Raw genomic sequence first — 115007 nt, forward strand, 5'->3', positions numbered from 1 at the left:
ACACTTTGACGCATGCGCGTAGCAATGGCATTACGAATTGGCGTCACGTCGATGAAGTGTTCATTGCGAGAATCAAGCGAGTGTCCTTCCGCTTCAATCAGCGGTGTTTGCGGATTCGCAGACAAATGGATGCCTGAGCTGCGAACAGGCAAATTGACCGGCTGCGTTTCCACTTGCGGAGCAGGCGTGCTGTTCACGGCAACCGCTGGGGCTGCATGTTGATTCGTATGTACAGCTGCAGGCGCTGCGTTTGCTTTTGTGCCGCCTCCTGCGATGTATTGTTCGATATCTTTGCGAGTAATTCTTCCACCAAGCCCCGTACCAGCAACACGTGACAAGTCGACGTTATTGTCTTGCGCAAGCCGGTGAACGGCCGGCGAGTAACGGCCGCGCATGCTTTGGTCCGCACCTTCCTGTGCAACCGCACCCGTGCTGCCACCCCATTCCTCGGCTGCAGCCGGCGAACTAGCCGAAGCTCCGGCAGACTCTTCGATCAAACAAATCGCCTCACCAACAGCCGCCGTTTCTCCTTCACCAACAATAATTTTCACCAGTCTGCCTTCAATCGGTGAAGGCATTTCTGTATTCACTTTCTCTGTGAAAAGCTCACAAATTACGTCATATTGCTCAATATAATCGCCTGGCTTTTTAAGCCATTTGCCGATTGTAGCCGAAACGAGGCTTTCCGCCAAATGCGGAACTGTAACCTCCGTTAGTCGACCGTTCGTTTGGTTCATGGGTGTACCTCCTAAATTCAGGAAATGATCAATGGCATGAAATCAGACCAGAAGAATCCATTTTATTTTAAAACATGGCAAGCTGACGCATAGCTTCTTTCAGCTTATCGCTATTGAGCAGGAAGAACTTCTCCATCGGAGGATTGCTGCCCACGGCCGGAACGTCTGGTCCGCATAATCTGGCGATCGGAGCGTCAAGCTCAAAGAGCAGCTCTTCCGCGATGATGGCAGACACTTCAGCGCCAACTCCGCCTGTTTTGTTATCTTCATGTGCGATGAGCACCTTGCCTGTCTTTTTTGCTGCTTCCAGAATCGCTTCTTTGTCCAACGGCTGCAGGGAACGCAAATCGAGCACATGGCAAGAAATACCTTCCTTCGCAAGTTCCTCAGCTGCTTGCAGCGCGAAGTTCACGACCATCCCATAGGCGATAACCGTAATATCTGTGCCTTGACGCTTCACATCCGCTTTGCCGATCGGCACGATGTAATCCTCGTCCGGCACATCAGCAGATAGCGCAAGATAAGCCTTCTTGTGCTCGAAGAACAACACAGGATCCGCATCGCGAATGGCTGCCTTCAGCAGTCCCTTCGCGTCATACGGATTCGAAGGGGCAACGATCTTTAATCCCGGCGTACCGAAGAACACCGATTCCGGACATTGGGAATGGTACAAGGCACCTGCGCCGGTCGCGCCATAAGGCGCACGAATCACGATCGGGCAAGACCAGTCATTGTTGGAGCGATAGCGAATTTTCGCCGCTTCGCTTAGAATTTGATTCGTCGCCGGGAAAATGAAATCGGCGAACTGAATTTCAGCGATCGGCTTCATACCGTACATAGCCGCGCCTATGGCAACGCCGACGATAGCGGATTCCGCAAGCGGCGTATCCAGCACACGATCTTCTCCAAACAGATCGCGAAGACCTTTGGTCGTATTCAAGACGCCACCCTTGCCGACATCTTCACCGAGGACGAAGACGTTGTCATCCTCTTGCATTTCCTCCTGCATCGCAGAACGGATTGCTTCCAAATAAGTAATGACTGCCATAATTTAGTGGTCATCTCCTTCTGCGTAAACGTGGCGAAGCGTATCTTCCGGCTTCGGATAAGGAGCCTGATCCGCATACTTCGTAGCTTCGTTGATCTCTTGCTTGAGCTCCTCCTGGAGTTCAAGGTCTTGCTCCTCACTCCAAAGGCCGCATGCCATTAAATATTCTTTAAATTTCACAATGCCGTCTTTCTGACGGTTTTCCTCAACTTCTTCTTTGGTCCGATACAGCATGTCATCATCCGAAGTGGAATGCGGCATAAGGCGGTAGGACATCATTTCGATCAGCGTTGGACCTTCCCCGCGAGCTGCTCGATCTCTTGCTTCCTTAGTCACGCGATACATTTCCAAGACATCGCTGCCGTCGACTTGAACACCCGGGAAGCCATAGCCCAGCGCACGATCTGAAATTTTACCGGCCACTTGTTTATGCAGCGGAACGGAGATCGCGTATTGATTATTTTCACATACAAAAATGACGGGCAGCTTATGTACGCCAGCAAAATTACATCCTTCGTGGAAATCTCCCTGGTTGCTGGAGCCTTCACCGAAAGATACGTAAGTAACAAAATCTTGTTTCTTCATTTTTGCGGCAAGTGCGATACCAGCGGCATGAGGAACTTGTGTCGTTACCGGGGATGACCCTGTGACGACATGATTTTTGCGATCGCCGAAATGTCCGGCCATCTGTCTGCCGCCGCTGTTGACGTCTTCAGCTTTGCAAAATACGGCAAGCATCAGATCCTTCACAGTCATGCCAACCGCTAGAACAAACGCGTAATCGCGATAATAAGGCAGGAAATAATCTTTCTGTGCTTCCATAGCGGAAGCCATCCCAACCTGACCTGCATATTGACCCATTCCGGAAACGTGGAAAGGGATTTTGCCAGCACGCTGAAGCATAAAGGCACGCTCATCGTATTTAGCAGCGAGACTCATGACTCTATACATACGAATTACGACTTCGTCAGATAACCCTAATGTTCTATGCTTATATAGCTGACCAATGGACATGGAGGTTGCCTCCTTAAAATAGTTTGAGTTCCAAAATAATTATTACCTGGTCCTAAGACTTGACTCTATAAGCTTATTATAAACGCAAAAGCGTATGATTACAATTTTTTATCCGCTAATTGCAATTCCATCCACAGCAAGCATGGCTTCCCCTAAAGCCTCAGACAAAGTAGGATGCGGATGAATCGTTTGTCCTACTTCCCAAGGCGTTGCATTCAGTACTTGAGCCAGCGCAGCTTCGGAAATGGAGTTTGTCACATGAGGTCCAATCATATGAACGCCAAGAATGTCATTCGTCTCACTGTCAGCGATCACTTTGACGAAGCCGTCGGTATCGCCGTAAACGAGTGCTTTCCCAATCCCTTTAAAACTGAATTTGCCTACTTTTACTTGATGGCCAAGCTCGGTTGCTTGCTGCTCCGTATAGCCTACGCTCGCAATTTCGGGTCTCGTATATGTACATTTTGAGACGAGGTGCGCGTGAAGCTCATGAGGCGTTTGGCCTGCGATATGTTCAGATGCCAATATGCCTTCATGCCCAGCCATGTGCGCCAGCATCAAGCCGCCGATCACGTCGCCAACGGCGTAAATGTGGGATTCGGTCGTTTGCATGAAGCGATTTACGCGAATGACGCCTTTGTCCACCTTAATATCTGTATTTTCTAGCCCGATACCCTCAATATTTGCTTCCCGTCCAATAGAAACAAGAACTTTTTCCGCTTGCAAATCAATGATCTCGCCTTGCTTGTCCGCTTGTAAGGTAACCAAACCCTCCGCTGCCTTCACGGAATCAGGGAGCACTTTCGCACCGGTCACCAAATTGATGCCCCGCTTTTTGAATAAGCGTTCCAGTTCCTTGGAGACATCCGCATCTTCTAGGCTTACCAACCGTTTCTCATATTCAACGATGGTTACTTCGACACCGAAATCACACAGCATGGAAGCCCATTCCACGCCGATGACTCCGCCTCCGATGATAATGATCGACTTCGGAAGTTCTTGCATGCGCAGCGCGTCTTCACTCGTCATAATGTGCGTGCCGTCAATAGTAAGTCCCGGCAAGCTGCGCGGTCTGGAACCCGTGGCGATCACTAAGTTGCTCGAAAGCAGCGTTTCGATATCCCCATCCTCTTTCTCAACAGAAACCGCTCCGCTGCGCGGGGAGAAAATGGACGGACCGATAATACGTCCATTTCCAGTATGCACGGTAATTTTATTCTTTTTCATCAGGAACTGCAGCCCCTGGTGCAGTTGATCAACAATACGCTGCTTACGCGCCAACACGCTCTCAAACTTGAGTTCAAGTGAGCCTGAAGCGATCCCGTATTCCTCACTTTTTTTCATTGTTGCATACACTTCTGCGCTTCTAAGCAAAGCTTTACTTGGAATACAACCTTGGTGCAAACAGGTGCCTCCAAGTTTCGCTCGTTCCACTACAGCAACGGTTTTGCCTAGTTGGGCAGCACGGATAGCTGCGGTATAACCTCCGATTCCCCCGCCTAGGACAACGACATCATATCTATGTTCACTCATTATATTTTTCCTCCCTATAACTCTCAGTACCTTCATATGTATACGCTTGTCTCTACTATATTACCCTTTTTTGGATGGGAAATCATAGTCTTATTTGTGAAATAGACAGTCTAACCGATTCAGAGTATGATGATAGAAAACCATGATACTTGATGTAAGGAGCAGCTATGAAAGCACCATTTTACCGATTTATCGCCATACTTCTTCTCGTTATTCCCGGATTGACAGCGACCTATGGATTTCTTTCCATGAAAGACGCTTTTTTCGCCCAGTTCGACACGGACGGCCACATCTTGTGGGGAAAATTTATTCTTGGTCTTATTCTTTTTCTAATAGGCGTTGCTTTTATTGGAGGATGGACCTTTTTCCGCGACCGCAAACGAAATTATGTAGCTCCCCGCTTTAAAGCCAAACGGCGCAAATAGACCGGACCCTCAATCTTTCAAGTCCGGCCTAGACGGTCTAGCCAATTTAAGAATCGGTTCCGCTCGATCATTGCGGTAATGGAACTCACCTCAGCCTGTTGATGTAAAAAAATGAGCACAGCGATCATGAGGCATTGAATCTCCCATGGCAGGGTCATGATTACGGCATATCCAAGCGTAAAACCGAGCAGGTTCGCTCCGGCATCACCGAGCATGCCCCTACCCCGAACATCCATCCGATAGACGAAAAAACCGCCTATGCACACTGGCCATATAGGAAATAGCTCGCGGGCGCTAAAGCCCTTCATTAATAAACCCAGCAGCACAACGGCAAATACACCTGTGAAAAAAAATTTAAAAGAACGTCCTGGGCGCACATCCAGCAAGTTCAAAGTATTCGTCATCATCGTAAGCAAAACCATTTGTCCCCCCATCCACCAGGTGGGGGTTTGTTCATTTCGGAGGGACAACACTAGCCAGCCTGCAGCCGTAGCAATTCCTACCGCTTTGACGGCCCCCATCGAGAATGTTTTCGATTCCTTCCAATACCGATAATGGCCTCTCAAGCCTTTTATCTCTTTGCTGCCGATCAAATCGTCAGTCCAGCCGAGCAAGAAAATAACGGTGGCAGCGAACGTAAATAAGCGTTGGTTCGTTTCAAGCAAGATGATCCAGGATGGGAAATCTATCCGCACATGATCATTTAGCACCCATATCGTCATTTGTAAAATAAGGTCGTGCAGCCATAGAAGCAGCCACAGGGCGCTTCCCACTCCGCGGGGGATCAATTGGCCGGTATAATTGGCCTCTACTTGACCGTGGCTCTCCAGGAACCTCTGAACGTGCGGCAGCAGCCATCGCCCTGCCGCAGCAAGCACAATCAGATCGAGGATCGATCCGATGAATACCATACAGGCTTCCTCTCCCTCCAGCGAGATAGCAGCGTCAAGCTGACCGCGGCAAACTGCTTGCCGCGGTGCATAAACCCGTGCCAATCCCGCCCCGTCTCCCGGTGCGTGATCGGCACGTCCAGCTCAACGATGCGCAGGCCGCGCCGCGCCGCATCGATGGTCAGAGCGACTTCCACGCCAAAGCCGCGCTGAAGCTTCCCAAGCTCCCGCAGCCGATCCGCGCGCACCGCGCGCTGTCCGGATAATGGAGCTTCGGTCTCATAGCCGCTGAGCCGGCGGATGCCGCGGCGGGCCAAGCCCTTCACCAAGCCGAAGCCTGCTTTGGTACGGGACGGCGGCAGCTTCGCAATCGCCATGTCTGCTTCGCTCCGCAGCAGCGGCTCGAGGAGCACAAGCGCCTCCCCGGCCGTAGCCTGCAGATCGGCGTCCAGGAAGAGCAGCAGATCGCCTCTGGCTTCGGCGATACCCGACTGCATTGCCGCACCTTTCCCGCAGCGGCGGCTATGTTTTATCAGCTTGTCTGCCCACGGCCATGCGACTTCATAGGTGTTGTCCCTGCTCCCGTCATCTACCACGATAATTTCGAACCTCATGGAAGAACTGCACAATAGTTCCGCCTGCTCCTGCAAATATCGAAGCGTATGCTCAATACTCCCCCCTTCATTCCAAGCTGGAATAATAATGGATAAGTACGGTTTCATCCTTCACCTCCAAGCTTCCACACGGCATGAGCTACCCGCTTCACGATCCAATGCAACTGAAAGAAGCCCAATGCGATAAAAAAGAGCGACAGAAGAAGCGTAGAACCTGCTTCTTTCGTCCATTTCTGCTGCTTATACAGAATACCTACACTCTTTATATCCATCAGTCTCGCCCCAATTTTCATTCGCACAAGCAGCGTGCTCCCCATGCCCGCCCTTCCTTTTTCCAGAAAATCAATCATATGTGTGCGCGCACCCACAGTAACCAACACTTCGCACTGTTTCTCAAAAGCCAATAAAAGTGCCGCATCTTCGCTTGTCCCGAAACAAGGCAGAACATGGGCAGGTAGCCCCAGCGCATTCGTACGCAATAACCCCGGAGCTGTTCCATCGGCATAAGCATGGACGACTAACTCCGCGCCACAGGTGAGCGCTCTATCCGTTACGCTGTCCATATCCCCAATAATCAAATGAGGCTGGTAGCCGCATTCCAGCAGTGCATCTGCTCCGCCATCCACGCCAATAAGAATCGGTTTGACTTCCGAAACATACGCTTTAGCTGCAAGCAGATCCTTTTTGTACCCTTTTCCTCTAGAAACAATCAATACGTGCCTATCCGCCAAATTAGTTTGGAGCGAAATGGCGGGCAGCGGTTCCATAACCGCGTGCATTTCACGCATGGCATGGGTCAACGTGTTTTCAATAAATTGCTCCATCAGCTTCGTCGTCCGCTCATTCGCTTGCTGCTGCATGCTGAGCCACTTCTCGCGTGTAAAAGCACTGCAAGGAATCTCCTGATCCCCCAAGAAGAGCCGATCCTCATAAACAACAATTTCCGAGTTTGTCGTGAAAGCTTCGAATACAGAGGCATCTGCTTCCCATATTGGAATATGCTGCTGAAGCAGCATAAGAGGACCATGAGTCGGGTAGGCACCGCTCATTGTTTCCTGACAATTGATGACAGCTTTTACTTTCTGATCGATTAGCTCTTGAGCGGCTACTTCATCGAGGTCACGATGCTGGAGAACGACGATGCGGCCAGGGGGTAAATCACGGAGCAGTACTTTCGTGATCGCACCTACGCTAATCTTACCTTTGCAGAGCGGCGGCGGTTTAGAGGAAAACAATGACAGCGAAGACCAATTCAAGATAGACACCGACTTTCCTTTCGTCTATAGATGCTTGTATTTTGTCCTTTGCCATGAAATTCTATGTATAAATTGCCCAGCAGATGGCAAGCATTGAGGTTATATTCTTTAGGAAAGGAGAGACAACATCCATGGAGCTAAACATGAGTGCAGATGAAGTGCTAGGCCATATTGTGCAGCTTCACAACACAGGGGAATCGCTTGCCAAAAAAAATGTGAAGAAACTGCATCCTGATCTGATGAAAAACGCCCTGTATTACTACCCAAGCTGGGAGCACGCCATACAAAAGACCGGAGTAGGCAATATCGTTCACTAAACATACATAAACAGCCACACATATGACAAAGCTCCGAAGGGGTACAACCTCCTCGGAGCTCTTTGTTTGTTAACGCTATTCCCCGATAACTTCCCACTCAACCTGAATCATGCGGTCCACCCAAGTACGGATTTTAATCTCGATTGCGTTCTCAATTTCTTCATCCGTCATTTCACCAAGCTTATGCTCAGCAATTTCTAGCACATCCTGCTTAACCGCTTCTCCGGCCACAGCTAATTGAATACGAATACGCAAAGTCTTCACCCTTTTCTGCCACAAAGTTTAATTTGATTAGTAAAAAAACTTTCCATTGCGGCTGATCTCTTGAATCTTTACAATGAAGAAGTGCAACAATAATTTCAAATGAAATGAGGAACGCCATATGGCCAAATCGCAAGCGCAAAAGCTGCGGCAGCGCAATGTACGGGAAGGCAAGCTCGATCCCGCGATTCATCGTTTACACTGGAACGGAGTGAATCCCGTTTCGAAAAGGACCCCAAGTCTGAAAGAACTGCAAGCCAAACAACAGCATAAACATAAATCAAGGAATTTGAACCATAGGCATGGGGACGATTCCTTTTTTCATGCTTCGTTGATCATTCCTTCAGTTATTTGATCATGATGCCTTGCTCGGCCGCATAATGAATTAAGGCTTCTTTCTCATCAGAACGAAAGCTGTATTTGCAATCAAACCCGTTAAAAAACAACTTCCACTCCGTAACCATTCCCCCGTCATCAACCGCCAACTCGGCTACATACAAAGAATCAGGCTCATCTTCGAATTGCAGGCCAATATGGAGCTGCATCTTCCCATCCGTTATTTCTTGCTCGCAATAATCCATAATCACGGCTTAGGCCTCCTATTGAATAAAATCTTTTTTATTTATATAATATACTAACGCGCCCAAGCTAATAAAGATAAGGGCATGCTAGTAGGAGGAATTTCAAATGGCTTATGATCCGCAAGTAGTAGATGCAACAATAGTTAGTGATAATAAAAAAAATGGTCTTTTCGAAGTTGTCGTCTCGTTGAAAGACCGTAACAAATGCCGTCTATTCTTTGAAAGAGACTCCGAAACCGGCATCGGCAGAGTTACCGATTTGAATAGATTGATGAAAGAACCTTGCCCGATCTGCCGCAAAGATTACCTCTGCAACTGCCTAGACCGTTATAAAGAATCCATTGCAGATCAAGCTTTAACACTCATAAAATAACACATGAAGCTAAAAATGGTTGGACAGGAGGTTATCCTGACCAACCATTTTGCTTTATGTTCTCTTATATTGCTCACAAGCACGAATCCAGTCTTTCACAATCTGCGGATTCGAAGCGAAATGCAAATGCGTGTAGCCTGCTACGAGATTGCCTTTGGCGTACCCCTCGGGTTTTAGACCCAATCTGCCTTTGGATTGAAAAGCGGCCGGAATCTCCGCCCCCTTTCTAGCTTCAAAGGTGGAATAATGGAACTCATGACCTCGCGCTTTATCTCCTGGGGAGAGTAAATAGTTGTCTTCTTCATTACCCGTTACTTCGCGGTATCCAAGCGCTGCTAACTTCTTCTGCATGGTGACCTTACCGGGAACAATTCCAACCATGCTATAGGTGTTTCCTGATGTATCTACAATTTGCTCCGTTAAGTACATGAAACCTCCGCATTCCGCGAAAGTTGGAAGCCCCTCTGCGATTCGGCTGCGGAAGGAGGCTTTTACCTTTTCATCGGCTCCCAGCCGCTCCGCAAACTCCTCCGGAAATCCGCCTCCGATATACAATCCGTCCGCATCTGCGGGGACTTCTTCGCCTGCTAAAGGGGAAAAGAACATGCACTTTGCGCCTCCTGCTTCCAGCAGCTCCAGGTTTTCCGGGTAATAAAAGTGAAACGCAGCATCTTTCGCGACAGCAATGTTAACGCGCTTTGGTGGAGCAGAGACAGCGCCAGCGAACAGCTGAGGGCGACTTTCAACAGGCTGCGCTGCGGCCAGTTCCAGCAGCTGATCCAAATCCACATGAGCGGCTACCTGAACAGCCAACTTGTCAAAAAAAGGCTGCAGCTCGCCTCTCTCAATCGATGGCACGAGCCCTAAATGCCTTTCTGGAACCTCGATGCTCGCATCACGCGGGATATACCCAAGTACCGGAATTCCGCATTCCTGCTCGATCGCTTGCTTCACCATCTTGTAATGCCCTTCGCTGCCGGCGCGATTGGCAATGACCCCGACGATGTTGTCGCCTTGACCAAACAGCTGAAAGCCTTTGACAATAGCCGCCGCGCTTCTTGCCATGCTGGCAATATTCACAATCAGGATGACCGGAGAGCCTAAGATGCGGCCAATATCAGCCGTACTCCCCTCATCCGTCCGTGGATCTTTGCCATCGAACATGCCCATAACACCTTCGATAATTGAAATGTCGGAGCCGCTGCTGCCGCGAATGAATAGCTCTTTGACGCCTTCCCGGCCAACCATCCATGAATCCAAGTTGCGTGAAGGTCTCCCCGTAACGGCTGTATGATAGGTCGGATCAATATAATCAGGGCCGCACTTGAAGCCCTGCACGGATAGTCCACGCTTTTGCAATGCGGCCATGATCCCGATGGTTAAGGTTGTTTTGCCCACACCGCTGCCGGTTCCGGCAATAACGATCCTGCGCTCCATTACGATACACCCCGTTCTGCAAAGCCGGAGGCATGAAAAGCCATGACGCCAACGGAGATCGTGACGTTCCCTGACTTCTTTTTGACCAAAGCCAGTTTATCATGACCCGTGTACAGCTTAACCGCAGGCTCGCTGACGGCATATGCACCCGTGTAGTGAAACACAGTCTCAGAAGGTGCTTCCACATGCACCGTATTCAGTTCTGCCGGAGAATAAGTCTTAAATTCCCAACCATGGCTGCGAATTACTTCCAGTAAGCCGGCTTCGTCCTTCTTCAGATCAATGGAACAGACCGCTTTCACACTGCGGATAGAAAAAGACAGCTCTTCCAGCGTCTCCCGAATGACCTGTTCGATTTCCTCTGCTGATGTTCCTCGGTTGCAGCCGATCCCAAGCACAATCACTTTAGGGCGGTATAAAACGCCGTTAGCGAGAATGCTCTCTTCCTCAGCTTCCAAAAGACGATGCGTTACGAGAAGTACGGCGTTAGGCTCGCTCGCCCGGCCCTCATGAATAGAGTCATATCGCTGAATATTGGCTGGTATCGGTCGCTCATGCGTCCACCAGTTCGGCTCGCCGGATTCTTGTATGACCGCTATCCGTTCTTCATTAACGACCGCAGCGCTGACTGGCGTCAGCTTCTCCGCCGATTCCCACACCCAGCCGAAACGGCGGCCGAACAGATCGACCGGAATCGTTTTCTGAACATCTGAGGCTGTCGTAATCACCGCTCTGGCCCCGATCGCTGCCGCCACTTCGTGGGTCAGTTCATTGGCACCGCCAAGATGTCCAGACAGCATCGAGATGACATGCTCCCCGTTATCATCAATGACGACAACGCCCGGGTCTTTCTTTTTATCCTGCAAAAGCGGAGCAATCATCCGAACAACGGCACCGAGGGAAATAATAATAATGAGTCCTTGGTAAGCCGGAAACAGCGCGGGAAAAAGCAAACGGACACTTCCCTCAAAAAGTTGAATCGAACGCCGCTCTTCATCGCCTTTGGTAAATTTACTCATATAATACACATCTGTGCCGCTCATTTGCTCATTCAGCCTGCGGGCAATCTCAACACCATGCTTCGTGATCGCGACGACGGCATAGTCATTTTGCTGACGGATTGATGGAATAACTCCCTCTGTAAGACGAATCGTCATCACTTTACACCTCGACGAAAACGGTGCGTAAATGATTTATCATACAATTTGGATCGGTATTCCTCTTTGCCGTGAATTTCCGGATCAAGCGCCCACCCCGCCAAAATCATCGCATGCGAACGAATGCCGTGACTCCGCATATCCGCTTCCAGCCCGCCAACCGTCGTGCGGACGATAAGCTGGTCCGGCCACGTGGCGCGCTGCACGACAGCTACGGGCGTTTCCTCGCTCCAGCCCGCTTCCACAAGCTCGCTCACGACCTTTTTTATCAAAGTCGCGCTCAAGAATAGTGCAATCGTACAATGATGCGCAGCAAGATCTCGCAATTTCTCAAGCTCAGGCACAGGCGTACGGCCTTCTGCACGCGTGAGAATGACGGTTTGGGTTAAATCGGGAATCGTTAATTCCGCCCCCACTGCCGCAGCCGAAGCAAAGACGGAGCTCACCCCCGGCACGATTTCGTAGCCAATATTTTCTTTGCGCAGCAATGCAATCTGTTCCATTGTTGCACCGAACATGGCAGGATCACCAGTGTGCACGCGCACAACCATTTTCCCTTGCTTAAGGCGATCCACAATGATATCGACCATTTGGGCCAAGTCCATTCCTGAGCTTTTCAGCACTTCCGCTTCAGGCTTTGCTTTAGCAATCAATTCCTCATTGACCAGTGAATCGGTGTACATCACGACATCCGCTTGCTGAAGCAGCTTTAGCCCCTTCACCGTAATTAAATCGGGATCGCCGGGACCAGCGCCAATAATATAAAGTTTCATCTATTTTCTCACCACCATTAAGGTTAAATATTCCAACTCACGGCCCTGCAACGCCTCAACATTCCGCCAAATCTCTTCCTCGGAGGAAGTAACTTTGGTCAGAACGGACGCCTTATTCACGAGTCCAAGATCTCTTAGAACAGACAGCATCAAGTCGATGACCTTCGCCACCTTAATAAACACGACACAGTCATGTTCTTCGATGGCTTTACGCATTTTGTCATAATCATCCGTAGCCGGTACGATTGCAATTTGTTCATCGCCGTCCGCTAAAGGAATGCCCAGTCGGGACGCGGAAGCGTTAATCGAAGAAATGCCAGGAATCGAGACAGCCTGCACCTCCGGATGGCGCTGGTTCATCAGCCTCATCAGATGAATGTAGGTGCTGTACAGCATCGGGTCCCCTTCCGTCACGAAAGCAACATCCTTTCCTTCCGCCAAATGAGCCCACACGCTTTCTACCGTTTTGGTCCATTGCATTTCAAGCGCTTCTTTATCTCTAGTCATTGGAAAAGTAAGCCCCATCATCTCTTTTTGTTCTGTATTGACATAAAGTTCCGTGATGGCGAGCGCGTAGCTCTTGGCTCCGCGTTTTTTACGCGGATACGCGATGACCGGGCATTCTTTTAACAACCGAAAAGCTTTAACCGTAATTAGTTCCGGATCGCCAGGGCCAACACCCAACCCATAAAGTGTGCCGAGTTTACTCATCGTCCGAACCTCCTTCGTTCTCTGGCTGCTTACGCTGTGCTGTAATGATATAGATCGGATTCAATGCGTCGAATCGTTTCATATGCAGAATCGGCTTGCTTCGCGAAACTTGCACAAGGGAAATCTGTGTCGTAAACCCTACCTTGGCAAACGTCTGATCAGCCTCGTACAACGTTTCAATGGTCGCAGCATTCAAAACAATTCGGCCATTCGGCTTAAGTCTGGACGCACACAGTTCGAGCAGCTCTTGCATCTCTCCGCCGCTGCCACCAATGAAAATTGCATCCGGATCAGCGAAAGCGTCCAAACCTTTAGGCGCTCTTCCGTGAACAGCTGTGAGATCAACGCGGAATTTCGCGCTGTTTTCCAAACAATTCCGGAGATCGTCTTCATTCTTCTCGATAGCAAAAACAGCGCCCTCGCGAGCAATGCGTGCGGCTTCAATCGCAACTGAGCCCGTGCAAGTTCCAATATCCCAGACGACACTATCTGTTTGCAGCGCGAGTTGGCTGATGCTTAATACGCGGATTTCTTTTTTCGTAATCAAACCTTTATCCGGCTTCCGCTGGGCGAACTGATCATCTTCAATGCCTAGCGGCCATACCGGACCTGCGAATTGTCTCTTCAGAACAACAACATTCAACGGGGAAAAGGAGCCCGCGCTCATCTGCTCCAGATCGTACCAAGCGCAGCGTTCGCCTGTGCCGTCTAAGTTTTCGGCAACGAAAGCTTTGTATTCCTTCATCCCGTACGAAAGCAAATAATCCGCAATCGCGCTCGGCGAATTCGTCTCATCCGTGAGCAGCGCCACTTTGTCCCGTCCGTCGATTCGCTGCGCCAAGCCTTTCATGCTTCGGCCGTGCACGCTAGTTATATAGGCGTCTTGCCAGCTCTCTCCCATTCTGGCAAAAGCTAATTGAATGGAAGAAACAGCTGGGTAACATTCGACTCCCTCCAGCTTCTTAGCCACATAACCGCCAATGCCATAAAAGAGCGGATCTCCCGATGCCAGAATGACAACGGAACGTTCCTCGTTCTGAAGTTTCCCCATCAGCTCCGGCAAGCTTCCTTTGATAACGATTTTCTCACCGCGATAGTTAGGGAAAAAGGCCAAATTTCGCTCGCCCCCAACGAGTACGCTGCTTTCCTCAATCCATTTGATATACAAAGGCAGCAAGCTTCCTTGCCCGCTATCGCCAATTCCTATCACTTTCACACTTCTACTCATCTTGATTCGTTCTCTCCCATCTCACTGCGTTTCACGATTGCCGATTGGCCCAGAAGCTCGGCCTTCATTGAAATAATGACCGTCTCGATGAAGTCGAACCCCTCCCGGCCCACTTCCTCCAAACCGGCCAAATTGCAGCGCTCACATAATCGTTCAAAATACCTCATAAAGCCGTTTGCCGCCATGAGATCGCCTACTTGCGAAGCCGTGTTGGCTTCTCTGATCTGCTGAATGAACGTATCAGGAGCTTCCGACTCCACCGCCACTTGAGCGAGGAAGCCGAAATCAACCGGTGCGCTTTTGGAGTGCACCATCATCACACCCTGAGCAACCTTGGAGAATTTGCCCATCATGCCGACCAGCGTCACCTTGCGGATGCCCTGCCTTTGGGCTTGGGTCAACGCGAAACCGACAAAGTCGCCCATTTCGATAAAAGCTTCCTCCGGCAATCCAGGGTACATATTGATGCCGTAAATTTCCGTGCGGCCGCCAGTCGAAAGCACTAGATGTTCGCAGCCGCATTTCACGGCTACACGGATCGCTTGGGCGACACTGGCTTTGTAAGCCGCTGTCGAGAAAGGCACCACGGTTCCCCGGGTGCCCAGAATCGAGATCCCGCCGAGGATGCCAAGACGCCCGTTCAGCGTCTTCTTGGCGATCTCTTCGCCGGCGGGAACGGAAACGAGCACGTCTGCACCGTGCTCGATCTCATAGTGGTCAAGCACCTCCTGCACGGTCTCGCGGATCATTTTCCGCGGGACCGGGTTGATCGCAGCTTGACCGATCTCGACCGGCAGGCCGGGCTTCGTCACGCGCCCAACGCCGATGCCGCCATCGATGCCGACGCCCGGCTCGGCTCGGAAGCTCACGCGCACGATGATTTCCGCACCGTGCGTCGCATCAGGATCGTCGCCCCCATCCTTGATGAGGGCGGCTTCTCCCCACTGCTCCGTGAAGGTGCAGCTGTGGAGGGCAAATTCGACCGTATCCCCGATGGGGATACGGATGTGCACGTGCGTTTGCGGCGCTTGCTCGATGAGCGCCAGCAGTGCCGCTTTGGCTCCTGCGGTGGCGCAGGAGCCGGTGGTATAGCCTTGGCGCAGCGGCTTACCCGTTTGCTCCTCCATCGGCGCTACTCCTTGCGCGCCGCCATAATCGACAGCGCGTTGACAGCTGCTACGGCAACCGGACTGCCGCCTTTGCGGCCGAGGTTCGTGATGAACGGGATGTCCAGCTTAGCCAGCTCCTCTTTCGACTCCGCAGCGGATACGAACCCGACCGGTACACCGACAATGAGCCCCGGCTTCGCTATGCCTTCTTTGACCAACCGAATCAGCTCCAACAGTGCGGTCGGTGCATTACCGATGGCATAGATCGCTCCATCTGCCTCTTTAATCGCTTTGCGGATCGAAATAATCGCCCTCGTCGTATTCAGGCGCTTCGCTTCCTCCATGACATCGGGGTCCGAGATGTAAACTCGCACATCACCGCCAAACTGCTCGATACGAGGCTTACTGATGCCTACTTGGACCATTTGAACGTCGGCGACAACCATTTTACCGGCACGAATTGCAGCAATGCCCGCTTCAATCGCTTTGGGATGAAACATAAGGCTGCGGCCCAGTTCAAAATCGGCGGAAGCATGTATAACCCGCTGTACAACCGGATACTGCTCTGCCGTAAAAGGGTGCTCACCCAGCTCTTCCGTAATCATCTCAAAGCTCTTCTCTTCGATTTCCTGCGGTTGAACCGTCAATGGTTTAAAGTCCGTGTGAAACTCCATAGAATCTACGCCTCCTCAAGAATGGTGTTGTTTATGTATTGGATAACTTCCTCATAATCGGAGTAGTGCGTGCCGTATTCCAGTTGCGGCCTGCCGATCACAATGCTGGGAATGCCCATTTCTAACGCTGCTTCGAGTTTCTCATCCACCGCTCCGACTTTGCCGCTTTCTTTGGTGATCATGAGGGTAACCTTGTAATGATCATACAGCGCTTTATTTAATTCTTTGGAAAAAGGTCCCTGCATCGCCACTATATTTTTCTGCTCGATGCCAAGTTCTTCGCATTTTTCCATATTATCCTGCCGCGGCAGCATGCGGGCGACAAGCCTGGTATCTGCAAGCCCAATCAAGCGATCCGTGAAAATCTTCAGGGTCTTGCTGCCAGTTGTCAGCATGATATTGCCTCGTTTTGTTGCCGCCAGTTCAGCGGCTTGTTTGTAATCTTCAACCGTCGTGATCAATGCGCTCTGCTCGATGGACAGCCGTTGACGCTCAAAGCGAACATAAGGCACCTCCGCCAGCTGAGCAGCCGCCATGGCGTTCTTCGAGGCTTCTTCGGCAAAGGGATGCGTCGCATCCACGACAACTCGAACGGCCTTCTCTATAATCAGCCCTTTCATAGCTTCAGCCGTTAAACGGCCGGTAAGAACCGGGAGGGCCTCCGCCTCCATGCTCTTCGCTGCGCTCTCCGTCACTACCGTCGTCAGTACGTCATAACCGGCCGAACGAATTCGCAAGGCCAGTTCTCTAGCGTCACTCGTACCTGCAAGAACGAGAATCATCGTTTATTGCCTCCCGTATGAGCATGATCGTGGTCATGATGATCGTGTGCATGCTCGTGATGATGCTCATGATCGTTGTCATGATGATGATGATGATGATCATGGTCATGATCATGGTGGTCATGATGGTCATGGTCATGATGGTGATGATGATCGATATGCTTCATAGCCTCCAGACGATATTGGCACATATCGCAGTTCATCTTCACTTCATCCTGCAAAGCCTCCTGAGCACGGCCAATCAAGATATCCTGCAGCAGCGGATGAAAGCCAAAATAAGGCGCCAGCTCAAACTGTTGGTTCGGATATGTGTTCTGATAACCTTGAACCATTTGCTGCATTCTTTGAATTAAAACGCCTGTAAACAGAAAATAAGGTAGAATAATAACTTTCTTAGCGCCTAGCTTCAGGCATCGCTCGACACCTTCATCCATCAATGGCGCAGTAACACCTATAAAGGCCGTCTCGACCCATTTCACCTGAAGTTTCTCCCAGAATAAACGAGAGATTTTGAACAAATCGCTATTCGCATCGGCATCACTGCTTCCGCGTCCTACAATCAAGAGCGCAGTTTCGCCTAAATCTTCATCCACCTGAACACCGAGATCTTCAACTCTGGACGATAAAATCTCCAGAATTTGTTCATGCACGCCAATCGGTCTACCATAGGTAAATTTCACCAAAGGGTATTTCCTTTTGGCATCATCAATAGCTGATGGAATATGAATTTTGGCATGGCCGGCAGCAAACAAAATAATTGGAACCACCACAACATGGCTTGCACCCAACGCGATACAACGGTCAATCCCTTGAATAATGGTCGGTTGAACAAATTCCAAGAAGCAAGTTTCCACAATATGCTCTTTCAGCTTGCCCGCCATTTCCGACACAAACTGGCGGACTTCTTCATTCCCGCCTTCCTCCCGGCTTCCATGTCCCACAAATAAGACAGCATTCATCCTGTTTTCCCCCAATTCCTAATCGCCGCAAGCGGCATTCTCAATTACAAAACCTACCATCTCTTGGTGCCGGTAGCCTTCAATCTCTTTGACGCGTTTAAAAAATTTATGAAACCGCTCATTCGGATGGCCTTCTTTTTGGTAACGTTCTACGATTCTACCAACTAAATCAACTAGCTCCTCAGGGGCTATCCCCTCGGCAACCGGTTGAGCGGCATGCGCATTCCGGCCAACGGTTTTCCCACCCAGGAACAAATCAAACTTCTCCTTGCGGTAGACGATGCCGATATCTTGCGAAACCGCTCCATAACAAGCCATTCCGCAGCCATTAAAACCAATTTTCAATTCTTTCGGCACTTCAAGATTGCCGATCCGATTATGTATGGCTTCCGCATAAGGAATTGATTCGCCCTTTTCCAAATCACAAAAATCACAGGCTTTAATTTGGGCAACATCGCCTATAGGCGACAGCAGCAATCCTAGTGCGCTAAGTTCTTCAGTAATTTGATTGGGACTATCGGTTTGAACACGAACAATCAGTTGATGATGCGGAGAATATTCAATATCTCCCCGTTCACCTACAATCTCGCCAAGTGCGCATAACTGGGCAGCAGTCATTTTTTTATTGGCAATGCCAGGGCTCACGGCAAATTCAAAAATCGATTGCGTTGCAGTTATCGCACTAAACCCTTCGTCAAGCGAAGCCTTCTCATTCCCTTGAGACACAAGGCGCAAAGCCTCTGTAGCAAGCTGCAATGAACTGAGCGCTGCAGGTTCCGGCGAAGTTTTCAGAATGGGAGTTGCTTCCTCTTCAAACTCGTCGTCTCGAAAGTCCTCCCAATCCGACTCTTCGCTTACTTGATCCAACGCCCAAGGCTCCGCCTCCGCTTTCAATCTTTGATGCGGTTTAAGAGGCTGGGTTTCCGCGCCTAATGTGTACTTGCGCTGATACCCGCGCGGCGTAATCATGAGTCCGTCATAAATCTTCGTAGCGGAATTACCGATAATAATCGTCGTCAGCATTCCGATATCATGATTCAGCATATCCTCAAGCGTTGACACAACGACGTGCTGACGGTCTCGATAGGCGCTTTTGACGATACCTACCGGTGTATCGGGAGAGCGATATTTGAGCAGAATCCGCTGAGTTTCTACAATCTGTCTCGTACGTCTTCCGCTTCTTGGGTTGTAGAGGGCGATAACGAAATCAGCCATCCCCGCTGCTTCTACCCGCTTCGCAATCAATTCCCACGGTGTGAGATGATCGCTTAAGGAGATTGTGCATGAATCATGCATAATAGGGGCGCCTAACAGCGATCCCGCGGAATGTACGGCCGATACGCCCGGTATCACTTCCACCTCTACGCCCTTCTCACGCGTCCAGCCTTGCTCCATCAGCACTTCGTAGACAAGACCCGCCATTCCATATACACCGGCATCGCCACTGGAGATAACGGCAACTTTCTTTCCTTGTTTGGCTTGTCGCACAGCTTCTTGCGCGCGGCTAACTTCTTCCGTCATCCCAGTACGAACAATTTGCTGATCGGATAACAAACCAGCAATCAAATCCACATAGGTGTTATACCCGATAATGATTTCACTTTCCTCAATGGCTTCCCGCGCACGCTTCGTAATTTGTTCAAAACTGCCTGGGCCAAAGCCGATAATAAGCAATTTTCCTGCCACTTATGAATCACCCTTTCCCGTAAAAAGCAAATAAAAAAAGCATTCCCAACATATGACATGTTAGAAATGCTTGGTTAATTTCATCAAGTTAAATCCCCAGGGGTAACCGCTCTCTAACACGCCCTAATTCCTCGTAGGGCCAATGTGTTGTTGAACTAGGCAGGTCTCCTGACTTTAATCATCCTCTTGCGTCTTCCCAAGTATATACCCAGTGACATTGTGCAAGCGGCTGCCGCTTATGACGGCTTGATTTTTACAGTGGCGGGTCCGTGCCGGTTTCTCACCGGTCTTCCCTTTTAACCTTACATCCATAGACATAAGGCACCTAATTCCATCGATATGCAATTACGAACATCCTATCATCTATCGAAAGGCTTGTCACGCACTTATTCATAGATGGCTCTATAAAGCCCTTCTAGCAAACTCTGATAGCTGCTCGCCTCAAAGGAAATCTCCGAGAATGAGACATGAATAACTTTGTTGCTTGTCTTGACTACAAAAAAACTTTCATCCGCGCACTCAGGGTCGATATAAGTAAAGCATTCCAGTACGCTGCTTCCCGTTTTTTGACGCAAAAACTCAGTAGCTTCCGCACTTGCATTCGCATATTTAGGCATTTTTGAATTCCTCTCATTCTGATATATGTAAAAGACCCGGTATAGACCGAGTCCTCTGGAATAAACCATATTCATTTCAATGGCGCCTTTTTCCTCTTTAGAGCCAGATATCCGCCAAGCAGCGAAACCGGCACGATGGCTAAGAAGCCAATTAGTTCATACCATAATGGAATACCGTTATTGCTTATCATCGAATCAAATCCGATTGCTGCCCCAATGACACCAATACAAGCAGCGTTAAAATATTCCGCTCGCTTTGCTACCCTAGCTGCAACATATCCGCCAAGGAACGACCAGAACAAGCCGATAACCAAAAACAAAAATAACAATCCTGCATTCGAATAAAATGCATTTAAATCCTGCTCATTCACTGGGCTATTTCCAAAATATAAGCTGCCGAATAACGCAGTTGACATTAAAGTCCCCAAATTATCAACGGCTACACCAAGCAGCACACCCAGAAAATGAAATTTTCTTTCACTTTTTTGCTCAACCATAAATTATTCTTCTCTCCTGATTACTTATCTATCGCCCTACTCATCATAACATGCACATGCGCCAGTATCCAGTTTCTTGCTATTTACAGATCCTCAATTCTTTACTTCCACCAGACAGCCGTCGGCAAATTCGGGGCATGCACGCTCACAGTTTGACCAATTTTCGGCGTCGTGATACGGACTTGATGACGACTTGCTGCCTTTGCCGCGCGCTCCACCGGATCAAACCAGTCATGCAGTGCTAATGTGAAGGCGCCCCAATGGATTGGAATAAGCAGCTTGCCTTTCACATCCATGTGGGCTTGTACTGTTTCTTCAGGCTGCATATGAATATCAGCCCAACGCTCGTCGTATTGCCCGCATTCCATTAACGTCACATCGAAAGGGCCATATTTCTGACCAATCGCTTTGAAGTGAGGCGAATACCCGCTATCCCCGCTAAAAAAGACGCTTGATTGGATGCCTTTGATCACCCATGAGCACCAGAGCGTTGCGCCGCGATCCGTCATGCTTCTACCCGAAAAGTGAATAGCCGGCGTACACGCGAATTTTAGACCCTCATACGTAAACTCATCCCACCAATCGTACTCTGCGATCTTCTCTGGAGGAACGCCCCATCTCTCCAAGTGTCCTGCTACGCCAAGCGGAACCAAAAACCTATTGACTTTATGTTTAATTTTTAAAATTGTGCCATAATCCAAGTGATCATAGTGATCATGCGACAGCACGACAGCATCAATCACAGGCAGCTGTTCAATTTCAAAAGGCAAACCGCCGCTGTATCTCCCCTTTCCGAACCACGGGAACGGTGAAGCCGCTCTTCCAAACATCGGATCAAGCAAAAGCGCTTTGCCATCGATTGTAAGTAGAGAAGCCGAATGGCCAAACCATGTTACTTTTGTTTGGGAATCCTTTTGCAAAAATGGCTTATCCATCGTTAACGATTTTGTCGGACGACGGTCAGGGCTGCTTTTGACGAAGTCCCGCAGGATACCTAGCGTCGCTTTTAAGCCCATATCCTTCATTGTTGGCATAGGATTTTGAAATTTCCCTTGAACAAACTGAGGGGAACGTGATAAGAGTTGTGCCTTTTCCTTGGAAGGTCTTCGCCCAAAAATCGGGTAAACAAACATAAAGAGAATCATAACAACAACAATCCCCACAATAATCGTCAATGAGAGTAACAATTTCTTCGAACCTCCAAGTTTTACCTTACGGTGTTAGTATGATTTGACTAGATGTATAACGTAAAACTGTAGAGAATGGTTCCAATTTTTTTATAACATGCGGGACACTAGCACAATCAGTCAAATCGCCCAAGCATTATTGAAAAATAGTCATAAGCTATCTCGAAACACAAATCAAATCTCAGTTGGAGGTTGATTCGAATGAGTTGTGGAACTGGTGGGTATACTTCTTCAGCAGCAATCTTGGTACTTTTCATCTTGCTGGTAATTATCACTAGCGCGTTTGTTTGGTAATTAAACATTACAGAAAGGCTACCTATTCAATAGGTAGTCTTTCTGGCATTCCCCACATTTCTTATCAGTTAATTCACAACGGCCTCGTTTGTGATTAATTCATATAGATCATTCACTTCACACCCCAGGGTGTCAGCAATAGATATCGCCGACTTCAGCGGCATGATTCGTTTGTTTTCCAAAAAATCATATAGCCTCTCAGGTTTATAATGAAGGGCAAGCGCTAATTCCAACATCGTCATACCAGAATCTTGCAAACGCTCACTTAGCAGACACCTGCCGAGTTCATATTTCATTACGTAATATCCCTCCAGTCTTTGTCATTTAAATAAATAATAAAACCCAATAAACCAAAGTGGTTCATTGGGCCCTGTATACGGTTATAAAGATTCTAACTGTCTCAAGAAACCTTGTGCTCAATTCTGAGCTTATCTGCCACCATGGCGATAAATTCGCTATTCGTCGGCTTCGATTTCGAGATATTAATTGTGTAGCCAAAAATAAAGGAAATGCTGTCGATGTTGCCGCGCGTCCAAGCGACTTCAATCGCGTGACGGATAGCGCGCTCAACGCGGCTGGGTGTTGTTTTATACTTTTCGGCAATTGCTGGGTACAACGTTTTTGTAATAGCACCTAAGATTTCGATGTTATTGTACACCATCGTAATCGCTTCACGAAGATATTGATATCCTTTAATATGTGCAGGAACGCCGATTTCATGTATGATGCTTGTAATATTTGCGTCCAAATTTTTCCCTTTAGGCATGTGTACGACATTTGCACGAGGGGTTGAAGATGTGGAGGTTGTCGCTGTTGTTTGATTGTTTCCTACAAGCTGGCGGACACGATTCGTTAATGTTTCCATGTCGAAAGGCTTAAGTATGTAATAGGATGCTCCAAGCTGTACGGCCTTTTGCGTAATGTTTTCTTGACCGAATGCTGTCAACATAATGATTTTCGGTTGTGCAGGAAGGTTCATTTCACGCATTTTCTCAAGCACGCCCAGACCGTCCAAGTGAGGCATAATAATATCAAGAATGAGTACGTCTGGTAATTCACGTTGTTGTTCTAGGAAACGAAGAACTTCATTACCGTTATACGCAACTCCTACAATTTCCATATCCTCTTGCTCACCAATGAACTCGGATAATAAATGGGGAAACTCACGATTATCGTCGGCTAATAAAACTTGAATTTTTTGCAACGTAAAATCCTCCTTTAGCTACTGGGCGAAGTTTGTAATTTCTCTCTTATGAAAGGTATTCGACACCCCAACTTAAATTCCTTCTGTCGAATATTATTTTTCTTTTCTTTTAATCCACTTTCTTATATAATAATATATTTATCTTCTGCATACTACATTTTTCGACAAATTCAAAGTAAAACGGATATTCCTATGTAGAATCCGGTTAAAATAAAATAAAGAATCAAAGGCCTCTAGCTCGCCTTTGATTCTTTGTAAGACGCTCCGGATGAAGGTCTAAGAATAATCCCAGAGTCCTGCAGCATCCACTCGATAAAACAGCCATAACCACTTGTAGGGTCATTAACGAACACATGCGTGACGGCACCTATGAGCTTGCCATTTTGAATAATCGGGCTGCCGCTCATCCCTTGAACAATACCGCCTGTTTTATCTAATAAGCGTGGATCCGTGATTTTAATGACCATACCTTTGGTTCCAGGCGTTTCCTGTTTGGATACATGAACAACCTGAATATCGAATTTCTCTACCTTCTGTCCTTCCACAACCGTATAAATTTGCGCAGGGCCTTCCTTCACTTCCTCAGCGAAAGCAACAGGAATCGCTTCTTTATCTAAGCTGTGGTCAGGAGCGGCGTACATTTTACCGAAAATACCGAAAGCTGTATTTCGCTCGATATTTCCAATCACTTTGCTGTCTTTGTACAGCGTAGCATGCTTTTCACCGGGATCTCCGTTGTGGCTTTTGGAAATCGAGGTTACATTGGAGTACACAATATCCCCGTCACCAACAATTATGGGTGTTTGAGTGTCCATATCCGTAATGACATGTCCTAATGCTCCGTATACACCTTGATCAGGTGCATAGAAGGTTAGCGTACCAACACCTGCAGCTGAATCCCGAATATATAGCCCTAATCGATAAGACTTGTCTACAACATCATAGACAGGCTGAAGCTTAACAGAAATCTCTTCGTTGTTTCTTAGGATCTTGAGGTCCAGTGGGGTTTTACTCTCTCCGGATTTGGCAACGAGCTCCGCCACTTTGCTGACGTCTTTCGAATCCTTGCCATTGATTTTCGTGATTAAATCTCCGACTTGAATTTTCGCTTCTTCACCAGGCGAAACTTTTTGGTCGGGGGCAATGGTTACCAAGTGATGACCCACAACCAATATACCGGCAGACTTAATTTTCACGCCGATTGTTTGACCACCGGGGATGACCTTCAAATCAGGTACGACATTGACTTTCACCGTTTTAATCGGAATTGCGCCGAACAGCTTGAGCTTCATTTCGGTTTGCCCAGAGCGATCGGATTGTAATGAGATGGGTTCGTTCAGATTAACTTGAAATGAGTGCTGAGCATTGCCGTTTACTTTCACAATGTCCGTGTCTTTAACCGTCACTTGGGCGCTAACGGGCATTGTTAATTGTAACTGCTTCCCTTGGCCGCTAAATAAGCGAAGTTCTTGGGGAAAGGAGGCAAAACTTTGAAAAGGCGGAGACAAACTTACCATACAAACGAAGAAGACGAGCAGGAGTCCGAACAATCTTTTCCTTTTGCTGGATTGCAATATCTTCACGCTCCCTCACACATCCTTAGGCCCTGACGAACTGCGTCGTCAAATGCGTACCTATAAGTTAACCCCACTCCCCCTGTTTTATAACTGAAAATGATGACTATCTATACTTTCATACCCTTGCTTTCTTATTTCTTGCCATGGCAAGCATTTCCCCGGCATGATGCAGCGTCGTTTCCGTCACTTCTACCCCTCCGAGCATCCGGGCTAATTCTTCAATCCGTCCAGCATCCGGCATGTCTTGCACGCGTGTGAAGGTTCTTTCCTGGTCTACTTCTTTACGGATATAGAAATGAACATCCGCAAAGCTCGCGACCTGAGGCAAATGTGTAATCGAGAAAACCTGGCAGCTGCCTGATAAATTGGACATTTTCTCAGCGATCGCCTGTGCAGCACGTCCGCTTACGCCAGTATCCACTTCATCAAAGACGAGAACAGGAATTTGATCGATTCGTGCGAAGATCGTTTTCATCGCTAGCATAATCCGCGACAACTCCCCGCCTGAAGCGATTTTGCTAAGCCCGCGCAGTGGTTCGCCCGGGTTAGGCGCCATAAGAAACTCGATCTGATCGATGCCTTGACGTGAATACTTCACTTTCTTTCCTTCGACCTCAATGCCGTTACGCTCATCAAGCACTTGCTCGACTTGGACACGGAATTGGGTGCGTTCCATCTGCAGATCGCGAAGCTCATGCTCAATCTGAGCAGCTAGCTGCTGTGCAATTCCGCGGCGCAGATGAGAGAGATCCAGCGCAGCAACGCTTAATTGCTTTTCCAGAACAGCTAGCTTCTCTTCAATTTTTCGGATATGCTCGTCCTTGTTTTCGATCGTATCGACTTCTGTTTTTATTTTTTCGAGGTAAGTTAGGATCTCTTTTATATTCTCTCCATATTTTCGGCGAAGAGACGTGATTGTATCCAATCTTTGTTCAATAAAATCCAAACGCGAAGGATTGAACTCAATACCGTCCCGGTAATCCCGCAATTGGTAAGCAGCATCCTCAAGTTGATAGTAGGCAGACTGCGCTTGTTCAAGCAGTGGAGTGAGATTAACCGGGTCCAATTGTACGATATCCTGAATTCTTGATACTGCTTTCCCTGCGGAATCTAAGCCACGATTGGTGGCATAGAGGAAATCATAAGCTTCGGAAGAGCTTTGATACAGTTTTTCCGCGTTTGCCAGCTTGCGCTTCTCTTCTGCCAGCGTCTCGTCCTCGCCAATCTTAAGCTTTGCCGCAGAAATCTCGTCGATTTGAAACCGATATAAATCTAGCATTTGAAGCGCCTGTTTACTTGTTTCCTGGAGCTCTCGCAAATCTTTGTGAAGCTTCATATATTCGTCATACGAAGACTGATATTTTTTTTTAGCGGCAGCAATTTCAGCATCACCGAATAAATCAAGAGAATGAATATGCTCCTCATCGTTTAGCAGCGATTGGTGCTCATGCTGTCCATGAATATTCACCAGCCACTCCCCTGTTTGACGCAGCATGGTTAAATTAACAAGCTGGCCATTAATTCGGCTGGAGCTCTTGCCTGTAGCCGTAATTTCCCGGCGAATGAGTAAATGCTCGCTTGGATCTGCTTGAATGCCAAGCTCTGTAAGCGTATGCCAAACCGGATGGGTCGGAGGCAGCTCAAACATCGCTTCAATCTCCGCTTTATCGGCCCCGTACCGGACGAGGTCAGATGAACCTCTACCGCCGACAATGAGCGTAAGCGCATCGATAATAATCGATTTCCCCGCCCCTGTTTCCCCTGTAAGGACATGAAATCCGCTTTTGAAACGTATATGTACGTGTTCAATAACAGCCAAATTACGAATTGATAATTCAGTAAGCATGTATTCCTCCTGGCTTTAAGATAATAAGGACATAACTTCGTTTACAAAAGTAACGCTGTTCTCTTTGCCGCGGCAAATGACGAGGATCGTATCATCCCCGCAAATGGTTCCCATGACACCTTCCCACTCTAAGTTATCAATCAGTGCACAGATGGTGTTTGCGGTACCCGGCAGACATTTCATCACGACAAGATTATCGGTATAATCAATGCTTACAAAATGGTCGCTTAAAGCTCTACGCAGCCTTTGCATCGGGTTAAAACGCTGATCGGCAGGCATGGAATACTTGTATCTGCCGTCATCCAGCGGAATTTTGATAAGATGAAGTTCCTTGATATCCCGGGAAACCGTCGCCTGTGTAACATGAAAACCGGCAGCCCGCAAGGACTCCACTAATTCATCTTGCGTCTCAATCTCATGATTCGTTATGATTTCCCTGATTTTTACATGCCTTTGACCTTTCATGCCTACACCTCTATATGGAATGTGATTTTTTTGATTTTATTCATGGCCATATCGACATAAAGCACCCCATCAGCCTCCGGATAAATCAGGCTGTAAGCCAGCAACATATCGCGTACCGAGCTGCCTGTCATTTCAAGCGGCTTACGTTCCTTGGCTACTTTAACCAGGTAAATGTTTTCATCCTTTTGGACAAAGTAGTCAATAAATAGACGGCTTTCCAACTGTTCTCTGTCGTTTACGGTCATGGAGATCGGGATTTTGGTTTTCCCGGCCAACACGTCGAAGCCTGCTCCTTCGAGCAGTTCAACAACTTCATCCTGAGGTATTTCCGAGTGTCTTGGAATTCGAGTTCGTCTTTTCTTTGGTCCGTCTAACCACCTCTGAAATCGAAAAAAAAGAAAACCTACTACAACAATCAGAATCAACAAAATGACTGTGACATCGCCTTTCTCCATGTCCCTCACCTCGCCATAGTATTCGCGGATATTGTCCGAAAATCCTTTTTATGAAGTGAAAAAACCCATCTCTGGGCCGCAAAAAGGGTGCTCAAAGATGAGTTTATTTGCCATGCAATTTTTGTGCTTCTTTCACAGTAAGGGCAATGAGGTCTTTCATCGAAGCAGCGTCAGCAAGCGTGGCATCATCATTCGAATCGCTCGACCAATAAGCAAGAAATTCAATATTTCCTTCTCCGCCCGTAATGGGTGAGTAGGTCAATCCTTTTAACCGAAAGCCAAGCTCTTTCGCAAAAGTAAGGACAGTTGTCAGCACATCCTCGTGCACGTCCGGATCGCGTACGACACCGGATTTGCCTACTTTTTCCCTGCCTGCTTCAAACTGCGGTTTAATAAGCGCCACAACGGTTCCCTGGCTCAATAGTATCTCCTTAAGCGGAGGTAAAATAATGCGCAGTGAAATAAAGGATACATCGATACTTGCAAAAGTAGGTCGCGGACCGTTCAAATCTTCCATTGTCGTGTAACGGAAGTTTGTTCTCTCCATCACTTGAACGCGCTCATCATTGCGAAGCGACCAGTCAAGTTGATTGTAACCAACGTCAACCGCATACACCAGCGACGCACCATTCTGCAGCGCACAGTCTGTAAACCCGCCTGTAGATGCACCAATATCCAACATGACAGCGCCAGTGAGATTAATATCGAACTGCTTTAAGGCCTTTTCTAACTTTAGTCCGCCCCTGCTCACATAAGGATGAAGCGCACCCTTCACTTTAAGCACAGCCTTCCGGCTGATCTTCATCCCCGCTTTATCTGCCGGTTCTTCATCAGCAAAAACAAGGCCTGCCATAATGGCGGCCTTTGCTTTTTCCCTGCTTTCAAAATAGCCTTGCTCCAAGAGTAATATATCCAAACGTTCTTTATCCGATGACATTATGTTTATCTTTACCCCTATTCCTATCGTTGCTGCGTTTAGGCCCGTTGTCTTTTGCGAGGTACGAGCTTTTTCACTTCGGCAATTAAATTAAGTGCAGTAAGGCCAACTTCTTCACGTTGTTCTTTGACCGTACCATGCTCTACGAAATAATCAGGAATCCCCATCACATGAACGTGTAATCCTGAGAAATGATTGGCTGCAAAAAATTCCATGACAGCACTGCCAAACCCACCTTGAATCGCGCCTTCTTCCATCGTGATGATCGGTAACGATTCTTTTGCCAGCTGGCATAAATAAGCTTCATCCAGCGGTTTGATAAACCGTGCATTCACGACACGAAGGTTGATCCCCTCTTTTGCTAATTGCACCGCTGCATCTTCCGCAACCTGAACCATTGGACCGACCGCCAAAACAACCGCATAGTCGCCTTCTCGCAGCGTTTCCCACGTTCCGATCGGGATTGCTCTAGGCGCTTCATCCAAGCTTGCTCCAATCCCGCTATTCCGAGGATAACGGTAAGCAATGGGTCCATCGTTGTATTCGAGTGCTGTCTGCATCATATTCCGCAGCTCTTGCTCATCCTTCGGCATCATCAGCACCATGTTGGGAAGTGAGCGCAGGAAAGCAATATCGTATACGCCTTGATGCGTTTCACCATCCGGTCCAACAAAACCGGCACGGTCAATAGCAAAAGCCACATTCAGCTTCGGTCGGCAAATATCATGTACAACTTGATCATAAGCTCTTTGCAAGAACGTGGAGTAAACCGCAAACACCGGTTTTAAGCCTTCACTCGCGAGGCCTGCGCATAACGTAGCCGCATGCTGCTCCGCAATCCCCACGTCAATCATGCGGCTTGGGAATTGTTTAGCGAACTTAAGCAAACCTGAACCGCCCGGCATCGCAGGTGTAACTGCCACAATGCGGGAATCCTTATCAGCTAATTCAATGAGCGTGTTGCCGAAAACTTCCGTATACATCGGAGGACCAACTGATTTAAGCACTTGGCCGGATTCAATTTTGTAAGGTCCTGGACCATGCCAGCTGTGGGAGTCCTGCTCGGCAGGAGTGTATCCCTTCCCTTTCGTTGTGACAACATGCACGAGTACCGGTCCAACCACTTTCTCCGCTTGTTTTAAGGTATCCAGCAAAACAGGCAAGTTGTGACCATCTACCGGACCGATGTAGGTAAAGCCTAACTCTTCAAACCAAACGCCGTTCAACACAAAATATTTGAGACTGTCCTTCAGCTTTTCCGCTGTCTTAGCCAGCGTGCCACCGATGGCAGGAATTTTCTTCAGTAAATGTTCAACTTCTTCTTTAGCCTTCAAATAATGCCGATCGGAACGAATTTTACTCAAATAATTATGAATCGCCCCTACGTTGGGCGCAATGGACATTTCATTGTCATTCAGAATGACCATAATATTTTTCTTTTCGTGACCAATATGATTCATGGCTTCCAACGCCATACCGCCTGTAATAGCGCCATCACCGATGATCGCAACTACTTTGTTGTGCTCGCCCTTCAAATCCCGCGCCATGGCCATACCCATTGCTGCAGACAAGGAGGTACTGCTGTGTCCGGCTTCCCAGACGTCATGTTCACTTTCAGATCGCTTGATAAAACCGCACAAGCCTTTGTATTTACGCAAAGTATCAAACTTATCCTTGCGGCCCGTCAAAATCTTATGCACATACGCTTGATGACCCACATCAAAAAGCAATTTATCATAGGGGCTGTGGAACAAGGTATGTAAAGCGATGGTGAGCTCAACCACACCTAAGTTCGATGACAGATGTCCACCTGTAACGGATAACTTCTCGATCAGAAATTGACGGATTTCACCAGCCAATAACTCAAGCTCCGCCATGGATAGCCGTTTCAAGTCCTCAGGTCGATTGATTTGTTCGAGCAGCACGCTTGTTTCCTCACTTTCAATGTGAAAATACTGAGATTCATTTCACTATTATAGCATAGTTTTGGGTAAATCGTGAAAATCTACCCGGTTAACAACAAAATATGTAAAAAATTAACCTTTAATGATCTCTTTGCATTAAATAATCAGCAAGCTGAAGAAGTCTCTCCGGATTGGTAAATCCGCCTTGCAGCAGCGCCTTTTTGGCTTGCATAGTTAATTCCTTCACCTTCATCTCGGAAGCTTCGATCCCGATAAAATAAGGGTAAGTCACCTTTTGCTGTTTCTCATCACTCTTCACTGGCTTGCCGAGCTTTGTCTCATCCCCGATAATATCCAAGATATCATCCTGAATTTGAAAAGCAAGACCAATCGCGTTCCCGAATTCACTTAACGCTGCTAATTGCGCAGTCGTAGCACCGGCAATATGCGCACCTGCCCGCAAAGAAAATACGATCAGATCACTTGTTTTATGCAAATGGATGAACTCTAATTCCTCAAGCTTCGTTAATCCTTGTTCCCCAAGCATATCGGCCGCTTGACCGCCAACCATTCCCCTTGCGCCTGCATATGCAGCAAGTTCTTCCGTGATGGACAGCACACGTTCCGCTGGAATGCCGTGCACTTTGTGAGCTTGTGTAACACTGTAGAAGGCATGAGTTAATAAAGCATCTCCTGCGAGGATGGCCATGGCTTCCCCATAGACTTTGTGATTCGTCAGTTTACCTCTGCGGTAATCATCATTATCCATCGCAGGGAGATCATCATGAACCAGTGAGTAGGTATGTACCATCTCAATCGCCAAAGCTACAGGCAGTGCCGCTGCCTGAGATCCCCCAAGCGCCTCAGCCGCAGCCAGCACAAGAATAGGGCGAAGCCGCTTGCCGCCCGCCATAAGGGAGTAATTCATGGACTCACGCAATGAAACTGGAACATTCCACTGCGTTGGAAGTGCTTGTATTAATGCCGCTTCGACCATTTCAGCATGCGAAGCAATATATTCGTGAATCGTGGACATTGTTTTCAAACTAATTCCCCTTATCTTCCAAGGCAGGTTGGAAAGGCTTCCTGCTTACATTGCCTGCTTCCCCTTCAACCAGCATCTCAATTTTCTTCTCGACTTGCTCAAGCTTTACACCGCACAAATGAGAGAGACGAACACCTTCTTGATAAAGCTCAATCGCTTTCTCCAAGGGCACGTCACCGCTTTCTAATTGAGCAACAATACGCTCCAACTGCTCGATAGCAAGTTCAAAGCTTACTTCGGTTTCATTCGTTGACATCTTGGTTCTCCTCCATCCCCGATACTTGGCAGTTCAACCTGCCATCCTTGAGGCGAATCTTCACATGATCTCCAACCTTCACTTGGGTGACAGATCGAATGAGCACTTGCTCCTCCTCGTCATACGCCAAGCTGTACCCCCGCTGCATGACCTTCAGCGGGCTTAGGGCGTCCAGGTGACGGACGCTGGCCTGCCACTCCTGCTTCTTCGCACGCTGGAGAGTCTGCATGGCCGTGAGCATCTGCCGCCCCGAGGTATCGAGGCGCCGTCTTGCGAACACGGCCTGCTCTTTGGGGTTGAAGCTGCTGAGCTTGCGCTCCAGCTTCATGTGCCGCTCCGCCATACGCGCTACGCGTTGGCGCATCCGGTAACCGAGCTGCTCCGCCAGCCGGTCGAGCCTTTCCGCAGGCTGCATCAGCAGCTGCCTGCGGGGGTTCGTCAGGAACGGAGAGCGCTTCGCGCGCTCCAGCCGTTCCTGCTTGCGGCGCAGCTGCTGAAGCAGCCCGTAGTGCAGGCGCTGCGCCTGCTGCGACAGCTGCTGCTTCAGCTCTAGCGCGCTTGGCACCGCGAGCTCAGCCGCCGCCGTCGGCGTCGGCGCTCTCAGATCGGCGACGAAGTCCGCGATCGTGAAGTCCGTCTCGTGGCCGACGGCCGAGATAACGGGAATCGCGGAGGCGCTGATCGCCCGTGCTACGGCTTCCTCGTTGAACGCCCACAGCTCCTCCAGTGAGCCGCCTCCGCGGCCCACGATGAGCACGTCGGCTTCACCGAGCCGGTTCATGGCTTCGATCGCTTTCACGATCGATGGTGCAGCCCCAGTCCCCTGTACCAATACGGGGTACAGGAGAATTTGCACCGACGGGAAGCGCCGCTGAAGCGTGATGATGACATCACGGATAGCAGCCCCCGTCGGGGAAGTGATCACGCCGATCGCACGCGGAAACCGAGGAATCGGTTTCTTGCGCTCCGCCGCGAACAGCCCTTCCGTTTCGAGCTTCTTTTTGAGCTGCTCGAAGGCCAGATACAAACTGCCAATGCCGTCCGGCTGCATCGCCGTCACATAGAACTGGTAAGCTCCGTCACGCTCATAAACGGAAATATTGCCGCGAGCGATCACTTTCGTGCCTTCTTTTGGAATAAAACCGAGCCTCTGGTTATGGGAGGCGAACATGATGCTCTTCAGTCTGCCATCGGCATCTTTAAGCGTAAAATACATATGGCCGCTGGAATGATGCGTGAAGTTGGAAATCTCCCCGCGCACCCATACATCTTGAAGGCGGTTGTCGCCTTCTAGCAGCAATTTGATATAACGGTTTAAATCCTTGACAGAAAAGATTTTCGTCTCGTTTCTACCCATATGCTCTGTTATACACTCACATTCGCTTTAGCGGCGCGACTGGCAGCATCCACCGTGTTGCGAAGCAGCATCGTAATCGTCATTGGTCCTACACAGCCTGGCACAGGTGTAATAGCACTTGCAATTTCTTTTACCGCTTCAAAATCTACATCCCCGGTCAGTTTACCGTCAGCAGGACGATTCATTCCTACATCGATGACCACTGCGCCTGGTTTTACATGTTGAGCTTTAATTAAATGCGCTTTACCTACGGCAACAACGAGAATATCGGCTTGCTTCGTGATTTCTTCCATATTCGGAGTCCGGGAATGGACAACAGAAACCGTTGCATGCTCACGCAGCAATAACATAGCCATTGGTTTTCCAACAATGTTGCTTCTTCCAACAACTACGGCGTGTTTGCCGGCTATTTCTACACCCGTGCGTTTCAAAATCTCGATGACACCATGAGGCGTGCAAGGTTTCATGCCGTCCTTGCCAATCATCAAATTACCGACATTCACCGGGTGAAAGCAATCTACATCTTTCAGAGGATCGATTTCATCAACAACAGCTTCTTCATCAATATGTTTAGGCAGGGGTGACTGTACCAGAATGCCGTTAATTCTGTTATCGCTATTAAATTTGTGAATGAGTGTAATTAATTCCTGTTGAGTCGTAGATTCAGGCAAACGGTGCACTTCCGAATAAATGCCTACATCATCGCATGCTTTGGCTTTATTTCTGACATAAACTTGCGAAGCCGGGTCTTCTCCCACGATGACAACTACAAGACCAGGTTGATTGCCTTGCGCCGTAAGTGCTGCAGCATCCGCCCGAATTTCCTCGCGAATCGAACTTACTAATTCTTTTCCATTAATAACTTGTCCAGACATGCTATTTCCCCCTAAAAATGTTGTGAACTTCTTTCTTCGTCAGGAGCTAATTAAGTTGGAGTAACTTTACTTTTCAAATCTTCAACTTCTTTAATCATTTTCCCAAGAACACCGTTGACAAATTTCCCGGATTCATCTGTGCCATAATGCTTAGCCAAATCAATAGCTTCATTCACGACTACCTTAGGCGGAACATCGTCTCTGTACAGCATTTCATAAACGGCCAAACGAAGCACTTCACGATCAATACGTGAGAGCCTGTCCATCGCCCATCCTTTTAGATATTCCTCAAGAAGTTCATCGATTCTAACTTTATTGCTATATGTCCCCTCAACCAGCCCCAAGATGTAAGCTGAATCCATTTTGTCACCTTTGACATCCAACTGCGTTTCGTTATCATTTTCCGCTTCGTGAATCGCAAATTGGACAGCCTCTTGAGGCGTAGCCTCATTCATCTGTATCTGGTATAGGCTTTGTACAGCAATTTCTCGTGCAACTCTGCGTTTCATTTTGTTCCTCCTAAGAGTTTTGCTTTAGCAAAACTGTCTTCGTAAGCATTCACTTTGAGTTTTGCTTTGGCAAAACTGTCTTCGTCCTTCGAAGCCTCTTTCTGTTAGTATACGTCATAATGGAACCAATCCAAACAAAAAAATCCATGGATGTACCAGGGATTTTAGCGAAACATTCTCCATTTTTGCGTGAGATAGCGCCAAATGTCTTCAAGCATGACGAAACTTTCCTTGCGATCCCACTTGTTCCCGATGTAAAAACCGACCAGAACAATGAATCCAAAGATCAACATATCCCAAAATCCAAAAATCAAATAAATAAAGCCGAAAAAAATGCCTGCTGCCACTCCGATCACTTTGCCCCTATGGGACTCCCACAATTCATTCCACATGAGTGGGTTCACCTCTATTCGACTCGGCTTTTAAACGTTGGAGCTGATTGCACGATGTTTGCTACGAATACGGTTACGGAAGCTACAGGAATGCCGGTAATGTCTTCTATGTAACTTTTCACAGTACTTTGCATCTCTTCAGTGAGTTCAGGAATCGAACTTTCCCCATCCACAATGGTTCTGATCGTAATTTCAAGACCTGATTGATTCACTCTTACACGTGCGCGCAGATCTTTGGAGCCTTTCGTACGACCAGCAGCTTTCAAAGATAAATTTTCAACGGTTTCGATGGAAATGCGAATATCACCAAAATCCGTGCGTTGGTCAATAGATGGCGCTTGAGCGCGGCCGCGGCGAAGCGTCAGAATGAGAAAACGAATAGAGATTACCAACATGATCAAGCTAATAATGATGGCCGGATATGCATAGTTCTTCTCGTAATAGAAATTATGTAACGTTTGACCTGCTTGTTCGAACGGGATCCAGCTCGATGCTGTGAACAATACAAGGATAGATGCAACGAAAATAATTAGGCTATAAAGAAGCAGCAAGAGCCTGTCCACAATTTTACCCACGTAAGCTTGTCCCCTTCCTATAGTTAGAGGAAACCCCCTGCATGCTGTAGGGGGTTTCAATGATCCATATGGATGCAGCAATTCCGCCTTATTTCACTCGACCAGCAGCTGCTGTTTCTTCTTCAACCGGTTTTTCTGCCTGTTTAAAATGAACATCATGAATATGAACATTCACCTCAACAACACTAAGACCCGTCATTGATTCGATTGCGTGCTTCACATTCTGTTGAATGGCGCTAGCAACTTCTGGAATGCGATTGCCATATTCAATAATGATGGAGACGTCAATGGCAGCTTCACGTTGTCCGACTTCTACCTTTACGCCTTTGGACAAATTCTTGCGTCCAAGCAATTCAGCAATGCCGCCAGCAAGTCCTCCGCTCATCCCCGCTACTCCTTGCACTTCCACCGTTGCCAAACCGGCAATGATTTCGATAACCTCGGGGGCAATTTGGATGCTGCCCATGTCTGTTTTGACGTAATCCGGAGCGATTGTGCTCATTGTGGCACCTCCTAAGAGTTTGTGTTACAAACTTATATTTCTATCATCGGCTTATGGATAAGCCATCATTAATTTATTAGTATACCATTTCGCCAAAAATATGACAAATGGTTATCTATGAATCTGCATCATTCACATCGTGCTCTTCCAAGAATTTAATATCGTGATCGCCTTTGATAAATTTCTTGTGCTCGAGCAGTTTCAGATGGAACGGTATTGTCGTGTTAACACCGTCAACCGCAAATTCCGTGAGCGCTCTTTTCATGCGGGCAATCGCTTCTTCGCGCGTACTTCCCCAAACAATGAGTTTAGCGATCATAGAATCATAGTGCGGAGGAATCGTGTAACCCGGATAAACCGCGCTGTCGACACGAACGCCGAAACCGCCTGGCGGCAAGTAAAACTTCACTTGGCCTGCTGAAGGCATAAAGTTCCGGTTCGGATCTTCTGCATTCACGCGGCATTCAATCGCCCATCCGTTGATACGAACATCTTCTTGAGAGAAGGATAACGGATTGCCTTCTGCAACGCGAATCATCTCTTGGATAATGTCGATGCCAGTAATCATTTCCGTTACGGGATGTTCAACTTGAATTCTCGTATTCATTTCCATGAAGTAGAAATTACCGTCAGGTCCGAGTAGGAACTCTAGTGTTCCTGCGCCGGAGTAATTAACAGCTTTCGCTGCGCGAACAGCTGCCTGACCCATTGCCGAACGCGTTTCAGGCGTTAAGATCGGACAAGGTGCTTCTTCTACGAGCTTCTGTCTGCGGCGTTGTACGGAACAATCGCGCTCACCCAAGTGAACGACATTGCCGTGCTTATCCGCTAAAATTTGGATTTCAACATGCTTCATGCCTGTTAAATATTTCTCCAAATAAATGCCCGCATTGCCGAAAGCATTTTGCGCTTCCTGCTGGGCTGCCGTAATTTGCGATACGAGTGTTTCCTCGTTTTCCGCAATACGAATCCCTTTACCGCCACCGCCTGCCGTAGCTTTAATAATGACCGGGTAGCCGATATCTCTAGCGATGACGATAGCGTCATCCACATTATCAACCAACCCGTCAGAACCAGGAATGATTGGCACGCGCGCTTCTTTCATCGTTTGCTTGGCAACCGCTTTGTCCCCCATCCGGCTAATGGCGTCTGGTGACGGACCGATGAACGTAATATTGCAGCTTTCGCAAATTTCTGCGAAGTCAGCATTTTCTGCTAAAAATCCATAACCGGGATGAATGGCATCACATTCTGTCAGTGTAGCTACACTCATCAGGTTCGTGAAGTTCAAATAGCTGTCCTTGGACGCAGTCGGACCAATACAATAGGCTTCGTCAGCAAGTCGCACATGCAACGCATCACGATCCGCTTCCGAATAAACAGCCACGGTGTAAATGCCCAACTCACGGCAAGCTCGAATAATACGAACAGCTATTTCTCCTCGGTTCGCTATTAGGATTTTATGAAATTTCATTGATTTTCCTCCTCAGAGTTTTCCGTTAGCTAAACTAACTTACTCCGGTCTGACCAAAAATAAAGGTTGTCCGTACTCAACGAGCTGGCCGTTTTCAACGAGTACTTCAACGATTTCACCTTTGATTTCAGCTTCAATCTCATTCATCAACTTCATAGCTTCAACGATACACACAACGGTTTTATCGCCTACTTTTTGGCCGACATTTACGAAAGGAGCAGCGCCAGGGGAAGCAGACTGATAGAAAGTTCCTACCATCGGTGAAACGATCTTATGTAAAGATGAGTCCTCTTGCTTAGCATGTCCAGCAGTCGCAGGTACAGAAGCTTCCAATGCCGCAGCAGGTGCTGCATGAGGAATGCTTGCTTGACCGATCGGAGCATATGTGTGTTGAACCGGTGCTGTTACATATACAGCCTCTGATTTATTCGGCTTGCGAATAGACAGACGCGCACCTTCATTTTCAATTTCAAGTTCTTGTAAAGAGGATTGATCGACGAGTTTAATTAACTCTTTGATTTCACTCAATTTGAACATTCATGTCACTCCTTCAAAGTTGGTGAACCAGTAAAAATTGCGGTTTCATAGCCGCAACGTATGTATTATACCCATAAACGCAAGAAATGGAAAGAGTCCAGTTTTGTCCGGACCCTTTCCAGTGCCATCCCGAGCAGGACGGACAGCGCTATAAAACTAAGGACGTACGTATTGAATCTTGATGTTTTCTGGAGTTGCACCAAGCTCTTTAACAACCATATCAACGATTGTGACACCTTGGCTTTTCTCCAATTTATCGCTTTGAACGGTCACTTTCCACTTGTTTCCATCTTGATTTACAATCGCTTGAGGGAAATCTTTCATCAGCACATCCTGCAGATTTTCAACTTTTTCTTGAATATCCGTCAGCTTGGATAAATCGTTAGTAGCTTTTGCAACAGCTTCAGGCGACTTCTTAGTATCAATGATAATTTCCATTAAATCAGAGGATGCTTTGGCAAAATATTCACTTTGTTTCATTTGCTCGTTTGTGAAAAAGTCGCTGGCCGATGTCGTTTTAGCTTGCTCTTCCATTTGTTTCAGCACTTGATCATCCGTTTTCACACTTGTATTTGCGTTTGTTTTCACATCTGTTTTTGCATCTGTTTTTGCATCTGTTTTTGCATCTGTTTTTGCATCTGTTTTCACGTCTGTTTTTGTTGAATTTTGCGGAGTTGCGCTTTTTGTATCTACTTTTGTGTCTACTTTTGTATCAACTTTTGTGTCGCTGCCAGTCGTTGCTTTTACGTCCGTTTTTGCAGCATTTGCAGTGTCAACTTGCGACATATCAATTTTGACTTCTTGAGATTGCTTCGCTGTTTCCGTCGTGGCCAGGTCTAGCTTATTCACATCTTCCGTGAACAAGTAATACGCGGAAAGCACCACCATTAAGCTAAGCATCGATACGAGCCAAATTGTTTGTCTTTTTGCGTTCATTGTATATTCCTCCTCAATTTTGATTGCGTATTGGATTTATTCCCCTGTTTTTCGGGGTAAAATGGAAATGCGATTCACTGGGACATCAAGTCCGCGTTCTACAGCTTCGGTAATCATTTTCTTCACCGTCAGATTCTCGGCGCCTTTCGCAACAACGATAACTCCTCTGATCTTCGGCTTAATGTATTTGAGCACAAGCGGCTTCTGGTCGCCTGACACTTGATAGATAACCACTTCTCCGCTTCGCGTGACCTGGGATATATTCCGAGTCGCCCCGCCATTGTCGCGTTCTGTCGTCATCTGCTGGTTGTCGTTGTAATTTTTGTCGACGGTCATTTCCTCCGTAGATTCAATCGTAACCAGCACTTCAACATCGCCGACGCCAACGATTTTTTGTAAAATTTCTTTTAACTGCGACTGATACGCCAGTTCATAATCGTGAAAGCTCGAATTTTCCTTGGATGCACTGCCGAGAAATGTTTCTTTACTGGGAGGCGGAGAGGCTCTGCCCGCAGTGATGGGATCAACCTCTTTAACAGTCATAAATGCATTCATAATCATCAGCGCTGCTCCCATAAGTCCAATCATAATGACCCAAAGGAGCGTGTTCTTACGTTTAGGCCCTCCCGGACCTCCGCCGAATTTGTGCTCCATCCATTGCAGCAATGTTCCCATCGATTCACCTCGCAATCCTTCCATTCCCTTGTTCGATTTGGATATCAATGTGTGCAGGTTCAACAAGCCAATTACGCGTAATGCCTTGTTTCAGCCTTTCAACCTCTTGCTCGAATTGATCTGAAGCCTGAGGCGAGGCGGTTGTTTCTTTCTCATTTGCTTTGATCCTGATGGGATCTACGGGCTTGATCGGTTCCATGACTGCAATACTTTTGGAGCCATCAACCGGCTTAGATTTGCTCTTCGCTTCTATATCATCAAGGGTGACCCTGACTCTCGTAATAGCAGGCTTCCCGTTATTGTCAATTTGTGCAACCACCTGAACGTCTTGGACTGTGAGGTCTGTCTGCGTCTGTATGTCCTCTTTCATCATTCCGGCGAGCTGCGTCTGGATCATCTGCTGTGATTGCTTTTGGCCTGCTGCTTGGAGCTTTTGAGCATCCTTCGTAATCACATCGAGTGATTTCATCCATGGACTTCCTCCGCTTCCGCTGGCTAGCATCGTCTTTTCGTTTTGCTGTTTTTCCGCTTGACTGAGCAATTGATCCACATCCCAATTTTTTTGAAACAATTGCAAGACAGGCGTTAAAAGTGTGAGTAAAATGAATAAGCTCATAACTGTTTTTACATAGCGCTGCATGGTGTTGCTGGGGAGCAGAAGATCAACGAAAGTGGCCAGCATAATGACCATGATGACCGTTTTCAGCCATCCGGCTAACCAGTCCATAGTGAATCTCCTTTCACCGCATCATCACCGAGACATTACTGATCGTAATCATGATCGTTAGAGCCAGAAAGAACATTAAGCTGACGGCTGCCAGAGCGGCAAAAACATAAATCAAACTTTTTCCGATTGTTTGCAGGCAAGCTATGATCGGGCTGTCTCCCAAGGGCTGCATGACGGCTGCGGATAAATTGTAGATGAAAGCTAAGGTCAAAATTTTGATCGCCGGGAATGCGCAAAGCATAATCAGAATGACCACACCGACGAGACCGATTGCATTCTTCACAAGCAAGGATGCGCCTATGACCGTCTCCGTTGCGTCGGAGAATAGCCGCCCCACCACAGGAACAAAGTTCCCGGTGATGTATTTGGCTGTTCGAATGGCTACTCCGTCCCTCACCGCACCCGCAGTTCCCTGGATGGAGATCACACCTAGAAACACAGTAACGAAAACTCCAAGCATGCTCAGGCTTATCGTGCGCAGCAGGTTCGCCAGCTGGGTGACTTTGTATTTCTCGCTAAGCGAGCTCACGATGTGCAGGATAGCCGAGAAGAACAATAGAGGGAAAACAAACACATATATGGCGGTGCCAACCGAATGAATCATGAAGACAATGAGCGGATGCAGGATGGCAACGGAAGTCACATTGCCCATTGAAGCTAAGAGCGTCAAAAGTAAAGGCATGATCGCAATCATAAATTGGATCATCGACGTAATTGCTGTTTTGGCATATCCGATTGCTACGCTGAAGGAATTGATTGCGATAATAATCAAGACCATATACGTAATGGAGTAGCCCAGCTTACTTACCGTGTTTCTTTCAAAAGAACTTTGCAGCGTTTCGAGAATCATACTGAAGATCGTCAGAATCACTATGGAAGCGAGCAGCTTGCCGTTAATGATGATTTCATGGAATACGTAGCGTAAAAGTCCTTTAAATATGCTTTTCATGCTGATTCCCTTAGTGCCCAAGAGCAGTTCCATGAAGGTTGGCGTCTTGCTTTCGGGAAAGTAGCCGCCGTAATCTTTCATGAGCTTATCCCAATATTGCTCGACAGGCTGAGTGTTTAAATGATCGGCCTGCTCCTTGATAATCACGTCTGTCGGCGACTCGGCCGTGGTGGAATTTGACATCCCGAGCCACAGAGCCATGGTCATGATGATCAGGATGATCCATCGGTTGTTCAGCTTCTGGTTCGAATAAAGCAGGTTCATTTCAGTCACTCCTACATGAATCATCTAAGCCGGGAGCAGCTTAACAACGGTCTCGATGATGACGGTAATAATCGGGATTGCCATCACCATAATGAGCACTTTCCCAGAGAGTTCGATCTTGGAGGCGATGGATTCTTGACCGGCATCCCGTACGATTTGTGCGCCGAATTCGGCAATGTATGCCACACCGATAATTTTCAGAATCGTTTTGAGAAACACCATATTAATACTTGATTTTTGCGCCAAATCTTCAAGCACCTGGATGACACTAGAGATTTTGCCGATCAGAAACAAGAAAATCATGATGCCTGTAAAGGCGGCCAGCAAGAACGCAAACATGGGTTTCTGCTCTTTGATGATGAGTGTAAGAATCGTAACGATGAGCCCCAAGCCTACAATCTGGATGATTTCCATACGGCGCACCTCATTGGAATAGGAAGATCGTTTTGATTTCTTTAAATAAATGATCGAGCATGCTAACAACCATGAAAAGCACGACCACGAAGCCAATGACCGTAACCCAATGCGCCATATCCTCTTTCCCCATTTGCTTGAGCACCGAATGGATCATCGCAATGATGATGCCGATGCCGGCGATCTGGAAAATGGCATTTACATCTACGTTCATTCCAGGCACCTCACTCTGTTGACAAGGAACTTCTGTCATCCCGACAAGTCCCCTGCTCCCCTTAATACATCAAAATTACGATTAATGCTCCGATAAGGACGCCTAGGCTTTTCCACATTTTCTCGTAGCGCCTCTGTTCTTCCCTAGACTCGGTTTCTTCGGCCTGAAGTTGGGAAATAGCGAGCCGCAAATGCTTGATTTGGTCGCTGCGGTCGGTCACACCAAGCACTGACCCCAACTGCAGGACAACCTCTTGTTCCGCTTGTTTCATCGAAGTTCTTGCCCAGACTTCCTTTACACTCCTATGCCAAATCTCCCGTGTCGATGTCCCGTCATTCGCCGACAACCGCTCTGACGTTAAGCGAAACAAGGAGGAGAGCGGCTCAGCCACCTGTTTGCCAAGTGAAGCGAACGCTTCTGGCAGCGGTGTAAGGGCATAGGTGATTTCCGTCTCCATGCGCCCCAGTGCAGAGATCAGCAACCGGATTTGTTTAGGACGCCGAACGTAGTGAGCAGCCTGCAGAAAGCCATACAAGGTGGCGGCACTGATAATAAGAACCCCGCCAACGAATTTCAGCATCTTTCATCATCCTTTATGTGCAGGATAAAGTTCCAATGGCTTGCCCAGCCGATCCAGTATGCGAAATGCAGCCGGCACGCCTTTTCTTCGATGCAGGATGACATATCTCGTAAACACACCCTCTTCCAAAAGCTGCTTCAGCACCGGCCTCATGCGGACATCCTCATAATCGGCACCATGTGCAGTGGCAACGATGCGAATCCCCGTATGTACAGCCTCATGGATCGCCGCTGCATCCTCTGGTCGACCGATTTCGTCGACGACGAGTACGTCCGGTGATAAAGAACGAATCATCATCATCATGCCTTCCGCCTTCGGACAACCATCCATAACATCTGTTCTCGGACCCAGATCGAATCTAGGCACGCCTTTGACACATGCCGCTAATTCCGATCGTTCATCGACAACGCCCACCTTCTTGCCTGTAGTGGCGATCGCATTCGCTCCCCACTCTCCGCGGCTGATTAGCCTGGTCAAATCGCGAATTAACGTCGTCTTTCCTTGCTGCGGCGGTGAAATAACGAGCGTGTGATGAATACTTCGCAAAATAGGGTCGAATAGATGCGGCAGCACCTGCTTGCCTACCCCTTGTATTTCGCGGGCAATCCGAATGTTGAAAGAGCTGACATCGCGAATTTGCTTGACGCCACCTTGATCTAGCACTGTACGTCCTGCTAGTCCAACTCGATGGCCGCCGGCGATCGTGATAAATCCTCTTCGCAGCTCTTCTTCATGGGTGTACATGGAATGATTGGTGAGCATCTCCAGCAGGGTAAGACAATCTTGACGGGTTGGCTTGTACGCCCGTTCTTCCTGCGTCACCATTTGACCTCTCTCATCAAGGAAAGCGTACCCGTCACCCCAGGTAAGCTCGAAGGGGCGTGATTCTCTCACCCTAATTTCCTCAACGCTAGCTTGTACGTCCGGCGGCAAACCGGAGAGCAGAATCCGGAGCGTTTGTGGGAGAATGTGCATAATCGTATCGTGCATAGAGAGACATCCCTCCAAGTTGTCCAGTCTTCTATACTCATTTCTATGCTTAATAGAAAGAAATATGACCGATTACTTTTTTAAAATACCTATGAAAAGACAGCTTACTCCCGCAATCACCCAGAGCAGCTTGCTGTAGGATAGCTTCTCTGCTATCCCTACTAAACCAATCGTCGTCGTAGCTAGTAGTACTAGAGGACCTACTAGAGCGAGCGTAGAGTTCACAAGCAGCGCTTTCTCCACCGTCGCCAGTCTTAGCATCACGATGGCAGCAATGATCTCCATGCTGCCCGACATCATCCTCAGCGATGCCATCGTCAGGACAATTTTGTTCATGCTTTTTACTCCTCCCTTAAAAAGAAGCAGCTCTTTTGAGTCGCGCCGCAGTTACTCAGCGGAGCAATTTTATAAAAGGCCGGAAGAGCGACTTTTGCAAATCTGTTCCTACTATCCCGAAGGCCAATCCAATTAGAGGAACAGATTTGCAATGGAGTCTGGAGGTTTTTATAAAATTGCGGAGCCTCTAGCCTAACTTTAATGTTCAGCGCGGTTCAACGGCAGCTCACTCTTTTTACCCTACCTTATGCAGGCTCGTCTGATTTTAGGCATAGTGGGCACCACCATTTGCCCAGATGCATATGCTGTACTCATAATTGATCCTTCGAAGGACAGTGAGGAGAAATACAGATGGAAGTGACCTCTTATTTGAACTGGAACCCCGTTCTGGCCGACCCCACAGGACAAAGGCAGGCCAAACCAAGAACACTGGGTAAAACGATGGTGATGGATAAAGGCTTAGGGCCGAACGCATTTCAAGATATGCTTAGCATAGGCAGCAGCCATCTGGATATGATCAAACTTGGCTTCGGCACATCTCCTCTTTATCCGCAGCACGTACTGAAAAGTAAAATTAACCTTGCCAAAGAAAACGGGATTTGCATTTATCCTGGAGGCACTTTTCTCGAAGTTGCAATCACACAGAACGCAGTGGATTCCTATTTCGATATGATCGTGGCACTCGGTTTTAACGGCGTTGAAATATCCAATGGAACCATTGAGTTCAACCGTAAATTTAGAAATGAGTTAATTATGAGAGGTTTGGATGAGGGATTAGAAGTCATAACCGAGTATGGAAAAAAAGGCTGGGGTTCCGCTATTGAATTAGAGGAGTTAATCGAAACCGTTTTGTTAGACACCGAATTCGGCGCTTCCTTAGTAACCATTGAAGCTCGCGAATCCGGCATGGGTGTAGGAATTTTTGATCATCAGGGGAAATGTAAGGACGAGGAAGTCGGGCAAGTGCTCGCCGCCGTATCCGGGCAGCAGCTTCTCTGGGAAGCGCCGCTCAAAAGTCAGCAGGTGCATTTGATTAGCATGCTTGGATCAGATATCCATTTGGGCAATATCTCACCAGATGAGCTTATTGCCTTGGAAGCATTGCGCAGAGGACTGCGATCCGATACGTTGTCCTTAGGTACCAGAAAGGAATAAAACATGTATATCGAGGTTGTCGCCAACATCGGCGAAGCGAGAAGTGACGATTTTCTTCATAAAACCGTCATTGTCGTTGATGTTATCCGTGCAACGAGCACGATCATCACCGCACTGATTAACGGTTGCAAAGCCATTATTCCCGTGGAGACCGTTCTGAAAGCCAAAGAGTTGTATCGTGAGGGTGATCTGCTGGGAGGGGAGCGATTCTGCAAGAAAATCCCCGGCTTCGATTTGGGTAATTCACCATTGGAATTTACCAAAGAAGTCGTTCAGGGCAAGCGCGTAATCCTGACAACCACGAATGGCACTAGGGGCATTCAAAAAGCGATGAAAGCCGATCACGTGCTGGCAGGCGCATTACTTAACAGCAAAGCTTGCGCGGAGGCTGCCATTGCCTTAAAACGGGACACTGTCATTCTATGTGCGGGCACACAGGACGTCTTCTCGCTAGAGGATGGGCTTTGTGCTGGACTTATTCTTGAGGAATTGGTATCAGCTTTAGGCGAGAAGCATGTTGTAACCAATGATTTCGGGTTGGCTATGCGAGGATGTTATTTGCATGCTAAAAATACGTTATATGAAACATTGTTAACCTGCACGAATGGCAAAAAGATGTGCAAGTCCGGTTTCCAGGCCGATGTTGTGTCCTGCACGAAGACGAATATCACTGATCAGGTTCCGATCCTGGAACAGGATCAAATGGTACTGCTGCAGCTTAGTCAAGGTCGCCGTGCGTTCTAAATACAAGCCCCTCTCATAAACTAAGATGGAAGTTATGAGGGCGAGGGGTTTTGATCATGAATGGTAATATACTCTTAGTTATTCTCATTGTTATAGGACTTATTGGCCGTTCGCCAATTATTACAACAGCTTCCTGCATGCTGCTGGCCATGAAACTAGTCGGATTAGTCCGATTTTTCCCCGCGATGGAGCGCAGAGGCTTAGAGCTTGGCTTACTTTTTTTGACGATTGGCGTGCTTGTTCCGTTTGCCAGCGAGCGAATCTCCATGAAAGACATTATATCTGTATTTACCACATGGCCGGGAATCATCGCTCTTCTAGGTGGAGCGATCGCTACCTATATGAACGGAAAAGGGTTGGAACTGCTAAAAATAGACCCACAATTAATTGTGGGTCTTGTCATCGGTTCCATATTTGGCATTATCTTTATGCGCGGAATTCCGGTCGGCCCTTTAATGGCCGCCGGAATTACAGCTTTTCTATTAAAGCTTGCTTATTTTATATCCGATAAATTCAGTTAAACTTACATTTATCTGCGATCTTGAGGCCCGCCAACAAATGCTTGCTCCGTAGTGTCCAAGCCGTACGCTGTATGCAACGATTGGATTACTTCCGTCAAGTTCGTGTTTTCGATGACACAGGACACTTTGATCTCCGAAGTGCTTACTAAGGAAATGGAAATGCCAAGATCGGAAATCACCTTAAACATTGTAGCGGCAACTCCTGGCGTGCTTACCATGCCAGCGCCCACGATGGACACTTTCACCATATTTACTTCGAAAGTCACTTCACGGAAGCCGATTTCGCCGCGGATAGATTCAATCGCATCCAAAGCTTTTTCACGGTCAGCAAGCGTCGTTGTGAAAGAGAAATCCGCTGATCCGTTGAGAACACCGCTTTGTACAATGATATCTACATCGACTTGAACCTCGGCAAGCGCCATAAATACTTTTGCCAGCTGACCCGGTTTCTCAGGTACACCTAGAATACTAACTCTTGCCACATTCTTGTCGTAGGCGATGCCACGGACAACGATTCCTTGCTCCATCACTGCTTCCTCCTTCACGTTGGTACCTTCATTGTTAGTAAAACTGGAACGTACCACCAAGGTGACGTTATAGTTTTTGGCATACTCCACTGCTCTCGGATGAAGAACCGCAGCTCCTAGATTAGCAAGCTCCAGCATTTCATCATAGGAAATTTCATTAAGTTTTCTTGCGACTTTCACAATGCGTGGATCTGTTGAGTAAATTCCGTCTACATCGGTATAAATCTCACATAGATCTGCTTTGATCGCAGCAGCAAGCGCGACTGCCGTCGTATCCGATCCGCCGCGGCCAAGCGTCGTAATTTCTCCCGCTTCGGTCATGCCTTGGAAACCAGCCACGATCACGACGTTCCCTTGTTCGAGCGCACTCAGAACGCGATGCGGCTGAATATCGGTAATTCTCGCTTTCCCGTGTACATCTTCTGTAAAGATCCCGCTCTGCCAACCGGTGTAAGAAACCGCTTGTTCGCCTAAACTATGTATCGCCATCGATAAGAGGGCTACGGAAACCTGCTCTCCTGTCGTTAACAGCATATCCATTTCACGAGCCGGAGGGGCTCCATCGTAAATTTGCTTAGACAGATCAATCAAATCATCCGTTGTATCTCCCATCGCCGAAACGACAACAACGCAGCTGTGGCCTGCTTGCTTTCGCTCAACGATTCTTTTTGCAACACGTTTCATTCGCTCCGCATCACCGACAGAGCTTCCGCCAAATTTCATCACTATTAGAGACAAAGCTGACCCACTCCTAACGCATACTAGTGCATAACAATTCAATATTATAGCATAAAATGTGCTTTTGTGGTAAGAAATGCACATGCAAAACAAAAAAACTCCCTGACTTGTCAAAGTCAGAGAGGCTTGTCCTAGTTGAAACTAGGCGCGGGAAATATAACGGCCGTCTTCGGTATCAACCGTAAGCACATCGCCTTCGTTAATAAACAATGGAACTTGAACAACAAGGCCAGTTTCCACTTTAGCACCTTTAAGAGCGCCTTGAGCCGTATTACCTTTAACACCAGGCTCAGTTTCAACAACTTTCAAATCAACGCTTTTCGGCAAGTTGATCCCAAGAATTTCACCTTGGTAGCTCAAAATTTTGATATTCATGTTTTCGAGCAGGAAGTTCAATTCCCATTTCAATTGCTCACGGGAAAGGCTGAACTGGTCGAAAGTTTCTGTATCCATGAACGTGTACTCATCGCCGCTTGCATAAAGGTACTGCATTTCACGGTTATCGATGTGTGCGCGGCCCACGTTCTCGCCTGCGCGGAATGTACGCTCAACGGTATTTCCGTTGCGCAAGTTTTTCAGTTTGGAGCGCACGAATGCAGCGCCTTTACCTGGTTTAACGTGTTGGAAATCTAAAACTGTAAAAATATCGTGTTCTACTTCAATGGTAAGACCTGTTTTGAAATCATTTACTGATATCACTTGTGAATCCCTCCGCTAGTCAATAATAAGAAAATCTTTTGTAGAATTTGTAAGTATTTTAATGCCGGTGTCAGTAATTACTGCGTCATCCTCAATTCGAACTCCCCCAAAACCAGGGAGATAAATACCGGGCTCCACCGTAACTACCATACCAGGAGTTAAAATCGTATCCTCGGTTTTCGACAAGCGCGGAGATTCATGAACCTCCATGCCTAAACCATGTCCGGTACCGTGACCGAAGAAATCGCCATAGCCATGCTTCACGATCACATCACGCGCATAAGCATCGCCTTCTCTGCCTGTAATTCCCGGCTTGAGATTGGCTAAACAGTTCAATTGAGCTTCCAAGACAATGTCATAAATTTCTTTATGCTTGTCTGTCGGCTTTCCTAGCATAACTGTTCTTGTGATGTCAGAGCAATACCCTTTATAATACGCTCCAAAATCTAATTTGACAAATTCGTTTATTTGGAGCACGCGATCGCTTGCTTTTCCGTGAGGCAGTGCAGAGCGTTCGCCGGAAGCAACGATCGTTTCAAACGAGGTGGATGTACCGCCATTTTTACGGATGAACATTTCAATCTCAAGTGCAATATCCAATTCCTTCACGCCAGGCTGGATATAGGACAAAATGTGCGAAAAGGTCTGGTCAGCCAAGTCAGCAGCTTCCTGCATAATTTGCAGTTCAGCCTCGTCTTTGACCATCCGGATGACTTCGAGAAGCCTAGCTGTCGGCACTAGCTCGATGCCCGGCAATGCCGCTTGGTAGTTGAGGAAGTCGCCGTAGGATACATCCCCTTGCTCGAATCCAAGCTTCGTAATCCCCTGCTTTTGCAAGAGATCTTTCACTGTTTCCATCGCTTTAGCCTGATGTTCAACCACTTCAAAATGCTTAGCTTGCTGAGGAGCCTGCGTCATATACCGAAAATCAGTTAAGAGGATTGCTCGGTCTAATGTTATAAGTACATAGCCAGAGGAGCCGGTGAATCCAGATACATATGTACGGTTATATGCGTTCGTGATGAGTACTGCGGGTAAGTTTTGTTCTTGCATAACCTTGCGAAGACGTTCAATACGTTTCTCCTGCATCGAAATCACCAATCCTTCCTTTATCCTTGCACATGAGGTATTAATGCTCTTAATCCTAATTCATAGCTTTGAACGCCGAATCCGCAAATCTGACCGATAACCACCGGCGCGGTTACCGAATGATGGCGAAACTCCTCGCGCTTATGAATATTCGATAAATGCACTTCGACGGTAGGCAATTGAACCGAAGCCAATGCGTCGCGGATCGCATAGCTATAATGCGTAAAAGCGCCCGGGTTAATGAGAATGCCATCTTTCGTGCCGAAAGCTTCATGAATTTTATCAATAATGTGGCCTTCATGATTCGATTGAAAGCTCTCTACCTCAACCGAAAGAACTTCAGCTAATTCAGTCAAGCCTTGAATAATGGCCGAAAGGGAAACCGTTCCATACACGCCAGGTTCACGTATGCCCAGCATATTTAAGTTAGGCCCGTTAATCACAAGAACCTTTTTCAACAGGAATCACTCCCCAGCATTTTTCAGTCGCACAGACTTTATGAGCCTATTTAACCTTTGATATTTTACCATAACTTTCATGTCTTGTGTATAGGCTCTCTCGTTCTGGTATCCGTGTATTCGATGGCAATGGAATAACCAATAAACATTCCCCAAAGCAGGAACAAACAGAAATCGCTCAATATGGTATTGATGTCCAAATCCGTAATCCAATACGTCATCCCGGCCAATGGCCCGATGAACAAATAAATCACTGCCCACCAAAGTGCACCATAACCAAGTCCCCACCAAGCTGATTGCAGCTTCCACATAGTGACCATATAGATGAAGGCTGCAAAGATGGAGAATATTGCGAAAAATCCCCACCCAATTAGTATCCCCTGCCATGTCATTAGGAAATCGTGCTTGAAAAACGGCTCGACGAGAAAACCTACGTCAATTTTGGTGAATTTTAAATAATGTTCAATTATTTTCAGTGCTCCCCAAATGAACCCAGCGAAAAAGCCAATGTATATGACAAAAAGCCACCGATTTGTTTTGATTTCCTTCACTTGTTTCTCGCTCATCAGACATTCTCTTCCTTTCTTCTACAGTTACTGCACGTAATTCTCAGGCAAGAATAGTATGTTCTTCCGTTATCGGTAGCATTCAACCCCTGAATCCGTTACAATAAGAAAGTACAAAAAACCGAATTCGAGAAAGAGAAGAAGGTGGATCTCATGGCAGAACAAAACAGTATATATGGAGGACAAGCCGTCATCGAGGGCGTCATGTTCGCAGGAAGAAACGTGCATGTAACCGCCGTGCGCAAGAAAGATGGCTCACTTGATTTTTTAGAAGTCCCGAAGAAAGATATTCCTTGGGTCCAAACACTCAAGAAAATCCCGTTCGTCAGAGGGATTGTCGGCATTATAGAATCCAGCGCCAAAGGTGCGCAGCATCTTAATTTCTCCGCGGAGTCCTTCGCCGAACAAGAAGGAGAAAAAGATAACGCAGTGACCCAGCAAGACGAGAAACCGGGTTTCTTCTCTAATATTTCGATGATTCTTGGTGTGGCGGTCGTGGGTGTCATTTCGTTTCTTTTCGGAAAATTCGTGTTCACCCTAGTTCCAGCCGTCATTGAACAGTTTTTATTTCAAAATGTATTTAGCAATCAAATTCTTCATAACCTTATAGAAGGTGTTATCAAAATCATTTTGCTCGTCGGATATATTTATTTCATATCCCTAACACCTATGATTCGCAGATTGTTCCAATACCACGGAGCTGAGCATAAGGTTATCAGCGCCTATGAAGCTGGTGTGCAGCTTACCGTCAGCAACGTACAGAAATTCAACACGCTGCACTATCGTTGCGGCAGCAGCTTCATTGTTTTCACTGTATTGATCGGCGTCGTTATCTATTCGTTCCTTCACTATGACGGATATGTCGAGCGGATCTTGCAGCGACTAGTGCTTCTCCCAGTCGTCATCGGAGTATCTTATGAAGTGCTAAGATTCACGAATTCCCTTCGTGAAGTGCCATTACTTCGTTACCTGGGCTACCCTGGCCTATGGCTGCAGCTGCTGACTACCAAAGAACCTGAAGACAGTCAAGTTGAGGTTTCCATCGCTTCCTTCAATCGGATGCGTGAAGCCGAAAAAAGAATAATGGAGGGACGGGCATGAGAAGAAGATTTTCGCCGATCGAAGTCGCAATCGGGATTTTGATTGCGATTGGATTGATCGTAAGTTTGCGAACTTTATTCATTCCAATTCTCGTGTTAGGCATTATTTTTCTACTTTACAAATTCCCGCCTTCTCGTTGGAAAAAACCTTCGTATGGCCGCGGGCCATCCAAAGCAAAAAGGAAAAACGCCAAATTTCGCGTGATCAACGGCACAAAAGACACAGACTCCGATGATTTCCCGAAATATCATTAATACCATTGGTTATTTGGACTGACTACGAAGCACGTACTTCTCATAGTCCACTTCGTAAGTTTGGGCGGACCACTTCTTAAAATAGTCTCTAGAAGCCTGATATCCCGATTCATAAAGGGATAAACTTAATTCCTTAGATAAATTAAACTGTGTATTCCCAACTCCCAAAGTAGGAATTTTAACGGTACGGAACCGGTTTTTTTGTTCAATGTACCGCTCGTCGTGCGCACTAAGCATCGTGCCAAATAAGGCTTCAAGCATCGTAATTGGTCCCTTAATTTTGTGCGTAGGCGTTTCGCTTTTTCCGACTAATTGGAAGCCGATAACGGGGATGATCTCCTCGCGATCCGTATCCCGATCGAACACCCACAAAGGATAGTTGCTTAACAATCCTCCATCTACGATATAATAAAATTGCTCTGTGAAAGGCACTGCCTTCTCAGAGCTTTTTATTTTGCGGCGAATCATAACCGGGTCGAAGAAATAGGGAATACTAGTGCTCATGCGAACCGCTTTGGCAATTGAGAACTTCTGCGGATCAATCCCGTATTGCGCAATATCCTCCGGCAAAATAAGCAGCTTGCCCTGCGTAATATCAGATGCAATAATGCGCAGCTGATTATGCTTCAAATCACCAAAAGTGCGAATGCCTTTGGCTGCCAGCTGCGTGTTTACCCAATATTCCAACGCTTCACCGGAATACAACCCTTTTTTGATCAGCAGCCGTACGGCAGGTCCGATGATTTTGGCATTAAAGATCGGTGACCGCTGCATAAACGACTTGAAAGGAGCCCTCATGATCAATTCTCTCATCTCTTCTCCGGTATATCCCGCTGCCAGAAAAGCCGCTACAATCGACCCAGAGCTTGTACCTGCAACTTGATTGAATACATGCCCCTGCCTCATTGCTGCACTTACCCCACCGGCAAGCGCAATCCCCTTAACGCCTCCACCTTCAAACACGCCGTTGATTAACAAATTCGACACCCCTCTCTGAAATCATACAAAAGGGCTTACTTTGTTATGTATGCAGAGGCAGTTTGTTTCTATGCACATAAAAAAGACAGAGCACCGCTAGTAGCGGCCTCTGCCTAATTGTCAGCTTCTAATTCTTTGCGAACATTCATAAGTTCTTCAATCCGATTCGGTTCCCTGCGGAAATATTCGACCAAAGTCTCAATGCATGTAATGGAATCCCAGCTTAAATGATGCTCAATTCCCTCAACATCCTTATATATATTGTCCTCTTGGACGCCTATAATTGTTAAGAAATTTTCTAGCAATTGATGACGGTCAACTAGTCGCTTACCCATTTTCTTTCCTTTTGGAGTTAACATAAGTCCGCGGTACTTCTCATAAATCAAATAATTGTCTTTGTCCAGCTTTTGAATCATTTTCGTCACGGAGGAGGGATGCACTTCCAGCCCTTCAGCAATGTCGGAGACACGAGCGTAACCTTTCTCGTCTATGAGCTTATATATTCTCTCCAGATAGTCTTCCATGCTTGGTGTAGCCATTGCTTTATTTCCCCCTGCTTTTCCTTTATTTCCTGCCTACTTGCTTAACTATCATAATCCATCAACCTTAATGAGGTCAAATATCCCATGGTTCATCTAATCAATGCCTTGGAACACTAAATGCAGGAACGATTATGATCCTGATTTGTTGAAAGGAGCTCTCCATGTCGACAGAATTACTGACCAGACCCGTCCCTGGCACAACGGTATTCGTACCAGAGCTTGTTTATTTTGAACCTGATGCGATGAATTATTCCAAAGGTCAAAAAATCTATGAATGGGCTAAGCAGCAAGGCTTGGAGATTCATATGACAACCTCACATAATCAAATACGCGATTTACCTGGCGATTCCGAGCTTGAAAAATACCGAATTGCCAAACGAACACTAGTTGTCGGCATTCGCAAAACCTTGAAATTCGACACTTCAAAACCATCTGCCGAATATGCGATCCCGATTGCAACAGGCTGTATGGGACACTGTCACTACTGCTATCTCCAAACAACGTTAGGAGCGAAGCCCTATATTCGCGTTTACGTAAATATGGACGATATTCTGGGTGCCGCCCAGAAGTATATCGATGAACGTGTTCCAGAGATCACCCGCTTTGAAGCTGCGTGTACATCGGACCCTGTTGGTCTGGAGCATATCTCAGGCTCCTTGAAGCAAGTCATCGAATTTATGGGGCAGCAAGAGCATGGCCGCTTGCGCTTTGTAACAAAATACCATCATGTAGAGCCTCTTTTGGATGCTAAACATAACAAACACACTCGTTTTCGCTTTAGTGTGAACGCTGATTACGTCATTAAACATTTTGAACCAGGCACTTCAAAGTTTCACGAGAGAATTGAAGCGGCAGCTAAGGTAGCTAAAGCCGGCTATCCGCTTGGTTTTATCATAGCCCCTATTATTTGGCACGAAGGCTGGAAGGAAGGCTATGCGACCCTTTTGGAACGTCTGTACAACGAACTTCCATCGGAAGCAACGCAAGATTTAACCTTTGAAATGATTCAACACCGATTTACAAGAACAGCAAAAAACGTCATCGAAAAAAGGTATCCAAAAACGAAGCTTGAAATGGACGAAGAAAAAAGAAAATACAAGTGGGGTCGTTGGGGCCAAGGTAAATACGTTTATCAAGATGAACAAGCAAACGCACTAAGAGAATTTATCACAGAACAAATCTTTGACAAATTCCCTCAGGCCAAAATTGAATATTTCACTTAATTAAAACTTCAACCAATCCGGGGTTATGGTGTTTAACCAAAGTGTGATCTGCGTCATCTTGCCTGTATAAAGCAAAATCGCAATCACAACCATTAAACCCCCTCCTATTTTCATAATAAGATTGGAATAACGCAAAATCCATTTCGTTGAACCGATAAAAAAAGATAACACAAAAAAAGGAATAGCAAAGCCTAACGAATAAGCAGTCGTTAACTGAAACCAAGTGCCAGGTTCTGTTGTGGCCAACGCAAGAATTGCCGACAAAATCGGCCCCACACAAGGTGACCACCCCGCGGCAAACCCCATCCCAACTAGCACAGAGCCTAAATAGCCCGCTGGACGAAACTTAATCTGAAGTTTACGTTCTTTCATTAGCCATTGCGGTTGGAAAATACCTAACAGGAATAACCCCATTATAAAAATCAAGAGCGCTGCAATTTGCCGCAGCAAATCTCGATAATCAATGAAAAAATTACCTAAAAAACCTGCAGTTAAGCCTAACGCATAAAAAATAATTGAAAATCCAACGATAAAACTAAACGTATGCAGCATCGTTTGACGGCGCACTTGAGAGGACGTCTCGCCAGATTTCAACTCACTTACTGAAATTCCCGTTATGTAGGAAAGATAAGAAGGATATAATGGCAAACAGCATGGCGAGATAAAGGACGCTATCCCCGCCCATAAAGCGATCCATAAATTAACAGAGTCCATGTTAAATCCTCAATCCTCTTTTTAGAATAATCCCGATCAGCATCGCGATGAGCGTTAACACAACCGTTCCGCCCGGAGCGAGGTCCCATACCCCAGCAACAACAAGACCAATAACAACAGCAATTTCCGAGAAAATAACAGCCAAAATAACCGAGTGCTTAAAGCTTCTAGCTATTAACAAACTGCATGCGACCGGGATCGTCAACAAGGATGAAACAAGAAGTGCTCCAACAATTTTGATCGCAACAGAAATAACCAACGCGGTAAGCATTGTAATCATCATATTATAGTATTTAAGCGGAAGTCCACTTACACTAGCTGCATCCTCATCGAAGAACATGAGAAAGAACTCTTTAAAATGAACAGCGATGACACCTACTACTAGAACAGACACACCGAGAACAACCCAAAGATCTTGCTGATCAAGCGTATAAATACTTCCGAACAAATAGCTCATTACATTCATATTAAAACCTTTGCCGAGTGTAAAAAGAATCGTGGCCAGCGCAACTCCGCCTGACATTATGATAGCGATAGAGAGCTCCGCATAGGTCTTATAAGCCTTGCGTAAACGCTCAATAGCAAAGGAGGCAAGCAGAGCAAAGACAAGCCCTACTCCTAACGGGTACACGTTAATGAGAAAACCAAGGGCGACCCCCGCAATTGAAACGTGAGCTAATGTGTCCCCGATCATCGATAATCGCCGAAGGACAAGAAAAACGCCCATTAATGGCGCTGTGAGCCCAATCAATATACCGCCGATTAGAGCGCGTTGAAAAAAATACTCCGTGAATATGTCCAAAATGCCCGCTCCTTACTGAACTCCGATCATCTCGCGGATCTGGCCGATCGAATGTGTCAAATTCGTTTCCCGGCAATCCTCGGGATCATGAGTATGCTTCACATGAAACTTAATGCCGCCGCTAACCTGCTGCGGCTCTGTACCTAAATAAGACTGCATCATATCCATATCATGAGATACCATGATGAAAGTCATATGATGATGCTGATGCATGTGGCGGATCATCCGGAAAAATCCGGTCTGCGTCTCCGCATCGATGCCTACAGTCGGCTCATCCAAAATGAGCAGCTCAGGGTTATTCACAATCGCGCGCGCGAGGAAAGCGCGTTGCTGTTGTCCGCCGGACAGCTGACCGATCTTGCGGTCAGCCAAGTCCTCGATGCGCATAGCGAGCATCGCGTCTTCGGCTTTTTGCAGGTCGGCTTTAGAAAGCCGGCGGTAGATCCGCTTCTTCGAATACATCCCCGACAAAACAATTTCCCTCACCGTAGCAGGGAATAGCGGATTGAAGGCATTTTTTTGCGGAACATAGCCAATTCGTTCCCAATCTTTGAATTGGCTTAGCGGGCTGTCGAACAACCGGATCTCCCCGTCGGTCGGCTTGAGCAGTCCAACGAGCATTTTGAGCAGCGTTGTTTTGCCCGCGCCATTGGAGCCGATAACACCTACGAAATCCCGTTCAAGTACATCGAAACGGAGCTGATCTATGACTTTCTTATGTTCATAAGAAAATGAAACATTCTCAATAGACACGATACTACGGTGGCAAAACTCTTTTGGGCTAATCTCCATTTGTTAACTCCTGACTCGTAGAATGGGCCTGCTCATCTTATTGTAAGGCAATCACTAAATTTTTCAAATTTTTGTCCATGATCGAAATATAATTGTCGCCGGCCTTTACTTGCTCTTGTGTTAAGCCTTCAATCGGATTCAGCACCATCGTATCCACTTTTGCGTCTTTTGCTAACGTTTTTGCTAGCTTATCGGATACAAGCTCCTCAAAAAATATATATTTCAAATTATGATCTTTAATGTATTCATTCATTTTTTTTAGATCTTGAGCGGTTGGCTCAGCATCCGGAGATAATCCCATAATAGCTAGTTGTGTTAAACCATAATCTCTGCACAAGTAAGCAAATGCTTGATGGGAAACGGCAATTTCCTTTTTCGAAGTTTGCCCTAGCTCCTTTTTATAGCGAGCGTCTAAATCAGTTAACTTTGCTGCATAATTCGCATAGTTTTGCTCGAATACATCTTTATGTGCCGGATCAGCGCTAATCAGTGCCATTTTAATATTATTAGCCATTTTTACAGCATTTAACGGGCTTAGCCACGCATGAGGATCGAATTCTTCTTTATTTTCGGAAGTTTTAATCAAATCCGCGCCTTTACTTGCTTCTACTACCTTTAAAGTTGAATCTGGCGATAGACTTCCGAGGAAATCCTTTACCCAGCCTTCAAAACCCGCGCCTTGGTACACGAAAACCTGCGCCTGCGTCATATTTTTAATGTCTCTGCTTTTAGGCGACCAATCGTGGGGTTCTACTCCTGCTGGGACTAAATTGATAGCATTTACATATTCTCCACCAATTGCTTGAGTAAACTCATACAATGGATAAAAGCTCGTCACCACATTGACTTTCCCTTGCACCAGGTTAGCTTTCGAGCTTGCAGCACTGCCGCACCCAGTCAATATAACAGCGAAAATAGCCATAACGGCTATGTACAGAACTTTCTTTGAACGAATCACTATCATCACTCCACTCACGTTCTAAATCGTAATATTTTTTATTAACGAATTGATTATACGAGTACCCCTACTTGAAGTCAATACATCTGAAGGTAAAATAAAAAAGACCAGCTGCTAATGTCACAGCATGGCCTTAATTACAACTTTATTGGTTTCCATCGTCTTTCTTTGAACTTTCCGAATCAGATTGGTCAGAAGAACTTTTATCTTTCTTCCCTGCCCCACCCTCTGACTTGGATTGCGCTGGTTTTTCGCTTTCTTCTTTCAATTTCTTATATCGCTCTTCCGATTGCTTCATTAACTTATTCTCTTGTTTAACCTTATGTTGAATAATTTCATTGTACATCTCATATTGCTTTTTTAATTCCTGATTAATAACACTATTATCTTCTTTTTTAGTGCTGGAAGCCTTAGATTTCGAATCTTTCTTCTCTTCCTCTTTCTTCTTATCGGAGCCTCCTCCAAAAATAGAACAAGACGTCAAAACAAGAACCATCACTGAAACAAAGATTAATTTCATAATAGATCTAGCTCTCATTCATATCACTCCGTGGTTTGTTTCCCTTAGCTTGCCCCACTTAGATGATCGTCCATACCCAAAAGAAACACCCTTTCACTATGAAAAAATAGGGAAAGGGTGTTGTCATTTCGTTATTTTACAATCGAGCCATTGGGCATCGAATCCGGCACAGTAGCCAGCGTCAGCTGGTCGCCATGTGATGCGGCAAGAATCATACCTTGAGACAACTCGCCGCGCAGCTTGGCAGGCTTAAGATTCGTAACGCAAATAACTTTACGCCCAGCTAGCTCCTCGGGCGTATAAAACTTCGCGATGCCCGAGACCACTTGACGCTGCTCATACCCCAAATCGAGCTGCAGTTTTAGAAGCTTATCGGCACCTTTCACAGGTTCCGCTGACAGGACCTGAGCTACGCGCAGCTCGACCTTGGCGAAATCGTCAATCCCGATTTCATCCTTAGGTTCCGGCGCAGGCACAGCTGATGGCGCAGCCGCTGGTGCTGCTTGTTTTACTTCGTCGGCCGTGGCTGCCGCTCCGCCGCCCATTGCCTCGACGATGTAAGCAACCTCTGCCGGTGCATCCAGTCTCGGGAACATAGGCTCTCCCTTTTGCACGATAGTGCCTGAAGGAAGATGCCCGAATGACTGTACGCTTTCCCATGCGGTTAAGCGCGGCAGGTCCTCAGCAGCTACGCCAAGTTGCTGCCAAATCAACTGTGGTGTCTTCGTCATGAATGGACGCAGCAACACAGATGAAATGCGCTGGGATTCAGCCAGCACATACATGACGGAGCCAAGTGTTTCGCGCTTGGCTTCATCCTTCGCCATCGACCACGGCTGTGTCTCGTCGATATATTTATTCGTGCGGCTGATCAACTGCCACACGGCAGAAAGTGCAATGGAAAACTCCATTTTTTCCATTGCTTCTTCATACTTCGCTACCGTTCCTTGAACAGTCTCCAAGAGACTGTCGTCGAATTCGGTAGCTCCAGCCACGTACGCTGGAATCGTGCCAGCGAAGTACTTATCGATCATTACGATCGTACGGTTCAGCAGATTCCCCAAATCATTAGCAAGATCATGATTTACCCGCTCTACAAAGCTTTCCGGGGTGAATGTTCCATCAGCCCCAAAAGGCACCTCGCGCATCAAGTAATATCGAAGCGCATCCAGTCCATAACGATCAATCAACGTCACGGGATCAACGACATTCCCTTTGGACTTTGACATTTTACCGTCTTTCATAAGCAGCCAGCCATGCGCGAAAACTTTTTTAGGCAGCGGTAAATCAAGCGCCATCAACATAATCGGCCAGTAAATGGTATGGAAACGAACAATCTCTTTACTCATCAAATGCACATCTGCAGGCCAATACTTTTCAAAATTACTTGCATCTTCCGAACCATAGCCAAGCGCAGTAATGTAGTTAGAAAGAGCATCAATCCAAACGTAAATCACATGCTTAGGATCACCGGGAACTTTGATACCCCAATCAAATGTCGTTCGAGACACCGCCAAGTCTTCAAGTCCTGGCTTAATAAAATTATTCAACATCTCATTCTTACGAGACTCAGGCTGAATAAAATCAGGATTCTCCTCGTAGTACTGTACCAAACGATCCGCATACTTGCTCATACGGAAAAAATAGGTTTGTTCCTTCATTTTTTCAACAGGGCGGCCACAATCTGGGCACTTCCCATCAACCAGTTTACTCTCTGGGAAAAAGGACTCATCAGGAATACAATACCAACCTTCATATTCGCCTAGATAGATATCACCTTGATCCAGTAATCTTTGAAAAATTTTGGCAACCGCATCTTTATGACGAGGTTCCGTAGTCCGAATAAAATCATCGTAAGAAATATCTAGCTTGCTCCAAAGCTCTTTAATCCCAGCAACAATGCCATCTACAAATTCCTGTGGTGTTGTCCCTTTCTCTTGTGCTTTTCGTTCAATCTTTTGCCCATGCTCATCTGTACCCGTTAAATACCTTACATCAAAACCGCGAAGCCGTTTGTATCGCGCCATGGCGTCGCCAGCCACCGTTGAGTAGGCATGACCGATATGCAGCTTATCACTTGGGTAATAGATGGGCGTCGTGATGTAAAACGTTTTCGAATTCGTTGTCATCCTTAGTTCCTCCTAGCTAAAAGTAGAAAACACAAAAAGCCCTCATCCATCTTGGGACGAGAGCTGAACTCACGCGGTACCACCCAGGTTCCCCCGCCTTTCACAAGCTCGGGGCTCAGTAAGTCTATTACGACTTGCCCATTAACGCTGGGAAACGAAGCCAGCTTACTTCCAACCTTGCGTATCTCCATTTCACACGCATTTTGGACAGCTCGAAGGCTTATTCTCCGGGACCATCTTCCAAACTTATTCCTATACCGGCTTTCACCTGCCCCGGCTCTCTGTTCATAGGCTTCCGTCTGTACTTATCCGTTCATCGAATCCATATATAACATCTTAAGGCAAATATATCGAAAATAAGCGCTGCCTGTCAAGCCGACTGATCGTTATGAGTTAATTTTTCCGACCGCGGGGGTACATAATCAATCCCACCTGAATGAAACGGATGGCATTTACAAATTCGTTTCACAGATAGCCAAGTCCCCTTCAGAGCACCGTGAACTTCAATTGCCTCCAAAGCGTACTGTGAACATGTGGGATAGAAACGGCAGGTTGGCGGCTTTAGCGGCGAAATGAATTTCCGATAGAAATGAATAGGAGCTTGCAGCGTCCTTTTCATATTATTCTTCTCTCCTCACAAAGTTAACTAACCATGCTACTCCTTCATCATGCCTGAAAAACAGATTGGGGTCAAATCGTCATGTGTCAAATTTACTCAAGAATATTGAAAACACTTCAGGAATGTAGGATAAAATTGATTCGATATTGCCATTTTGACATACTTATTTAACAAACTTAAGCAATCATGACCACGATTAGATTGATTTTTCATGTGCGCAAATAATTGAGGTATATTTAACCTCTTATTACGGAACGTTAATTTATTTTGTAACTTGTTTATTTTGGATTCGAGATACATATTTAGATCCCAAGTTGAAGAATTATTTTGAGTTTGAGCGACCTTCAAAGAGGTTTCGGAAAGCTGGAGATCATCAGCAGTTTGTGAATCGGAGTTGGAAACGGGGCCATTTTCTTTACTGAGTAACTTCACCCTGTTCTGCGTATACTCAAATGCAAATTGGATTTTTGTCAATAACAACTGGGCGCTTCTATAATTAATTTGGAGTACCCGCGCAAGTTTGCTGGCTGTACAGTTTATTCCTTCTTTTATTAACAGTTGAATCGCTTGGAACCAAAGTAGTAACGGTAACTTTGATTTGTGCATGATCGTCCCCGCGGTTAGAGAGACCTGCATCCTGCACTCCTTACATTCTAACAATCTACGTGATCTAATATTAAATGCCTCATTATTATCACAACGGGGGCAGCAAAATCCATTTGACCAACGCATATTCGTCAAAAACTGTTCACACTCCTCTTCCGAACAGAAGAAATTCGTGCTCATATCCATATATTGTTGACCCATCTAGCCCACCCCAAAACGAGAACACTTGTTCCTTTTCTTGATTATATCAAATGATTTGCAATTTGGGAAGTTAATTTATTTAAGTTATTTTTTGGTTTTTTTCATCAGGGTGATATATCGGGGAAAATGAAATTCTGTGATATATACATTTGAAGATAAAAAGGCTTTCAATTAGTACTTAAACGAAAATACTACTCTTTCAACTCTCACTTAAATGAAAGTAAAAGAAGCTTCTAACTCTTAATTAAAATGAAAGAAATAAAGACCTCCAACTCTTAATTAAATGAAAGAAAAAAAGACTTCCAACTCTCAATAAAATGAAAGATAAAAGTCCCACAACTCTTAATTAATATAAAATTTTATTCTTAGTAGTAACTTTTTTGTATATACGACAGAAAATGAGAAAAAGAGATATGTATGGTCAGCTTTTGGTTGCCATGTTTCGGATTTGAATGCTGGAGTGACGTTGGTGTTGGATTGGATTGGGTTGGCGTAGTTTAGCTCAGGGTTGGGGTTGGGTTCGGGTTCGGGTTCGGGTTCGGGTTCGGGTTCGGGGCGGCTCTGGTCGGGGCGCTTCGGGGGCAGGGTCTGCTTCGGCCTCGGGTTCTGAGACTGGTTCGGGGCGGGGTGGTGGCTGGTGTGTGGTGGGTGTTGGATGTGGTGGGGTTGGTGGGGGTGGAAGTATAGCGAATGAGTCGGGTAAAGAATTCTTCGTGAACAATGTGCAGATGTGAGTGCTTTGAGATATTTGAGATGTGTCTGCGATGAGATGGGGCATCAAATGGGTAGGCTTACAAAAAACGATGCCATGAACATTTTAAGTTCTGGGCATCGTTTTTAAGGGGAAATTCTTTATTATCGGATTGAGATGAGATCAAGGATAAGTCCTGCTGTCTCTTCAATTGCTTTGTTGGTGACATTGATGATCGGGCAGTCGAGCTGCTTCATAATGGAATGGGCGTAATCGAGTTCTTCTTGGATGCGGCGGAAGGTTGCATATTGGGAACCATCCGGAAGGCCGACGGCTTTGAGACGCTCGAGACGAATTTGTAGAATTTGGTTGGCATCCATGGTAAGACCGATGATGCGTTTGCTTGGGATTTTAAAAAGTTCCGGTGGCAATTTGATTTCTGGAATGATTGGAAGGTTTGCAGATTTAAAACCTTTGTGTGCAAGGTAAATGCTTAGCGGTGTCTTGGACGTGCGAGACACTCCGATGAGGACTACATCGGCTTGAAGCATGCCGCGGTTATCTTTGCCATCGTCATATTTGACGGCAAATTCAATGGCATCTACTCTTCGGAAGTAGTCGGCGTCCATTTCGTGCAGCAAGCCCGGTTTGCGCTTCGGCATGTGTCCATACGTTTCCGAAAAGGCTTCCAGCATCGGACCCATTATATCGACGGTTCGCACACCAAGGCGATGCGCTTCATTTTTCATGGTTTCACGCAGTTCGGGCTGCACGAGTGTGTAGGCGACAAAGCCTCCCGCTGCAGCTGCTTCCTGCAGCATTTGGACGATTTCATTTTGATGGCTGATATGACCGTATCGCTTAATTCTCATCTGTTCGTAATTGAATTGACGAATGGTGGCTCTTGCAACGGCATCCGCGGTTTCACCAATTGAATCTGAGCAAATAAACAAATGCTGTTGTTCGGTCACAATGCACCCCCTTTGAACCTGCTATAAGTGAGATTATACCAAAAATGCAAAGAAACCTCTATCCATAAAGCGATAGAGGCTGGTGGTTTAAGATTAATGTTTTTTCATAATCACGACACCTTTTGCTGGGAGTGTGACGGTATTTTCTATCTTTTGATCAGTGATCAAGTTTGATGTCCTGAGATTACCTATTTCAACTGTCGCTTCGTGCTCATTGTGATTAAGTAGAAATAAATAGTTCTCCATATTTTTGCTTCTGATGGATAGTTCAACACCTGGAACAGCAGCTATCGGAGCAATGATTCCTTTGTCTTGGCATAATTGGCGAAGTAGTCCTTGCAAAAATGATGGCTCCGGACTAGTAGCTACATACCAGGCTTGGCCTGAACCAAATGTATTTACGGTTAGGGCCGGCATTCCAGTGTAGAAATCACTACCATAGACGGCTTTGATTTCGGCACCCTCTGAATGGATTATATCGCACAGCACTCCACATTGATATTCCCCTTCGAGCTCTCCCCATTGTTCACTCATCACGATTTGATTTCTCTTGTCAGGGAACAAAGCATCGATTTCTTCAGCCCAAATTCCCAGTAATTTACGTAATTCGCCAGGATAACCACCTAAGGTGACAATGTCGTTCTCATTCACGATGCCGCTGAAGAATGTAGTAAGGAATGTGCCACCTGCATGTACAAAATCTTCAACACGCTTGGCATAGCCCTGTTTAATCATGTAAAGGACTGGTGCAATGACGATATCATAGCCCGATAGTTCGGCATCGACGCCAATCATATCTACTTGTATGTTTTGTTGGAAAAGGGCGTCGTAATATTTATGCACTTCATCGACATACTTGAGCGCGACGGTGGGGCCGCTGGAAAGCTCAACAGCCCAGCGGTTTTCCCAGTCAAATACGATGGCGACTTTCGCTTCGACTCTTGTATCCAGCAGCTTATCTGACAATTTATGCAGCTCTGTTCCTAATTCTGCGCACTCTCTAAATACTCGTGTATGCTCATGGCCGACATGCTCAATGACTGCCCCGTGGTATTTTTCACAAGCTCCGACGGATCGTCGAAGTTGAAAAAACATCACAGTATCCGCGCCGCGAGCTACGGCTTGATAGCTCCAAAGCTTCATTACTCCCGGACGTTTGAGTGAATTATAGGGCTGCCAATTTTGCTGACTTGGCGTCTGTTCCATCAGCATAAAGGGTTGACCCTGTTTTAAACCGCGCATAAGGTCATGTGTCATAGCCGTTAGACTAATCGGTGTATCCAAGGAAGGATAGTTATCCCACGAAATGACATCCAAATATTTTGCCCACTTAAAATAGTCTAATTCTTTGTAAAGCCCCATCAGATTTGTCGTGATTGGTAGATCCGGGGTATGTTTTTTGATCGCGTTATATTCTAGCTTATAGCACTCTAGCATGCTATCCGACATAAATCTACGGTAATCCAGCGAGATGCCTTGGAAATTGGTATTATCCACACCCCATTCTTCAGACAGAGCATTCGGAGAAACGATTTCTTCCCACTCATAAAAGGTATGTCCCCAGAAGCTTGTATTCCAAACTTTATTCAACGTTTCGAGTGTCGTATATCGTTCTTGAAGCCATTTACGGAAACCATCCTCGCATTGATCGCAGTAACAATAGCCTCCATATTCATTTGAAACATGCCAAATTAAAATGGCCGGATGATCTTTATATCGTTCTGCCAGTTTATCTGCAAGTAGTGTGGAGTATTTACGATATGTAGGGCTGTTTGGACAGGAATTATGTCTCCCGCCAAATTTACGCTTCCGCCCATGGAAATCCACTCGCAGCACATCGGGATATTTATGCGCCATCCAAGCTGGATGTGCGCCTGTGCTCGTTGCTAGGCAAACATAAGTGCCGTTCTCATACAACTTATCTATGATTTCATCTAACCAGGAAAAGTCATAGGTATCTTCATTCTTTTGCTGGCGAGCCCACGAAAAAACGTTCACGGTAGCTACATCAATTCCTGCAAGTTTGAACATCCTCATATCTTCATTCATGACTTCTTTGTCCCATTGTTCAGGGTTGTAGTCCCCGCCGTACCAAATTTTGGGGAGTTTCTCATTAATCATGCTGTCACCTCATCAAAATTAATTAATATAAGAATAAGTCCATTGTATTGGAATATTTTTTATCTTAAAATATAATATTTTTACGAGCTGATATAATAAAATGGAACAGGTGACTATATCCAATGCATAAAAGGTATGAATTAACCCCCTCTACAGCGCAACCGTTTCCAATATTTATTGAGAGTATTGGACATCATGAGGATCAGGAAAAGCTTGTACGCCCAGAGGGCTTCCCTTGTTATCATTGGCTTCAAACATTCGCGGGTGAAGGGGAGTTCATACTCGATGGAAAAAAGTATTTGCTGACTAAAGGAACGGGGATTTTACTTCTTCCGGGGGTGCCTCACACTTACTATGCGATAACAGAACAGTGGTGTACGCAATATGTCACTTTTAGCGGGACTTGTATCGAAGCTATTTTAAGTACGCTGGACTTAATGGAATCTGCCGTTTACAAATGGGATGTCAACGGTCCAATGCAGGCGGAGTTAGGGCACATTATTGAGAGTATGGATATTGGGCCGGATTACTCAAGTTATGATGCCTCAGCCGATTTATATCATTTCTTCATCCAGCTCAAAAAGCATGGTCAAGTCAATAACCGCACCTCGATTCGCAATCAAATTGCGCATTTGCAGCCTTTGTTGCGGTGGCTGGAAACTAACTATCACAACCCCGATACGAGTCTTGGAGAAATGGCTGCCGTTCTGGCTATCACTCCACGACATTTAAGTACGTTATTTCAGCATGCATTTGGCCTCTCGCCTTACTCCTATTTAATTCGTATGAGGCTGCGAAAATCCAAAGAGATGTTGATTCAACAGCCGACGAAAACTGTCAAGGAAGTGGCTGAGCGTGCTGGTTTCCGTGATGTCAGCCATTTTGTAGCCAGCTTTCGCAAACATGTCGGACTGACGCCTGAACGGTTCAGACAGATGAATTAGCTGGCATAATAGGATATAATAAAAATATAGTAACTATTTTTTCTTTAAAAGGAGATTAACTTATTTATGATGATCGAAATTTTTGAAGATATTGTGTGTCCTTGGTGCCGGATCGGCAAAAAGAATCTGGAAGATGCGTTGGCCAATTTCACGGCTGAACCAGTTGAGGTTCACTTCCGCGCTTATCAGCTTGATCCTTCAACACCTATCGAAGGTTCCCCTTTCCGCGAGGTGATGCTGCAAAAATTCCGCGCAGACGAAGAACGATTAAACGGTATGCTGCAGCAGGTCACCGAGGCTGGTAAAGCCTCAGGCTTGCATTTTGATTTCTCTCAAGTTAAGAAAATGCCAAATACGCTTAAAGCTCACCAGCTTATCGCCATTGCTGCCGAAGAATACAAAAAACCGCTCGTCAACGGATTATTCAAAGCCTACTTTGAGGATGGTAAAGACATTGGCCATATAGACGTTCTACTCGATATTGCTGAACAGTTGGGAATGGATCGTGAGCAAACTGCTGCGCTTTTGAATGCGAAGGAGGGGCTGGAGCAGGTCGAAGATGATCTGGAGTTCGCTAGACAAGCCGGTGTTACAGGCGTTCCTTTCTTTGTAATCAACCGGAAATATGCGCTTACCGGCGCTCAGCCTTCAGCTGCTTTCTTGCAAGCTCTAGAGCAAATTAGTACGGAGCAAACTAACAACTAATAACATAATAAAACTAAAATATAGTTATAAAAAAAAACCGACTCGCTTTTCTAAAAAGCGATCGGTTTTCTTTTTTTGAGGTTTAAGCTGCTGCAGCGGCTTTTTTACCGAATATTTGTTTGTACAACAATCCACTTACGATGACCACTGCTGCAAAGATAATGAGCAAATTACTGTATGGAACGGCTGCCAATGAATTCAGAACCGGATTCGAGTAGAACTCCATCATGCCGCCATCCAACAATTTGGCAACAAGAGCCGTGCCCACGGCGCCTGAAATAAAGCTGATGAGGTTAAACAGCCCCATGCCTACACCGGTTTCACTCACTTCCAAGGTCAAGGAAACACGATTCGCCAAAGCGGTCTGCACGAAGGAGAAACCTACATAGGTTGGAAGTAGTGCCGCTGAAATGAACCAAGGCGAATGGCCAACCATGAAGGCAATTGCCGCAAGGCTGATAACTAATAGCCCAAGGCCGATAAAGACGACAAAGTTATTGCCCTTTTTGTCGGCTAGATTTCCGCCAATCGTACCGAAAACAACTGAGCACATAGCGCCTGGGAACAAAATGAGACCGATTGTGCTCGTACTGAGGTCATTCACTTTAGCTAACATGAGCGGAATGACAAACATAATCCCCATGACGGTACAGAAAATGAGAAAACCTACAATCAAACCGCCACGGAGCAATTTATTTCGGAATAAGGATGGTTCTATAAATGGGTCTTTTGCTTTACGGATATGAGCAACAAACCAAATAAGTAACGCTATGCTAGCCGCCAAATAGTACCAATGCGGGAATGACAGATAGACGGTTATACCCGCAACGGAAAATGCGACGAGTGCTGCGCCAAGAATGTCGACACTGCCTGGTTTTCTCTTTTCCGCAGGCAAAATCTGATTAAAGAAAGGGATTGAAATAAGTGTAAATAAAGGAATGATAAACAAGTAGGTCCAGTGGAACGTTGCGGAAACAAATCCGCCGACAACCGGCCCTACCGCGATGGCGAAGGAAACGGTGGAGGTTAAAAGCCCGAATACTTTTCCACGATCTGAAGGAGAAAAATAACGTGCGACAACGACCATCACAAGCGCGGGGATAGCGGATGCGCCAGCACCCTGTACGGCGCGGGCAAAAATGACAGCCGGATACCAAGCTTGAAGCGCAAACCCGAGTGCAGATCCCACACTATAGATGAGAACTCCTGCGACAATCAACTTCTTCAACGAAAAAATATCGGATAAGCGGCCATAAATAACGGACCCTATCCCGAAAAAGATAATAAAGGTGGTGAGCACCCAACTCACGCCTGTCGGCGTAATCCCGTACTGTTTAGCGATTTCCGGTGTAGAAACGTTGAAGACCGTTTCGTTCAATACAGCGAAAAATATAAGAAAAATAATCCATGGCACAGCCTTTCTGGCATCTATGACTTGCTCTTGTGCCATTTCTGTTGCAGAAGCAACGTGTTGCATGGTTCCACCTCCACTTTTTTGTCTCCAGCCATCTTATCATAAGAAGTTCGTCTACCGACCGGAAAAAACAATTCTAAACAATTAACTGTAATACAATTAGTTACATTTAACTGTAATATTAATTATTATAGTTAGTTCTGTCAAGGGGTATCTTTCTTCTTTATTCAAGATATAAGATAATGAACGAATGGACATGTATAAATCGAACAGGAGTTATTTCAATGACCACTTTACTTCAATGGCTTAAGCACTTACCTTCCCGTATCATGATTGTTGTTTTGCCTTTTTTTCTGATGGCCATGGTCGAATATTTGGAACGAGGCTCGTATGACGAGCTTCACAAATGGGCGATGAACCATCCACTCTCTATGGTTCTTGCCTACTTTGTTGTCGGAACCTTGTATGTATTTTTGATCGCTATGACGGGAAAAAGCCGGTTGTCCTTCTGGGTGCTATGCGCCGCGCTATTACCACTCGGAGCGATTAGCGGCAGTAAATTAAAAGCCATTGGAGCGCCCTATTATCCATGGGATCTTTATTTTAACAATCAAATTATGGCGTATAAGTCATTTTTGACAGGCTATTTAAACCTACGGATTCTCGGGTTTGTCGCTCTTTTTCTTGTAATGATCGCCTTCTTGTTCCATCTGATACTTCGTCGCCAAGCAATCCGATTCACATGGATAGAACGTATTATTTATGCTGTCATCGCTATCGTGATGGCGACAAGCCTTTATATGGACAAGCCTATTCCCTTTATGAATCTTTACGGCATTTACACAGTGCCTTGGGATCAAACGATTACCTATGATGAAAATGGCTATCTTTACTCCTCCGTACAGATGCTAGGCTTTCTGAATGTAGCCAAGCCTGAAGGTTATAGCAAAAAAGCGATAACCTCAATTTTAGCGAAAATTCCTGATAAACCAGCGGCAAGTGATAAAAAACCAAATATTATCGTCATGCTAGGGGAATCGTTCTGGGATCCTACTCTGATGAAAAATATTACGTTCAGCCGTGATCCAATCCCCAACCTGCACCAGTTACAAAAGACTTACACGAGCGGCTGGATGATGTCTCCACAATTCGGCGGCAGTACAGCAAATGTAGAATTCGAAGTCCTATCGGGTAATTCAATGCGATTCTTTGGCAAATCCCCCGATAAAATACTGCCTTATATCGAATACATGAACCATGGCGTCGACTCATTGGCCAGCATCATGACCAGACAGGGTTACACGGCGACCTCGATTAACCCTTTCTTCAGCTATTTTTTCGACAGCCGAAAGGTGTATATGGATTTTGGGTTCTCGCGTTTTATTTCCAGCGAATATTTCCCGAATGATTTTGAAGGTCCGAATTATGCTGATCGTGCCGTAGTAAAGAAGATTATTGAGGAAACCGAAAAAAGCCCGGGACCCGACTTTATTTTCGCAAACACGATGGAAAATCATCATCCCTTTAAACCCGGAAAGTTCAGCAAAAACACGATTGAAGTGACGGGAGACATTACTTCTGAATCCAAAGGCATTTTAGAGACGTATGCTCAAGGGATATCGGGAACTGATAAAGCTCTTCAATCTTTGGTGGACTATTACTCCAAAAAGTCAGAGCCAACGATTTTATTGTTTTTCGGCGATCATTTCCCGTTTTTTGAGGATGATTACAAAGTATATCGCGACGCAAAGTATGTCCTTCCTAATGATCCTGATTTATATACAAAAACGCATTATACGCCTTTCTTGATATGGAACAATTTCCTGCCTGCTGACCAAGAACAGTTGAACCTCAAAATGAGTCCTTCATTCCTAGGTCCTAAGCTCCTGCATATGGCAGGCGTTAAAGGGAGTTACTACACGGATTATCTCTATGATCTTTCGCAAAAAATACCGGTCATTCCGCCGAATGACATGTGGGACAAGTACAATATCAAAGCGAGCGACCTTTCCGACTATATGAAGCTTCAATACGATAATTTATTCGGGGGCCGGTACGGTTACGAAGCCAAGGGCTTTAAGGATACGATCGTGCAGCCCGGCTATATGTTAGGCTATGGAAATCCGGTCATTCGTAAGGTGATTCGCAGTGAAAATAAAGTTCAGGTCGTAGGCACGCCATTTTATTCATCATGCAACGTCTACATTGACGGCAAATTGTTTAAGTCTAACTTTGACGGTGAAGAAACGCTATATGTTGATTTATCGGATAAAGAGAATCCAACTCTCGAAAGCAATAGACCTCATGAAGTTGAAGTTCGCGTCTATGACGACAAGAAGATGAAGATCGGTCAGTCGGCTCTCTACCCGCTTCCACAGTCATGACCTTAGCCCTCTTGGAATAGGATGAACCATATCCTGCAGCCAAGGGGGTTTTTGGGTATGCGACATCAAGTTCCGCCTGCTCACGTCCACTTTTTCAAAGTGATGTCATCTACTGATTTAGACCATAATCACTTACTTCGTCTGTATACGTTTAATGTGAATGGCACTTCCTATGATGGCCACGTGCACCAGTATCAAGGCATCACAGGCATTAAATATGGGCATTATCATGCTTATTTTGGGACCACAGGCCCCGCCATAGCACTTCAAAACGGCAACCATTTTCATTTTCTAGAAGGCATCGTCGAACTAAATGCTTTTAACACGCCAAGAGGACATGCGCTTGAGATCTCTGCAAGAATGGAGGGGCTGATTGAAGAACTGCATCAGCACACGTATTCCGGGAATTCAACGCTAGGTTTTGGCTATGAACCTTGGTGAAATAAAAAAAGAGCCAAGAGGCTTTTTCCGCCTTCCCTTGACTCTTTATGCTTTATTTTTCTAATGGTTCAATGTGAATCGACCACTCAAACGTAAATGTCTCCCCACCCGGCAATCCTTGGGCACCGGAAAGCTCAGCTGCAAAGGGCTCGTTAAACACGTTCATAATACTCGTGTATGGTTCAAGAGATACGGCATCCGCCCATGGCGCCGTAAATAGAACATGGATGGGAAACTTGTCTCCCATATCGAACACGAGCCTCGTCCCGCGAGCCTCATACTGGAGCTCGCAAGTTTGCGGGCCCGGCTCCATGCTGAGCAGCTGCGACCCGCCAGGGTACTTCGGCAGCGCCGAAACCGCAACGCCCTGCCGAAGCGCCGCGGACAGCGGCGAAAGCTTAGGCTCGCCAGCGGCGAAGCCGTCAGCGCTCAGCGGCCATTCTGCTGCCGCTGGAATCAAAACGTTCACGCGGCTGGCTTCGCCGTCCGTGTAAGCGAAGTACGGGTGAAAGCCAAGGGATAGCGGCATCGTTTGGCCGCTATGGTTGGCGATTTCACCGCGGAGAGACAGCGTACCGTCCTTCAGCCGGTACGTGAAGCGCAAGCATGCGGCGTGTGGAAAATACGCCAGCATGTCCGGATGCTCCGCGATGTTAAACTCCGCGGAGACATAAGCACCGCCGGCAGCATCCGCGCCGCTGGCGACGATCTTCCACGGCCGCTCGCGCAGCTCGCCGTGGGCATGGTCCGGCTCCCTATTCATAGGGAGCCGGTATTCGCGGCCTTCGAAGGTGAAGGCCGCTTGCTTGACGCGCCCCGGCGGGAACAGAATGGGCACGCCGTAGCGCGAAGACTTGACGCGAAGCTCAGCTACGCTGGCTGGCTTCGCGATGTAGGCATGGTTCCGCACATCGAAGCGGAACAAGTGCAGACCGACGGCCGGAATGATTTCGGCCGTCGCTTGGGCGTCGCGGTCGACGAGGCGAAGCGTCGACTCCCCGTCCCATTCGCTTTGGATGAGTTCATAACGTGACAATGTGAGTCCTCCTTTTGTTGATTCAAGCAAAGCCTGGTTCTTGAGCCCTTTTTCTCGATTGTCGACCGTAATAGGCCATGATTAGAAGCGTTCCTCCCACAAGAATGACGGTGGTTACCAAGCTGCCCTCAGCCCCGAACGATCCTCCGGAAAGGAGCGCAGTTCCTTGTGGGTTAGCCTTGAAAATCGAAGGCATGGGAGTTCCTGAAACTTGAAAGCCAAAGACGCAGCCCTGAAAGAAATTCCAGGACAAATGCATGCCGATCGGCATCCACAACCCTCTTGAAAGTTCGCGGGACACGCCGAACAATAATCCGGCCAAGAGTAAATTCAAGAGCGGCATAGGCGAGCTCCACATCCCCGGATTGAACGTATGCAGGAACGCGAAGACAAAGGTTGATACGCATACGGCGGCAACGCCGCCAAAACGCGCTTTCACAAGTCCTTGCAGGTAGCCCCGTGCGAATAATTCTTCGTTCACGGCTACCCCGATGAATAGCAAGAACCCGCTTAATAATTCAACAACCGTGGCATCTGTCCAAGAATTTGTTTGAATCGTAATGCCTCCTAGCAGCCATATGCCCAAACAGGAGACTGTTATCAGAAGCGCCCCTGCAGCGAAGCCTTCGCCAAATCGTTGTCCAAACCGGCGAAAATGCAATCCCAGTGCCCATCCTTTGCGTCGTTCGAAGATACTGTATGCCAGCATCACGCCGCTTATAAAACCGATGATTTGTGCCCACAAAGCTGCCTTGATAAAAAATGGATCTGCAGCTACCGCTGCCATGCTGATCTCCAGCCCTGGCTGCTTCAATATGGCGATAACGGCTGCAGCAATCGATAAAATAACCGTAATGACAACAATGAAAACAAGGGACAACAGTACTTTTCCCAAAATGGTTAAAATGGATAAGGATTTTCGCTTCTTTACGTCAATGAGGCTTCACTCCCTTCTCACCACTTAATTCGAGAAGAAGGTCCTATATCCTGCCAGTTCATCGTGGAAAGGAACTCTTGTGCAATTGTTGGCTCCATGCCACAATAGAGGAAAAATGGGATTTATTCGACGGAGGACTTATGCTTTTCGTTTTATTTGCCCTTTGGATTATTGCGCTAGGTCTTGTCATGGTTGATCCCCGATCAAGCACGATGCGCTGGATGAGCGCAATTGCTTTCACGGGTGGCTTCGGCGCTCTTGCTGCTGTTCTATCGGAGACTTTCATCCCTTATATCCAGCAAACTGTGCCTAATCCTTCAATCAGCACTTTACTTTATCGCATCATGGGAATTTGCTCCTTAATCTCTTACTATGGCTTGCCTTATTCCTTCGCTATGCTCGCTTTGAAATATAACGCAGCCTGGCAAAAGCCGGCGATCCGCACATGGCTGCCCATCGGGATGCTGCTCCCGCCTATTGCATGCCTCTTGTTTACTCCCGGGTATACCGAGGAAATGCCGATTACATTTCCAATCGTCGCCTTATGGGCAGTACCTTATATTTTCAGTGGTGCCGTGCTGATTGTCATGAAAATGGATCGCCTTCCCGCCATGAGACGGACGCACTTGTTTACCTGTCTCGCGCTGCTGCCGCCTATTCTTTGTGTCGGTGTGCTGAATTACGTCATGCCAAGCTTCGGCTTTTACCGGATGTGGGTGTACCATGTGTGGATTCTCGCTTTTGTTGTCCCTTTTTTCGTGTTTACTTTTTTCAAATACGGCTTTCTTGGCATGCGGCTTCTCATTGAGCGCCGCAAGCTTGACTCCACGCTCCGGGCCATCACATCAGGAACCGCGATTTTAAACCATGCAATCAAAAATGATGTCGGCAAAATGCGGCTGTTCCTCGAAAAAATGAAGCAGCATGCCGAGGATACGAATCAAACAGAACTCATCCAGGACATAGAGGTCGTCATGGGAGCTTCTCAACATATCCGGGATATGATATCCCGCGTTCATGAGCAAACACAGGAGCTTCCCCTCCGGGTTTCTGCAGTGCATCTGGGAGATCTGCTAGAAGAAGTGCTCCTTCCGCTCCGCCCTTATCTAGCCAAAATCGCTGTTCATTCGAACATATCGGAGGAGTCAACACTCCAATTAGACCGTATTCAAATAGCCGAAACATTAACGAATGTGCTGATGAACGCAATCGAAGCGATGCCGCAAGGCGGTGAACTTATTATTCGTACTTTGCAGGCAAAGAAAAATATCGTCTTGGAAATAAAAGATAATGGATTAGGTATGGAGAAGGAGGTTCTGAAGCAAGTTCTGGAACCGTTTTATACGACGAAGAGCGGCAGCCACAGCAATTTCGGCCTCGGCCTAGCCTATTGCTACAGCGTAATGAAAAAACATGGAGGATCGTTGGAACTTAGCAGCTCGCCGGGGAAAGGCACCAGTGTGTTCCTCACATTTCCCGGCAGCCGATTACAAACTTAAGGGGGTTTTATGTTGGAGCCAATTCGTATTTTAATAGTTGAAGATGACCTTGACTGGCTGCGCGGCCTAAAAGCATATTTAAACCGTCAGCCGGATCTATCAGTCATTCATACCGTTTCTACCTCGGAGGAAGCCAGAGAGCTCTTTATGGCGGCAGAACCAGGTGTTGACGTCGTATTGATGGATATTATGCTTCAAGATGAACCTGCTGGGATCGGGCTTGCCGAGCAGGCGCTTCTCTCGTGGGGAGTCAAAGTCATCATGCTGACTTCGATGGAAGAGAAAGATTTTATTTTCCGCTCGTTTCAAGCCGGGGCCATCGACTATCAGATCAAGTCCCGATTCGAAGAACTGCCGGACATTATACGGGCAGCACATGCCCGTAAGGCTTCCATCAATGCCGGGGTAGCCGAACAAATGAGAGAAGAATTTCGCAGGCTTAAGAAGATAGAGCACCAGTTCAAGGTAAAGGAAGTCCGTGATTTGATCACGCCGACAGAGCTGCAAGTACTGGAAATGATTGATCAAGGCCATACGCAAACGGAAATTGCAAACCGCTTTTTCATTTCGCTGCGGACGGTTAAAATCCATGTAGGCCACATTTTGAAAAAACTCGGGAGCTCCAGCAGCAAGGATGCTGCCCAAAAAATAAGAAATTTAGGGCTGTTTGATCGGGAAAAAGATTAGTGGATGTCCTTCTTCTTGAATCTTCCGCCTTTGACATCGTGGATATTGCCGACTGCGAGGAATGCCGATGGGTCAAGTTCATCAACGATGGATTTCAGCTTCGCTTCCTCCAGTCGCGTGATCACACAGAATATCACCTTTTTGTTATCTCCGGAGAAACCGCCTTCCCCTTCCAAATACGTTACGCCGCGCCCCAGACGGTCCAAAATTGCTTCTCCGATCTGTCTGAACTGGTCACTAATAATCCAGACGGATTTGGACTCGTCAAACCCTTCAATCGTTACATCAATCATTTTATAGGCAATAAAATAAGCAATTAAAGAGTACATCGCACGATCCCAGCTATATACAAAGCCCGCGCTGCCGAGAATAAAGACGTTCAAAAACATGACGATCTCGCCTACGGAAAACGGAATCTTTTTGGAAACCAGAATCGCAACGATTTCTGTTCCGTCCAATGAGCCCCCGAATCGGATGACCATCCCTACGCCTATGCCGAGGATAATACCCCCAAACACCGCGGCTAATAAGGGATCATTGGTAAGCTCGTGAACCGGATGAAGCAAGGATGTACCCGCCGACATCACAAGAATAGCGAAAAATGTTGATAACGCAAACGTTTTTCCGATCATTTTATAACCGATAAATAGGAAAGGCATATTTAATAAAGTTAAGAAAACACCTACTTGAATGTGGGTCAAATACGACAAAATGATGGAGATACCGGTAATTCCACCGTCAATAATTTTGTTGGGTACCAAGAAGATTTCGAGTCCGACTGCCATCAAGGCGGCTCCTATAAATAAGAAAACGCCTCGCCTCAATAAGCTGCTCTTCGTCATTCTCCGGTGCTGCGCTCTAATCGACGCTCTTTTCTGTAATTGAATCTGTTCTTTAGCCATTGTTCATCCCCTCCGTCTTCACATTTACCACTCATCTTTTTCTCGATAAAGGCAGCTTTTTCCTGCTTAAATCACGCATTTCTCATGCGTCAAAATGCCTTAAAATAATTAGATAAACTACCATCGAATATTGTCGTTTCCCATGGTATAATGTCAGATGTCATTTACAATTCATCTACAATTCCATAGGAGAAAATATGAAACTACAACTTGCTCGTATACTGCGGCTGCCCCGTCAACTAGTGCCCTTCGTTTTTATTGCTTTAATTCCTGTGGTAATTATGGAAATTTTAAGCCGCGGGCAATATATAGAAATGATTACGTGGAGCTACAAACATGTGGTCGAGCTGCTTTTTAACGAATGGATCGTGTTCAGCCTGTTACTGCTGTTCATCGCCATCATTGGCCGTACTAAATTGGCCTATTGGATTCTATCGGGGATTCTTCTTATCATGGGTCTCGTTAGCGGGATAAAGCTCAAAATACTAGGTGTGCCTTTAACGCCATGGGACATTGTTTTAGCCGGCGAAGCTTCCGATATGGTGCAATATATCAAGAACATTTTTACTTTCAAAATTTTGTTTCTCATCGTTCTTTTCCTAGCCTCCAGCTATTACTTGTTATACCGCACACCCTTATTTATGAAAAAGATTGCGTTAAAAGAACGCGGAATTATCGCGGTTATCGCTCTTGGGATGCTGACAGCGGTTTATACCGATTTGCCGCTTCCGATTCAAAAGTGGTGCGGGATCCAAGCTTCGGTCTGGAATCAGGTTGAAAATACACAAACGAACGGCTATGCGCTGGCTACGTTCCTGAATACGAAGTCTATGTTCAACGATAAGCGTGAAGGCTACGATGATAAAGCTGTGGAAGCGATCGTCAGTCAATCGCCTAAGCCGGTTAAAGCCGGTGATCCCAACGTCAAACCGAATGTTATTGTCGTATTAAGTGAAGCTTTCTGGGATCCAACCGTCATCAAGGGTGTTGAATTCAGCCGGGATCCGATTCCGTTCTTTCATAAATTGCAGCAGACCGGAACTAGCGGGTCGATGCTTTCGCCGCAGTACGGCGGAGGAACTGCCAACGTGGAGTTTGAGGTTTTGACAGGGAATTCGATGCGTTTCCTGCCGCAAGGATCGATTGCTTATAATCAATTCATTTCGCATGAAGTGGATTCGCTAGCGAGTATTTATGCGAGACAAGGCTACACCTCAACAGCCATCAGCCCTTTTTATAATTGGTATTTTAACAGTAATAGAATTTATAAAGACTTCGGTTTCTCTAAGTATATTCCGATTGAATATTTTAAGCCTAATTATTCTGGCCCGTATATCGCGGATAGCGAGGTTGCTGCGAATATTATACATGCTACGGAGCTCAGCGACGGTCCTGATTTTGTTTTTGCGAATACAATGGAAAATCATTTCCATTTTTACCCGGGTAAGTTCCCGAAAAATACGTTTGATGTCAAAGGCGATATGTCTCCCTCTTCTCAAGGTATGCTAGAAACGCTTGCCCAAGGCATCAACGCTTCTGATAATATGTTGAAAGAGCTCGTGGAATACTATCAGAAAAAAGGTGAACCTACCATTATCGCATTCTGGGGCGATCACCTGCCGGCTCTTGGCGATGACTACGCTACATATATTGACACCAAGTATATTAGCGGCAAAGATGACCCGGATTTCTTGAAAAAAATGTACAGCGTACCGCTCGTCGTCTGGAACAATTTCGACACAGAGCACAAAGACAAGCTTAACATCAGCCCATCTTTCTTAGGTCCTTATCTTATTGGATTATCCAAACAACAAGGCAGTTATTATACAGATTATTTAACTCAGCTTGTGAAAAAAGTTCCTGTCATTCCGCCGAAAGACTACTTTCAGGCAATGAACATCAACGAGCAGGATCTGAAGGATTATGAAACTTTGCAGTATGATATCATTTTTGGCGACAGGTATGCTTACAAGGATTACACTGTACCCATTATTAATTCGAAGTATATGCTGGGTTTTGGACCTATTCTTCTTAATAAAATCGAGGCGGATACCGAAGATATCTCCGGGCGCTCCGAAGTGACGCTCATCGTACATGGCAACAATTTGCCGCCGCTAGGCTACGTGACGCTGAACGGTAAACCTATTCCTACGACTTGGCAAGATGAGCATATGGTCATAGCCAGAGTTGAGGGGAATCTGCTGAAAGACGGAATCTGGGACATCCAAGTAAATGTAAAGGATTCGAAGGAAACCATTGTGGGTAAATCAAATACGTTACCGATTGAGATCGGCGGAAGATAATTGAATGGAGACGATATCGTCTCCATTATAAAAGGCTAGGGCAATGTAGTTTCATCTACATTGCCCTAGCCTTTTTTTTATAATAATAACCTGCAATTAGAGCGTAATAATTTTTCCAGTTGCTTCGGACTCGAATGCAGCCAGGATTACTTCCAGGGAACGTTTACCTTCTTCGCCTGAAATACGCGGCTTAGTGCCGCTTACGATGCTCGCCACGAATTCGTCGATGACGCCGCTGACCGTTTGTTTCTCGTTCGTTGCCACTTGGCCGACTTTGTAACGTTCAACCGTGCCATTGCGAAGTTCTACGATAACTTGGTCGTTCGGATCTGTATCGATTTTGATTACACCGTTCTCACACCAGAGAACCGTGGAGTTGTCTTGACCTTTGTAGTAGGTCCAGCTGGCAACCAATGAACCCGTCGCTCCGCTTTTCATACGCAGCAAGCAAGTCGAATTGTCATCCACGTCAGTACCTTCTTTGTGTAGGGTGCCTACGAATGCTGCCACTTGTGCAACCTCGTCAGCCAGCAAATAGCGGATCAGATCCGATTTGTGTACACCAAGGTCGCCCATCGCGCCCATAATCGCTTCTTCTTTGCGGAAGAACCAGCTCTCGCGGCCGTCAATACTCCAACCTTCCGGTCCTGGATGACCGAAAGATGTACGGAACGTCAAAACTTTCCCCAGCTTGCCGGACTCCAAAATTTCTTTCGCTTTCACGTGCGGCGCCATCAAACGTTGGTTGTGACCAACCATCAAGAATACGCCATTCTTCTTAGCAGCTTCGATCATCGCATCCGCTTCTTCTGCTGTAGTCGCCATCGGCTTCTCCACAAGGACATGCGCACCCGCGTTTGCTGCGGCAATGGACACCTCTGCGTGAAGATAGTTTGGCGTACATACGCTAACTGCGTCTACTTTCTCTTCCTTCAACATCTCAGCATAGCTGCTGTATGCTTTGCCGCCATGAAGCTGTGCGTAGTGTTCGGCTCTTTCGATAATTGGATCTACGAAAGCCACAAGCTCAACATTCGGATTCAATGCGTATTCCGGGATATGTCTATGTTTGGAAATGGAGCCGCAACCAACGACGGCCACTTTAATTTTACTCATTTTAATTGTACACTCCTCTTAATGATTAGTTATGGACGTTAATATAATGTTCTTTAACCCAGTTCAAGCTGTTCTCAATGCTCGTAAGCGGAGGCTTTTGGCAGTGATCCTGCTCAACAACAAGCCACTCCACGCCAGCTTGCTCAGCAGCTGTAATTACTTGCTCAAGTGGAACCTCGCCTAGCCCAAGCTCCAACGTAACCAATTTGCCTTCAGCATCTTTGGAGAAATCTTTGAAGTGAAGCAGCGGCAGGCGGCCAGCATATTTCGCAATATAAGCAAGCGGATCTTGTCCAGCGTATTTAACCCAGCATACATCCATCTCTACTTGGATCGCGTCTTTCCCTGCATACATCGCATCAAAGACGAACTCGCCGTCCACTTTATGGTGGAATTCAAAATCATGATTATGATACAAGAACTGTAAGCCTTGTTTGCCCACTTCAATCGCGATTTTCTCGCATTCTGCAATTAGCGCTTTCCATTGGTCAGCGTTTTCACGCTCTTCGGCGCCTACATAAGGACAGATGGCATATTTCGCACCAAGTGTGTGAAGATAGTCAATTTCGCCTTGCAAGTTATTGCGGAATCTATCTAGACTTACATGGCTTCCGATCGCTTTCAAGCCAAGTTCATCGAGCAATTGTTTCATTTCTGCAGCAGGCTTGTCAAAGTAACCAGCGAACTCCACGCCTTCATATCCCAGCTTGGCAACATGACGAAGTGTGCCTTCCACGTCTTTTGCCATATCATCACGAAGTGTATACAATTGAAGACCAATTCCTAAACGTCCCATTTGTTTCCCTCTTTTCCTGAATTCCAATTTTTATTTGATTAACGCCTTTGTAGACAGTATAGCGGAATATAGCTTAATATGACCATTCACGATATAATCAAAACATCTCTTATTTGGCTACGAAAGGTGATTTCGATGGACACTGAGCTGTTAACCTGCGGCTATTCTTTTCATATGGAACCGTTTAATGTGAGTACAAAATCCGGACTCAATTCTTATCTTTTCCGTTTACAGACGGAGGGCACCTGTGAAATTCTCGTTGATGGCCAGATGATTCCTATTGAAGCCGGTCATTTGCTCCTTTATAAACCGGGAGATCCGTACGAGCTGCGGATTGAGCTTGATAAGGAGCAGCCCGGCAGTAAAATTGCCAGCGGAGATTATTATTTATTTTGCAAGGGTGCTTGGATCGATGCTTGGTGGAAACGCAGTCTGAAACAAACCTGCACGCGAATTGATCTCGACGCGCGGCTCATTTCGCTTTGGCGCCAGCTTATTCTTGAAAAACGCAGAATGGAAGAGGAAAACCACGAGCTCAGCGGCTACTTGCTGCAAGCCCTCTGCGTATATGTAGAGCGGGCGGCAACGGAAACGGTCTCCTTGCAAGGACGACCTTTTACAGGCACTCGCATGAAGCGTTTTATTGAAGCCCATGCGACGGCTACGTTCAAAGTCGATGATGTGGCGGATCATGTGGGACTCAGTGTCTCTCGCGCCGTTCATTTGTTCAAAGAATGCTTTGGCAAAACGATGATCCAATACGCACTGGAAGTCCGGTTATCCAGCGCAGTGGAACGCATGCACGATAGCTCCATGTCCTTGGAGCAAATTGCCCTAAGCTGCGGTTTTGGCAGCTATCCCTACTTCCATCGGGCTTTTAAACATAGATTTGGGATCTCTCCTAAGCTGTATCGGCAAAAGGATTCACAGAACTAACGAAATTCACAAATTTTTCATGTAGTTTTTTTTAGAATATGGAACTTTTTTGCTCGCTAAATCGTATATTTATAGACTAATAAAAAGCAACCAGATTGATAGTCCGAAAATGAGGATTTAGGGTGAATAGTTTAAAACATATTCATGAAATGCAAGTTTGTTTCAAAATTGTAAAACTATTTTAATGTTAAATTAATAATCCTCATATATGCTTGATGTATATCCAATTCCTAGGATGGTGAAAAACTATGAAAATGTTTATTACGATTCATAACAAACCCGTGCCTGTCTACTCCGATGAAAAAAATAAAAAGAAATTCAACTTATTGAAATCCGCTCTTGAAGCGAAGGTTAGTAAAGGAAGAGCCACCATTAAGAAATGTTTGGACTCTATCATAAGTATTGAAATCGTCGGTTGTGAAGCGATTCTGCATTCTTTTAATGAACGCGATTCGCTGGCGTTATCGCTCTATTAAAAAAAGTCCAGCAAGGGTAATTTGAAGTTACCCCTGCCGGACTTTTTTTTATACGTACCGTTCTTGTACAACGCTGATATGATGCTGAGCATGGCCCGCGATCACATATGCGAGCGCTCTTGCTGTAATGTCATACGTGCTTGCATTGCCTGCACGCGACCAAGCCGAGTCGGCAATGGTTTTTAGAAGCGTGAAGGTCGATTGCCGAACCGCTTGGAAATCATGTAATAAGTCTTCGATAGACACTTCGTCGAATGATGTGTTTGCAATAAAAACATCCTGATCAAAACCAGGCAGCTTCGTCGTATCTCCGCGAGCTATACGAAGCATCCGGTAGCTCATCACACGCTCCGTATCCGTGATATGGCCCAATACTTCCTTCAGGCTCCATTTCCCCGGCGCATAGCGGTGCAAACCCTTTTTATCATCGAATTTGGAATATAACGCAGTAATTTCCTCTAGTTGACTTTGTAGAAATGATTCGTAATCGCCGTCAGGCACTTTGCTGATATAGGTTTCATAATAAGGTGCGTATTCCTCTTTTTCGGGTCTCTTCAGCATGTCGCAATCAATCTCCCTTCCATAATCAGCCTATCGGTATAATAGACCTATCATAGCGGAAATTACGCGAAATTAGAAGATGTTTTGGGTTTAGCCAAATTTATACGTCATGCCATAACCGCCTTTGGGGTAGACCCAATCGATGTTATGGGACGGACAAGCAATCCGGCAAGTTCCGCATTCAATGCAGTTCTCATAAGCAACCGTTGTAATTTTAAGCTTCTTTTCCCACTCATACACATCTGAAGGACAGAAGAAGTTGCAATCTTTGGTCACGCAATTCAAGCAGGTCTGTTTGTCTTTAATCACGAGATGTGACTTGTCATCGCATTTGTAACGAATGGTAAACAGCTTATCGGAAATGTCGCTTTGGCTCATCCGTTCATCGCCCTCCATCCCTTATAGCCTAGCTTCATCAGGTTCACAGTGCCGCCTGCGGCGTTTTTGATCAGCTTCATCGCCATTTTTTGCTTATCGGCTTTGGCGATGCCATCCACGAGGAACATATTATACGCGGCTTCATTAAGCGCTTTGGGCAGCTTATCAAACAAGAGCTCAGGGTCCTGCTCCTTCAGGAATTGATGCATGCCCTTATACTTCTGCAAATCTTTGTGCACAAAGGATTGGCGTATTTTTTGATCATAGGCTTGCAGCGAAGCGGCTGTGAAATCCCCGCGTTCCTTAGCCTCCACAATCGCTTCTCCGGCCAATCGGCCAGAGGTCATGGCTAAGTTAGTGCCTTCCCGGTGGACGAAGTTGATAAGCTGCGCGGCATCCCCGCAAACGCACCAGCCATTCCCCGAAAGCGGAGGAATGGAGTGAAAACCGCCCTCGGGAATCAAGTGCCCGGAGTACTCTTTCGTTTCGCCCCCCTGAATCAATTTGCGGATCATAGGATGCTGTTTCACCGCGTCTAGTACTGCGTAGGGCTTCACTTTCTTATCGCGCAAATGGTTGACCATCACGCCTACGCCTAACGAGATCGTCTCTTTATTCGTATATAAGAAGCCCATCCCGGCCATGCCAAGCGACGTCTCGCCCATGAATTCAATCGTGACGCCTTCGTCGCCTTCCAGCCCGAAGCGGTCCTCTATTTTCTCCTTCGGCAGCGCAATCACTTCTTTCACGGCCAGCGACACTTGATCCGGCGTCCATTCCTTATGAATGCCCATGGCCTTCCCGAGCAAAGAGTTCACGCCGTCAGCGATGACGACAACGTCCGCATACAGATCCCCGTCTTCCCGGTCCGTCCGAACCCCGACAACCTTGTCGCCTTCACGGATCACATCAAGCGCGACTGTCTCGTAGATTGGGATGGCCCCGGCGGCCACCGCTTTATCTGCAAACCATTGATCAAATTTGACGCGCAGACCGGTAAAGCAGTTGTACGGCTCCTTGTATGCCTCATTCCGATGACCAAATGTCACCATGGATTCTTTGCCCATCATCCAAATGCGCTGCTCCACAATGTAACGTTCCATCGGAAAGTTTTTTTCTTTCCAGAACTCGGGAACGAGCTCCTCAATTTGTTTGCGGTAAAGGACCCCGCCGAAAATGTTTTTGGCACCGGGGAACTCTCCCCGCTCCAGAAGCACAACGGATAAACCGGCGCGCGCCATCGTTAAAGCAGCTGCTGCACCGGCTGGACCTCCGCCAACGACGATTGCATTAAATTTTTCATTCACTTCGCCTCACTCCTTTCCAGCGTTGGCACGGAAGCGGTTGTATCCGATACTTGCTTGCCAAACAATGTACGGCGTTTTTTCACCTCTTGCGTAATCGCCGGAACCAGCTTAAACAGATCGCCAACCATGCCATAATGAGCAAATTGGAAAATCGGCGCCTTCTCGTCTTTGTTAATGGCGACGACAACATCCGCGTTGCTCATGCCGACGGTATGCTGCACGGCCCCAGAGATGCCGATAGCGAAGTACAGCTTCGGCCGCACGGTTGCACCGGTTTGACCAACCTGGTGCTCATGCCCGATCCAACCCGCATCAACCGCCGCGCGGGATGCGCCAACGACGCCGCCAAGCGCGTCCGCCAGCTCGGCGAGCAGGCTGAAGGGCTCAGGTCCGCCAAGCCCGCGCCCGCCGGCCACGATAATCTCGGCATCCTCGAGATTAAGCTTGCCGGTTTCGTGCAGGAAGTCCAGCACCTGCGCGGCGATCTCTTCCTCCCGCATCGTGGCCTGGAAGCGCACGATTTCGCCCTGGCGCGCCGTATCCTTCGGTAGCGCCTGGAACACACCGGCGCGCGCAGTCGCCATCTGCGGCCGGTATTGCTTGCAGAGGATGGTGGCCATCATCTTCTCGGAAAAAGCCGGCCGGCTGGCCAGCAGCAGCCGCGACGGCGGCGGCTCCACGTCGAGCTGCGTCGTGTCAGCCGTCAGCCCCGTCGGCAGGTGCGTCGCAATGGCGCCTGCCAGGTCACGGCCCGTCGCTGTCGCGCCGAACAGCACGATCTCGGGCTTTGCATCCTCGATCAGCTTCAAGCAGACCCGGCTGTAGGGCCGGGTTCGATAGGTGCGAAGCTCCGGCGCTTCGCAGAGGAACACCCGGTCCGCGCCGTAATGCACGGCTTCCTCGGCGAGGTGCGCGACATCCTCGCCGATGACGAGCGCCATGAGCGGCGCGTCCAGCTTCGCAGCCAGCTTCTTGCCTTCGCCCAGCAGCTGCCAGGACACCTTCTTCGCAGCGCCGTCCCGCTGCTCAACAACGATTAACACTCCCCGGTAAGCGGACCAATCGGGCATTGCCGCTTCGGCCTGATCCGTCGTTTGTTCATTGGCCATTGTGACTTCCCCCATTCGTTACGTGATCCTTCCCTGCACTTTCGGCGCTACTTCGTAAAGAGCCCCCGAAGTCCTTGCTATGACCAGTCAAACAGCGTCTGCATTTCCTTCGTCATCAATTGCTCAGCCAGCTGAGCGGCGGCGGCTTCCGGCGAATCATACGCGATCATTTGCGTTTTGACCGCCTTCACTTCTGGCACCCAAGTTTTGGCGACAATCGTCGGTGAACCTTTAAGTCCGATTTTCGCCCGTTCCAAGTCGGGAAAATCAGCGGTCGTCCACACGGTCGGCTTATAACGTGCCGCTCGAATCATGCCAGGCAGTGACGCACGTCTAACCTTGTTCAATTCCTTGAGCGCTGTAATCAGCACCGGCATGCTTGTCTCAACAACTTCGATGCCATCTTCCAAAAGCCGGTGCACACGCACCTTGCGATTCTGTTCATCGACTTGAACCACCTTGTTTACATAGGTGAGCTGCTCCAAATCCAATCGGCAAGCGACCCCAGGACCTACTTGTCCAGTGTCGCCGTCCAATGTTTGTTTACCGCAAAAAACAATATCGACCGGCCCCCACGTCTCAGCAATTTTACGAATCGTCCGTGCAACCACGTACGAGGTGGCGAGCGTGTCCGCTCCGGCAAAACCGCGGTCCGTTACGAGTACTGCATCGTCTGCGCCGAGGGAAATGCATTCCTTCAAGCCCTTCTCCGCAGGAGGCGGTCCCATCGTGACGACCGTCACCCTTGCCCCGGTCTCATCCTTAATCCGCAGCGCCTCTTCCAACCCGTGCATATCATAAAAATTCACAATGCTGGGGACGCCTTGGCGAATTAACGTATTATTTTTCGGGTCAATGCGAATTTCTCTAGAGTCAGGTACCTGCTTGATACACACTACGATATGCAGCATCTCTGCACCCTCCTGTTTCTTCGGGAACTTTTGTTGCATCATTTGACAAAGCACCCGAAATACTTGTCATCATTGTGAAATTTGTCACTTAAATGACGTGTGGAAATCGCTTTCAATGTCAGTTACATAAAATTAACAGCCTACATCAATATATGCAAAATGCCTTTTAACATGTCACTTATTTTAGGCTTGGACGAGCGAACAGAAAGAACCCGCAATTATGGAATACATAATTGCGGGCTTCTTTTAATCGCCTTCGTTAGAATAGAATTCTAGCCTTCATTCTCTCGTGCCGATCCATCGCCTTGGGCTTCATAGCCTATTATCCGCTCTCTAACGATAGTCACTGTGCCACCTTTGTTTGTCAGAGTCGTTTTCACATCCCCGATTTTACAATCTTCACAGATCCAATTGTTAGCTGGTTTCCTGAACCCATTTGTCTTCCCACATTGCTCGCACGTGATCATTCATCTTCAGCTCTCTTTCTGATAAGCTGCCTTTACTATAGTACTTCTAGCAGTTATCTTCTGTGAGAAATATCACAGTGCAGAAGCATGATCATTTGATCGGCATTGTTAAAGTCACAGTCGTTCCTTCTCCCACTTGCGAATCAATTGTTATTTGACCGCCTGTACTCTTAGCTCTCTCTTCCATACTAAACAAGCCTACCCCTTTAGCCATGCTATTTCTGGTAAAACCTTTTCCTCTGTCAGCTACTCGAACTACAAGATATGCCTCAATCTCATGAACGGAAACGCTGGCCTCCGAGACATCCGCATATTTCGCAATATTGGTAAGCGCTTCTTGAATCACACGATAGATCGTAGTTTCCTCAAGTGCGCCCAAGCGTCTCCGCAAGCTGCTTTCCAGCTTTACCTTGATCCCATAATGATCCGCATAGTTTTCAATATAAGTCCGAATGGCCGGTACAACCCCTAGATCATCCAAGACGGAAGGGCGGATTTGCCAAGCTAAGCTTCGTACCTCTTCAATAATCCCAGAGACATTTTGCCTGAGGAGTGTGATTTCCGGGTTCGCTGTCTCCCCCTCTCCAATTAACCGATCCATCTGGATCAGCAAAGAGTAGAGGCTTTGACCGATGCCATCGTGCAGTTCCCGGGAGAACTTGCGACGTTCTTCCTCTTGAATTTGCATAACCTGCGACATCATTTCCTTGAGTTCTTCTTCCACCCGTTTTAACTCCGTAACCTCATTGCGAATAGCGAGATATTGATACGGTTTCCCTTGCTCATCCACGAACGGAACGATGGTTGTATCTACCCAATAATAGCTTCCGTCCTTTGCTTTATTTTTAATCTCGCCACGCCACACTTGCCCTGAGGAAATCGTTTGCCATAGTTGAGACATAAAGGCTTTAGGATGAAAGCCGGAATTAATAATCCGATGATCCTGTCCCATCAGTTCAATGCGGGGATATTTGGAGATTTCACAAAATTTATCATTGACATAGAGAATGGTCCCTTTAGGATCAGTAACCGCGACAATGGACGATTCGTCGAGCGCAAATTTAACATTGGACAATTGTTTCAGCGACTGTCTCAGATCCTGTTGAAATACGGCGTCAGCAATATGTTCATCAAGACGATCCAATAATTCGACGACATGCTCGCCAATGACATCCGGAAACTCCTTATCCAATGTCTCACTCAAAGTTCAACAGTCCTTTCTTCACTGCAAATTTCACCAATTCTGGTCTTGTCTTAAGGCCCAGCTTCTCCATTACATTGCTTTTATGCGACTCTACGGTTTTGACGCTAATGATCAACTGTTCGCCAATTTCTTTATTAGAGAAGCCTTTGGCAATTAAGCCTAATACTTCCCTTTCACGTTCGGAGAGTGATTCAAACTTATCTTTATTTTCACCGTGCTTCAATCGTTCTATATATTCATTCATGAGCCTCTTCGTTGCTGTTGGATATAAATAGGCATTGCCCTCTGCAACAGAACGGATAGCCGTCAACAGCTCTTCGTGCGGAGCGCTTTTCAAAATGTACCCTGATGCTCCGACATGAATGGCTCTGAACAAGTACTCGTCATCATCATGCATGGTTAAGATCAGAATGCCTAAATCAGGCATTAAACGCCTTAGTTCCGTTGTCGCGGTAAGCCCATCCATGCCTGACGGCATGTTAAGATCCATTAATACGACATCCGGTTTTAGCAGCAAGGCTAACTGAATCCCTTCTGCACCGTCTGCGGCCTCCCCGATGACTTCCATATCGTGCTTGCCATGGAGCAGCATCATTAAACCCGATCTCACCACAGCATGATCATCCACGACTAGAATCTTCAATGTCCCATCCTCCTTGTTACCGGCTAGTATGATCAGCCCTTCTTCTGTGCTCTAATCATAACAAAATTAAGAGACTCCCGTAAGGAAATTCATGTCGCAGTTTCTTTGATGATGTCCTCTATGAAAGAAGCTACCGTATGTATTCTCTCTAGGACGGCTTCTATTTCGCTGGCATCAAATCCGGTTTGTTCTCGTTTTCCTATATAAAGTAAACCTATTATCCGTTGACTTGAACTTGCCACTAGCGGGAAGGCAACAGCAGACTGCAGTCGTTCAGCTAGCATAACGGGACAATGCAGTCTTTCCTGGTTTATTCTGGGATTCGTATCATCCAGCTTGGCCCATCGGCCAAGGCGCAGAACAGCACCGGCTAGTCCCAGTCCAAGGCCCACTTTTTTGATCACCATTTGTTGGTACCGGTCATTCCGATTGCCTACTGCATACTTCCAGTAACTGCGCCCTGTGTCATCAGGAAGAGGCGCCAACGCGATGAAATCGCTTGACGTCAAGTTTCGCAAAAGTTCCAGTTCTCCTACTATATTTACCTCGCTAATTGCCACACAGGGCACCTCCGTTTCGACGAAGCCATGCTGAGTTTTTCTAAGCTAACCATTGTAGACGTTTTAATACTTCTTGTAAGTCAGGGAAAACCCTGATTCAAGCATCAGGAAAAAAATAAGGGGTTTTCCCCTAAAAGATCAGCAGAACTCCCGATAACCAAACACAAGATAAGTCGGTATGATGAAGATAACCAAGAAACGTTAAGGAGTTGGTCTCTATGATCATGAGTAAAGGGATTATGAATTTCTTCTCTGAAGAAAATTTCGAAAGACTGCAAAGTATTATGTATGTAAAGCGCGCTGCTAAAGGGGATTTCCTGTTCTGGGAAGGCGACGCGGCTGACAAATTATATTACATCATTCAGGGTGGGGTTCGCATCACCAAACTGTCTGAAACGGGCAAAAGCTTCATTCTTTACCTGCATCAAGCAGGTGATTTATTCGGCCAAATAGATCCCTTTCAGAACTCGTTGCACAGTTTTGGTGCGGAAGTGACCGAGGATAGTCAAATCGGTGTGATGGGGCGCAAGGACCTCGAGATTCTGCTAACGCAGCATGGCGATCTTGCGATTGAATTCATGAAATGGATGGGGCTCATGCACCGCATGACAGAAACGAAGTTTCGTGATTTAATGATGTATGGCAAACCGGGTGCACTCTGCTCTTTATTAATTCGATTAAGCAATTCGTACGGCGTGCCGCAGGGAGACAACATCCTGATTACCTACAAATTGAACAATTCCGAAATGGCAGATATGATTGGATCTACCCGCGAGAGCGTCAACCGCATGTTAAGTGATATGAAGAAAGAAGATGCCCTCGAATTCAACAATGGTCGCATTGTCATTAAGGATGTGACTTACCTTCGCGATATATGCCACTGCGAGAACTGCCCGTTGGAGATTTGTCGCATGTAGGCTATTGTCAACAAAAAAATGACTCCAAATCGGTCATCACTTGCTCGGTTATTGGAAAAACAAGCTGTTCCTCCATGGTTAAGTGGTCGTTTAATATCAAACATGCCTGAACGAGATGCGCTGTAATCTCCGCTAATTGCTTCCTAGAAACATGCGTTGTTATCTTGCTAGCAGCTTCTTGGAATGATTCGATAAAAGACAGGCCGAGTTTATGGTCTTTTTCCAATACCCAGAAAGAAGGCAGGATAGAGGGACCACGGTGACGATCATAATACGTCAGCAGGAATGGAAACAATTCCCTCTCTTCCCAATCCGAATGTCGTTCCAACACTTCTACGAATCGATGAGCCCTTCCTCTGAGCTCTCGGACAAGCTGCATGCCCTTCTCCAAATCATCCGATAGAATCACTTCCTTGGCGCTCGTTTCGAGGATCCTTAGCTTTTCTCTCAATTCCTCATGCTCTGCCCTTAATCGATCGGTCGCAAAAGCAAGCTCATCTGGGTTTGAGGAAGCAATCCCTGATGCGTAGCCAGTGGCATGTATGGCCATACAGTGTCCCTCCCAAAGTCATCATTTCCTTCACTGTATTCAGTATAGCTGCAGTTTCAAATTCTCGCTGTGCGCTAAATCACACTCCCCCTTCATGCGACTTTGCGCTCAGCAAGCCACAAAAAACCTATTCTTCACTCCGGATTGCCGAAGTAGACGAATAGGTTTTTACTAGTGAATCACGGGCGCAGTCTGTACCTTATCTCAATTTTGCTTTTAGATGAAATCGTTCCAAAAGCTTATCAAACCATTTGTGCAAGTAGGGGAGTATCAGATGATCCACGCCAAATTTCCCTGCATTTGCGCCTGCTGCTATGATAAAGAAGCTCAGAAGCACTAACCATGGATTCGAGCTAACCGTACCAGCGAACATATACATGAAATTCATTAATAAGCCGAAGAACACAGCCGCTGTAGTCAGCGCTCCGATCAGTAAGCCGATACCAACCAAGAGCTCTCCCCATGGAACTAAGACATTAAACCACCCGATATGGGGCAGCGCGAAGTTTTTCAAGAAAGCTACATAATTTGCATATACCAGATCTGTCGTTCCACTTTCAAGAACCGGTTTGGCAATCGCTCCTTTTAGATATCCCGTAGCGTCGAAAGCCTTCTCACCCGTAATTTTGTGCCACCCAGCTACCGCCCATTCCCAACCTACATATAATCGAATGATCGTCAACAGGATTGCCGCGTAATTATTTCCTCTTAACCAATTCATCATGTGAACCATCTCCTTCGTATCTTATGACTTTATTATAGGACGGAGAAATTCAGCTGTATGTGAAAAAAATCACAGTTAACCGGATTCTTGCTATTTATAATGAATTTTAGATTAATCCAGTAAGCAACCAGGGAGATGATTCTAATCATGAAAACAGAATTCACCGTTCATTTTAAAGTAATCCATCACAATCGAAGTTCTTTGTTAAGGGGGATTATTTTCTTAGAGGAGAATCACAAGCCAACGATATCTGATTATGAGAAATGCCTTCGCGCTTGTGGGCATGACGTCGTTCTGGAAGATAAGGAACACATCATTTTCAGAGCATTTACACCGGATGAAAACTACATCATTCACATTCTAGAAGAAGAGAAAGCGTCGATTAGAGATGTCATTGTTGAAAATTTAGTCAGCAACCTCATTCATTTAAAATAAATCTTCCACCTAAAAGGAGGCTGTCTCAGCAGGTGTACACCTGGCGAGCAGCCTCCCTTTTGTTCCTATCCTGCTATCTTCTTTCTTTATTCCTCTTCCGGTTCAACCTCATAGGTGCATAAAAACCTCTCAACACCTGGATATTTTTCGCCTAGACTGCGAATTACGAAACCGATGCTCCGGTAAAATTGTACCGCATCCTCATCTGTCTCTGCCATGATTTTCACAGGGTGCATCTCTTCAATCATTTCGAGAATGATCCCCCGTCCGAACCCGGCCCCTCTGCTGTGAGGTTCAACCGCTAGGTGTTGAATGGTCATTTCCTGCGCATCATCGATACGGAAACCGATAATTCCGACGAGAATCCCTTCTGATTCATACCCATACAGCCACATGTTCGAATCGTTCTCATAAAGATTAATCGACTTTTCCAGTTCATCGGTATCTGGGAAAACACTGTAGCTAAGCAGCTCTTGGATAGCAGTCTCCTGAAGCCTGGATTTAACATCTATTAACACTTGCGGTCACTTCTTTCTCTTGATCTTCTGTAATCTATACATAATCTAACAGACTTAACAGCTTGTCAATGTGAGCCGCAGGTTTGACACCCTTTTCCTCCATGGCGGATACCGCAGAACCATAACTTATAAAAGGAATGGCGGCTCCCATCGACGCTTTGCCATCAATCCATGAATCACCGACAGAAATCCACGAATGCGCTTGAATCGCAGAATAATGCCGCAGCACAGCCAAATATCCCGATGGTGAAGGCTTCATCGCCGCCATCTGCTCTCTGCCCACGATCAAATCAAACTGATCCTTGATGCCGGTTGTCTCCAGTGCTCGCAAAGCAGCGGCATACGAGTTATTGGTCACAACGACTAATGTGACAGCACCTTTTAGTTTTTCTAAAAGCACCTTCGCACCTGGCTCCAAGCCCGATCCCTCCATTCCTCGAAGCTCGTGTCCCTCAGCGATCTTTAAGGCGGCAGCTATAATCCCGTCGGTTGCTCCATTCTCTTTAACATGAGCAAGAATAGTCGATGTGGTGTGCTCCTCAATCGGGAAATCACTTGGCAGAAGCCCCTCTCCGCTCAAAAATTGGGCAATCGCCAGCTTCATCGCTTGGAAATCTATGTGGGATTGAAGAAGCGTATTATCCATATCGAAAATAATCCCTTTAACCGGAGTAACTTTGTTGTCCAACCTTTCCACCCCCTCTATATCGAGATTTAGTGCATTTCGACATTATTCGATCCAAACCAACATTAACCGCTATATACACGTAATAAGCAGACCACTATAATAAAACCACCGAAGACTGTCGAACCATGTATCTACTCGAGAAAGGAAATGGACATGCATCTTGCAGATACTCAACGATATGGTTTATATCTCGTCCTACTGGCTTTGGTCATTATGATCTTAGCCTCGTATACGAGTCTGAATTTAACTAGAAGGATTGCCGTTTCGAGCGCTTGGGCTCAAAAACTCTGGATCTCATGCAGTGCAGCAACCTTAGGCGTAGGCATTTGGTCTATGCATTTTATTGCCATGTTAGCCTGTCCTTTGCCGATAGGAATAAGTTACGACATCAATACCTTATTTACCTCCATGGCCGTCGCTGTTATTGGTTCTGTCATCGGTTTTTTTGTCACCAATTGCGCCAAAAAACTCGAAATCCCTAAATTTCTTCTGGGCGGTATGTTTATGGGACTCTCCATTTCCGGGATGCATTTCATCGGTATGGGAGCACTCCATCATGTTGAAATCCACTATTTCCCAATACCGTTTGTCCTAACTATAGTTATTGCTATACTAGCATCCATCATAACCTTATATCGATCTGCTAATTCCAATCAAAGCTTGCTTTCCAGCGCCCTCGTCAGCTCCATTGCTCTTACAGGAATGCATTATACAGGCATGTTTGCAGCTCAGATGACGTATCCGGATATAAGCTTACTTAGCACTAACCAAGAAGCAAATGTAGACGTTTTGGTACTAGCGATGCTTGTGGCTTTCGGTACGGTCATCTTTTTATCGATCTGCATGATTTGTTCCTTGAAAATCGATCAAAAGCTGGCTGAACAATCCACTCTAAAAGCAACCTTGCTTGATACAAGTATCGACTGCATCATGATGTTTAACAGCCGGGGATGGATTATTGAGTGTAATCCGGCAGCAGCCGCAGCGTTTGGATATACCCGTAAACAAGCTTTATCCTTAACCATGTTTGATTTTCTATTTCCTTTTGATCGAAATGGAGAAGCCGCCGCTTCGCTGTTTCAACAATTGGCGCGTCAAGATACTGCGCTGATCGGCAAGCGCATTGAAATGCTCGCCTACCGGGCCGACCGCTCCGAGTTTCCAGCTGAGATCACGATAACCGGATTCCAATTCAAAGGGAAGCAAGTATTTGCGGCTACGATCAGGAATTTGGCCGAACAGTGTCGGCCAACCACAGCTACAGCATCCTGATACCGTAAAGAACCTGAGGCTCAGCCTCAGGTTCTTTTTTTATTTCTTCATGCTGTCTGTTTCGATGTAGATTGAATCGCAAACGGGATGAACATGGACACCAAACTCACGATGAAGCCAAATACGAACATCCCATGGAAACCGCTGTAAAAAACAGTCGCTTTCGTTAGTATTGCCCCCATAATCGTCACGCTGACCGCTGTACCAATATTCCGGGCGAACAATTGAAGCGAAGTGGAGATCCCTTTTTGATGCGCCTCCACAAGCTGCTGCGAACCGATGGTAGAAACCGTGAAGATGAGTCCAAAGGCAAGCCCCAACATCGTCATCGTTGCAAAAGAGTACCAGAAGGACGTGTTTTCGCCCATAAAATAAAGCATGATAGCCGTAATCACGAGCAAGCCGTTCCCTACTATGAGCAGCGGTTTATAGCCATATTTCAGCACCCATTTCCCACTTGGGACAGCAACGACCATCCATCCAATCGACGTTCCCAGCAGTGCGATCCCACTAATAAATAGCGAATAGCCCTGGTTTTGCAAATAAAGTGGTATAAAGCTTGAGGTCCCAAACAAAGCTGCGCAGGAAATAAAGGAACCTGCAATCATAATGGCAACAGGACGATTACGAAGTAAATTCAAAGGAACGATCGGTGCGCTGTGCCTTTTCTCATAGAAGAAAAAGGCAACCATGCAAATCCCGCCTAATCCCCCGTATATGTAATTGTTTTGTTCGACTGTTGTCGTTAGGAGCAGCAAAGAAATTCCTAAAGCGAACAGAACGGCACCGCCGTAATCCACCACAGATTTCTTCGGTTGATACACTTCCTTATAAGGCTTCAGAGCAAAAAGCGAGACTAAGCAAATCGGAATATTAACGAAGAAAATCCAACGCCAGCTCAAATACGTCACGAAAAATGTGCCCAATAACGGCGCCAATACCGCTGCGAGTCCCCACATTGCGGTGAAAAAAGCCTGCACTTTACCACGCTGTTCAACTGGATAAATGTCTCCCGCAATAATTGCAGGGAAGGGCATCATCACGCCTGCGCCAATCCCTTGAATCGCTCTGAACAGGATGAGCTGCAGCATGCTCTGAGATAAACCGCAGAGTACAGAGCCGCCAAGAAACAATAGAATACCCGCTGCATAAATCTTTTTCCGACCAAACAAATCGGATAATCTGCCGGCTAACGGGGCAAGCACTGTAGAAAGTACCATATACGAGGTGAATGCCCAAGCAAACAGGTCACTACCGCCAATTTCTTTCACGATGATCGGCATCGTCGTATTAGCAATGGTCGTATCCATGGATGCCACTAGCATCGCCAATACAATACTGACCATGACTGTTGTTCGATTACTTCGATTGCTCATGCACGTACCTCCTCAAGCTGTCTACATAGTCACATCCATTTATTGTAACTGATTCCCCTAATAATGAATAGCGAATTTAGTGATTTGATTCCCACGTCTCAAACCTTTTATCAAAAATTTTTCTTTACATATGGCTTTACCTTATAATAAAATTAATCCAATTGAAATAGTCGGTAATTGATTGGGGACATGACAACATGACTTTGAGTGTTTTATTTATGGGTGTAATCGTTGGTTTTTTAGTCGGATTGACTGGTGTTGGCGGAGCTTCGCTGCTCACCCCCATCTTGATCCTCATCGGTATTCATCCTTCCATTGCCGTCGGAACAGATCTGCTCTACAATTCCATCACGAAGCTTTTTGGCACCATTCAGCATTGGCGGCAGAAAACAATTGACTTTAAACTTGTCAAAATGTTAGCAATGGGTAGTATTCCGGGCGTAATTATCGCAGTAATTTTCTTGAAATTTTTCAATTCGTTTTATAATAATCAAGAGGACATTATTAAGCACGCTCTTGGCTACGTCTTGATTCTCGTTGCGTTTGCCACCATGTTCAAAGTTTTCTTCGGCCACAAGATCAAAGAAAACCGCTGGCAGCTCAAGAGCCTGGAGGAGAAAAAAGGGCTGACCATCACCATTGGAGCAGTCCTTGGATTCGTGGTCGGCCTGACCTCCATCGGTTCCGGCTCTTTGTATGCCATTGCTATGCTGTACTTCTTCCGCATGGTGCCTGCCCAGCTTGTTGGTACGGATATCGCTCACGCTTTCTTCCTTGCAACGACAGCCGGCATCCTACACGCAAGTATGGGGAATGTCAATTACACATTAGTGATCAATTTGCTGCTTGGCTCAATTCCTGGAGTTCTGATCGGCAGTATGCTCGCGACTAAAGCGCCGACTAACGTCCTGCGAACGATAATTGCAAGCCTAGTATTGATCAGCGGACTTAAATTAATAGGATGATGAGCAAAGCGCCCGAACCCATTCGGGCGTTTTTTTCATGCTGTCACCATGTCGATTCTTGCGATTTCCCGGGAAATAGCGGCGGTATTTACCCATTTTTCCCTGAAACGGGCCATTGCCTACACAAGAAGACTTGCCCTATTCATACGTTGTGATGAACACCCAATGTGATGATAAAGGAGCTACTGCATATGCAGCGACTAATGTGTAAAGGTAAGATCCACCGCGCAACGGTAACGGAAGCCGATCTGAATTACGTCGGCAGCATTACAATAGATGCGTTGTTAATGAGCAAAGCCAATATTTTGCCCTATGAAATGGTTCAGGTTACCAGTCTGCGCAATGCTACAAGGTGGAAAACATATGCTATCCCTGCGCCGGAAGGCTGCGGTAAAATCGGACTGAACGGACCTCCTGCCCATCTATTTCAACCTGGGGATCTTGTTATCATTCTAAGCATGGGACTGATGAATGAGGCTGAAATTAACGTTCTTAAGCCGCAGGTCGTTTTCGTCGATGAGCAGAATCAGGTACTCCGAGTCGAGGAACATGATGTCGTGATCCAAGAGCAGGAAGTGAAGTCCTATGAGTAACCTTAGCACCAGCAAATGGATGAAATACAAGCTGCTCCGCAAATCGGAGGAGTTAAGAAGATATCTCCCGGAAACTGCATGGCTGAAGGAATCCGCCTTCTGGCACATGTTGAATAAATACGGCCAAGTAATTATTAAGCCTACTGGCAGTTATGGCGGACATGGGGTTATTCGGTTTAAAAAAACGGATGATTCTCATTATGAGCTGCAAGACGGGGCAAAAAAGAAAATATTTCGCAATCAAGCTCAAGTAAACGCTTATCTCAAAAGGAAAACAAGCAAAAGTCACATCGTTCAGCAGCGAATTCATTTGGCAACCGTGAATGGCCGTCCCTTTGATCTTCGCGTGATGGTACAGCGCCGTCCCTCTTCACAGTGGCAGGTCACCGGTAAGCTGGCTAAAGTCGCCGGAGCCGGTTTTATCGTTACGAATATCCGCATGAGCAACGGAAAGGTCGTATCGGTCGAGCACGCCATCAAACAATCGCAGCTTAAATCCATGTCTGCAAGAGATCTTCTGGCGAAACTGGACAAAGTCGCATTGAAAAGCGCGCAGCAGCTAGGTCCTTCCTACCGGTGGGTAAAAACGATGGGGATCGATATGGCTTTCGATAAAGAGGGGCATGTATGGATCATTGAGGTCAATTATGCGCCGATGCTTGAACTGTTTCTGAAGCTGAAGGATAAGTCTATTTTCCGCAGAATCAAATCCTTTCATAAAAAATAAACATACCCAAAAGACACAAGCCGTCTCCATCTTCGACTCCCTGTAATAGTCTACATTAGGGTTCGCATGTGCGAATTCATAGGATAGAGACATTCGTTTTCCCGCTGAAAACGGTGAGGAGGCCCAGAGATGAACCAATTGGGGCTTTATTGCTCACGATGTTCCGCAAGGCTCCCTTTCCGCTATCAAGATATGAAATGTACTTGCGGCGGCACGCTATTGGTCGATTACGACTTGGAGCATTTGAGCAGAACATTCAAAAAGGAAGCCTTACAGAATCGCTACCCATCCATGTGGAGATACAAAGAACTGCTTCCGGTGAGCAACCCGGATTGTATCATCACGCTAGGCGAAGGTTGGACCCCGCTCTTACGTATGCAGAAATGGGAACAGAAGCTGCCAATCAGGCAGTTGTGGATTAAGCGGGAGGAGCAGAACCCGACGGGAAGTTTCAAATCGCGAGGATTCTCTGTCGCGGTTTCTTTGCTGAAAGAGTCAGGAGCGACCAAAGCAGCCGTCCCTTCCAACGGCAATGCCGCCGGTGCGTTGGCTGCCTATGCAAGTCGTGCCGGGCTTACATCCACGGTGTTCATCCCCTTGGACTGTCCGCCGTTGATCGTGGAGGAATGTCCTCTCTATGGGGCTGAAACCTACCTGGTGGACGGCTTGATTCATGACGCCGCAGCTATTATTGAAGCCGGCAAACAGGAGCAGGGCTGGGTGAATGTCGGCACCCTGAAGGAACCCGGACGCGTAGAAGGCAAAAAAACGATGGGACTTGAGCTCGCCGAGCAGCTTGGCTGGACGTTCCCCGACGTCATCATCTATCCAACCGGCGGAGGCTCCGGGATTATTGGCATGTGGAAAGCTTACCATGAGCTCAAAGCGCTTGGCTGGATTGACGGACCAATGCCAAGATTCGTGTGCGTGCAGGAAGCAGGCTGCCAGCCTATCGTCGACGGTCTGTCTCCGCCAGCCGTTAGGGAGCAGACAGGGACTGGCGAAGCGAATCCGACGGGAATGCGCGTGCCGCACCCGCCAGATCTCCCTCTCATCCTGTCAATTGTAAAACAAAGCGGAGGCACGGCACTTGCCTTATCCAAAGAGCAGATTGCTGAAGCTACGCGTTCCTTAGGTGCGCAAGGCATCTCCTCGTCACCCGAAGGCTCCGCAACTTGGGCAGGCATGCTTGCGCTCTGTGACAGCGGCTGGCTGCGTCCAACCGACTCAGTCGTCCTGTTCAACACATCGCATGCCATGAAATATGCCAAATTGGGGACTACGCCATCGCTGCCGACGATAAAGAGCTATGCGGACTATAAGTCACTTAGCCGGTAGGCTGACTTGGTCATTACCAAGTTTGCGTAATGATGGCTGCTCACGAGAAAAAAGGGCTATCCGATAAGCCATGAAATGGCTGAGGATAGCCCTTTTTTGCAATCAATAAGAAAGGGTTAAATTAGGATTGACCTAAATTATTTTCTTCATACAAGCGGTACATTGCCTGATTCAGAGGCTCTGCTGGGTCACGATTTAATAAATATAACGTCATTAAATATTGCAGCGGCAGCGCACAAGTGTTGTTGCCTTCCTGCACGGCAACGAAGCCGGCTTCCAGAACCGGGCCATGCTCCTCGTGAAGTTCTAGGTCAACGTAAATCTTTTGATCCGGGAACTCTTCACGTACGGCAGAAGCGCAGTAAGGGACAATATGTTTATCCAATAGCTCTTTCGCCTCGTCTTCGGTTTGCGGCGGATTGGGCAGCGGATGATTATCCGGGCTTCTCAGCAAGTCCACAAAGAAGGAAGACAGCCAAAGTCCCGCGTTCGGATTCGTTTGGAAGTTTCTCATAATTTCATTTAAGAAAAATCCACAAGAAGTGAATTTCTCATCTTTTTTAAGTGTAAAAGCAAACATCGGGCCATAAGTCGGGTTATTTCCAATTTGACCCTCGACTTCATATTCCGGAAATTGCGTTTTCATAACTTCATTGATGTGCTGGAACCAAGTCATAATGATTTGGGCCTGCTCTTGTTCCAGATCTTGTGCGCTATTTTCTTCGGTTTGTGTATCGATCTCTTTTTCAGTCATTGTGATAAAAGCCTCCTGAATCATTCATATTGGCACGAATACCCCTATTGTACCGCATTTGAGCAAGTTCAGAAAGCTAATTGTTGCAATTTTAAGGACGAATGCGGACGACGCCAACTTCCGAAGCGTTCACTGAGATCGAGTTTCCGCCTTGGCCGATGGTTGCGCTCGCGGATTGTCTTACTCTGACTTTCGTTTTTCCATTGCTGTAACTAGACTTTTTGTTGGATTTGCGCTGCATATCTCACCACCCCCTCTCCATCTAGGACACCATTTGTTCGTGTTCCACATCGGAGGGGAGTTAGTGTTTTTTAGGCTTTTTGAAGATTTGAATGTTTAACGCATTGCTGGCCAGTGCATTGCCCATCTTCGCCGATGCCCGGGCCATTTGATAAATATGGATCACGATCACATTCTTTTTACCGATGCGATATCGGTATGTTTTCACCTTTGATCGAAGCATGGTGAGCTCCCCCCCGTCCCTCGTAAGCGCAGAAACAACGCAGCGTTTTGCTGTAGCATATGCAAAGCGCTGACAGGCTGTATCAGCAAGTACATAAGAGGAGCACATTTAGAATATTAAAGGTTTATAGTCGTTTTGGCGTCGGCATGCCAAGCAATTCAAGAGCTTGATGTAAGGTAATCTTAAGCATTTGTGTGATCCATAGGCGATGGGCAATGCGTTCATCACTCCCTTTCAAGACCGGGCATGTACTGTAGAAATGATTGAACAGTGAAGACAATTCAAACGCATAGTGACAAATCAAGCTAGGCGCCAATTGCAAAGTTGCGTTCTCCAACGTTTCGGGCCAGTATGCCAAATGCCTGAGCAGTTGGTATTCCTGAACTTCCAGCAGGCTGTCTGTGAACTTGGGTTCCATCGTTTGCAGACGGTCATCTTTCTTTGCTTTGTCCAAAATGCTGTTCGCTCTAGCGTAAGCATACAGCAAATAGACCCCTGTGTTCCCCGTCACTTCCGTTGCCTGCTCTAAATCAAATATCACTTCCGTTTGCAGCTGATATTTCAGCAAATAATAACGGATCGCAGCCGCGGCGATGGATCTGCTGGATATTCCTGCTTTCCTTGAGCGTTTGACGTCAATGACCTTCTCCATGCGATCAAGCAAGTGGGAGACTTTAATCCCGACGCCTTGACGGCCAGACATCGCGTAGGAGCTTTTGCCTTCAGAGGTATTCATACCTAGACCAGCGGCTGTATCGGGACTTAAGGAAACGACGCCATAGCTCACATGCTTGAGTTGGCTTGCTTGCTGCCCGTACCCAAGAACTTCAAGCGCGAGCTTTACCATCTCTTGTGGATACTGCTGACGATAATCAATAACATTAATGACCATATCCGCGCGCCCAATGGATTTCTTACTGCCTTGTGCGGCCGTAGACCACAGACGGTCTTCCCATTTTTTATATACAAAATCGTTTTGCAGCAATCCGAATTTCCACAGATGATAAGCGATATCCTTCGCCGTATAAGTAAGGATGCCATTGGAGCGTACGAGCACTTTATCCCCTTGAAATTCCTGAGTGTCTGCCTCGGCTTCTCCCCCGTCTTCCAAGTTTTTCAGCACCCAACAGCCCGCCAATTTCCCCTCTGTCACCTTATGAAACATCTCCGTTTTGCTCAGCAGCTCAAAGGTTGTATCCCAGAATCCTGCGCGAACAATGCTGCTTTCCCAAACCAGTACGTCATAAGAGATCCCAAACTGTTTCATTTCGTCCAGCTGCTCGCGAACGATGCGCTCCGCCACCAATGCACCCATCCACGCGAGGTTCGATGTCCCGCTCTCAATTGCATGAAGGACCACTGAACGCTGCTCGGCCAGCTCGGGCTGGACTTTATAGGCTTGATTCACCTTTGCATAGGTTTCCCAGCAAAAATCCCCGAATCGAGGAAAGTTTCCCTCCGTTTGTGTATGAAGAATACCCACCACCGTATCCGCCAATTGATTCCCAAGGTCATCGATATAGTTATGAACTTCCACGTCATAACCGGCATGCGACAGCATACGCGACAGCGAATCGCCGATACAAGAGTTTCTTAAATGACCAACATGCGCCGCTTTATTAGGGTTGATCGAGGTATGCTCCACCAATACTTTGGTCTTCTTTCTTGGATGCGTCTGCTCATCTGAAGCTCGATAAGCTCCAGATGCCCATGCTTCCAAATTGATATAAAAGTTCAAGAAGCCAGGCGCTACGGCAGTAACTTTGCTGAACAGACCTTGAACAAGCCCATTCTGCTCAATGCGGCTCTGAAGCTCCCCAGCGATTTGCAAGGGAGCTTTTCGCCATATTTTGGCGAGCTGCATGGCGATATTTGAGCTGTAATCCCCATGCTCCGGGTGTGCCGGATGCTCGGTTACAATTTTCAGATAAGCAGGACGTTCGTTCCCGGACTCCTGAAATAAAGCCTCGACATGCTGCTCGATTTCTTCGGTTAAAAGCTGATGAATCATCGAATTTCCCTCCCTAATCACGTAAATAACATGCAAAAAAGCCCTCGTCTCTAAATAAGAGACGAGAGCTGTTCATTCCCGCGGTACCACTCTAAGTGTTAAATCAGCAGATTTAACCCCTCTAACGATAACGGCTTATGCCGGATCTCCCTACTTCCGTTCGGAAGACCATTTCCCAGGTCCGTTTCGCTCCTGACATTCGTACCGGTTCCCACCAATCCCGGCTCGCTGCGACTGTCCGTCAAGAACTACTGTCCTGTTCATCAATGTTACTTATCAAGTTGTGAATTGACTGAATATTACTGCAATATTTATGTGTTGTCAAGAGGCAACTAGCTTCATCATCAAAATACCGATGAACGCCAAGGCAAGTCCGGATTGCTCCATCATTGAAAACTTATCCTTCAAAACAAAACGTGTGTACAACAGAACAATCAGTACATTCAGTGCGACAACGGCGGACACCAATCCTGCTTTGCCATGATCAAAACCATGAAGTATGAAAATCATGCCGACTACATTCGTAATCCCTACGACCATGCCAAAGAGAAACGTCCGGCGCTCCGTCCATCCTGAGGAAGTTGCCGCTTTAGCCTGTTTATTGTCTCCCTGCTTCTGATCTTTCAACCACCAGAGCCCGAAACAGATGGTGCCTGTAGTAAACATACAGAACAACGTCGGAAATAACGGGGCCGCTACCAAAGCCGTCCATTTACCGGATAAGTCATTACCGGCAAAAAGAATTAAAGCCAGCGCCCCCCATCCTGCACCCTGCAAATTTTTCAGTGTAATCTCATTGGAATAACGCACGACTAAAATCCCAATAACGATAATGACGAAGGCCACGAACTGCATCATATTTAATCGTTCATCCCAAATCAAATACGCGACGAACACCACAACGACGGACGGCAAACCGGTAAGTATGGCGACCAGAGACGCTTTTCCTACGGCGAAGCCCTTGAACATGCTGGCATTGGCCCCGAAGGAAAACAGTCCCATTTGAACGCCGATCAGCGCAGATACCGTCCATGTTTGTTGTAAAAGGATGGCGCAAATACCGCTAATCAGCGCCCCCATGAAAAATGTGCCGCATAGCAGCACATTCCGATTTAATGATTGCTGGCTGGTCCAGTGATACAGAATGCCCCGCAGCCCGAAACTGAATGCTGCAAGTACCGAATACATGAGCCACATTCGAACAGCTACCCCTTTCTTTTGCATGCAAAGATCGGGTTATTTTACCACATTAATCTTTATTGGACAACACTTTGCTGCAGCAAAAGCCGTTCAAGAATCGCGTCTCCGTTCGCTGACACCTTCACTTCGGCGAACTTCGCATGCTGTTCGTAATCCCGTCCGGTCCCTTCTGGAATGAAATACGTTTCAATCCCATATTCAATCCTTTCGTAGCCCATTCGGGTGCCATTCAAGCGAACCTCCCCGGGAGCAAGCTCTTCCCCTTTTGTATACACGCGGCGGTACTCATACACGCCTGTCGCCATGTTCGGAGCGAGCACTACGGCTATTTTTCGCTTAGACGTCAAGTCTTCGTTGTTATTATCAAAAATAGGCGGCTCGGAGATCGTGTAGCGCAGGCGTACATAATCCCCTTGAATGAGCGAGCGCGGATCCAACGGTTCAAGCTGGAGTTTAATCAGTTGGCCATGCGACAGCAGCCACTCGCTTTTGCCAATTTGTATGGACATGGCCGCGACTTGCAGCAGCACTAACACCCCAATCACGAACCTGTTGACTGAGAAGCCTGATCTATCTTCCGGCTCTGCCGCTTCTAGCCGGTGTTTCTTTTCATACCAAACGGTAAAGCTCAAAATGAAGATACCGATCAAGGCGAGCGTAACCGATTTGTGCAGCAGCCCCCAGGCCAAATCGTAATATTTGTAAACGAGAAATGCCGTCCAGAAGCCCATAGACCAAGCGAAAATCCAACGGATATGCAATTGTCTGCTGACGACTAAGGCAAGCCCGACAATAAGAAAGAAAAGCGCATTCGTCAAATAATACCAGTAAGATTCGGTCATGAAGGTAAGCGCAAAGAGTGTTAGCAGAAATGAAGGGTAGCTGCTGTACAGCACCGGCTGCCGAACTGCAGCATTTCGAATGACCTGCCCGCACGCAAAGAGGATAAATAATACACTCGCTATCACGGTTAGCACAATAATTCCGCTATTGATCCAATTGAAAAGGATGACTGCGGCAATCAAAACCGCTGCAAGAAAGAAAAAAATGCGATGCACCATCCCGGCAATGTAGATAAAAGCAGCTATAGAAAGCGCAAGAAAAATGAATAAAACCGGCACATTTTCTGAAAATGAGGCAGCTCCCGCCCCAAGCAGTAATCCGCTGATGAGAATGGTGTATCGGACTAAAGCATTCAACTTTTTGGCGAGTACCATCGCTGTAACCATGACAAGCCCGAACCCGATCAACACGTTCGCTGGGTCATCAAAACCTAACACCAATGTGACAATCCCGAGAACTGTCAAGCTGCCTAGCAGTGAGCCGATAATAACGACAGAAACTGTCAAAACACGTACGACCCATTTGGTGAAGTCGTTTTCCGGTTTATCACTTTCGTTTTTAACTGAGTCTGTCTCAGTTGGCGCAGCGACGGGCTGCCACGCCCGAATAAAAGTCATAAACTTCACGTTGGCGCCAATGAACAAAATCACAAATAATAAGCTGGCTATGAAGAATAGCTCGTTATAATAGTGCACGATGAGTTCGATGTATTTAAACGTAATTGTGACGGAAATCCACAAGCCCGAGAACATCAAATAGGCTTTGTTTCTCGTGCGATGTGTGTACCATACAGCTGCTGCAAGCACCGCCACCAAGGGCAGGTTCATGAGAACACCATAGTCTTCAAAAGCGTGCGAATTCGAAACCACGAGCAGAATACCTATGCCTGCTTGAAATGAAATCCATTTTAAAAACGGCGACTTCAACGTCCCGCGCTCCGTCAACACATAGAGGATGCCATTTGCAATGGCCATGCCTAGCCAAATCGCGATTTGAACAACTTCTGACGCCATGTTTCCTTCCCATCTCGGGAAAAAATAAATCCCATATGCCAAATGACCGAGCAGGTAAGAAAGGACGTAAAAGGGCTGCCATCTCGTTAGAATAGCTAAAAGGAATGCCGGAATAAACCAGATAGCGAACAATGTGTAGCTGTCTGCATGCGAGTTATAGGTTTGCCCAATGAGTCCAACCCCTACGCCAAATGAAACGCAACTTGCGAACAGGCTGAGTTTACTTAGAAATTGGCGACCCGATTGACGCGAAAGCCAGACAGACAGCCCATAGAAACCAAGGATGAGCAAAAAGGCAGGTGTAAATTTTTCCCAGCGGTTTAATTTTTCCCAGTTCGTTGCAAAGAAATATACAATGGCGGTTAGAAGGGAGCTGGCTCCCAACACATAGCCCAATTGAATTGTAATCCATTTCGATTTCATGATGCATAACCTCCTCTCGTCTTACTTCTAATTGTACTGGAGTTATATGTTTTGAGAAGTACTATCTATTCCTAGTACCAGATCATTAGCCTACTCCAAAAGAAAAAACCAGCCCGAGGCTGGCATATTGCTTTTGAACGTTTATCATTAGCTAGATAATTTAAAGCTTTTAACTGATTTTTGCAGATCAACAGACATTTCAGACAGTTGGCGGATCGCTGTAGTAATTTCCACAATAGACGCACTCTGCTCCTGCGCAGCAGCGGCTACTTCTTCATACCCGGCAGATTGCTGTTCGGTAATACCGGAAATTTTTTGCATCATGCTGGAAATGATCTCGAAAGACTTCACCGCTCGTTCAAGTGTATCTAATAAATGATCTGTCCGATTGGAAAAAACGGAAATACCATTGAAAATTACCTTGAAATTTTCATACGTATCGTTAATCCAGGTTTGACCCTGTTCTACGGCGTGATTTCCTTGAACGATACTTTGCATGACCAAATGGCTGTCTTTTTGGGTCCCGGAGACGAGTTCGGTGATGGAGCTGGCTGCTTTCGTAGATTGCTCAGCCAGTTTCTTCACTTCGCCGGCAACAACAGCAAAACCTTTTCCTTGCTCGCCAACACGGGCTGCCTCAATCGATGCATTCAGAGCCAGCAGATTCGTCTGCTGAGCGATCTCGGTGATGATATTGATGATCGCACCGATTTCTTTGGAGCGATTCCCCAATTGCAGCGCTGCTTCTTGTGATTGCTTCATCTCGCTTTGTATGACGTTCATCTGATGCAGCGTCTTCTCAACAAGTTGTTGACCGTCAACCGAATGGGCTCCTACCTTATGTGCCATTTCCTGCATCTCTTTGACTTCGCTCGTTACCTCCGTCAGTTCCGTATTAATTTCAACGATGGAAGTGGTACTCTCGGAAATTGAATTTACAACCTCAGCTACCCCGTCATACATGCTATTCATGGAGACGGCAACCATCCCTGCACTCGAGCTTGACTCATCTGCAGATTGATACAATTGCTCACTTGTTTGGGTAAGGATATGCGATGAATTGTACATCTGACGAATCAATGATTCCAAATTCCTCCGCATTTCATTAAATGCCGCTGACAGTTTGCCAATCTCATCGATTCGATTGATCGAGACTTGTTCAGTCAAATAACCGCTAGCTACCTTCTCCGTCATTCGCATCAGCTGAACGACCGGTCTCGTCACACTCCGACTAATGAAGTAGGCGATCAAAGTGCCAATAGCCACAACAATGATCGTTAAGATCAACGTCGACCACAGCAATTTTTGCTTCGTTTGCGGGATAACCGATGCATCCAAATCAATACCGATGATGCCAACGTTTTCGCCATTCTTGTTTCTGAGGGGAGCAAATATAGATTTATGAATGCCGTATTCATCTTTATAAATGTTGCTGATCATCGGTTTATCCTGGGCAATCGCCGCGTTCATTTCTGGAGTAAAAGGATACTCAGTGCCGTAGTCGTCTTCAACCCCAGTTAATATAACGATTTGATCCTTATTTTGCATTCTAGTTAACACATACACATTTTCTAGCGTATCGTGTTTCTTGAACTCCTCGAATTGCTTTTTGATTCTTTCATAGCCCGGATTCTTGGTGTCCATAATTTCCTCAGGACGTTCAGGAATTACGGCTAAAAAATTTGAAACGTTTTGAATATTTGACGTTAGCCGCAGAACAAATTGATCTTCGAGCTTCGATGCTAAACTTTTACTGATCCAATATTCGGAAAAGGAAAAGACGCCGCTTACGACCAGAAGCAGCAAAACAATGCTAAACGTCATTTTAACCGCTAGATGCTCACGGACCCAATTCAATAATTTACTTCTGAAACGTGTCGCCTGTTTTGTCAGTCTTTGCATTTGCGTAGCCACTTGTTGTTACCTCCTGCTTATCGTCGATGCTTCAGCATACTTCTCATAGACCTGTGTTACGATTGACTTCAAATGTTCCACAATTTCTGGGACGTGTTCAACCTGCGTATAGGGGGAAATGATGAATACTTTATTCGCATATAAGGGCGTATAACTTTCATCCTTCGTAGGTACAAGGAGGTGCTTCTTCGTATCGCCAAAAAATATGCGATCACGCTGATTCCCAAGCATTTCGAACAAGACTTCATTGAACTTGTTGTTCCGCTCAATCTCTTTATAGGTGCAGCTTCCCGAAATTTCTTCCTGAAACCGATGACTCCCATCTGGGTAAATCCGAAATAGCGTAATAATTCCGGGGTTGTCCTCATTAACAATCTCAGCCTGAGGAATTTCCGACCGCAGCGCCTCCCGGAAGGCGAGATTGACCTCAACGAATTGTGCCAGAAGCTGCTGGTACCCTTGTACGCCAAAAGCGAGCAGAGCACTATAAATGCTAATGGAGCTAGCCATGCGCGAGCATTCCAACGTGTATCCGGTATGGTACTGACCATAACCCCGATGCCCGACATATGGCGTTTCGTCCGGATGTAGGTCCATAAGCTTCAAATCTGCGGCTTCCTTTAGAAGGAATAGACTTGTCAGATACGGTGTTTGCCCCAGCTTTTGAAAATCGAAGCAAAGCGAGTCGGCCAAATGCAAATGTCTCATCCTGCTATGAATGGCCCTTAAAGCCTCAGCAACCTCATCTTTGAATCCAAGCGGATTGCTGAAGAAGTCATAATCTTGAAAGAACGCAAAGAATCCGCCTAACGCCGAATCTGCATGAATATGTGCTCTCGGCAGCCCAAACTGTGCAGCGACTTGGTTAGATATCGTATAAATCTGCTCCAAATCGTCAATTCCCATTGCATCTGTCGTGCCTGTCGTAGCAACAATATAGATCGGTATTCCGCCTCGCGCGATAACCTCTTCCATCTTGATCTTCAAATCGCCCACATCCATGGAGCTGTCCGATTTCGTACGAACCCGAATTAATTTATCGCTGCCGATCCCCGTCGCTTCCACGGATTTAAACAAGCTGTAATGCGCAGCATCTGAACAAAAGGCATACAAGTTGCCGGGAACGCCTTTTTGCAAAGCCTCCGGAGCAAATTTGGCAATCGCAATGCGAAGTCCGGAAAATACAGCTCCTTGCCCGCCCCACGTCGTATATCCGCCGCTTTTCATTGGGTCATATCCGATTAATTTGGACATCATGCTGATCACTCTAACTTCCGCTTCAGCTCCCGCAGGTCCGTAAACATCCCATAGATTGTTGCCGTTCACCATAAAAGCCGCAATCATGCCCAGGATGCCCGGGATGCTCGCCATTGGCAAAATATTCGTTAGGAAATATTTCGTATGGTACGGATGATCGTGCAGCAGCTTTAGCAGCTCGGTGTTTACTTCCTCCAATGGGATACTGGCAGTCGGAATCTCACTATTTTGAATGAGGTTATTATAAAAGTTCCCTGTCCGGTTTTTTTCTCCCTTAAGATTGACGCCATCCGGATTTTTCAGCACATCGACGCCGGTTAATATTTGTTCAATGAATCGCATCATCATTTGACGCGATTGTGGGTTTCCGTCTTCACTCGGAAATAATTTCTGTATATTTGGCAATCTTCTTTCTTTCATAAATTCCTCTCCTATCGATTGAATCTTTTAAAGCAAACGATGAAAAACTGCAGGAAAAACCCCCTCCTTCGACATAAGTCGACATAAAGCTTACATTTTTATACATTAGTATAGTACAGTAAAATAAATATAACAACACAATTTACCAATTGTTTATATTAAATAGTACTTTTGTTATATAGTTGATTAACCACCCATTAATAACCAATGGTAGAATAATAGGACAAAAAAAGCCTTGTCACAGGTTCCTTATCGGAACCATGACAAAGCTTTTTGGGTATATTCACTTTATGAAATGGTTTGTGCTGCGTCCATACTCCCTTGGGAGTGGAGATACAACTGCTCGTAGTAACCATGAAGCGCAAGTAATTCCGAGTGATTCCCTTCTTCAACGATTTGACCTTGACTCATGACCAGAATGCGATTGGCATGAATAATCGTCGAGATCCGATGGGCAATGACAAGCGTAGTTCTCCCTTCGGCAACGATCTGCAGCGCGGTCTGAATCAACTGCTCAGTTTGGGAGTCCAAATTCGCCGTCGCTTCATCCAGAATCAATATTTTGGGCTGGAATACGATGATCCGTGCGAATGAAATCAACTGTCTCTCGCCCGCGGATAAGCCGCTTCCTCTTTCTGAAATGCGCGTCTCGTACCCATCCTTCAGCCTTGTAATCAAACTGTCCGCTCCAACCAATTGACAGGCTTTGATGACATCCTCCGGCGCAATGGTTTCATCAAACATACGCACATTATCGAGAATGCTTCCAGCATATAAATAAGGCTCCTGCTGGACCAATCCAACCATCCGGTGTAAATTAGCCTGCGGGATATCCCGAATGTCAGTACCATCAATCCGGATGCTTCCTTCCTGCACATCGTAGAAGCGGCAGAGCAAGGATATTAGCGAGCTTTTGCCGGCACCTGTCGTACCTACTATCCCGATCATCTCACCAGGCTCTATGAGCAGCTCAAGATCTTCAAGAACAGCAATATCTTTTAAATAACCAAACTTCACATGGTTAAAGTGAATCTCTCCCTTTACCGCAGTGAGCGGGATCTCTTTCACTTGCTCTTTATCCTTCACTTCCGGCTGCGTGGCGAAAATGTTCCATATCCGATTCATTGACACTGTCGTAGATTGGAGTGTATTCCACTGCTGGGTGATATTATTAATCGGTTGAAAAAACTGTCGAATATACGTAATAAACGCATAGAGGACTCCGAACTCGATCGTTTTATCGAAAACGGCCATGCCTCCGATCCACGTAATGAATGCAACCGATAAATTCCCCAAAATATCGAAGGAGCGGTTAAATAATACGTTCGTTCGGATTTCCCGCAAATTTGCTTGGAAGTAGCTTAAATTGCGATCCGTGAAACGTTTCATTTGTTCATTTTCTTGGTGGAAAGCTTGAATGAGATGCATACCGGATAAATTTTCAGCCACAAATGCGACCATTTGGGACAGCCGTGTCCTGGAAAGCTGGTACGTTTTGCGCATATATCTGCGAAAGCTTATAGCAATAAGTGCGATGATCGGTATTACAATCATGCTGTACATCGTTAGGGTAGGATCCAGGTGATACATCAGCACGATGATAAAAATTAATGTCATCCCGTCGCGCATGAGACTTAACAGAACTTGTGTGAAAAACTGATTCAGTGTCTCCGTATCGCTGGATACATGCGTAATCAGACTGCCGCTCGGCGTTTTGTCATAATAGGACATCGACTGTTTGAAAATGTGCTGGAACAAATCCTTGCGGATTTTGGCCACAATGCTTTGGCCTGCAAACTGCAGCAAGTTGTTCTGCAAGTAGCTGAAAAATAAAGAGCTCACCGAAAGTCCTACATAGAACAGGCAAATCAGCAGCAACGCGTGATAATCATTTTTCCCGATCATCAAATTATCATCTATCGCGATCTTCACGAGATAAGGTTGAAACAAATCTGCGGCAATGCCCAGTAATGCACATAGCAATACAGCTGCAAATGTAAACTTGTGCGGTTTGGCATAGACGGATAAGGCCCTGAAGGACGTTTTTGTCGCTTGCTGTTCCTTATTGCTGCTCTCTTTACTCCGCGACATCGTGGCTGCCCCCTTCCTGTATCGCATGAAGCTCTGCATACAAGCCTTCCTGCGCAATAAGTTCTTGATGTGTGCCGCGCTGTACGATTCGCCCTTCGTGAAGCACAATGATCTCGTCCGTATGCTTTAACGCCGAAATCCGATGTGCGATCCAGATGGTCGTTTTGTTGGATCGTTCCTTTCGAATCGTGTCGATAATATGCTTCTCCGTCACTGAATCTACAGCGCTTACACTATCGTCAAGGATCATGAGCGGCGAATCCTTAATAATGCCTCTGGCCAGACTTGTTCGTTGGCGTTGACCGCCTGATAAGGTAACCCCTCGTTCCCCCAGCTTCGTTTCGAACTTTTCGGGAAAGGACGTGATACTGTTCAGAATCTGCGCATTCTTGGCAGCGCGCTCTACCTGCTCAATCGGCAGTTCCCTTTTATAGAAAGCGATGTTGTCTCGAATGGTTGTGGAGAACAAGAATCCCTCTTGCGGCACATAAGCGATTTGATTGCGCAAGCTTTCTAAAGTGACATCCCGAATGTCCGTGTCGCCGATCCAAACGGTTCCTTCAGGAGGATCATAAATTCTCAGCATCAGCTTAACGAGCGTCGACTTGCCGCTTCCTGTTTTGCCGATAATGCCTATGGATTTACCCGGTTCAATCGTCAATGAGATATCATGGAGCACCTCATCCTCATCGTCCGGATAGGCAAAGGACAAGTGCTCAATCCGAATGCCCTCTTGATCAAGATGAGAAGGCTGGGCCAGTTCCGATTGCACAATTTCAGATTTCAAATTAAGCAGTTCATTGATGCGCTCAAGCGACGCTTTGGAACGCTGCATGGCATTGATCACGCGGCCGATCTGTTGAAGCGGGTTGACCATCATTCTTATGTACAGCGTTAATTCAACAAAATTTCCGATCGTAATCCGCCCTTGAATCGTCAAATAGCCCCCAAATGCAATCGCGATAATCAGCGATATTGCGCCCAGAAACGGAATAAGTGCTTCAAATAGGGACGAAAGACGTACCAATCTTAACTGATTGTCGCGAATCCGATCCACCGTGGCGCCGAATCTGCCCATCATGATCGGTTCTACCGCGAACTTTTTCGCTACTCGGATGCCGCCGAATTGCTCCTCGGCTGACTCGGTCATTTTGCCTAATGCTTCTTGTACCTGCAGGGAACGATTTTTAATAACAGGTTGAAATTTCACGGTCAGAACGGGAATGATCAATAATGGCAAGATACAGACGAGAATTAAATACAGCGGAATTGAACTGAACAGCATGGTAAGCACGACAGCAATAATTAAAATCGCCGAGTTCGTAATTTGGTTAATCCCCATCGAAATGGACTCCCGAATAACGGTCACATCGTTCATGACATAGCTCAGCAGCTTGCCGACACCGTTTTTGGAGTAAAAAGTAGCCCCTAGTTGTGTGAAATGATCAAACAAACGGTTTCTTGCTACGAACTCGAAGCGTCTGCCGCTCCGCATAATCAAATACTGGCCGATCGCCGTCAAAACACCGAAAGTAACACCGATTAACAAGAGCTTCAAGCTGTATCCGACAATTAAATCTTTGCTCAAGCCCCCTTGCTGAAGATGATCGGTAAATTCGCCCAGAAGCTTCGGGTAGTACGAATGAACGATATTTCCCACGGAGATTGACAATACTGCTGCGATGTACAACGGCCATTTCAGTTTTAGGAAATCAATTAATAACCTTGTTGACTTCAAACGACATCACTTCCTAGTACTTGTTGTCTGGAATATTTAGTATTCCGAAGGAACTTTTGGACCTTGCCATGTATCCCCCTACAGTATACGCCTATTCAAAGCCACTTCCTATATCAGATATTGACGTTATAATAGAGAAGTCATCTAATTTCCACATATGTTGCCTGGGAGGATAAATCGCATGGACTTTATACTGGATCGCATTGAAAATAAAATCGAGTTTTTTCAAGCCTATGACTTAAAAACGCTCGAGAAGCACATTAACGAACAGATTGATAATAATAAAGCGCTTATGCTGGGCGTCTACGCCATTCAGCATCACACCACTTTTGATCCGAACGCAGGTAAAATGCTTTACAGCGCCGTCGTCCATTTTAAAGCGTAAAAACAGATAAACAATAAAAATGACCTCCCATCCTATCGATGAGAGAGTCATTTTTTGCATTATAAGCCCAGCATGAACTGGAGCGTTTTATCGTTAAAGCCAGGCAAGCCTTCATGACCGAAATCCGGATACAGCTCGTAGCTTTTCGGTGATTTGATTTTGTTATAAGCGGCAAATTGCGTAGAAGGCGGGCATACCGTATCGGCTAAGCCTACAGCCATCATGACTTCCCCTTCGATCCGCCCCGCTAGATTTTGGATATCAATGTAGCCCAGCTTGGTGAAAACTTCTTCTTCACGCTTATGCTGCGGATCATGACGGCGGAAAAAGTCCTTCAACTCTTGGTAAGCGTCCTTCGCCAAATCCATCTCCCATACACGCTTATAGTCGCTAAGAAAAGGATACACGGGCGCTAAACGCTTAATGCGTGGCTCCAGTGCAGCACATGCAATCGTCAAAGCGCCGCCTTGCGAGCCTCCCATGGCTCCTACGCGCGCTGGATCTACTTCCGGCATGCTCATAGCAATGCCCGCGAGTTGGGCTGTATCCAGGAAAATATCCCTGAATAGCAATTGATCCGGATGATCATCGAGTCCGCGGACGATATGACCTCTGAGTGTAGTCCCTTTCATGCCCCCTACATCTTCAGATAAGCCGCCCTGACCACGGCAATCCATTGAGAAGAACGAGTAGCCTAAGGCTGCATATTGAACTTTATCTGACCAGTCGCCGGAATTACCGGAATAACCATGGAATTGAACAATCGCTGGATGAGGTTCGGATGATTGCTTAGGACGAATAT

Annotated in this window: 124 protein-coding genes, 1 riboswitch and 1 other annotated feature (2 of these 126 cut by a window edge); of the genes, 28 read left to right on the forward strand and 96 right to left on the reverse strand. The window is 46.6% G+C overall.

Features of this window, described 5'->3' with window-relative positions; genetic code table 11:
• From J2Z65_RS06115 to lpdA, 4 genes are all read right to left on the reverse strand, one after another.
• Positions 1-737 carry the 5' portion of a dihydrolipoamide acetyltransferase family protein gene (locus J2Z65_RS06115; RefSeq protein WP_167053653.1) on the reverse strand. The gene continues 631 nt to the left of window position 1, outside the view, so only the first 737 of its 1368 coding nucleotides appear in the window; the start codon lies at positions 735-737; its stop codon lies off the left edge, out of view.
• A 67-nt stretch (positions 738-804) separates the two neighbouring features.
• A complete protein-coding gene (locus J2Z65_RS06120; RefSeq protein WP_167053651.1) occupies positions 805-1785 on the reverse strand; it encodes an alpha-ketoacid dehydrogenase subunit beta in 981 nt (326 codons plus the stop codon).
• A 3-nt stretch (positions 1786-1788) separates the two neighbouring features.
• The gene (locus tag J2Z65_RS06125; protein WP_167053649.1) at positions 1789-2799 is read right to left on the reverse strand and encodes a thiamine pyrophosphate-dependent dehydrogenase E1 component subunit alpha; all 1011 of its coding nucleotides are present in this window, start codon (positions 2797-2799) and stop codon (positions 1789-1791) included.
• A 108-nt stretch (positions 2800-2907) separates the two neighbouring features.
• Positions 2908-4332, reverse strand: a complete 1425-nt coding sequence (gene lpdA, locus J2Z65_RS06130; protein WP_167053647.1) for a dihydrolipoyl dehydrogenase — start codon at positions 4330-4332, stop codon at positions 2908-2910.
• A 167-nt stretch (positions 4333-4499) separates the two neighbouring features.
• On the opposite strand from lpdA, the gene J2Z65_RS06135 reads away from it, so the two are divergent.
• Positions 4500-4757 (forward strand): DUF2627 domain-containing protein, encoded by a 258-nt coding sequence (locus J2Z65_RS06135; protein WP_167053645.1) that lies wholly within the window; start codon positions 4500-4502, stop codon positions 4755-4757.
• Positions 4758-4774: 17 nt separating this feature from the next.
• Here J2Z65_RS06135 and J2Z65_RS06140 read toward each other — a convergent pair whose 3' ends face one another.
• The 3 genes from J2Z65_RS06140 to steA are packed head-to-tail and all read right to left on the reverse strand — an operon-like array spanning position 4775 to position 7526.
• The gene (locus tag J2Z65_RS06140; RefSeq protein WP_167053643.1) at positions 4775-5668 is read right to left on the reverse strand and encodes a hypothetical protein; all 894 of its coding nucleotides are present in this window, start codon (positions 5666-5668) and stop codon (positions 4775-4777) included.
• Entirely contained in the window at positions 5638-6369 is a 732-nt protein-coding gene (locus J2Z65_RS06145) for a glycosyltransferase family 2 protein (protein WP_167053641.1), read from the reverse strand. Before J2Z65_RS06145 ends, J2Z65_RS06140 begins: the two co-directional genes overlap by 31 nt.
• Positions 6366-7526, reverse strand: a complete 1161-nt coding sequence (gene steA, locus J2Z65_RS06150) for a putative cytokinetic ring protein SteA (RefSeq protein WP_167053639.1) — start codon at positions 7524-7526, stop codon at positions 6366-6368. Before steA ends, J2Z65_RS06145 begins: the two co-directional genes overlap by 4 nt.
• 122 nt (positions 7527-7648) lie before the next feature.
• Between steA and J2Z65_RS06155 the strand changes: the two genes are divergently transcribed.
• Positions 7649-7834, forward strand: a complete 186-nt coding sequence (locus tag J2Z65_RS06155) for a hypothetical protein (RefSeq protein ID WP_167053637.1) — start codon at positions 7649-7651, stop codon at positions 7832-7834.
• A gap of 75 nt (positions 7835-7909) precedes the next feature.
• On the opposite strand, the gene J2Z65_RS06160 is transcribed toward J2Z65_RS06155, so the two are convergent.
• Positions 7910-8098, reverse strand: coding sequence for a hypothetical protein (locus J2Z65_RS06160; RefSeq protein WP_425326205.1), 189 nt, complete (start codon positions 8096-8098; stop codon positions 7910-7912).
• Positions 8099-8216: 118 nt separating this feature from the next.
• Between J2Z65_RS06160 and J2Z65_RS06165 the strand changes: the two genes are divergently transcribed.
• Positions 8217-8450, forward strand: coding sequence for a hypothetical protein (locus J2Z65_RS06165; protein ID WP_167053633.1), 234 nt, complete (start codon positions 8217-8219; stop codon positions 8448-8450).
• On the opposite strand, the gene J2Z65_RS06170 is transcribed toward J2Z65_RS06165, so the two are convergent.
• Positions 8443-8682 (reverse strand): hypothetical protein, encoded by a 240-nt coding sequence (locus J2Z65_RS06170; protein ID WP_167053631.1) that lies wholly within the window; start codon positions 8680-8682, stop codon positions 8443-8445. The two genes, J2Z65_RS06165 and J2Z65_RS06170, sit on opposite strands and share 8 nt — an antisense overlap.
• 100 nt (positions 8683-8782) lie before the next feature.
• On the opposite strand from J2Z65_RS06170, the gene J2Z65_RS06175 reads away from it, so the two are divergent.
• Positions 8783-9049 carry a hypothetical protein gene (locus tag J2Z65_RS06175; protein WP_127449685.1) on the forward strand — a complete coding sequence of 89 codons (267 nt, stop codon included), beginning with the start codon at positions 8783-8785 and terminating at the stop codon, positions 9047-9049.
• A 54-nt stretch (positions 9050-9103) separates the two neighbouring features.
• Here the strand turns inward: J2Z65_RS06175 and J2Z65_RS06180 are convergent, their stop codons facing one another.
• The 13 genes from J2Z65_RS06180 to J2Z65_RS06240 all read right to left on the reverse strand — a co-directional run bounded on the left by J2Z65_RS06180 (position 9104) and on the right by J2Z65_RS06240 (position 21713).
• Positions 9104-10492, reverse strand: coding sequence for a cobyrinic acid a,c-diamide synthase CobB (locus tag J2Z65_RS06180; protein WP_167054392.1), 1389 nt, complete (start codon positions 10490-10492; stop codon positions 9104-9106).
• Positions 10486-11643, reverse strand: a complete 1158-nt coding sequence (locus J2Z65_RS06185; RefSeq protein ID WP_167053629.1) for a cobalt-precorrin 5A hydrolase — start codon at positions 11641-11643, stop codon at positions 10486-10488. The genes J2Z65_RS06180 and J2Z65_RS06185 overlap by 7 nt, the downstream gene beginning before the upstream one ends.
• Positions 11643-12416 (reverse strand): precorrin-4 C(11)-methyltransferase, encoded by a 774-nt coding sequence (gene cobM, locus J2Z65_RS06190; protein WP_167053627.1) that lies wholly within the window; start codon positions 12414-12416, stop codon positions 11643-11645. Before cobM ends, J2Z65_RS06185 begins: the two co-directional genes overlap by 1 nt.
• On the reverse strand, positions 12417-13127 hold the full coding sequence (cobI, locus tag J2Z65_RS06195; protein ID WP_167053625.1) for a precorrin-2 C(20)-methyltransferase: 711 nt from the start codon (positions 13125-13127) through the stop codon (positions 12417-12419).
• Complete coding sequence (gene cbiE, locus J2Z65_RS06200; RefSeq protein ID WP_167053623.1) at positions 13120-14355, reverse strand: precorrin-6y C5,15-methyltransferase (decarboxylating) subunit CbiE; 1236 nt, start codon at positions 14353-14355, stop codon at positions 13120-13122. The genes cobI and cbiE overlap by 8 nt, the downstream gene beginning before the upstream one ends.
• Positions 14352-15482, reverse strand: coding sequence for a cobalt-precorrin-5B (C(1))-methyltransferase (locus J2Z65_RS06205; RefSeq protein WP_167053621.1), 1131 nt, complete (start codon positions 15480-15482; stop codon positions 14352-14354). The genes cbiE and J2Z65_RS06205 overlap by 4 nt, the downstream gene beginning before the upstream one ends.
• Before the next feature lie 5 nt (positions 15483-15487).
• Positions 15488-16138, reverse strand: a complete 651-nt coding sequence (locus tag J2Z65_RS06210) for a precorrin-8X methylmutase (protein WP_167053619.1) — start codon at positions 16136-16138, stop codon at positions 15488-15490.
• A 5-nt stretch (positions 16139-16143) separates the two neighbouring features.
• Complete coding sequence (gene cobK, locus J2Z65_RS06215; RefSeq protein ID WP_167053617.1) at positions 16144-16920, reverse strand: precorrin-6A reductase; 777 nt, start codon at positions 16918-16920, stop codon at positions 16144-16146.
• A complete protein-coding gene (locus J2Z65_RS06220) occupies positions 16917-17879 on the reverse strand; it encodes a sirohydrochlorin chelatase (protein ID WP_167053615.1) in 963 nt (320 codons plus the stop codon). The genes cobK and J2Z65_RS06220 overlap by 4 nt, the downstream gene beginning before the upstream one ends.
• Before the next feature lie 18 nt (positions 17880-17897).
• Positions 17898-19565 carry a precorrin-3B C(17)-methyltransferase gene (cobJ, locus tag J2Z65_RS06225; RefSeq protein ID WP_167053613.1) on the reverse strand — a complete coding sequence of 556 codons (1668 nt, stop codon included), beginning with the start codon at positions 19563-19565 and terminating at the stop codon, positions 17898-17900.
• Positions 19566-19706: 141 nt separating this feature from the next.
• A riboswitch (cobalamin riboswitch) is annotated at positions 19707-19909 on the reverse strand.
• Between the two features lie 42 nt (positions 19910-19951).
• Positions 19952-20257: a hypothetical protein gene (locus J2Z65_RS06230; protein ID WP_167053610.1), complete on the reverse strand. Its 306-nt coding sequence runs from the start codon at positions 20255-20257 to the stop codon at positions 19952-19954.
• On the reverse strand, positions 20254-20679 hold the full coding sequence (locus J2Z65_RS06235; RefSeq protein ID WP_167053608.1) for a hypothetical protein: 426 nt from the start codon (positions 20677-20679) through the stop codon (positions 20254-20256). Before J2Z65_RS06235 ends, J2Z65_RS06230 begins: the two co-directional genes overlap by 4 nt.
• 101 nt (positions 20680-20780) lie before the next feature.
• Positions 20781-21713 carry an MBL fold metallo-hydrolase gene (locus tag J2Z65_RS06240; RefSeq protein WP_420850774.1) on the reverse strand — a complete coding sequence of 311 codons (933 nt, stop codon included), beginning with the start codon at positions 21711-21713 and terminating at the stop codon, positions 20781-20783.
• Positions 21714-22067: 354 nt separating this feature from the next.
• Here J2Z65_RS06240 and J2Z65_RS06245 point away from each other — a divergent pair, with 354 nt between their 5' ends.
• A complete protein-coding gene (locus tag J2Z65_RS06245) occupies positions 22068-22160 on the forward strand; it encodes a YjcZ family sporulation protein (protein WP_167053606.1) in 93 nt (30 codons plus the stop codon).
• A gap of 68 nt (positions 22161-22228) precedes the next feature.
• Here the strand turns inward: J2Z65_RS06245 and J2Z65_RS06250 are convergent, their stop codons facing one another.
• The 27 genes from J2Z65_RS06250 to J2Z65_RS06380 all read right to left on the reverse strand — a co-directional run bounded on the left by J2Z65_RS06250 (position 22229) and on the right by J2Z65_RS06380 (position 44155).
• Entirely contained in the window at positions 22229-22456 is a 228-nt protein-coding gene (locus J2Z65_RS06250; protein WP_167053604.1) for a helix-turn-helix domain-containing protein, read from the reverse strand.
• A gap of 104 nt (positions 22457-22560) precedes the next feature.
• Positions 22561-23364: a sporulation transcription factor Spo0A gene (spo0A, locus tag J2Z65_RS06255; RefSeq protein ID WP_167053602.1), complete on the reverse strand. Its 804-nt coding sequence runs from the start codon at positions 23362-23364 to the stop codon at positions 22561-22563.
• A gap of 233 nt (positions 23365-23597) precedes the next feature.
• On the reverse strand, positions 23598-24938 hold the full coding sequence (gene spoIVB, locus J2Z65_RS06260) for a SpoIVB peptidase (protein ID WP_193580800.1): 1341 nt from the start codon (positions 24936-24938) through the stop codon (positions 23598-23600).
• Between the two features lie 118 nt (positions 24939-25056).
• Positions 25057-26787 (reverse strand): DNA repair protein RecN, encoded by a 1731-nt coding sequence (recN, locus tag J2Z65_RS06265; RefSeq protein ID WP_167053598.1) that lies wholly within the window; start codon positions 26785-26787, stop codon positions 25057-25059.
• 15 nt (positions 26788-26802) lie between these two features.
• Positions 26803-27252, reverse strand: coding sequence for a transcriptional regulator AhrC/ArgR (gene ahrC, locus J2Z65_RS06270; protein ID WP_167053596.1), 450 nt, complete (start codon positions 27250-27252; stop codon positions 26803-26805).
• Between the two features lie 2 nt (positions 27253-27254).
• The gene (locus tag J2Z65_RS06275; protein ID WP_167053594.1) at positions 27255-27707 is read right to left on the reverse strand and encodes a hypothetical protein; all 453 of its coding nucleotides are present in this window, start codon (positions 27705-27707) and stop codon (positions 27255-27257) included.
• 103 nt (positions 27708-27810) lie between these two features.
• The gene (locus tag J2Z65_RS06280) at positions 27811-28644 is read right to left on the reverse strand and encodes a TlyA family RNA methyltransferase (RefSeq protein WP_167053592.1); all 834 of its coding nucleotides are present in this window, start codon (positions 28642-28644) and stop codon (positions 27811-27813) included.
• Positions 28645-28682: 38 nt separating this feature from the next.
• Positions 28683-30569, reverse strand: a complete 1887-nt coding sequence (dxs, locus tag J2Z65_RS06285) for a 1-deoxy-D-xylulose-5-phosphate synthase (protein WP_167053590.1) — start codon at positions 30567-30569, stop codon at positions 28683-28685.
• Between the two features lie 118 nt (positions 30570-30687).
• Positions 30688-31584, reverse strand: coding sequence for a polyprenyl synthetase family protein (locus J2Z65_RS06290; protein WP_167054388.1), 897 nt, complete (start codon positions 31582-31584; stop codon positions 30688-30690).
• A 10-nt stretch (positions 31585-31594) separates the two neighbouring features.
• Positions 31595-31849 carry an exodeoxyribonuclease VII small subunit gene (gene xseB / locus J2Z65_RS06295; RefSeq protein ID WP_167053588.1) on the reverse strand — a complete coding sequence of 85 codons (255 nt, stop codon included), beginning with the start codon at positions 31847-31849 and terminating at the stop codon, positions 31595-31597.
• Positions 31836-33206, reverse strand: a complete 1371-nt coding sequence (gene xseA / locus J2Z65_RS06300; protein WP_167053586.1) for an exodeoxyribonuclease VII large subunit — start codon at positions 33204-33206, stop codon at positions 31836-31838. The genes xseB and xseA overlap by 14 nt, the downstream gene beginning before the upstream one ends.
• Before the next feature lie 8 nt (positions 33207-33214).
• Positions 33215-34081: a bifunctional methylenetetrahydrofolate dehydrogenase/methenyltetrahydrofolate cyclohydrolase FolD gene (gene folD, locus J2Z65_RS06305; protein ID WP_167053584.1), complete on the reverse strand. Its 867-nt coding sequence runs from the start codon at positions 34079-34081 to the stop codon at positions 33215-33217.
• Positions 34082-34131: 50 nt separating this feature from the next.
• On the reverse strand, positions 34132-34590 hold the full coding sequence (nusB, locus tag J2Z65_RS06310) for a transcription antitermination factor NusB (RefSeq protein WP_167053582.1): 459 nt from the start codon (positions 34588-34590) through the stop codon (positions 34132-34134).
• A 164-nt stretch (positions 34591-34754) separates the two neighbouring features.
• Entirely contained in the window at positions 34755-34982 is a 228-nt protein-coding gene (locus J2Z65_RS06315; protein WP_167053580.1) for a DUF2273 domain-containing protein, read from the reverse strand.
• A gap of 14 nt (positions 34983-34996) precedes the next feature.
• Positions 34997-35557, reverse strand: coding sequence for an alkaline shock response membrane anchor protein AmaP (amaP, locus tag J2Z65_RS06320; protein WP_167053578.1), 561 nt, complete (start codon positions 35555-35557; stop codon positions 34997-34999).
• A gap of 88 nt (positions 35558-35645) precedes the next feature.
• Positions 35646-36059, reverse strand: a complete 414-nt coding sequence (locus tag J2Z65_RS06325; protein WP_127449647.1) for an Asp23/Gls24 family envelope stress response protein — start codon at positions 36057-36059, stop codon at positions 35646-35648.
• A 115-nt stretch (positions 36060-36174) separates the two neighbouring features.
• On the reverse strand, positions 36175-37533 hold the full coding sequence (accC, locus tag J2Z65_RS06330; RefSeq protein ID WP_167053576.1) for an acetyl-CoA carboxylase biotin carboxylase subunit: 1359 nt from the start codon (positions 37531-37533) through the stop codon (positions 36175-36177).
• A 39-nt stretch (positions 37534-37572) separates the two neighbouring features.
• Positions 37573-38070, reverse strand: coding sequence for an acetyl-CoA carboxylase biotin carboxyl carrier protein (accB, locus tag J2Z65_RS06335; protein WP_167053575.1), 498 nt, complete (start codon positions 38068-38070; stop codon positions 37573-37575).
• A 156-nt stretch (positions 38071-38226) separates the two neighbouring features.
• Complete coding sequence (locus J2Z65_RS06340) at positions 38227-39006, reverse strand: SpoIIIAH-like family protein (protein WP_167053573.1); 780 nt, start codon at positions 39004-39006, stop codon at positions 38227-38229.
• 36 nt (positions 39007-39042) lie between these two features.
• Positions 39043-39681: a stage III sporulation protein AG gene (gene spoIIIAG / locus J2Z65_RS06345; RefSeq protein WP_167053571.1), complete on the reverse strand. Its 639-nt coding sequence runs from the start codon at positions 39679-39681 to the stop codon at positions 39043-39045.
• 4 nt (positions 39682-39685) lie between these two features.
• Positions 39686-40408 carry a stage III sporulation protein AF gene (gene spoIIIAF, locus J2Z65_RS06350; RefSeq protein ID WP_167053569.1) on the reverse strand — a complete coding sequence of 241 codons (723 nt, stop codon included), beginning with the start codon at positions 40406-40408 and terminating at the stop codon, positions 39686-39688.
• A gap of 13 nt (positions 40409-40421) precedes the next feature.
• Positions 40422-41621 carry a stage III sporulation protein AE gene (spoIIIAE, locus tag J2Z65_RS06355; RefSeq protein ID WP_167053566.1) on the reverse strand — a complete coding sequence of 400 codons (1200 nt, stop codon included), beginning with the start codon at positions 41619-41621 and terminating at the stop codon, positions 40422-40424.
• 24 nt (positions 41622-41645) lie between these two features.
• Positions 41646-42035 (reverse strand): stage III sporulation protein AD, encoded by a 390-nt coding sequence (gene spoIIIAD / locus J2Z65_RS06360; RefSeq protein ID WP_057306424.1) that lies wholly within the window; start codon positions 42033-42035, stop codon positions 41646-41648.
• Between the two features lie 10 nt (positions 42036-42045).
• Entirely contained in the window at positions 42046-42249 is a 204-nt protein-coding gene (gene spoIIIAC / locus J2Z65_RS06365; RefSeq protein ID WP_029197158.1) for a stage III sporulation protein AC, read from the reverse strand.
• Between the two features lie 61 nt (positions 42250-42310).
• Complete coding sequence (gene spoIIIAB / locus J2Z65_RS06370; protein WP_167053564.1) at positions 42311-42829, reverse strand: stage III sporulation protein SpoIIIAB; 519 nt, start codon at positions 42827-42829, stop codon at positions 42311-42313.
• A 6-nt stretch (positions 42830-42835) separates the two neighbouring features.
• Positions 42836-43819: a stage III sporulation protein AA gene (gene spoIIIAA, locus J2Z65_RS06375; protein WP_167053562.1), complete on the reverse strand. Its 984-nt coding sequence runs from the start codon at positions 43817-43819 to the stop codon at positions 42836-42838.
• Positions 43820-43891: 72 nt separating this feature from the next.
• On the reverse strand, positions 43892-44155 hold the full coding sequence (locus J2Z65_RS06380) for a YqhV family protein (RefSeq protein ID WP_167053560.1): 264 nt from the start codon (positions 44153-44155) through the stop codon (positions 43892-43894).
• Between the two features lie 351 nt (positions 44156-44506).
• Between J2Z65_RS06380 and comA the strand changes: the two genes are divergently transcribed.
• Genes comA through J2Z65_RS06395 form a run of 3 tightly spaced genes read left to right on the forward strand, consistent with a single transcriptional unit; the run spans position 44507 to position 46575 of the window.
• Positions 44507-45310, forward strand: a complete 804-nt coding sequence (gene comA, locus J2Z65_RS06385) for a phosphosulfolactate synthase (protein WP_167053558.1) — start codon at positions 44507-44509, stop codon at positions 45308-45310.
• A gap of 3 nt (positions 45311-45313) precedes the next feature.
• On the forward strand, positions 45314-46054 hold the full coding sequence (locus J2Z65_RS06390) for a 2-phosphosulfolactate phosphatase (protein WP_167053556.1): 741 nt from the start codon (positions 45314-45316) through the stop codon (positions 46052-46054).
• Positions 46055-46110: 56 nt separating this feature from the next.
• Positions 46111-46575 (forward strand): DUF441 domain-containing protein, encoded by a 465-nt coding sequence (locus J2Z65_RS06395; RefSeq protein ID WP_167053554.1) that lies wholly within the window; start codon positions 46111-46113, stop codon positions 46573-46575.
• 8 nt (positions 46576-46583) lie between these two features.
• Here J2Z65_RS06395 and J2Z65_RS06400 read toward each other — a convergent pair whose 3' ends face one another.
• The 5 genes from J2Z65_RS06400 to J2Z65_RS06420 all read right to left on the reverse strand — a co-directional run bounded on the left by J2Z65_RS06400 (position 46584) and on the right by J2Z65_RS06420 (position 50652).
• The gene (locus J2Z65_RS06400; RefSeq protein WP_167053552.1) at positions 46584-47840 is read right to left on the reverse strand and encodes an aspartate kinase; all 1257 of its coding nucleotides are present in this window, start codon (positions 47838-47840) and stop codon (positions 46584-46586) included.
• A gap of 141 nt (positions 47841-47981) precedes the next feature.
• A complete protein-coding gene (gene efp, locus J2Z65_RS06405) occupies positions 47982-48539 on the reverse strand; it encodes an elongation factor P (RefSeq protein ID WP_167053550.1) in 558 nt (185 codons plus the stop codon).
• Between the two features lie 15 nt (positions 48540-48554).
• Complete coding sequence (locus tag J2Z65_RS06410) at positions 48555-49628, reverse strand: M24 family metallopeptidase (protein ID WP_167053548.1); 1074 nt, start codon at positions 49626-49628, stop codon at positions 48555-48557.
• Between the two features lie 20 nt (positions 49629-49648).
• Positions 49649-50086, reverse strand: coding sequence for a type II 3-dehydroquinate dehydratase (gene aroQ, locus J2Z65_RS06415; RefSeq protein ID WP_167053546.1), 438 nt, complete (start codon positions 50084-50086; stop codon positions 49649-49651).
• A gap of 77 nt (positions 50087-50163) precedes the next feature.
• Positions 50164-50652, reverse strand: coding sequence for a YqhR family membrane protein (locus J2Z65_RS06420; RefSeq protein ID WP_167053544.1), 489 nt, complete (start codon positions 50650-50652; stop codon positions 50164-50166).
• A gap of 153 nt (positions 50653-50805) precedes the next feature.
• Between J2Z65_RS06420 and J2Z65_RS06425 the strand changes: the two genes are divergently transcribed.
• Positions 50806-51753 carry a DUF1385 domain-containing protein gene (locus tag J2Z65_RS06425; RefSeq protein WP_167053542.1) on the forward strand — a complete coding sequence of 316 codons (948 nt, stop codon included), beginning with the start codon at positions 50806-50808 and terminating at the stop codon, positions 51751-51753.
• Positions 51750-52007 (forward strand): hypothetical protein, encoded by a 258-nt coding sequence (locus J2Z65_RS06430; RefSeq protein ID WP_167053540.1) that lies wholly within the window; start codon positions 51750-51752, stop codon positions 52005-52007. Before J2Z65_RS06425 ends, J2Z65_RS06430 begins: the two co-directional genes overlap by 4 nt.
• Before the next feature lie 9 nt (positions 52008-52016).
• On the opposite strand, the gene J2Z65_RS06435 is transcribed toward J2Z65_RS06430, so the two are convergent.
• Together J2Z65_RS06435 and mntR are read right to left on the reverse strand one after the other, a co-directional pair.
• A complete protein-coding gene (locus tag J2Z65_RS06435) occupies positions 52017-52985 on the reverse strand; it encodes a patatin-like phospholipase family protein (protein WP_167053539.1) in 969 nt (322 codons plus the stop codon).
• Positions 52986-53098: 113 nt separating this feature from the next.
• On the reverse strand, positions 53099-53524 hold the full coding sequence (mntR, locus tag J2Z65_RS06440; protein WP_167053537.1) for a transcriptional regulator MntR: 426 nt from the start codon (positions 53522-53524) through the stop codon (positions 53099-53101).
• A gap of 164 nt (positions 53525-53688) precedes the next feature.
• Here mntR and splB point away from each other — a divergent pair, with 164 nt between their 5' ends.
• The gene (gene splB / locus J2Z65_RS06445; protein WP_167053535.1) at positions 53689-54750 is read left to right on the forward strand and encodes a spore photoproduct lyase; all 1062 of its coding nucleotides are present in this window, start codon (positions 53689-53691) and stop codon (positions 54748-54750) included.
• Here the strand turns inward: splB and J2Z65_RS06450 are convergent, their stop codons facing one another.
• The 10 genes from J2Z65_RS06450 to J2Z65_RS06495 all read right to left on the reverse strand — a co-directional run bounded on the left by J2Z65_RS06450 (position 54751) and on the right by J2Z65_RS06495 (position 65874).
• A complete protein-coding gene (locus J2Z65_RS06450; RefSeq protein ID WP_167053533.1) occupies positions 54751-55464 on the reverse strand; it encodes a cytochrome c biogenesis CcdA family protein in 714 nt (237 codons plus the stop codon).
• A gap of 1 nt (position 55465) precedes the next feature.
• A complete protein-coding gene (locus J2Z65_RS06455; RefSeq protein ID WP_167053531.1) occupies positions 55466-56266 on the reverse strand; it encodes a metal ABC transporter permease in 801 nt (266 codons plus the stop codon).
• A gap of 12 nt (positions 56267-56278) precedes the next feature.
• Positions 56279-57058 (reverse strand): metal ABC transporter ATP-binding protein, encoded by a 780-nt coding sequence (locus J2Z65_RS06460; protein WP_167053529.1) that lies wholly within the window; start codon positions 57056-57058, stop codon positions 56279-56281.
• Between the two features lie 37 nt (positions 57059-57095).
• Positions 57096-58022, reverse strand: coding sequence for a metal ABC transporter substrate-binding protein (locus J2Z65_RS06465; RefSeq protein ID WP_193580781.1), 927 nt, complete (start codon positions 58020-58022; stop codon positions 57096-57098).
• Positions 58023-58161: 139 nt separating this feature from the next.
• Positions 58162-58554, reverse strand: coding sequence for a hypothetical protein (locus tag J2Z65_RS06470; RefSeq protein WP_167053527.1), 393 nt, complete (start codon positions 58552-58554; stop codon positions 58162-58164).
• A 113-nt stretch (positions 58555-58667) separates the two neighbouring features.
• The gene (metG, locus tag J2Z65_RS06475) at positions 58668-60665 is read right to left on the reverse strand and encodes a methionine--tRNA ligase (RefSeq protein ID WP_167053525.1); all 1998 of its coding nucleotides are present in this window, start codon (positions 60663-60665) and stop codon (positions 58668-58670) included.
• 370 nt (positions 60666-61035) lie between these two features.
• Entirely contained in the window at positions 61036-61284 is a 249-nt protein-coding gene (gene yidD, locus J2Z65_RS06480; RefSeq protein WP_167053523.1) for a membrane protein insertion efficiency factor YidD, read from the reverse strand.
• Positions 61285-61380: 96 nt separating this feature from the next.
• Positions 61381-62091, reverse strand: coding sequence for a transposase (locus J2Z65_RS06485; RefSeq protein ID WP_167053521.1), 711 nt, complete (start codon positions 62089-62091; stop codon positions 61381-61383).
• Between the two features lie 855 nt (positions 62092-62946).
• Entirely contained in the window at positions 62947-63756 is an 810-nt protein-coding gene (locus J2Z65_RS06490) for a pyruvate, water dikinase regulatory protein (RefSeq protein ID WP_420850773.1), read from the reverse strand.
• Between the two features lie 90 nt (positions 63757-63846).
• Complete coding sequence (locus J2Z65_RS06495; protein ID WP_167053517.1) at positions 63847-65874, reverse strand: beta-galactosidase; 2028 nt, start codon at positions 65872-65874, stop codon at positions 63847-63849.
• Positions 65875-65996: 122 nt separating this feature from the next.
• Here J2Z65_RS06495 and J2Z65_RS06500 point away from each other — a divergent pair, with 122 nt between their 5' ends.
• A complete protein-coding gene (locus tag J2Z65_RS06500; RefSeq protein WP_167053515.1) occupies positions 65997-66818 on the forward strand; it encodes an AraC family transcriptional regulator in 822 nt (273 codons plus the stop codon).
• Positions 66819-66884: 66 nt separating this feature from the next.
• Positions 66885-67523, forward strand: a complete 639-nt coding sequence (locus J2Z65_RS06505) for a DsbA family oxidoreductase (RefSeq protein WP_167053513.1) — start codon at positions 66885-66887, stop codon at positions 67521-67523.
• 82 nt (positions 67524-67605) lie between these two features.
• Here J2Z65_RS06505 and J2Z65_RS06510 read toward each other — a convergent pair whose 3' ends face one another.
• Entirely contained in the window at positions 67606-69000 is a 1395-nt protein-coding gene (locus tag J2Z65_RS06510; protein WP_240159513.1) for an MFS transporter, read from the reverse strand.
• Between the two features lie 221 nt (positions 69001-69221).
• Here J2Z65_RS06510 and J2Z65_RS06515 point away from each other — a divergent pair, with 221 nt between their 5' ends.
• Together J2Z65_RS06515 and J2Z65_RS06520 are read left to right on the forward strand one after the other, a co-directional pair.
• Positions 69222-71321, forward strand: a complete 2100-nt coding sequence (locus J2Z65_RS06515; RefSeq protein WP_167053511.1) for an LTA synthase family protein — start codon at positions 69222-69224, stop codon at positions 71319-71321.
• Positions 71322-71378: 57 nt separating this feature from the next.
• The gene (locus tag J2Z65_RS06520) at positions 71379-71762 is read left to right on the forward strand and encodes a YmaF family protein (protein ID WP_167053509.1); all 384 of its coding nucleotides are present in this window, start codon (positions 71379-71381) and stop codon (positions 71760-71762) included.
• 52 nt (positions 71763-71814) lie between these two features.
• Here the strand turns inward: J2Z65_RS06520 and J2Z65_RS06525 are convergent, their stop codons facing one another.
• Positions 71815-72672 (reverse strand): aldose 1-epimerase, encoded by an 858-nt coding sequence (locus J2Z65_RS06525; RefSeq protein ID WP_338111584.1) that lies wholly within the window; start codon positions 72670-72672, stop codon positions 71815-71817.
• A gap of 148 nt (positions 72673-72820) precedes the next feature.
• Positions 72821-73678, reverse strand: a complete 858-nt coding sequence (locus J2Z65_RS06530) for a CPBP family intramembrane glutamic endopeptidase (RefSeq protein WP_167053504.1) — start codon at positions 73676-73678, stop codon at positions 72821-72823.
• Positions 73679-73875: 197 nt separating this feature from the next.
• On the opposite strand from J2Z65_RS06530, the gene J2Z65_RS06535 reads away from it, so the two are divergent.
• Both J2Z65_RS06535 and J2Z65_RS06540 read left to right on the forward strand, forming a co-directional pair.
• Entirely contained in the window at positions 73876-75234 is a 1359-nt protein-coding gene (locus tag J2Z65_RS06535; RefSeq protein ID WP_167053502.1) for a sensor histidine kinase, read from the forward strand.
• Positions 75235-75243: 9 nt separating this feature from the next.
• Positions 75244-75921: a response regulator transcription factor gene (locus J2Z65_RS06540; protein WP_167053500.1), complete on the forward strand. Its 678-nt coding sequence runs from the start codon at positions 75244-75246 to the stop codon at positions 75919-75921.
• Here J2Z65_RS06540 and J2Z65_RS06545 read toward each other — a convergent pair.
• The gene (locus tag J2Z65_RS06545; RefSeq protein WP_240159546.1) at positions 75918-76763 is read right to left on the reverse strand and encodes a YitT family protein; all 846 of its coding nucleotides are present in this window, start codon (positions 76761-76763) and stop codon (positions 75918-75920) included. The genes J2Z65_RS06540 and J2Z65_RS06545 overlap by 4 nt on opposite strands.
• A 257-nt stretch (positions 76764-77020) precedes the next feature.
• Here J2Z65_RS06545 and J2Z65_RS06550 point away from each other — a divergent pair, with 257 nt between their 5' ends.
• A complete protein-coding gene (locus tag J2Z65_RS06550) occupies positions 77021-79126 on the forward strand; it encodes an LTA synthase family protein (RefSeq protein WP_167053496.1) in 2106 nt (701 codons plus the stop codon).
• Between the two features lie 96 nt (positions 79127-79222).
• Here J2Z65_RS06550 and J2Z65_RS06555 read toward each other — a convergent pair whose 3' ends face one another.
• Complete coding sequence (locus J2Z65_RS06555) at positions 79223-80242, reverse strand: Gfo/Idh/MocA family protein (RefSeq protein WP_167053493.1); 1020 nt, start codon at positions 80240-80242, stop codon at positions 79223-79225.
• Positions 80243-80267: 25 nt separating this feature from the next.
• Positions 80268-81038 carry a sugar phosphate isomerase/epimerase family protein gene (locus tag J2Z65_RS06560; RefSeq protein ID WP_167053491.1) on the reverse strand — a complete coding sequence of 257 codons (771 nt, stop codon included), beginning with the start codon at positions 81036-81038 and terminating at the stop codon, positions 80268-80270.
• Positions 81039-81173: 135 nt separating this feature from the next.
• Here J2Z65_RS06560 and J2Z65_RS06565 point away from each other — a divergent pair, with 135 nt between their 5' ends.
• Together J2Z65_RS06565 and J2Z65_RS06570 are read left to right on the forward strand one after the other, a co-directional pair.
• A complete protein-coding gene (locus J2Z65_RS06565) occupies positions 81174-81974 on the forward strand; it encodes an AraC family transcriptional regulator (RefSeq protein ID WP_167053489.1) in 801 nt (266 codons plus the stop codon).
• Positions 81975-82222: 248 nt separating this feature from the next.
• A complete protein-coding gene (locus J2Z65_RS06570; RefSeq protein WP_079409501.1) occupies positions 82223-82450 on the forward strand; it encodes a 3-dehydroquinate dehydratase in 228 nt (75 codons plus the stop codon).
• Positions 82451-82498: 48 nt separating this feature from the next.
• Here the strand turns inward: J2Z65_RS06570 and J2Z65_RS06575 are convergent, their stop codons facing one another.
• The 8 genes from J2Z65_RS06575 to J2Z65_RS06610 all read right to left on the reverse strand — a co-directional run bounded on the left by J2Z65_RS06575 (position 82499) and on the right by J2Z65_RS06610 (position 89590).
• Positions 82499-83011 (reverse strand): DinB family protein, encoded by a 513-nt coding sequence (locus J2Z65_RS06575; protein ID WP_167053487.1) that lies wholly within the window; start codon positions 83009-83011, stop codon positions 82499-82501.
• 90 nt (positions 83012-83101) lie between these two features.
• Positions 83102-83389, reverse strand: coding sequence for a ferredoxin family protein (locus tag J2Z65_RS06580; protein ID WP_205300901.1), 288 nt, complete (start codon positions 83387-83389; stop codon positions 83102-83104).
• Entirely contained in the window at positions 83386-84696 is a 1311-nt protein-coding gene (locus J2Z65_RS06585; protein ID WP_167053483.1) for an FAD-dependent oxidoreductase, read from the reverse strand. The genes J2Z65_RS06580 and J2Z65_RS06585 overlap by 4 nt, the downstream gene beginning before the upstream one ends.
• Positions 84693-85805 (reverse strand): electron transfer flavoprotein subunit alpha/FixB family protein, encoded by a 1113-nt coding sequence (locus tag J2Z65_RS06590; protein WP_167053481.1) that lies wholly within the window; start codon positions 85803-85805, stop codon positions 84693-84695. Before J2Z65_RS06590 ends, J2Z65_RS06585 begins: the two co-directional genes overlap by 4 nt.
• Positions 85806-85882: 77 nt before the next feature.
• On the reverse strand, positions 85883-86758 hold the full coding sequence (locus J2Z65_RS06595) for an electron transfer flavoprotein subunit beta/FixA family protein (RefSeq protein ID WP_240159512.1): 876 nt from the start codon (positions 86756-86758) through the stop codon (positions 85883-85885).
• Between the two features lie 516 nt (positions 86759-87274).
• Complete coding sequence (locus tag J2Z65_RS06600; protein ID WP_193580780.1) at positions 87275-88387, reverse strand: PAS domain-containing sensor histidine kinase; 1113 nt, start codon at positions 88385-88387, stop codon at positions 87275-87277.
• Positions 88380-89030: a response regulator transcription factor gene (locus J2Z65_RS06605; protein ID WP_205300900.1), complete on the reverse strand. Its 651-nt coding sequence runs from the start codon at positions 89028-89030 to the stop codon at positions 88380-88382. The genes J2Z65_RS06600 and J2Z65_RS06605 overlap by 8 nt, the downstream gene beginning before the upstream one ends.
• An 89-nt stretch (positions 89031-89119) precedes the next feature.
• Positions 89120-89590 carry a GAF domain-containing protein gene (locus J2Z65_RS06610; protein WP_167053479.1) on the reverse strand — a complete coding sequence of 157 codons (471 nt, stop codon included), beginning with the start codon at positions 89588-89590 and terminating at the stop codon, positions 89120-89122.
• Positions 89591-89808: 218 nt separating this feature from the next.
• Between J2Z65_RS06610 and J2Z65_RS06615 the strand changes: the two genes are divergently transcribed.
• Positions 89809-90507, forward strand: a complete 699-nt coding sequence (locus J2Z65_RS06615; RefSeq protein WP_167053477.1) for a Crp/Fnr family transcriptional regulator — start codon at positions 89809-89811, stop codon at positions 90505-90507.
• A 7-nt stretch (positions 90508-90514) separates the two neighbouring features.
• On the opposite strand, the gene J2Z65_RS06620 is transcribed toward J2Z65_RS06615, so the two are convergent.
• Positions 90515-91057, reverse strand: a complete 543-nt coding sequence (locus J2Z65_RS06620; protein ID WP_167053475.1) for a hemerythrin domain-containing protein — start codon at positions 91055-91057, stop codon at positions 90515-90517.
• A 199-nt stretch (positions 91058-91256) separates the two neighbouring features.
• On the reverse strand, positions 91257-91781 hold the full coding sequence (locus tag J2Z65_RS06625; protein WP_240159511.1) for a DoxX family protein: 525 nt from the start codon (positions 91779-91781) through the stop codon (positions 91257-91259).
• Positions 91782-91928: 147 nt separating this feature from the next.
• On the opposite strand from J2Z65_RS06625, the gene J2Z65_RS06630 reads away from it, so the two are divergent.
• Positions 91929-92216 carry a hypothetical protein gene (locus J2Z65_RS06630; RefSeq protein WP_167053473.1) on the forward strand — a complete coding sequence of 96 codons (288 nt, stop codon included), beginning with the start codon at positions 91929-91931 and terminating at the stop codon, positions 92214-92216.
• 86 nt (positions 92217-92302) lie between these two features.
• Here J2Z65_RS06630 and J2Z65_RS06635 read toward each other — a convergent pair whose 3' ends face one another.
• Positions 92303-92734 carry a GNAT family N-acetyltransferase gene (locus J2Z65_RS06635; protein ID WP_167053471.1) on the reverse strand — a complete coding sequence of 144 codons (432 nt, stop codon included), beginning with the start codon at positions 92732-92734 and terminating at the stop codon, positions 92303-92305.
• Between the two features lie 34 nt (positions 92735-92768).
• Entirely contained in the window at positions 92769-93422 is a 654-nt protein-coding gene (locus J2Z65_RS06640; protein ID WP_240159510.1) for an HAD family hydrolase, read from the reverse strand.
• A gap of 153 nt (positions 93423-93575) precedes the next feature.
• On the opposite strand from J2Z65_RS06640, the gene J2Z65_RS06645 reads away from it, so the two are divergent.
• Positions 93576-94694, forward strand: coding sequence for an MHYT domain-containing protein (locus J2Z65_RS06645; RefSeq protein ID WP_167053469.1), 1119 nt, complete (start codon positions 93576-93578; stop codon positions 94692-94694).
• A gap of 47 nt (positions 94695-94741) precedes the next feature.
• Here J2Z65_RS06645 and J2Z65_RS06650 read toward each other — a convergent pair whose 3' ends face one another.
• The gene (locus J2Z65_RS06650) at positions 94742-96070 is read right to left on the reverse strand and encodes an MFS transporter (protein ID WP_167053467.1); all 1329 of its coding nucleotides are present in this window, start codon (positions 96068-96070) and stop codon (positions 94742-94744) included.
• A 197-nt stretch (positions 96071-96267) separates the two neighbouring features.
• Here J2Z65_RS06650 and J2Z65_RS06655 point away from each other — a divergent pair, with 197 nt between their 5' ends.
• From J2Z65_RS06655 to J2Z65_RS06670, 4 genes are all read left to right on the forward strand, one after another.
• Positions 96268-97035, forward strand: a complete 768-nt coding sequence (locus J2Z65_RS06655) for a sulfite exporter TauE/SafE family protein (RefSeq protein WP_167053465.1) — start codon at positions 96268-96270, stop codon at positions 97033-97035.
• Between the two features lie 191 nt (positions 97036-97226).
• Complete coding sequence (gene panD / locus J2Z65_RS06660; RefSeq protein ID WP_167053463.1) at positions 97227-97628, forward strand: aspartate 1-decarboxylase; 402 nt, start codon at positions 97227-97229, stop codon at positions 97626-97628.
• Positions 97621-98355: a YheC/YheD family protein gene (locus J2Z65_RS06665; protein ID WP_167053461.1), complete on the forward strand. Its 735-nt coding sequence runs from the start codon at positions 97621-97623 to the stop codon at positions 98353-98355. The genes panD and J2Z65_RS06665 overlap by 8 nt, the downstream gene beginning before the upstream one ends.
• Before the next feature lie 129 nt (positions 98356-98484).
• A complete protein-coding gene (locus J2Z65_RS06670; RefSeq protein WP_167053459.1) occupies positions 98485-99693 on the forward strand; it encodes a threonine synthase in 1209 nt (402 codons plus the stop codon).
• 121 nt (positions 99694-99814) lie between these two features.
• Here J2Z65_RS06670 and J2Z65_RS06675 read toward each other — a convergent pair whose 3' ends face one another.
• From J2Z65_RS06675 to J2Z65_RS06720, 10 genes are all read right to left on the reverse strand, one after another.
• Positions 99815-100447 carry a DUF3453 domain-containing protein gene (locus J2Z65_RS06675; RefSeq protein WP_167053457.1) on the reverse strand — a complete coding sequence of 211 codons (633 nt, stop codon included), beginning with the start codon at positions 100445-100447 and terminating at the stop codon, positions 99815-99817.
• 91 nt (positions 100448-100538) lie between these two features.
• Positions 100539-100688, reverse strand: coding sequence for a hypothetical protein (locus J2Z65_RS06680; RefSeq protein WP_167053455.1), 150 nt, complete (start codon positions 100686-100688; stop codon positions 100539-100541).
• 60 nt (positions 100689-100748) lie between these two features.
• Positions 100749-100910: a hypothetical protein gene (locus J2Z65_RS06685; RefSeq protein ID WP_167053453.1), complete on the reverse strand. Its 162-nt coding sequence runs from the start codon at positions 100908-100910 to the stop codon at positions 100749-100751.
• Between the two features lie 124 nt (positions 100911-101034).
• The gene (locus J2Z65_RS06690; RefSeq protein ID WP_167053451.1) at positions 101035-102921 is read right to left on the reverse strand and encodes an arginine--tRNA ligase; all 1887 of its coding nucleotides are present in this window, start codon (positions 102919-102921) and stop codon (positions 101035-101037) included.
• A gap of 54 nt (positions 102922-102975) precedes the next feature.
• Positions 102976-103194, reverse strand: a binding site (T-box leader).
• 48 nt (positions 103195-103242) lie between these two features.
• A complete protein-coding gene (locus tag J2Z65_RS06695) occupies positions 103243-104118 on the reverse strand; it encodes an EamA family transporter (protein WP_167053449.1) in 876 nt (291 codons plus the stop codon).
• 59 nt (positions 104119-104177) lie between these two features.
• Complete coding sequence (locus J2Z65_RS06700) at positions 104178-106400, reverse strand: GDYXXLXY domain-containing protein (protein WP_167053447.1); 2223 nt, start codon at positions 106398-106400, stop codon at positions 104178-104180.
• Between the two features lie 147 nt (positions 106401-106547).
• Complete coding sequence (locus J2Z65_RS35170) at positions 106548-108314, reverse strand: methyl-accepting chemotaxis protein (RefSeq protein ID WP_167053445.1); 1767 nt, start codon at positions 108312-108314, stop codon at positions 106548-106550.
• A 6-nt stretch (positions 108315-108320) separates the two neighbouring features.
• On the reverse strand, positions 108321-109991 hold the full coding sequence (locus J2Z65_RS06710; protein WP_167053443.1) for a pyridoxal phosphate-dependent decarboxylase family protein: 1671 nt from the start codon (positions 109989-109991) through the stop codon (positions 108321-108323).
• 288 nt (positions 109992-110279) lie between these two features.
• The gene (locus tag J2Z65_RS06715) at positions 110280-112082 is read right to left on the reverse strand and encodes an ABC transporter ATP-binding protein (RefSeq protein ID WP_167053441.1); all 1803 of its coding nucleotides are present in this window, start codon (positions 112080-112082) and stop codon (positions 110280-110282) included.
• Entirely contained in the window at positions 112069-113820 is a 1752-nt protein-coding gene (locus J2Z65_RS06720) for an ABC transporter ATP-binding protein (protein WP_167053439.1), read from the reverse strand. The genes J2Z65_RS06715 and J2Z65_RS06720 overlap by 14 nt, the downstream gene beginning before the upstream one ends.
• A gap of 181 nt (positions 113821-114001) precedes the next feature.
• On the opposite strand from J2Z65_RS06720, the gene J2Z65_RS06725 reads away from it, so the two are divergent.
• The gene (locus J2Z65_RS06725) at positions 114002-114205 is read left to right on the forward strand and encodes a YrzA family protein (RefSeq protein WP_167053437.1); all 204 of its coding nucleotides are present in this window, start codon (positions 114002-114004) and stop codon (positions 114203-114205) included.
• A 59-nt stretch (positions 114206-114264) separates the two neighbouring features.
• On the opposite strand, the gene J2Z65_RS06730 is transcribed toward J2Z65_RS06725, so the two are convergent.
• Positions 114265-115007: the 3' portion of an acetylxylan esterase gene (locus J2Z65_RS06730; protein WP_167053435.1), read on the reverse strand. Its footprint extends 217 nt past the window's final position; only the last 743 of its 960 coding nucleotides appear in the window; the start codon falls outside the window, past its right edge; the stop codon is at positions 114265-114267.

The organism is Paenibacillus aceris (assembly GCF_017874035.1).
Taxonomy (GTDB): domain Bacteria; phylum Bacillota; class Bacilli; order Paenibacillales; family NBRC-103111; genus Paenibacillus_E; species Paenibacillus_E aceris.

Coding starts and splice junctions, on each gene's coding strand:
- J2Z65_RS06120 (WP_167053651.1), bottom strand. CDS start 1,785: ATGGCAGTCATTACTTATTTGGAAGCAATCCGTTCTGCGATGCAGGAG.
- J2Z65_RS06125 (WP_167053649.1), bottom strand. CDS start 2,799: ATGTCCATTGGTCAGCTATATAAGCATAGAACATTAGGGTTATCTGAC.
- lpdA (WP_167053647.1), bottom strand. CDS start 4,332: ATGAGTGAACATAGATATGATGTCGTTGTCCTAGGCGGGGGAATCGGA.
- J2Z65_RS06135 (WP_167053645.1), top strand. CDS start 4,500: ATGAAAGCACCATTTTACCGATTTATCGCCATACTTCTTCTCGTTATT.
- J2Z65_RS06140 (WP_167053643.1), bottom strand. CDS start 5,668: ATGGTATTCATCGGATCGATCCTCGATCTGATTGTGCTTGCTGCGGCA.
- J2Z65_RS06145 (WP_167053641.1), bottom strand. CDS start 6,369: ATGAAACCGTACTTATCCATTATTATTCCAGCTTGGAATGAAGGGGGG.
- J2Z65_RS06155 (WP_167053637.1), top strand. CDS start 7,649: ATGGAGCTAAACATGAGTGCAGATGAAGTGCTAGGCCATATTGTGCAG.
- J2Z65_RS06165 (WP_167053633.1), top strand. CDS start 8,217: ATGGCCAAATCGCAAGCGCAAAAGCTGCGGCAGCGCAATGTACGGGAA.
- J2Z65_RS06175 (WP_127449685.1), top strand. CDS start 8,783: ATGGCTTATGATCCGCAAGTAGTAGATGCAACAATAGTTAGTGATAAT.
- J2Z65_RS06185 (WP_167053629.1), bottom strand. CDS start 11,643: ATGACGATTCGTCTTACAGAGGGAGTTATTCCATCAATCCGTCAGCAA.
- cobM (WP_167053627.1), bottom strand. CDS start 12,416: ATGAAACTTTATATTATTGGCGCTGGTCCCGGCGATCCCGATTTAATT.
- cobI (WP_167053625.1), bottom strand. CDS start 13,127: ATGAGTAAACTCGGCACACTTTATGGGTTGGGTGTTGGCCCTGGCGAT.
- cbiE (WP_167053623.1), bottom strand. CDS start 14,355: ATGAGTAGAAGTGTGAAAGTGATAGGAATTGGCGATAGCGGGCAAGGA.
- J2Z65_RS06205 (WP_167053621.1), bottom strand. CDS start 15,482: ATGGAGGAGCAAACGGGTAAGCCGCTGCGCCAAGGCTATACCACCGGC.
- J2Z65_RS06210 (WP_167053619.1), bottom strand. CDS start 16,138: ATGGAGTTTCACACGGACTTTAAACCATTGACGGTTCAACCGCAGGAA.
- cobK (WP_167053617.1), bottom strand. CDS start 16,920: ATGATTCTCGTTCTTGCAGGTACGAGTGACGCTAGAGAACTGGCCTTG.
- J2Z65_RS06220 (WP_167053615.1), bottom strand. CDS start 17,879: ATGAATGCTGTCTTATTTGTGGGACATGGAAGCCGGGAGGAAGGCGGG.
- J2Z65_RS06230 (WP_167053610.1), bottom strand. CDS start 20,257: ATGAATATGGTTTATTCCAGAGGACTCGGTCTATACCGGGTCTTTTAC.
- J2Z65_RS06235 (WP_167053608.1), bottom strand. CDS start 20,679: ATGGTTGAGCAAAAAAGTGAAAGAAAATTTCATTTTCTGGGTGTGCTG.
- J2Z65_RS06240 (WP_420850774.1), bottom strand. CDS start 21,713: ATGCCAACAATGAAGGATATGGGCTTAAAAGCGACGCTAGGTATCCTG.
- J2Z65_RS06245 (WP_167053606.1), top strand. CDS start 22,068: ATGAGTTGTGGAACTGGTGGGTATACTTCTTCAGCAGCAATCTTGGTA.
- J2Z65_RS06250 (WP_167053604.1), bottom strand. CDS start 22,456: ATGAAATATGAACTCGGCAGGTGTCTGCTAAGTGAGCGTTTGCAAGAT.
- recN (WP_167053598.1), bottom strand. CDS start 26,787: ATGCTTACTGAATTATCAATTCGTAATTTGGCTGTTATTGAACACGTA.
- ahrC (WP_167053596.1), bottom strand. CDS start 27,252: ATGAAAGGTCAAAGGCATGTAAAAATCAGGGAAATCATAACGAATCAT.
- J2Z65_RS06275 (WP_167053594.1), bottom strand. CDS start 27,707: ATGGAGAAAGGCGATGTCACAGTCATTTTGTTGATTCTGATTGTTGTA.
- J2Z65_RS06280 (WP_167053592.1), bottom strand. CDS start 28,644: ATGTCATCGGATAAAGAACGTTTGGATATATTACTCTTGGAGCAAGGC.
- J2Z65_RS06290 (WP_167054388.1), bottom strand. CDS start 31,584: ATGTCCACGATTCACGAATATATTGCTTCGCATGCTGAAATGGTCGAA.
- xseB (WP_167053588.1), bottom strand. CDS start 31,849: ATGTCAACGAATGAAACCGAAGTAAGCTTTGAACTTGCTATCGAGCAG.
- xseA (WP_167053586.1), bottom strand. CDS start 33,206: ATGGGTAGAAACGAGACGAAAATCTTTTCTGTCAAGGATTTAAACCGT.
- folD (WP_167053584.1), bottom strand. CDS start 34,081: ATGTCTGGACAAGTTATTAATGGAAAAGAATTAGTAAGTTCGATTCGC.
- nusB (WP_167053582.1), bottom strand. CDS start 34,590: ATGAAACGCAGAGTTGCACGAGAAATTGCTGTACAAAGCCTATACCAG.
- J2Z65_RS06315 (WP_167053580.1), bottom strand. CDS start 34,982: ATGTGGAATGAATTGTGGGAGTCCCATAGGGGCAAAGTGATCGGAGTG.
- J2Z65_RS06325 (WP_127449647.1), bottom strand. CDS start 36,059: ATGAGCACAATCGCTCCGGATTACGTCAAAACAGACATGGGCAGCATC.
- accC (WP_167053576.1), bottom strand. CDS start 37,533: ATGAAATTTCATAAAATCCTAATAGCGAACCGAGGAGAAATAGCTGTT.
- accB (WP_167053575.1), bottom strand. CDS start 38,070: ATGTTCAAATTGAGTGAAATCAAAGAGTTAATTAAACTCGTCGATCAA.
- J2Z65_RS06340 (WP_167053573.1), bottom strand. CDS start 39,006: ATGAACGCAAAAAGACAAACAATTTGGCTCGTATCGATGCTTAGCTTA.
- spoIIIAG (WP_167053571.1), bottom strand. CDS start 39,681: ATGGGAACATTGCTGCAATGGATGGAGCACAAATTCGGCGGAGGTCCG.
- spoIIIAF (WP_167053569.1), bottom strand. CDS start 40,408: ATGGACTGGTTAGCCGGATGGCTGAAAACGGTCATCATGGTCATTATG.
- spoIIIAE (WP_167053566.1), bottom strand. CDS start 41,621: ATGAACCTGCTTTATTCGAACCAGAAGCTGAACAACCGATGGATCATC.
- spoIIIAD (WP_057306424.1), bottom strand. CDS start 42,035: ATGGAAATCATCCAGATTGTAGGCTTGGGGCTCATCGTTACGATTCTT.
- spoIIIAC (WP_029197158.1), bottom strand. CDS start 42,249: ATGAACGTAGATGTAAATGCCATTTTCCAGATCGCCGGCATCGGCATC.
- spoIIIAB (WP_167053564.1), bottom strand. CDS start 42,829: ATGCTGAAATTCGTTGGCGGGGTTCTTATTATCAGTGCCGCCACCTTG.
- spoIIIAA (WP_167053562.1), bottom strand. CDS start 43,819: ATGCACGATACGATTATGCACATTCTCCCACAAACGCTCCGGATTCTG.
- J2Z65_RS06380 (WP_167053560.1), bottom strand. CDS start 44,155: ATGAACAAAATTGTCCTGACGATGGCATCGCTGAGGATGATGTCGGGC.
- comA (WP_167053558.1), top strand. CDS start 44,507: ATGGAAGTGACCTCTTATTTGAACTGGAACCCCGTTCTGGCCGACCCC.
- J2Z65_RS06390 (WP_167053556.1), top strand. CDS start 45,314: ATGTATATCGAGGTTGTCGCCAACATCGGCGAAGCGAGAAGTGACGAT.
- J2Z65_RS06395 (WP_167053554.1), top strand. CDS start 46,111: ATGAATGGTAATATACTCTTAGTTATTCTCATTGTTATAGGACTTATT.
- J2Z65_RS06410 (WP_167053548.1), bottom strand. CDS start 49,628: ATGCAGGAGAAACGTATTGAACGTCTTCGCAAGGTTATGCAAGAACAA.
- J2Z65_RS06420 (WP_167053544.1), bottom strand. CDS start 50,652: ATGAGCGAGAAACAAGTGAAGGAAATCAAAACAAATCGGTGGCTTTTT.
- J2Z65_RS06425 (WP_167053542.1), top strand. CDS start 50,806: ATGGCAGAACAAAACAGTATATATGGAGGACAAGCCGTCATCGAGGGC.
- J2Z65_RS06430 (WP_167053540.1), top strand. CDS start 51,750: ATGAGAAGAAGATTTTCGCCGATCGAAGTCGCAATCGGGATTTTGATT.
- mntR (WP_167053537.1), bottom strand. CDS start 53,524: ATGGCTACACCAAGCATGGAAGACTATCTGGAGAGAATATATAAGCTC.
- splB (WP_167053535.1), top strand. CDS start 53,689: ATGTCGACAGAATTACTGACCAGACCCGTCCCTGGCACAACGGTATTC.
- J2Z65_RS06450 (WP_167053533.1), bottom strand. CDS start 55,464: ATGGACTCTGTTAATTTATGGATCGCTTTATGGGCGGGGATAGCGTCC.
- J2Z65_RS06460 (WP_167053529.1), bottom strand. CDS start 57,058: ATGGAGATTAGCCCAAAAGAGTTTTGCCACCGTAGTATCGTGTCTATT.
- J2Z65_RS06465 (WP_193580781.1), bottom strand. CDS start 58,022: ATGATAGTGATTCGTTCAAAGAAAGTTCTGTACATAGCCGTTATGGCT.
- J2Z65_RS06470 (WP_167053527.1), bottom strand. CDS start 58,554: ATGAGAGCTAGATCTATTATGAAATTAATCTTTGTTTCAGTGATGGTT.
- metG (WP_167053525.1), bottom strand. CDS start 60,665: ATGACAACGAATTCGAAAACGTTTTACATCACGACGCCCATCTATTAC.
- yidD (WP_167053523.1), bottom strand. CDS start 61,284: ATGAAAAGGACGCTGCAAGCTCCTATTCATTTCTATCGGAAATTCATT.
- J2Z65_RS06485 (WP_167053521.1), bottom strand. CDS start 62,091: ATGGGTCAACAATATATGGATATGAGCACGAATTTCTTCTGTTCGGAA.
- J2Z65_RS06495 (WP_167053517.1), bottom strand. CDS start 65,874: ATGATTAATGAGAAACTCCCCAAAATTTGGTACGGCGGGGACTACAAC.
- J2Z65_RS06500 (WP_167053515.1), top strand. CDS start 65,997: ATGCATAAAAGGTATGAATTAACCCCCTCTACAGCGCAACCGTTTCCA.
- J2Z65_RS06505 (WP_167053513.1), top strand. CDS start 66,885: ATGATGATCGAAATTTTTGAAGATATTGTGTGTCCTTGGTGCCGGATC.
- J2Z65_RS06510 (WP_240159513.1), bottom strand. CDS start 69,000: ATGCAACACGTTGCTTCTGCAACAGAAATGGCACAAGAGCAAGTCATA.
- J2Z65_RS06515 (WP_167053511.1), top strand. CDS start 69,222: ATGACCACTTTACTTCAATGGCTTAAGCACTTACCTTCCCGTATCATG.
- J2Z65_RS06520 (WP_167053509.1), top strand. CDS start 71,379: ATGCGACATCAAGTTCCGCCTGCTCACGTCCACTTTTTCAAAGTGATG.
- J2Z65_RS06535 (WP_167053502.1), top strand. CDS start 73,876: ATGCTTTTCGTTTTATTTGCCCTTTGGATTATTGCGCTAGGTCTTGTC.
- J2Z65_RS06540 (WP_167053500.1), top strand. CDS start 75,244: ATGTTGGAGCCAATTCGTATTTTAATAGTTGAAGATGACCTTGACTGG.
- J2Z65_RS06545 (WP_240159546.1), bottom strand. CDS start 76,763: ATGACGAAGAGCAGCTTATTGAGGCGAGGCGTTTTCTTATTTATAGGA.
- J2Z65_RS06550 (WP_167053496.1), top strand. CDS start 77,021: ATGAAACTACAACTTGCTCGTATACTGCGGCTGCCCCGTCAACTAGTG.
- J2Z65_RS06555 (WP_167053493.1), bottom strand. CDS start 80,242: ATGAGTAAAATTAAAGTGGCCGTCGTTGGTTGCGGCTCCATTTCCAAA.
- J2Z65_RS06560 (WP_167053491.1), bottom strand. CDS start 81,038: ATGGGACGTTTAGGAATTGGTCTTCAATTGTATACACTTCGTGATGAT.
- J2Z65_RS06565 (WP_167053489.1), top strand. CDS start 81,174: ATGGACACTGAGCTGTTAACCTGCGGCTATTCTTTTCATATGGAACCG.
- J2Z65_RS06570 (WP_079409501.1), top strand. CDS start 82,223: ATGAAAATGTTTATTACGATTCATAACAAACCCGTGCCTGTCTACTCC.
- J2Z65_RS06575 (WP_167053487.1), bottom strand. CDS start 83,011: ATGCTGAAGAGACCCGAAAAAGAGGAATACGCACCTTATTATGAAACC.
- J2Z65_RS06580 (WP_205300901.1), bottom strand. CDS start 83,389: ATGAGCCAAAGCGACATTTCCGATAAGCTGTTTACCATTCGTTACAAA.
- J2Z65_RS06590 (WP_167053481.1), bottom strand. CDS start 85,805: ATGGCCAATGAACAAACGACGGATCAGGCCGAAGCGGCAATGCCCGAT.
- J2Z65_RS06595 (WP_240159512.1), bottom strand. CDS start 86,758: ATGATGCAACAAAAGTTCCCGAAGAAACAGGAGGGTGCAGAGATGCTG.
- J2Z65_RS06615 (WP_167053477.1), top strand. CDS start 89,809: ATGATCATGAGTAAAGGGATTATGAATTTCTTCTCTGAAGAAAATTTC.
- J2Z65_RS06620 (WP_167053475.1), bottom strand. CDS start 91,057: ATGGCCATACATGCCACTGGCTACGCATCAGGGATTGCTTCCTCAAAC.
- J2Z65_RS06625 (WP_240159511.1), bottom strand. CDS start 91,781: ATGATGAATTGGTTAAGAGGAAATAATTACGCGGCAATCCTGTTGACG.
- J2Z65_RS06630 (WP_167053473.1), top strand. CDS start 91,929: ATGAAAACAGAATTCACCGTTCATTTTAAAGTAATCCATCACAATCGA.
- J2Z65_RS06645 (WP_167053469.1), top strand. CDS start 93,576: ATGCATCTTGCAGATACTCAACGATATGGTTTATATCTCGTCCTACTG.
- J2Z65_RS06650 (WP_167053467.1), bottom strand. CDS start 96,070: ATGAGCAATCGAAGTAATCGAACAACAGTCATGGTCAGTATTGTATTG.
- J2Z65_RS06655 (WP_167053465.1), top strand. CDS start 96,268: ATGACTTTGAGTGTTTTATTTATGGGTGTAATCGTTGGTTTTTTAGTC.
- panD (WP_167053463.1), top strand. CDS start 97,227: ATGCAGCGACTAATGTGTAAAGGTAAGATCCACCGCGCAACGGTAACG.
- J2Z65_RS06665 (WP_167053461.1), top strand. CDS start 97,621: ATGAGTAACCTTAGCACCAGCAAATGGATGAAATACAAGCTGCTCCGC.
- J2Z65_RS06670 (WP_167053459.1), top strand. CDS start 98,485: ATGAACCAATTGGGGCTTTATTGCTCACGATGTTCCGCAAGGCTCCCT.
- J2Z65_RS06675 (WP_167053457.1), bottom strand. CDS start 100,447: ATGACTGAAAAAGAGATCGATACACAAACCGAAGAAAATAGCGCACAA.
- J2Z65_RS06680 (WP_167053455.1), bottom strand. CDS start 100,688: ATGCAGCGCAAATCCAACAAAAAGTCTAGTTACAGCAATGGAAAAACG.
- J2Z65_RS06685 (WP_167053453.1), bottom strand. CDS start 100,910: ATGCTTCGATCAAAGGTGAAAACATACCGATATCGCATCGGTAAAAAG.
- J2Z65_RS06690 (WP_167053451.1), bottom strand. CDS start 102,921: ATGATTCATCAGCTTTTAACCGAAGAAATCGAGCAGCATGTCGAGGCT.
- J2Z65_RS06695 (WP_167053449.1), bottom strand. CDS start 104,118: ATGTGGCTCATGTATTCGGTACTTGCAGCATTCAGTTTCGGGCTGCGG.
- J2Z65_RS06700 (WP_167053447.1), bottom strand. CDS start 106,400: ATGAAATCGAAATGGATTACAATTCAATTGGGCTATGTGTTGGGAGCC.
- J2Z65_RS06710 (WP_167053443.1), bottom strand. CDS start 109,991: ATGAAAGAAAGAAGATTGCCAAATATACAGAAATTATTTCCGAGTGAA.
- J2Z65_RS06715 (WP_167053441.1), bottom strand. CDS start 112,082: ATGTCGCGGAGTAAAGAGAGCAGCAATAAGGAACAGCAAGCGACAAAA.
- J2Z65_RS06725 (WP_167053437.1), top strand. CDS start 114,002: ATGGACTTTATACTGGATCGCATTGAAAATAAAATCGAGTTTTTTCAA.